Here is a 114,303-nt window from a genome sequence, read left to right as displayed (position 1 = left end):
CGACCCGATCCGCGACGTCGACGGCACCGTCAGCGGGATCTTCTGCTTCGTCAACGAGACCACCGGGCGGGTGCTCGGCGAGCGCCGGCTGCGGGCCCTGGCCGAGCTGGGCAACGAGCTGGGCGAAGTGCCGGACATGCGGGAACTGGGCCGGGCGGTCACCCGGGTGCTCGACGCCCACCGAGCCGACGTGCCGTTCAGCGCGCTGTGGTTCCCCGACGAGCGCGGCGATCTCGTGGCGGGCGGTTGTTCGGGCGTGGACCCCGCCGTTGTCGCCGGTCCGCCGCCCGGAGTGTCCGACGGCGAGCCGCTCACCGAGCCGCGCTGGATCGCCACCGCCGAGCTGCCCGGCGCGGTGCCGCCGGACGCCGCCGGCCAGGCGCTCCTGCTGCCGCTGACCGCGACGAACGAGGCGGCCGGGGTGCTGCTGCTCGGCGTGTCCCGCCGGCTGCCGTTCAGTGACGACTACCGCGACTTCGTCGGCCTGGTCGCCGCGCAGGTCAGCCGGGCGGTGGGCAAGCAGCGGGCGTACGAGCAGGAACGCGCCCGCGCCGCCGAGCTGGCCGCGCTCGACCGCGCCAAGACCAACTTCTTCGCCAACGTCAGCCACGAGTTCCGCACCCCGCTCACGCTGGTCCTCGGGCCGCTCGAGGAGATGCTCGCCGACCGGGAACTGCCGGATCGCTACATCGACCGGCTCACCGTCATGCACCGCAACGGGTTGCGCCTGCTCAAGCTGGTCAACACGGTGCTCGACTTCTCCCGGCTGGAGTCCGGCCGGCTGGCCGCCCGCTACCAGCCCACCGACCTGTCCGACTTCACCTCCCGGCTGGCCAGCACGTTCCGGTCGGCCACCGAGCGGGCCGGGCTGCGCCTGGTGGTGGACTGCCCGCCGCTGCCCGCGCCGGTCTACGTCGACCGGGACATGTGGGAGAAGATCGTCCTCAACCTGGTGTCGAACGCGGTCAAGTTCACCTTCGACGGCGAGATCCGGGTCCGGGTACGCGCGACCGACCGGGCCGCCGTCCTGGAGGTGACCGACACCGGCGTCGGCATCGCGCCGGAGGAGCTGCCGCAGGTCTTCGAGCGGTTCCACCGGGTCGCCGGCGCCCGCTCGCGTACCCACGAGGGCACCGGCATCGGCCTGGCCCTGGTCCGCGAGCTGGTCGAGATGCACGGCGGCACCGTCACCGCGCACAGCGTCGTCGACCGGGGCACCACGTTCACCGTGACCATGCCGTTCGGGTACGCGCACCTGCCCGCCGACCGGGTGTCCGCCCTCTCGCCGGTGCCGCTGACCGAGCCGGAGCAGGCCCGCCTCTACGTCGCCGAGACGGCGCTCTGGACCGACGAGGTGGCCCGGCCCGTCGGGTTGCCCGAGCCGAACGGCACCCCGGGCGGCGCGGGCCGGATCCTGTTCGCCGACGACAACGCCGACCTGCGCGAGCACGTCGTCCGGCTGCTCTCCCCGGCGTACGAGGTGGTCGCCGTGCCGGACGGCGCGGAGGCGCTGCGGCTGGCCGTCGAGACCCCGTTCGACCTGGTGCTGACGGACGTGATGATGCCCCGGCTGGACGGCTTCGGGCTGGTCGCCGCGCTGCGCGCCAAACCGGCCACCCGGTACGTGCCGATCGTGCTGCTCTCCGCCCGGGCCGGCGCCGCCGAGGAGGTCGCCGGCCTGTCCGCGGGCGCCGACGACTACCTGACCAAGCCCTTCTCCAGCCAGGAACTGGTGGCCCGGGTCCGGGCCAACGTCGAGCTGGGCCAGTTGCGTGGGCAGATCATCCGCCGGCTGCGGGCGCTCGCCGACGCCGCCGTGGAGATCAACACCGCCCGGTCGACAGCCGAGGTGGTGCGGGTGGCCGCCCGGCACGCGCTGCGCCTGGCCGAGGCCGGACGGGTCCGCGTCACCACCACCGGGGCCCGTCACGAGGAGGACGCCGGCGGCGACCTGCCCGCCGACCCGACAGTGGTGCTGCCGCTCACCGGCACGTCCGGCGAGCAGCTCGGTGAGCTGCGGGTGTGGCGGCGCGAGGGCGGCGGCACCGAGCAGGCGGCGCTGACCGAACTGGCCCGGCTGGTCGGCGTCCGGCTGGAGAACGCCCAGCTCTACGAGGCCGAGCACCACATCGCCACCACGCTCCAGCACAGCCTGCTGCCGCGTACGCTGCCGCAGCTGCCCGGCGCGGTGGTCGCCAGCCGCTACCTGCCCGGCAGCGCCGACGTGGAGGTCGGCGGCGACTGGTACGACGTGATGGCCACCGCCGACGACGACCTGGTGCTGGTCATCGGTGACGTGGTGGGCAAGGGCGTGCGGGCCGCCGCGGCGATGGGCCAGCTCCGCAACGCGCTGCGGGCGTACGTCCTGGAGGGCTACGACCCGGGCGAGGCGCTGACCCGCCTCAACCGGCTGGTCCACTCCGCCGGCAGCGGCTCCTTCGCCACCGTCGTCTGCCTCGGCTTCTCCCCGCGCACCGGCCGGATCCGGTACGCCAGCGCCGGCCATCCCTCACCCCTGCTGATCCGAGGAGACGACGTGGCGTTCCTGCACGATCGGGCCCTCGGACCGCCGATCGGGGCGATCCCCGGCACCGTCTACCCGGCCGCCGAAGGCGAACTCGCGCCGGGCAACCGGCTACTGCTCTACACCGATGGCTTGATCGAGGACCGGTCCGCGGGCATCGACGCCGGGCTGGGCCAGTTGCGGTCGGACGCGACGGCCCGCGCCGAGCACGTGGCGGACCTGGTCGACGCCGTCATGGCGCGGGTGGCCGGGCGCTCCCGGCACGACGACGTGGCCGTCCTCGCGCTGGAGGCGGCCGAGTTGAACCGCTTCGCGCTGCGTCTGCCCGCCGACCCGACCCGGCTCAGCGTGCTGCGCAAGCGGCTGGAGGACTTCCTCGTCGCCCACCAGGTCGGCGAGACCGACCTGTTCGATCTGACCGTGGCGGTCTCCGAGGCGGCGGCGAACGCGATCGAGCACCCGGTCGACCCGGTGGACCCGACGATCGAGGTCGAGGTGACGATCGCCGACCGTACGGTCACCGCGACCGTCCGGGACACCGGGCGCTGGCGGGAGTCGAGCGGGTCGAGCTTCCGGGGGCGCGGGCTGGCGCTGATCCAGGCGCTGGGGGAGATGAACGTGACCCGTACCGAGGAGGGCACCGAGCTGACGCTGCGCCGCCGGCTGGCCGACCGGGACTGAGGGCTGTTGTAGCGTAAAGCGGATCAAATGCGGCGAAGTCCCTAGGATCGCCTCATGGGGCGTGAGCCGTTCCGTCTTTCGCGGGACAGCGGGAACGACCCGGTTGGCGCGGCGTGGACGGCGATTCGCCGCACTGGCCGGGCGACCGTGGGAGAGCGACTGCGGCGGGTGCGGTTGAGCCTGCTCGTGGCGGTGCAGTGCGGGGTGGCCGCCGCAGTCGCGTGGTGGGTCGCGAAGGATCTGATCCACAACCCGCAACCGCTGTTCGCGCCCGCCGTCGCGGTCGGCACCATCGCCAGTTCGGTGAGTCAGCGCTTCCGCCGTACGCTGCTGCTCATCGCCGGCGTGGCGGTGGGCATCGCGCTGGGCGACCTGCTGGTCTCCTGGGTCGGGCAGGGATACGTACAGATCGGCGTCATCGTCGCCGCCGCGATCCTCGTCGCCGTCCTGCTCAGCGACGAGGGCGCGTTCGTCACCCAGGTCGGCGGCAGCGCGTTGGTGATCGCCGTGCTCTTCCCGGCCCGGACCGACATCGCGCTGCCCCGCTTCCTCGACGGCGTCGTCGGTGGAGTGGTCGGCATCCTGATCGCGGTCGTGGTGCTGCCCCTGCACCCGATCCACCGGATCCGGCGGGCCGGCCGGCCACTGCTCGACCAGATGGCCGCCGAGCTGGACCGCCTCGCCGACGCGGCCCTGGCCCGGGACGCCGAGCTGGCCCGTCAGGGTCTCGACAGGCTGCGCCGGCTCGACACCTCGGAGGTGGAGGCCGCAATGTCGGGCGCTGACGAGGTCGTCCGCATCTCGCCGCTGCGGTGGCACAACCAGAGCGCGTTGCAGGGATGGCGGCACGGCGCCATCCTCATGATCCGCTCCCTGCTGCACAGCCGCGACGTCGCGCTCAACCTCGAACGCGCGATCCGTGACGACGAGCCCGTTCCGCGGTCGCTCGCCGAGGCCGCGCGGTGCCTGGCCGAGGCCGCGCGCACCGTCGGTACGGGCTGGTCCCCGTCCGCCAGCCGGCCCTCCCGTTCCCAGCGGGCCGCGATGTCGGCCCTCCGCCTGGTTCAGGAGGCGTTGCGCAGCGGCCCGCGCGTCAGCGGCATCAACGTGGCGAACGAACTCACCATCATCGCGGTGAACACGATCCGGGCGAGCGGGGTGCGCAAGCGCGACGCCGAGTCGCTGCGTCGTGATCTCGCCCCGGACACCGCCGGGGAGTCGGGAAAGCGGCACCCCGCGTCGGATCAGGGGCAGCCGAGACCGGACCTGCCCCTGCCGCCGGCGATGGGAGACGCCTTCTAGACCCGAAGGGCACCCGAGTCGGTCAGGTGGGGGCGAGCCAGTCCTGGTCGCCCAGGCCGGAGATGTCCAGCACGCGCCGGACCTGCGGGGACGGCAGCACGGTGAGCGCGTTCGGGAACCGCTGGGCGAGCCGGACCACCGCGTGGATGGCGGCCGAGTCGAAGAAGGTCACCGCCCGCAGGTCGAGCGTGAGCTGCTTGGCAGGCTCGCGGAGCGCGGTCTGGAACATGATGTCGGCGGTCGCCATGTCGACCTCGCCGGTCACCTGGACGCGCACTTGGTCGCCGTCGACCTGCGCCGTCACGGAGAAGACGGGCGCCGCGCCCCCTTGATCCACGGAGCAACAATGGCACAGCGTTTGCGGTACGGCAACAACCTGCCCGGCCGGGCTGTGGCGGGGGGCACACCACCCCCGGCGATAGGCTTGGGCCATGACCGTCCGTGCGCCGCTGACCCCCGGCACGCTCTCCCCGTGGCGAGCGGTTCCCGCCCACATCCCGCGCCCGGAGTACGTGGGTAAGAAGCGCCCGCAGGAGTGGCGCGGCTCGCACGTGCAGACGCCGGAGACCATCGAGAAGATGCGCGTGGCCGGGCGCCTCGCCGCGCAGGCCACCCAGCTCGCCGGTGAGCACTGCAAGCCGGGGGTGACCACCGACGAGATCGACAGGGTGGTGCACGAGTTCCTCTGCGACCACGGCGCCTACCCGTCGACGCTCGGCTACCGGGGTTTCCCGAAGTCGTGCTGCACCAGCCTCAACGAGGTGATCTGCCACGGCATCCCCGACTCGACGGTGCTCCAGGACGGCGACATCATCAACGTCGACGTCACCGCGTACCTGAACGGCGTGCACGGCGACACCGACGCCACGTTCTGCGTGGGCGAGGTGAGCGAGGAGGCCCGCCTGCTTGTCGAGCGGACCCACACGGCGATGATGCGCGGCATCAAGGCCATCGCGCCGGGCCGGCAGATCAACGTCATCGGCCGGGTGATCGAGTCGTACGCGAAGCGTTTCGGCTACGGCGTGGTCCGCGACTTCACCGGGCACGGCATCGGCGAGGCGTTCCACAGTGGCCTCTACGTGCCGCACTACGACAGCCCGCGCCCCACCGACGTGATGGAGCCCGGCATGACGTTCACAGTCGAGCCGATGATCACGCTCGGCACCTACCAGTACGACATGTGGGACGACGGCTGGACCGTGGTCACCAAGGACCGCCGGTGGACGGCCCAGTTCGAACACACCATCGTCGTCACCGACGACGGCTACGAGATCCTGACGCTGCCGTGACCGACACCCCGGCGGCGCTGCGCGAGGCGCACCACGCGGACGTCTCCGGCGGCTGGCTGCGGCCGGCCGTCTTCGGCGCGATGGACGGACTGGTCACCAACATCGCGCTGATCGCCGGTGTGGGCGGCGGCGGGGTGTCCCCGCGCAACGTGGTGCTCACCGGCGCGGCCGGCCTGGTGGCCGGCGCCATCTCGATGGGTCTCGGCGAGTACACGAGCGTCCGGTCCGCGAACGAGCAGGTCGCCGCCGAGGTGGCCAAGGAGCGGCGCGAGCTGGAACGCCACCCCGAGGCCGAGGCCCGGGAGCTGGCCGACGCCTGGGTCGCCCGTGGACTGCCCCGCGAGCTGGCGACGCAGGTCGCCGAGGCGGTACGCGCCAACCCGGAGGAGGCGCTGCGGGTGCACGTACGGGAGGAGTTGGGCGTCGACCCCGACGACCAGCCGAGCCCGTGGGCCGCCGCGATCTCGTCGTTCGTCTGCTTCTCGATCGGCGCGCTGGTGCCGCTGCTGCCGTACCTGCTCGGTTTCACCAGCCTCTGGCTGGCGCTCGCCGTCGGCGGCGTCGGCCTCTTCGTCGCCGGTGCGATCGTGGCCCGGTTCACCAACCGTGCCTGGTGGCGTGCCGGTCTGCGGCAGCTGCTGCTCGGCGCGCTGGCGGCCGGCGCCACCTACCTGATCGGCGCGCTGATCGGCGTCGGCGGCGGCATCGGCTGAGGCTGAGCGTCCTCAGCCGGACAGCAGGTCGTCGATCGTGCCGTCGACCGGCCGGCCCCGGGCGGTCAGCTCCTCGGCCTGGCGGGTCAGCGCCGCGCCCACCTCGGTCATGTCCGCGCCGGCCAGCCCGGTACGCCGCACCGCGTCCCCGGCGTCGCGGAAGTAGGTGCGGCTGAACAGCCCCTGCACCGTCGCCGCGGCCAGCCGCGCCTCGCCGAGCATGAGCAGCGCCTGGTCCGTCTCGTACCACTCGGCCAGCCGCAACGCCCGGGCGTGCGCCGCGCTGCCCCGGTACCACGCCTGCCGCGCGGCGCCGGTGAACTCCGCCGGCCGGGCCCGCGCCAGTCGTGCCAGGTGCTCGTCGCGCAGCTTCGGCAGCCAGCCGGTCGGGTCGTGCAGGGCACGGGTGGTGACGTACCGATCAGCGGCCAGCGGCCACCGGGACGTGATCGTCGTCGCCCGGCGCAGGTAGTCGTCCGCCCCGGCCACTGTCAGGTCGACGAGCACCCCGTCCACCCGGCGGGTGGCCGGCGGCGGCCCGGCGTCGGGCCGGTAGGTGACGACCAGCAACCCGACCTCGCGGTCCCCGCCGCCGTCGTCGTCGCCGTGCGCGAGCGGACCGTGTACGGCGACCGCCAGCACGTCGGCCGGGAACCGCCGCAGGACGGCGTCACCGACGCGCTCGGCCACCTGCCACCGCGGGTCGTCCAGACGCCGCTCGGCGTTCACGTCGACAGCCACGGTCCACCTCCGTCCGAGCGCTCGCCTGCGGCAACCCTAGCCAGATCGGGCCGGGCGGCCCCGGGGGCGCGGATGTCGGATTGTGCGCGTCTGCGGCAAGGGCGCTCAGGCGTTCGGGACCAGGCGGAAGACGCGGATCTCGCGGTTACCGGCGCGCTCGACGTACGTGCGGTACGCGGGCCACTCCTGCACCAGCCGCTGGAACAGCCGTTCCCGTTCCTCGCCGGTGACCTGCTCGGCGGTGACCGGGATCCGGCGGCCCTTGACGTCCACCTCGGCGGCCGGATTAGCCATCAGGTTGAACGTCCAGGACGGCTGGTGCTGCTGCCCCCAGTTCGAGCCGATCACCACGTAGGCGTCGCCGTCGGGGACGTACACCAGGGGGTTGCTGCGGGGCTTGCCGGAGCGGCGGCCGGTGGAGGTGAGCACCAGCGTGGGCACGAGCCCGAAGGCGACCACTCGGCCCTTCGTCATCCGGCCGACCAGCCGGTCGGCCGGGACGAGCAGGCGCATGGTGGCGCCGAACCAACGCTGGTGACCGAGACGGCGGGTGAGGGTTCCCAGGGCTGACATCCGACAAGTGTGCCGCCCGCACCGCGCCCCGTCACCCCCTCGGACGGTCAGTCCGCCCCAAGGTCGACTCCACTTCCCCGAGGTGGTGGCATCCACCCCACCGCGATGCCGCCACTCCGGCGAAATGGTGTGGATCATGCATGGGCGGCCGGCTCAGTCGAGCCGGCGTTCGATCGGCAGGCGGGACCTGGTGAACAGCGCCGCGCCGCCCATCGCCACCAGCGGCACCACGACCAGCGCGGCGAGTGTCACGCCGGGCACCGTCACCGGGTACGGCGGCTGCACCGGCCAGGAATCCGCGTACCGCTGGTTGAGCGCGGCCAGGACGACCACGGCGGAGCCGAGCCCGGCGACGATGCCCAGCGCGGAGCCGAGCACCGCGATGACCCCGGCCTGGCAGAGCGACAGCAGGCGGCGTACCCGGGGATCGGCGCCCACCGCCGCGAGCGTGGACAGGTCCCGGCGGCCCTCGGCCGCGGCGAGGCCGGTGGCGACAGCGGCGGCGCCCAGCGTGATCACCCCCGAGGCCACCGCCAGCAGGAGCAGCATCGGGCGCTGGTCCGACGGCGGGTCGGCGGTCGCCACCTGCGCCGACATGGGCCCGATGTCGTACAGCTCGTCGGTCAGCATCTCCATCTGCCGATCGGTGGGCGAGCCGGCGGTGTCCAGCAGGTAGCCAAGCGGTACGGCGGACAGGCCGAGCGCGTCCGCGGCGGCGGGGGAGAGCACCAACCGGTCGACGCTGAGACCGCCGCGCAGCGCGTACGCGGGCAGGAGACGCCCGGTGGGCGGGCCGCCGGAGTTGTAGTTGACCTCCACCCGGACCTGCCCGTCCACCACCCGCCGGGCGTCGGTGACCACCACGCCGCCGGTGGCGAGCGTCCGGCGCGCGGCGGCCAGCTCGTCGGCGGGCGCGCCGGTGAGCGCGGCCAGCGCGGCGCCGTCGTCCACGAGCGCCGGCAGGTAGACGTCGACCGGCTCCTGGAAGGGGCTCACGCAGCGCGGATCGCGCCGGGCCGCGTCGGGGACCGGGTCGGAGGAGGTGTACGGGCAGCGCTGCTCCGGCGGAACGAGCGCGTACGCCGCGCAGTCGTTCTTGTCCCGGACGTCGCCGGCGCACCCGGGGGTCGCAACCGACACCACTGTGGCGTCGGGCAGGACCGTGCGGGCCCGGGCGGCGACGGCCTCGGCCGACGGCGGGCCCGTCGGGGTCGGCCCGGAGTGGGTGAGCAGCACGTTGCCCGGCGGCAGGCCGGGCTGCCAGAGTTCCCGGGAGCGGGTCTCGTCGCTGGCCACGTAGACGCCGAGCGCGACGCTTCCGGCGACGGCGGCCATCACCGCCGAGATGGCCGGCGCGGCCGACGACCGGTTGCGGCTGGCGTCGCGCAACGCGAGGCGGGGGGTGAGCGGCAGCAGCCGGCCGGCCCGGCCCAGCACGCCCACGAGCGTCGGGGTGCAGAACACCAGCCCCAGCTCGCCCAGGGCGACACCGGCCAGCACGCCGGTCTGCGAGGTGCGGCCGGCGGCGAACGCGGCGATCGCGGTCCCGGCGACGGTGAGCGCCACCCCGATCAGCAGCCAGCGGCGGCGGGGCCGGGACCCGTCGCGCCGGCCGGCCAGGCCGGTCGTCACGTCCTGCCGGGCCGCCGTCCAGGCCGGCGCCATCGCCGCCAGCACCCCGGCCAGCACCGCCGTCGCGGCGATCGCCACCAGCGCGGTCGGGAAGATCCGGTACGCCCCGAGGCGCTCCCCGAGCAGGTACTGCTCGACGAGCGGCCGGCCGGCGAACGCGGCGCCGATGCCGAGCAGCAGCCCGAGGGCGGCCCCGCCGGCGCCGAGCACCACCCCGTCGGCGAGCACGATCCGGCGCAGGTGGGAGGCGTCGCCACCGGCCACCGCGACGAGCGCGAGGTCGCGCCGCCGACGGCGGACGCTCACCGCGAAGGCCGGGCCGACCAGCAGCACCACCTCCAGCAGGCCCAGCCCGCCGACCACGCCGACGACGCCGGCCTCGTCGGCGTCCGGCACGCGCATACCGCGGGTGAGCTCCTCCCGCCCGGGCAGCGGGTCGCGGACGACGATCTGGATGCCCTGCGCGTTCAGCCGGTCGGCGAGCCCCGGGTCGAGCGGGCCGGGCAGGTCCACCAGCCAGGTGTCGCTGCCGGCCGCGGTCTCCGGGGTCACAGCGGCCAGCGTGATCACCTCCCGGAGGTTGTCCGGGTACTCCACCACCCCGACCACCCGGTACGTGGCGCCGTCGATGGTGCGTACCGGGTTGCCGATGCGGGTGTCGAGCCGGCGCAGCGCCGCCGGGCTGACCGCGATCTCGTCCGGGCGCACCGGCGGCCGGCCGTCGAGGACCCGGGCCAGCGGCCGGGTGAGCGGGTCGGTCAGGTCCAGGGCGCGCGCGTCGAGCGACTCGACGTGCCGGCCGATCCGCGTCGAGAACGTCATCCACCAGCGCGTGCGGGCGACCCGGCTGCCCTCGGGCAGCAGCGCGCGCACCTCCTCGGCGGTCGCCGGACGGGTCCGGCCGACCCATTCGCCCTCGACCGGCCAGGCCGACTCGCCCCAGGCGTCCTGCCTCACCGCCGTCAGGCTTTCCCAGCGCAGCGCGACGTCGGCGCCGCCGAGCTGGCGTTCGATCCGCTCGGCGCGGGTCAGGTCGCCCATGTCGTAGCTGACCGCGGCGAAGCTGAGGCCGAGCACCGGCAGCGCGATCATCACCAGCACCAGCAGCGTGCGCCGCCGGGACCGCCGGGCCTCCCGGCGGGCGATCCGCAGCGCGGTCCGCCACGATCCGCGTACGGCGGCGAGGCGGCCGCCGGTCACCGGATGCTGCCGCTGAGCAGGTGGTCGACGCCGATCAGCGGGGCGGTCGAGTCGACCATCACCCCGTCGCGCAGGAAGACCACCCGGTCCGCCCAGCCCGCGTGCCGGGCCTCGTGGGTGACCAGCACCCCGGCCGCCCCGGCGTCCACCCGGCGGCGAAGCAGGTGCAGCACCGCCTCACCGGTCTGCGAGTCCAGCGCGCCGGTCGGCTCGTCGGCGAGGACCAGGCGGCGTTCGCCGACGAGGGCCCGGGCGATCGCCACCCGCTGCTGCTGTCCGCCGGACATCTGGTCCGGGAAGCGGTCGGCCAGGTCCTCCAGGTCGACCTCGCGCAGCGCGTCGAGGGCCGACTGGCGGGCCGCCCGTACGCCGGCGCCGTCCAGTTCCAGGGGGAGCGCCACGTTCTCCACCGCGGTCAGGCTGCCGAGCAGGTTCAGATCCTGGAAGACGTACCCGATCCGGCGGCGGCGCAGCCGGGCCAGCTCCCGGGCGGACAGCCCGACCAGCGCCTCGCCCTCGACCACCACCTCGCCGCCGGTGGGCCGGTCCAGGCCGCCGGCGAGCGCCAGCAGCGTGGACTTGCCGGACCCGGACGGGCCCATCACCGCCACCAGCTCCCCGGCCCGCACGGTCAGGCTCACGCCGCGCAGCGCGTGCACGGCGGCCTCACCGGTGCCGTGCGTACGGCGTACGTCCCGCAGTTCCAGCACCCCGTCGATCGGGTCCATCAGCGCCTCCCGTGCCGGGTCACCGGCGGGCTTCGTCGCCGGCCCGGTCCACCGCCTCGGGGTGGTCGACCGCCCGGATCGGCGCCGGGCGGTGCCGGACCAGGCTGGTCTCGCAGTGGTCGAGCCACCGCACCTCGGCCTCGGTCTGGAAGATCATCGCGTCCAGCACCAGCCGCCAGGGTAGATCCTCCGGCTTGTCGCTCGTGTACTTCAACCGGGTGAACTCCTGAAGCGCGCGCATGGTGGCGGTGCGCTGGGTCTGCACCACCGCCCGCACGTCGACGCCCGGCGTGGTCAACGCCAGCGCCAGCTTGATCGACAACTCGTCGCGGGGACGGTCGGCGCGGCTGATCGGGGTGGCGAACCACATCGCCAGGTCCGCCCGTCCGGCGTCGGTGATCTCGTACGGCCGCTGCCCGCTCTCGTTCTCCGGCAGCGGGCGCACCAGTCCGTCGCGTTCCAGCCGGGCCAGCGTGGTGTAGACCTGCCCGATGTTCAGCGGCCAGGTCGACCCGGTGGACTCCTCGAACGCGGCACGGAGCTGATAGCCGTACATCTGGCCGCGTTCGAGAAGGGCGAGCAGGCCGTGACGGATGGACATGACCGCGAGTATGCATACCTGGTATGCGCAGCGCAACCGGGAAGCTTCGCCGGGTGACCGGCGTCGCGCTCAGGCGGGGCGGCCCGGGAACGGAACGGTGACCGGTGTCACGCCCGCCGTACGCCGCCAGCGGGTGGCCCGCAGCGCGCAGTCGGTGAGCGCGGCGAGCGCCGTGTTCCGCTCCACGCCGCTGGTGTGCGCGAGCGCGGCCCGCCAGTGCCCGGCGGTCCGCTCCTCGATCTCCACCGCCAGCCGCAGCGCTCCCGCCCGGTCGGTGACCGGATAGGGCAGCGCGTACCCGGCCCGGTCCGCGGGTACCTGCCCGGAGCCCTCGGCGAGCTGCAGGAGCAGCGCGTCGCGGCGGGACCGGTGCGCCGCCTCGGCGGCCCGGGCCGCCGTCCGCGCCGCGCCGGTGAGGTGCACGCCGATCACCCCGTACGCCCAGATCGCCGCGTACTCGGCGGCGAGCGCGTCGGCGAGGGCCTGGGCCGGGCCGGTCGTCGGGTTGTTCACTTCAGGGCCTCCACGTGGGTCGCCCGCGCGGCGGCGATCGAGCCGAGCAGCGCGGCCCGCTCGGCCGGCGCCTCGGCGCAGGCCTTCGCCGCGTTGGTCCGGCCCTCCTGCTCGGCCTGACGCAGCTCGGTGAGCACGGCGTCGGGCGCGGGCGCGCTCGCCGAGCCGGCGGCCGCCGGCGTGCCGGAGGGAGCCGGCCGGCCGATGACCCGGCGTAGCTCCTCGGCGTGCGCCTTGTGCGCGTCGGCGATCGGGGTGAGCCGTCCGGCGAGCGCCGGGGCGGCGGTGGCGGCTGCCCGGTAGCGGGCCTCCAGCGCCAGCGCCTCGGCGGCCAGCGGCTCCAGCGCATCAGGCGCCGGTGGCTCCTGGTCGCGGTCGAAAAGATCACAACCGGTCAGCGGCGCGGCCGCGCCGCCGAGCGCCACGAGCCCTCCGGCGCGCAGCAGCCAGCGCCGGGAATGCCCCGCTCTGACCTGGTCGGATGGTGTTCTGCCGGTCCCCACCTGACAGAGTCAACACCATTCGCGCCGCCTCGTGGGTCAGGGTCTCGGTGCGCCGCCGGGTCCGTCCGCGGCCGTTAGCGTTACGCTCTGCGCAACCACCGGGCGCGGACGCCCCGGTGGCGTGCCGGTATGGCGGGCCGACCGCCCGCACCGGCCCGGGACAACACGGCCCGCGGGTCGTGGCAACAGCAGGAGAGGTGCGCGGAATGACGCAGCGTGGCCGTGCCACCCGGCCGACGGGGCCCGCCGGGCGGCCCCGCCGGTCCGACGGCCCCCGCGGCGCGGAGCGCAGCGGCGCACCCCGTGGCGATCTGAACGCGCGCCGCAACCGGCTGCGCGAGGTGATCGAACCGGTCGTCGCCGCGGCCGGCTACGACCTGGAGGACCTTTCCGTCTCCCGCGCCGGACGGCGGCACGTGGTCCGGGTGATCGTGGACGCCGACGGCGGGATCAACCTGGACGCCGTGGCGGACATCTCCCGCGCGGTGTCGGCGGCCCTGGACGCGGCGGAGGAGTCCGGCGGCGACATCGTGGCCGGCGAGTACCAGCTGGAGGTCAGCTCGCCCGGCGTGGACCGCCCGCTCACCCTGCCCCGGCACTGGCGGCGCAACGTGGGCCGGCTGGTCAAGGTCACCGTCCGCGGCGACGCCGGGGACCGCCAGCTCACCGGCCGGATCACGGCCGCCGACGACGAGCGCGTGGAGCTGGAGACCGACGCCGGCCCCGTGGCACACCCGTACGCCGAACTCGGGCCCGGCCGGGTCCAGGTGGAGTTCAGCCGCCTGGACGACCTGGCCGACGAGGACCTCGGCGACGACACAGACACCGACGACGACGAAGATCTGGAGGACGAGGAGAGGTGAACATCGACCTCGCGGCGCTGCGCGCCCTGGAGCGCGAGCGGGAGATCCCGTTCGACACGATCCTCGCGGCGATCGAGACCGCGCTGCTGACCGCCTACCGGCACACCGACGGCGCCGAGTCGCACGCCCGGGTGGAGATCGACCGCAAGAGCGGGGCCGCCTCGGTCTTCGCGCAGGAGCTCGACGCCGACGGCACCGTCACCCGGGAATGGGACGACACCCCGCACGACTTCGGGCGGATCGCCGCCATGACCGCCAAGCAGGTGATCCTCCAGCGGCTGCGGGAGGCCACCGACGAGGTGCACTTCGGCGAGTACGTGGGCCGCGACGGTGACCTGGTCACCGGCGTGGTGCAGGCGCACGAGACGCGCCGGGAGAAGGGCATCGTCAGCGTCGACCTGGGCAAGCTGGAGGGTGTCCTGCCGCAGTCCGAGCAGGTCCCGGGCGAGCGGTACGAGCACGGCGAGCGGATCCGCTGCGTGGTCGTGCACGTCGCCAAGGGCATGCGCGGGCCGCAGATCACGCTGTCCCGGTCGCATCCGGCGCTCGTGAAGAAGCTGTTCGCGCTGGAGGTGCCGGAGATCGCCGACGGCACCGTGGAGATCGGCGCGATCGCCCGTGAGGCAGGTCACCGTACGAAGATCGCGGTCCGCTCGACCGCGTCCGGAGTCAACGCCAAGGGCGCCTGCATCGGCCCGATGGGGCAGCGGGTCCGCGCGGTGATGAGCGAGCTGCACGGCGAGAAGATCGACATCATCGACTGGTCGGACGACCCCGCGACGTTCGTCGGCAACGCGTTGTCGCCGGCCAAGGCGCTGCGGGTCGAGGTGGTCGACCTGGCCTCCCGTACCGCCCGGGTGACCGTCCCGGACTTCCAGCTCTCGCTCGCGATCGGCCGGGAAGGGCAGAACGCCCGCCTGGCGGCCCGCCTGACCGGTTGGCGCATCGACATCCGGTCCGACGCGGAGACCGCGGCCCCGCAGAGCCGGGGCGGAGCTGATCACGTCCCGGAGCCGGGCGGCGCGATCTCCGGCGGCTAGGGGTAGACTTACTCAGTGGCACGACGCGCGATTCCGGAGCGCACCTGTGTGGGCTGCCGGAAACGGGCGCCGGCCAGCGAGTTGTTGCGGGTTGTCGCGATCGGTGACGAGGCTGGTCACATCAGTCTCAGGCCCGATCCGGCCCGCAGACTGCCGGGTCGGGGAGCGAACATGCACCCTGATCCGGCCTGCTTCGCGCAGGCGGTGCGGCGTCGCGCCTTCGGGCGGGCACTGCGCCTCACCGGGGTTCCTGACCACGGTGCGCTTGCGGAGCACGTCGACGCGCAACCCCCGACGACCGGTCAAGCCCGACCGGTCGAGGGTCGCTAGCAAGGTAGGACGACCGACATGAGCACACGATGAAGTCCCTGAAATGACCAGGCTTCAAGTGCACGAGTGAGGTCGCTGCGGGTGCTGCCCGCACGACCTCGGAGTGAGGAGTGCAGTGGCAGGAAAGGCCCGCGTACACGAGCTTGCCAAGGAGCTCGGGGTCGAAAGCAAGACCGTTCTCGCCAAGCTCAAGGAAATGGGCGAGTTCGTGAAGTCCGCGTCCAGCACCGTCGAGGCGCCTGTCGCCCGGCGGCTGCGTAGCGCCTTCGTAGCCGGTTCGTCGGCGCCCGCCGGCCCGCCGGCTGCCGCGCCCAGCGGTCCGGCACCGACCCCGACGCCCACCCCGACCCCGGGTGCCCCCCGGGTCTCGGCCAAGCCGATGCCGCCCCGGCGTCCGGCTGCGCCGACCCCTGGACCGAAGCCCAAGGGCCCGGTCCCCGGCCCGCCGCAGCCGGCGACTCCGGTCGCCAAGCCGGCGAGCGCGCACGACATCGAAGTGGCGGCCGCCGAAGCGCGTGCCGCCGCGCTGAAGGCTGAGCAGGAGGCCGCGGTCAAGGCCGCGCAGGCCGCCCGCCAGCAGCAGCGCGAGACCGTACGCCGGGAGCCTCCGGCCGAGGGCGGTCCCCGTCCCGGCCCGCGTCCCGGCCCGAACGCCATGCCGCCGCGTCCGGGTTCCCCGGCCGCCGGTCGCCCCGGCGGTCCGGGCCAGGGTCAGGGCCCCGGTGCCCGGCCGGGCGGTCGTCCGCCGGCGCGCGGCGCCGGTAACAACCCGTTCGGCATCCAGGGCGGCCAGCAGCAGCGGCCCCCGGCCGCCGGTGCGGGCGGTCCCCGTCCCAGCCCGGCCGGCATGCCGCCGCGGCCCAGCCCGGCGTCGATGCCGCCGCGGCCGAGCCCGGCCTCGATGCCGAGCCAGCGTCCGACCACCGGCCGTCCCGGCGGCCCCGGTGGCGGTCGTGGCGGACCCGGTGGTGGCGCCGGTCGTCCCGGCGGCGGTGGCGGTGGCTACCGCGGTGGACCCGGTGGTGGCGGCGGTGGCGGTGGCTACCGCGGCGGTCCCGGTGGTGGCGGCGGTGGCGGTGGCTACCGCGGCGGTCCCGGCGGCGGTGGCGGTGCTCCCGGCGGTGGTTTCCGTCCGGGTGGTCCGGTCGGCGGCGGTGGCCGTCCCGGTGGCGGCGGTCGTGGCCGTGGCGGTGGCGCTGCGGGTGCCTTCGGGCGTCCGGGTGGTCGCCCGACCCGCGGTCGCAAGTCCAAGAAGCAGCGCAGACAGGAGTTCGACAACCTGTCGGCCCCGACCATGTCCTCGGGCGCGCCCCGCGGTCAGGGTCAGGTCGTCCGGTTGTCCCGTGGCGCCTCGCTGTCGGACTTCGCCGACAAGATCAACGCCAACCCGGGTTCGCTGGTCCAGGAGATGTTCAACCTGGGCGAGATGGTGACGGCGACCCAGTCGTGCTCCGACGAGACCCTGCAGTTGCTGGGTGAGCACCTCGGCTTCGACGTGCAGATCGTCAGCCCGGAGGACGAGGACCGCGAGCTGCTCGCGCAGTTCAACATCGACCTCGACGCCGAGGTCGCGGCGGACCGCCTGGTCAGCCGTGCGCCGGTCGTGACCGTCATGGGTCACGTCGACCACGGTAAGACCAAGCTGCTCGACGCGATCCGCAAGGCGAACGTGGTGGCCGGCGAGGCGGGTGGCATCACCCAGCACATCGGCGCCTACCAGGTCCACGTCCCGCACGAGGGCGAGGACCGCGCGGTGACGTTCATCGACACCCCGGGTCACGAGGCGTTCACCGCCATGCGTGCCCGTGGCGCCCAGGTCACGGACATCGTGATCCTGGTGGTGGCGGCGGACGACGGCGTGATGCCGCAGACCATCGAGGCGCTCAACCACGCCAAGGCGGCGGACGTGCCGATCGTGGTCGCGGTCAACAAGGTCGACAAGCCCGAGGCGAACCCGGACAAGGTCCGCCAGCAGCTGACCGAGTACGGCCTGGTCGCCGAGGAGTACGGCGGCGACACCATGTTCGTCAACGTGGCGGCCAAGCCCGGCATCGGCATCGAGGAACTGCTCGAGGCCGTGCTGCTGACCGCCGACGCGTCGCTGGAGCTGACCGCTCCGATCGACGGGCCGGCGCAGGGTGTCGCGATCGAGGCGCACCTGGACAAGGGCCGTGGCGCGGTGGCGACCGTGCTGGTGCAGAAGGGCACCCTGCGTGCCGGTGACTCGATCGTCGCCGGTGGGGCGCACGGCCGCGTGCGGGCCATGCTGGACGAGAACGGCAAGCCGGTCGACGAGGCCGGTCCGGCGCGTCCGGTCATGGTGCTGGGTCTGACCACGGTGCCGGGTGCGGGTGACACCTTCCTGGCCGCCGAGGACGACCGCACCGTGCGGCAGATCGCCGAGCAGCGGCAGGCGCGGAGGCGGGCGGCGTCGTTCGCCAACTCCCGTGGCCGGGCCACCCTCGAGACGCTCATGGAGCAGCTCAAGGAGGGCGAGAAGACCTCGCTCAACCTGGTGCTCAAGGGCGATGTCTCCGGTTCCGTGGAGGCGCTCGAGGACGCGCTGTTCAACCTCGACATCCCGGAGGAGGTCCAGCTTCGGATCATCCACCGGGGCGTGGGCGCGATCACCGAGAGCGACGTCATGCTCGCGAGCGCCTCGTCCGAGGCGGTCACGATCATCGGCTTCAACGTGCGGGCCTCGAACAAGGTCCGCGAGATGGCCGACCGCGAGGGCGTGGAGATCCGGTACTACACGGTCATCTACCAGGCCATCGAGGAGATCGACGCCGCGCTCAAGGGTCTGCTCAAGCCGGAGTACGAGGAGGTCGAGCTGGGCACCGCGGAGATCCGCGACGTCTTCCGCTCGTCCAAGATCGGCAACATCTCCGGCTGTATCGTCCGGTCCGGCCTCATCCGCCGCAACGCCAAGGCGCGGCTGCTGCGGGACGGTGCGGTCGTGGCGGACAACCTCACGATCAGCTCCTTGAAGCGGTTCAAGGACGACGCGACCGAGGTCCGCGAGGGCTTCGAGTGTGGTCTGACGCTGGGCGGCTACAACAACGTCCAGGTCGGCGACGTCATCGAGACGTTCGAGATGCGCGAGAAGCCGCGCGCCTGAGTTCCACACGTACGACCGGCCGGCGGCCGGGGCCTTCGGGCCCCGGCCGTCGCCGTTTTCCCAGGCTGCGACAATCTGCGGCGTGATCCGGTACGCGCTGCTCCTCGCCCCCTCCGCCAACCGCGTCTACGCCGACGCGGCGGCCCGGCTGGCCCGCGCCGAACTGGCCGTGTTCGCCGGCTCCGGCGTGCTCGACGTGGTGCCGGGCGACGCCGAGGTCACCCGGATCGGCGGGGTGGAGTACCTGACGTTCACCGCCCCCGAACCCGGACTCGGCGAGCGGGACCTGGCCCACCTGGCGAACCTGTCGGCGGCGTACGCGCTGTTCGAGCGGGTCGGTGACGACCTGCTGCGGCCGGTGCCGCTGAGCCCGCTGGCCCGGTACGACTCCGACCTGATCACCATCCCCAAGTACGCCGGCAAGACCAACGAGCAGTTCACCCGGCTGCTGCTCAACGTCACAGTGCTCGCCTCCGCCGCCGCGCCGCGGATGCTGGACGGGCCGGTAGTGGTGCTGGACCCGCTCTGCGGCCGGGGCACCACGCTCAACCAGGCGCTGATGTACGGCTACGACGGCATCGGGGTCGAGCGCGACAGCAAGGACGTCGACGCGTACGCGACGTTCCTGCGTACCTGGCTGCGCCGAAAGCGGCTCAAGCACACCACCGAGTCGACGTCGGTGCGCCGGGACCGCAAGCTGGTGGCCCGCCGGTTCGAGGCGGTGCTCGCGCCGTCGCGGGACGAGCACCGGGCCGGGGCCACCCAGCGGGTCACCGTGCTGAACACCGACACCACCCGGGCCCGCGAGGCGCTGCGCCCCCGCTGCGCCGACGTGATCGTGACCGACGCGCCGTACGGGGTGGCGCACGGCAGCCGTACCGATCAGGGGTTGTCCCGCAGCCCGTTGGAGCTGCTCACCGCGGCCGTGCCGGTGTGGCGGGAGCTGCTGCGCCCCGGTGGCGCGCTCGGGCTGTCCTGGAACACCCACGTGGCGCCGCGGGCGCAGGCGGAGGCGGTGCTGGCCGACGCCGGGCTGCGCGTGCTCGACGGCCCCGGCTTCGGTGACTTCGCCCACCGGGTCGACCAGGCGATCGAGCGGGACGTGCTGGTGGCGGTCGCGCCTTAATCGCGTGCCGGGGTGCGCCACCCGGCGTACCGTTGCTCGCCGTGTATACCGGAACCGCACTGTTCGACCTGTTGCTCCCGGGTGACTCCCGGTCCCTGAAGGCCAAGCGGTCCTACGTCCGGCCGATCGTCGCCGCGCTGCGGAAGTTCGAGGTCTCCGCCGCCGAGGTGGGGGCGCTGGACCTGCACGGCCGGGCCGAGATCGGGGTGGCGGTGGTGGCCGCCGAGCCGGCCCACGTCCGCGAGGTGCTCGACTCCTGTGAGCGGCTGGTCGCCGCCCGCCCGGAGACCGAACTGCTGTCGGTGCGCCGTCGCCTGCACGGCGAGGACGACTGACGGCGCGTCGCGCGGTACTCCGCCCGTGCCGCGTGAGGTCCGGTGGGACGCGGGTAGTGTTCTTCAGCGTTGGGCGGTCGGACCCGGCGGCGCCCACGCGCCCGCCGTCTCCGGCCGACGGCCCGGGTCGCACGGTGACCCGGCGCCGTCATCGGTACAGGTGATCCCGGAGGTGGGGGACATGACGGATCAGGCAAAGGTTCGCCGGCACGCGGAGCGTATCCGGGAACTCGTCGCGTCGGTGGTGCGCAGCCAGATCAAGGACCCCCGGCTCGGCATGATCACGATCACCGACGCCCGGATCACCGCCGACCTGCGCGACGCCACCGTCTTCTACACGGTGCTCGGTGACGCGGCGGCCCAGGCGAGCACCGCCGCCGCGCTGGAGAGCGCCAAGGGCATGCTGCGCAGCACCGTCGGCAAGGCCCTCGGGCTGCGGCACTCGCCGACGCTGACCTTCGTCCTCGACGACGTGCAGGACCAGGTCAAGCACATCGACGACCTGCTCGCCGCAGCGCGTACCGCCGACGCCGAGGTGCAGCGGCTGGCCGCCAAGTCCTCGTACGCGGGCGACGCCCAGCCGTACCGGGTCGAGGACGACGAGGACGCCGCGGACGACGAGCCGGCCGCCGCCGACGAGCCGCGCGAGGGCGACCGCCGGTGACCGAGGTCGCCGTCGCGGGTGGCCTGCCGGCCGGCCCGGCCGAAGCGGAGTGGGCGGCGGCCGTCGCGGCGGTACGCGACCTTCCCGCCGACGCGCGGGTGCTGCTGATCTGCCACGTGAACCCGGACGGGGACGCGCTGGGCAGCATGCTCGGCTTCGGGCTGGGTCTGCGGCGGCTCGGCGTACGCGATCTCCAGGCGACCTTCCCCGGCCCGCCGCAGGTGCCCGAGCCGTTCCGCTGGATGCCCGGCGTGGAGCTGCTGGTGCCGCAGGACGACACGTACCCCGATCCGGATCTGGTGATCTGCTTCGACGCGGCGAGCGAGTCGCGGCTGGGTGACCTGGTGGGCCGGCTGGACACGGCGGGCACGTCGCTGGTGCTCGACCACCACGCCTCGAACACCGGCTTCGGCCGGATCAACCTGGTCGACCCGCACGCCGCCGCCACCTCGGTGGTCGCGCTGGAGTTGCTGGACCGGCTCGGGGCGACGCTCGACGCGGAGGTGGCGACCGGGCTCTACGTCGCGCTGACCACCGACACCGGCTCGTTCCGCTTCGAGGCGACCACGCCTGCCGTGCACCGGATGGCGGCGCGTCTGCTGGCTACCGGCATCCGGCCCGGCGACATCTCCCGGCGGGTGTTCGACACCCGCCCGTTCGGCGCCGTCCGCCTGTTCGGCGAGGTGCTCGGCCGGGCCACGCTGGAACCGGCGGCCGCCGCCGGGCACGGGCTCGTCTGGACGTACGCGACCCGCGAGGACCTGGTCCGGCACGACCAGCCGGCGTACGTGTTGGAGGCGCTCATCGACTCGGTGCGGTGCACCGAGGAGGCGGACGTGAGCTGCGTGATCAAGCAGGCGGGCGAGGCCGAGTGGGCGGTGTCGCTGCGCAGCAAGGGCGCGGTGGACGTGAGCGCGGTGGCGGTGGCGCTGGGCGGTGGCGGGCACCGGTTCGCGGCCGGCTTCACCGGGCGGGGCGCGCTCGACGAGCTGGTCGGACGGATCCGGGCCGAACTCGCTACCGCAACGCTGGTAGCCCCCTAAAAGCGGAATTGTGCCGATATTTCTGCCGGGCCGAGGCGCGGCGATGATCGGAAGTGTGAGCTGATCGGCGGCTTTTCCAGGGATTACGAGGCGTGCCAGCCTTTCCGCCGTGCGTGACGCTGGGGACAATCGGGTGATGGATCATCCCCGTGAGCTCACCGTCGAGGCGCCCCGGGCCTGGGACCGGCCGGTCGTCTCCGTGCCGGTGCTGATCTGCTTGTCCCTGGTCGGCGGTCAACTTCCGTCCTTCTCGACCGCGGCCAACCTCTACATCCTCACCACCGGCGGAGGGTTGATCTGGGTCGGCCTGAGCAACCGGGTGCCCCGGCGCCCGGCGCCCCGCCGGCTGCCGTCGGTCGCGCTCTGGTGGCTGGTGCCGGTGACCGTCTTCGGGGTCTTCGAGGGGGCGACGTTCATGGCGGCGGCGGGTGACGACTTCCCCACCCTCTCCCGGCTGGCCGATCCGCTGCTGGAGGACAGCGTGATCCGTTCGGCGGCCTGGTTCGCGTGGCTGTCCACGTTCTGGGGACTGGTGCGCCGATGATGCGGGCACTGGCGATCGGCGGGTTTCTGGTCTCGCTCGTGCTGTTCGCGGTCGTCGAATGGGTGGCGCGCCGGGAGGGCTCGCGGGTCCCGTCGCTGGCCGACGTCTGCGCCTTCGTGATGCGGTACGAGGTGGGCCCGGTGCCGGTCGGGCGGATCGGCCTGTTCGGTTTCTGGTGGTGGCTGGGCTGGCACTTCCTGGCGCGCTGACGCGGCCGGCCGAGCCGGACGACGAGGTTGATCTTTCCGCATTTCGGGAACTGTGGGCAGCATCTGGAAAGTGAACGTTAATTTGGGTGAGGGCCGGCGCTTCGCGGCGCTGGTCACGGGCGGTGCTGCCGCACCCGGCCTCGCCTCCCTCCAGGGTCAGACCGACCCGGGCTCACGCTGCCAGGCGAGCCGCTCCGGTGATCCCGGACCGCAGCCGGGCGCCCGTAGGGCCGCCGTGTCCGGCGGACCGCACCCTGGAAGGACCTCAGATGCCCAGCAAGCGCAAGCCGCAGACCGAGACCACCACCGACGAGGCGCGCGAGCAGATGCGCCGCGCGCTGCAGACCTCGATGGACACCCGTCAGTGACGTACGCCGTCCGGCGGTGACGCCGGCCGGGCCGCACCCGTGGCCCGACGCCGACGTCACCGCCGCTCGGGACCGACCGCCGTGCCGGACGGCGCTACCGTCACCCGGTGCGACGCATCCTGGTCGTCGGCGCCTCCGGCGCCGGCAAGAGCACGCTCGCCGGTGAACTGGCCCGGCGACTCGACCTTCCGCTGATCCACCTCGACCGGCACTACTGGCGCCCCGGCTGGACCGCACCGGCCCCGGCGGATTTCCGCGCCGAGGTGGCAGCGCTCGCCGCCCGCCCGGCCTGGGTGATGGACGGCAACTACGCGAGCACGCTCGACCTCCGGCTGCCCCGCGCCGACCTGCTGGTGCTCTGCGACACCTCCCGGCTGCGCTGCCTGCGGCGTGACACGGCCCGGTTCCTGGCCGACGCAAGTAAGTAGCCCCCCGCCTTGCGGACCTTACCGGGAGCGTGCCAGGATCGGCGTCGATGAGCACGACTGCCGCCCCCGCCACCGCCGCCACACCCCGGCGGATCGCCACGCTCGCGCTGCCCGCCCTCGTGGTGCTGGCCGCCGAGCCGCTCTACGTCCTGGTCGACACCGCAGTGGTGGGTCACCTCGGGCGGGTGCCGCTGGCCGCGCTCGCCGTCGGCGGCACCGTCATGACGCTCACCGCCTGGGTCGGCACCGTCGTCGCGTACGGCACCACCGGGCGCTCGGCCCGCCGCTTCGGGGCGGGGGACCGGGCCGCCGCGGTGGCCGAGGGCGTGCAGGCGTCCTGGCTCGCGCTGGCCACCGGTGTGCTGGTGGCGGTCGCCATCGGCATCGGCGGGGGCGCGCTGGCGCGTACCCTCGTCGGCGGCCCCGGCGAGGTGGCCGACGCCGCCGCCGGATGGCTGCGGGTCGCGGCGCTCGGCGCGCCCGGTCTGCTGCTCGCCGCCGCCGGCAACGGCTGGCTGCGCGGCATCCAGGACACCCGCCGGCCGCTGCTGTTCGTGCTCGGCCCCAACCTGCTCTCCGCGGTGCTCTGCCCGCTGCTGGTCTATCCGGCCGGGCTCGGGCTGGTCGGCTCGGCGGTGGCGAACGCGATCGCGCAGACGATCTCCGGCGTCCTGTTCGCGGCCGCGCTGGTGCGCGAGCGGGTCTCGCTGCGGCCCCGGCCTCGGGTGATCGGTCAGCAGCTCGTGCTCAGCCGGGACCTGCTGGTGCGCGGTGTCGCGTTCCAGGCCAGCTTCCTGTCCGCGACCGCCGTCGCGGCCCGCTTCGGCGCCGCCGCGGTGGGCGCGCACCAGATCGCCCTGCAACTGTGGTTCTTCACCGTGCTGGTGCTCGACGCGCTGGCCATCGCCGCGCAGTCGCTGGTCGGCGCCGCGCTGGGCGGCGGCGACGCGGCCGGCGCGCGGTTCCTGGCCCGCCGCGTCGCGCTGCTCGGCGGGCTGTGCGGCGTGGCCTTCGCGGTGCTGATCGCCGCCGGCGCCGGCGTCGTGCCGTCGTGGTTCAGCTCCGATCCGCAGGTACGCGAGCAGGCCATGACGGCCTGGCCCTGGTTCGTCGCGCTCCAGCCGATCGGCGGCGTGGTGTTCGCGCTCGACGGGGTGCTGATCGGCGCGGGCGACGTGCGCTACCTGCGCAACCTCACCATCGTGTGCGCGTTCGGCGGGTTCCTGCCGGCGATCTGGCTGGCGTACGGGCTGGAACTCGGGCTGGGCGGGATCTGGGCCGGGCTGACGTTGTTCGTGGTGCTGCGGCTGGCCGGCCTGCTGCTGCGGATGCGCTCGGGCGCGTGGGCGGTGGTCGGCGCGGTCCGCTGACGCCGGTCAGCAGGGCTGGAACGAGCCGGGACCGCCCATCCACGGCTCGACCACGAAGAAGCCCTCGTCCAGCCGGGCGCAGTCGACGTTGTTCGTGCTCGCCTGCGCGGAGACGAGCCAGAGCCCGCGCTTCGCCGCCGGCAACCCTTCGGGGTGGGGGACCTCCCAGACGACCCGGTCACGGATGGCGGCGATCCCGGCCCGGCCCGGTGTCGTCCGCGGCACGTCGAACGCGTACATCCAGACGTACTCTGTGGTGATCCGCAGGATCGGCCGGCCGTCGTCGCCGGTGACGGCCCGGTAGCGCATCTCACCCCGGACCCGGATCTCGTCCGCGCTGTCCTGCGAGCCGATCCGGGTGGCGTAGTTCACGAACGACAAGTCCTCGAAGTCGGTACGCAGCTGAGCGCGCGCGGCCAGCGCCAGCAGCGCCAGGAACGGCTCCGTGTCGCCGAGGATCATGGACAGGTCGAGCCGGGCCTGGACCAGCGCGGCCCGGACCCGGGTCAGCGCCGCGGCCACCTCGCGGGCGGTGAACGGGGGCCGCGCCGTGGCCTCCGGCAGGACGATCCCGGCCTCACCCACCGCGAAGTCCGCGCCGATGGTCCCCGCGAACAGGTCGCGCGGCTCGCCCACCCGGCTGAGCGGCACCGGCGACGGGCTGGCCTCGGCCGACGCCGCGGCGGCGGTGCCGGACCGCACCCGGTCCACGGTGACCCGGCCGAGCACGGCCGTGCCGCCGATCAGCGCCAGCGCCAGCACCACCACGAAGGCGACGCGGCGCTTGCCGCGCTGCCGCGACCAGACCATGCGGAAGCGCTCGCCGCGGGTCAGCGGGACGTCCGCGTCCGCGCCGGTCATCCAGCTCGGCAGCTGGATCTCCGCGCCCCGGGAGGCGACGGCGTAGGGATCCGGCTCGGGCGGCGTGGTTCCGTCTTCGGTGCTCATGCGGCGTTCCAGAGGGGTGCAGGGCCAGGGGGCGCATGATCATTGCACTCCGCCGCCGATCCCGCTGTCCCGTTTCCGTGCCGGTCAGATCCGCCCCTGCCGGATCGCCCACCCGAGGAAGAGCGTGCCGACGACCAGCAGCGTCGCGGTCACCAGGACGAAGACGAACGCCCCGATCGCGGCCACCGTGGGATGCCGCTCGCCGAACCGGGTCCGGCCCTGCCAGGCCCACATCCGGCGGCGCGCCGCCGCCAGCGCCGGCACACCGTCGACCAGGCCGGACAGGCGGCGGCCGAGCGTACGGCGGGGCGGCTCCGGATTGCGCATCCAGTCCGGCAGGTCGACCCGGGCGCGGTGCGGTGGCGGGGCGTCGCTCATCGAAAGGCTCCTACCGCGGGGTGGCGTGGTGAGGCGGGCGGGTCAGCAGGTGTCCGGCAGGTCGACCGTCTTGTCCGGGTCGAAGACCGCGTCCGGGTCCGGGTCGGCCGGACCGCCGAGCGAGGGCCGGCCCAGCGCGAGCAGCCCCTTGTCCAGCGCGACGCAGTCGATGTTGGAGGCGTACGAGTCGGCCCGCTCGATCCACAGCCCGGCGGAGGCGGTGGTCACGTCGGCCGGGTGCGGCATGCTCCACTTCACCGTGTCGTGGACCACCACCACGCCGGCGCCCGGGGCGGGGCGGGTGGTGGAGAACGCGTACGCCCAGACGAAGTTCGTGGTCACCTCCAGGATGCGGATGCCGTCCCGGTCCTTCGTCGCCCGGTAGCTGATCCGGCCCTTGACCCGGGGCTCGTCGTCGGTGAGCCGGGCGCCGGGGGCGAGCCGGGTCGAGTAGGTGCCCGCCTCGCCGGTGGGGAAGTCGTCGCGTACGCCGGCCCGCGCGTCCGGGGCGAACTGGCGGACCAGCCGCTCCGGGTCCTTCGCGGTGAAGAACGTGCGGTCCAGCCGGGCGGTGATCAGCGCCTTGCGTACCTTGGCCAGCGTGTCTGCCACCTGCTTCTCGGTGAACGCGCCGGTCCGCTTGGCCCGGGGCAGCGCGATCCCGGCCGTGCCCTCGGGGAAGCCGGCTGCCGGGGTGCCGTCGAACGGGCCGGCGGCCGGTGGCGGCGAGGCCGACGAGGACGCCTGCTCACCGACCGGCAGGCTCACCGTGGGGTGTTCGGCGGGCGGCTCCCGCCAGCGCTGGAAGCCCTGGTAGCCGAGGCCGCCGACGAGCCCGAAGAACGCGAGCAGCGCCAGCACGACCACGCCGCCGAGCAGCTTGCCGGAGTGCCCGCCGAGCGCGATCCGCAGGCGGTCGCCGCGGCCCGGCTCGACCTCGGGCGCGGGCTGGCGCAGCCACTCGGGTACCCGTCCCAGCGTGTCCTCCGACGGGCGATCGGTGGCGTGGGGATCGGGGACGGAACGGTGATCGGTCATCGGACTTCCCGGGCAGACGGGGCGGGGGCGCACGATCTTGACACCCCGCCGAAGCAGGGCGGTATCCCCCGCAGGGAGGATCGGCGCCGTCTGGCAGGCTTGGCGGTCGTGAGCACAGACGGTCTGATCGTGGTCGACAAGCCCGGCGGCATGACGTCGCACGACGTCGTGGCCCGGATCCGCCGGCTGGCCCGTACCCGCCGGGTGGGGCACGGCGGCACGCTGGACCCGATGGCCACCGGCGTGCTGGTGATCGGGGTGGGCCGGGCGACCCGGCTGCTCACGTACGTGATCGGCGCCGGCAAGAGCTACGCCGCGACGATCCGGCTGGGGCAGGCCACCGTCACCGACGACGCCGAGGGCGAGGTGGTCGCGACCACCCCGGCCGGCGCGGTCACCGACGACGGGGTACGCGCCGCGCTGGCCGCCCTCACCGGCGAGATCGACCAGGTGCCGAGCGCGGTCAGCGCCATCAAGATCAACGGCCAGCGGGCGTACAAGCGGGTCCGTGACGGCGAGACGGTCGAGCTGCCCGCCCGCCGGGTCACCGTCTCCCGGCTGGACGTGCGGGACATCCGCCGGGACGCCCCGGACGTGGTGGACGTGGACGTGGACGTGACCTGCTCGTCCGGCACGTACATCCGGGCGCTGGCCCGCGACGCGGGGGCCGCGCTCGGCGTCGGCGGCCACCTCACCGCGCTGCGCCGCACCGCGGTCGGCGGGTTCACGCTCGCCGAGGCGGCCACGCTCGACCAGCTGGAGCAGCGCGCGCCGGACGTGGTGAACCTGCCGCTGGACGCCGCCGCCGCGCGGTTCTTCCCGCGCCGGGACGCCACCGCCGACGAGACCCGGGTGCTCTCCCACGGCGGGCCGCTGACCCCGGCCGGGATCACCGGGCCGTACGCGGTCTTCGACCCGGCGGGCGGGCTGATCGCTATCGTCAGCGAGCGGGACGGTCGGGCCCGCGCGGAGATCGTGCTGGCCCCGGCCTGAACGGCGCGGGCGGACAGGGGGAGGAACGGCATGCAGCGGTGGCGGGGGTACGAGGCGGCGCCCGGCGGCTGGGGACGCTCAGTGGTCACCATCGGCGTCTTCGACGGCGTGCACCGGGGGCACCAGGCCACCATCGGGCACACCGTGGCACGCGCCCGGGAGCTGGGCGTCAAGTCGGTGGTGGTGACGTTCGACCCGCACCCGGCCGAGGTGGTGCGCCCGGGCTCGCACCCGGCGGTGCTCACCGAGCCGGCGCGCAAGGCCGAGCTGATCGAGGCGCTCGGCGTGGACGTGCTCTGCGTGGTGCCGTTCACGGTCGAGTTCTCCCGGCTGCCACCCGAGACGTTCGTGCACGACGTCCTGGTCGAGCACCTGCACGCCGCGCTCGTGGTGGTCGGCGACAACTTCCGGTTCGGGCATCGGGCGGCCGGGGACGTGCCGCTGCTGGAACGGCTCGGCCGCACCTTCGGCTTCGCCGTCGAGGGCGCGCCGCTGGTCGCCGAGGCGGGGACGGTCTTCTCCTCCACGTACATCAGGTCCTGCGTCGACGCGGGCGACGTGGGCGCGGCGGCGGCGGCGCTCGGCCGCCCGCACCGGGTCGAGGGCGTGGTGGTCCGCGGCGACCAGCGCGGACGTGAGCTGGGTTACCCCACCGCCAACCTGCTGACCCACAGGTACGCGGCGGTGCCCGCCGACGGCGTGTACGCGGCCCGCCTGGTGCGCCGCGACGGCGAACCGCTCGCCGCGGCCGTGTCGATCGGCACCAACCCGACGTTCTCCGGCCGGGAACGGCGGGTGGAGGCGTACGCGCTGGACTTCACCGGCGACCTGTACGGCGAGCGGCTGGCCCTGGACTTCGTGGCGCACCTGCGCGAGCAGCGGACGTACGACGCGATCGAGCCGCTGGTGGCCCAGATCGCCGAGGACGTGGAGCGCACCCGCCGGGCGGTGTCCTGACCCGCTCGGGCGACCTTGACCGGCCGTCCGGCCCGAGGGCTGGTAGGCTGGCGGAGACGTCGGCTGACCGACGGGGGCCTCGCGTGCCTGCACGACGCCGCGGGTGCGAGGAACCGGTCCGTTGCACCGGTCACCACGACCGCTCCGGACCTCATCGAATGACCCACGAAACAGGGAGAACATGGCGCTCGACCAGGAAGCCAAGGCCAAGATCCGCCAGGAGTACGCGACCGCCGAGGGCGACACCGGCTCGCCCGAGGTGCAGGTCGCGGTCCTGACCAAGCGGATCGCTGAGCTCACCGAGCACCTGAAGGTGCACAAGCACGACCACCACAGCCGCCGTGGGCTGCTGCTGCTGGTCGGCCGGCGCCGCCGGCTGCTGAACTACGTCCAGAAGAAGGACATCAACCGCTACCGGTCGCTCATCGAGCGGCTCGGCCTGCGCCGATGACCTGACGGGGGAGTGGCCGCCTGGCCGCTCCCCCGTTGCAGTACCACCGAAGAACCCGGCCGCGCGACACCCGAAGAGGGAGCCGGTCAGCACCGGTCTCCGGTAGTGGCCCCCGGGCATCCCGGCACGACGCCGGCCCACCCGGGCGCTTCGATCGAAGACCGGCCGCCTGAGCAGTTCCCGTGTCGTCGGCCGACGACGCGAAGGAGCACCACAGCACATGACCGAGACCAACCTCGGCACCGAATCCCGCACCGCGGTGATCGACAACGGGTCCTTCGGCACCCGTGAGATCACCTTCTCCACCGGCCGCCTGGCCCGCCAGGCCGCCGGCTCCGTCGTCGCCCAGCTCGGCGAGACGGTCGTCCTCTCCGCCACCACGGCCGGCAAGCAGCCGCGCGAGTCGTTCGACTTCTTCCCGCTGACCGTGGACGTCGAGGAGCGGATGTACGCCGCGGGCCGGATCCCCGGCTCGTTCTTCCGCCGTGAGGGCCGGCCCAGCGAGGACGCCATCCTCACCTGCCGGCTGATCGACCGGCCGCTGCGCCCGTCGTTCGTCAAGGGCCTGCGCAACGAGGTCCAGGTCGTCGAGACGGTGCTGGCGCTCGACCCGCAGCACCCGTACGACGTGGTGGCGATCAACGCCGCCTCGATGTCGACCAAGCTGTCCGGCCTGCCGTTCTCCGGCCCGATCGGCGCGACCCGGGTCGCGCACGTCGACGGCCAGTGGGTCGCCTTCCCGACCCTGGAGGAGCTGGAGCGGGCCACGTTCGACATGGTCGTGGCCGGCCGCACCCTGGCCGACGGCGAGGTCGCGATCATGATGGTCGAGGCCGAGGCCACCCCGAACGCGGTGACCCTGATCTCGGGCGGCGCGACCGCGCCGACCGAGGAGATCGTGGCCAGCGGCCTGGAGGCCGCCAAGCCGGCCATCCGCGAGCTGTGCCGGGCGCAGAGCGAGCTGGCCGAGGTGGCCGCCAAGCCGGTCGCCGAGTTCCCGATCTTCCTGGACTACCAGGACGACGCGTACGACGCGGTGGCCGAGGTGGCCCGCGCCGAGGTCGCCGAGGCGCTGAAGATCGCCGGCAAGGCCGACCGCGAGGAGGCCCTGGACCGGATCAAGGCCAAGGTCGCCGAGGAGCTGACCGGCCGCTTCGAGGGCCGCGAGAAGGAGCTGTCCGCCGCGTTCCGTTCGCTGACCAAGTCCGAGGTCCGCAACCGGGTGCTGCGCGAGCAGGTCCGCATCGACGGCCGCGGCCCGCGTGACATCCGCCCGCTGACCGCCGAGGTCGGCGTGCTGCCGCGGGTGCACGGCTCGGCGCTGTTCGAGCGCGGCGAGACCCAGATCCTGGGCGTCACCACGCTGAACATGCTGCGCATGGAGCAGATGGTGGACACGCTGTCCCCGGAGAACCGCAAGCGCTACATGCACAACTACAACTTCCCGCCGTACTCGACCGGTGAGACCGGCCGGGTCGGCTCGCCGAAGCGGCGCGAGATCGGCCACGGCGCGCTCGCCGAGCGGGCGCTGATCCCGGTGCTGCCCTCGCGCGAGGAGTTCCCGTACGCCATCCGGCAGGTCTCCGAGGCGCTCGGCTCCAACGGCTCCACCTCGATGGGTTCGGTCTGCGCCTCGACGCTGGGCCTGCTCTCCGCCGGTGTGCCGCTGAAGGCGCCGGTCGCCGGCATCGCCATGGGCCTCATCTCCGACGAGGTCGACGGCAAGACCCAGTACGTGACGCTGACCGACATCCTCGGCGCCGAGGACGCGTTCGGCGACATGGACTTCAAGGTCGCCGGCACCCGGGACTTCGTCACCGCGCTCCAGCTCGACACCAAGCTCGACGGCATCCCGTCGGACGTGCTGGCCGCCGCGCTGCAGCAGGCGCACGAGGCCCGGCAGACCATCCTCGACGTGATGCAGCGGGCCATCGAGGCGCCGGCCGAGATGTCGGACTACGCGCCGCGGGTCACCACCGTGAAGATCCCGGTCGACAAGATCGGCATGGTGATCGGCCCGAAGGGCCAGACCATCAACGCGATCCAGGACGAGACCGGCGCCGAGATCTCCATCGAGGACGACGGCACGATCTACGTCGGCGCCACAAACGGGCCGGCGGCCCAGGCCGCGGTGGACCGGATCAACGGCATCGCCAACCCGACGCTGCCCAAGGTCGGCGAGCGGTTCCTCGGCACCGTGGTGAAGACCGCCGCGTTCGGCGCCTTCATCTCGCTGCTGCCGGGCCGCGACGGCCTGCTGCACATCTCCAAGGTGGGCGACGGCAAGCGGGTCGAGAAGGTCGAGGACTTCCTCAACGTCGGCGACAAGGTCGAGGTGGAGATCGCGGACATCGACGCCCGCGGCAAGATCTACCTGGACAAGATCCGCCCGGAGGGCGCCGAGGCGCCGGCCGCCGCCGAGGGTGGCGACCGTCCGTCGGGCCGGGACCGCGGCGGCGACCGCGGCCCGCGTGACCGGGGTGACCGGGGTGGCGACCGGGAGCGCGGCGAGCGCCGCTCCGAGGGCGGCGAGGGCGGCGGCGAGTCCCGTCCGCGTCGCCGGACCCGGCACAGCTGATCCACCGCCGGCCCGGGTGACGTCCGCGTCACCCGGGCCGAACCACGGCTCCAGGTCGCCTGCGCGAGCTGGAGCCGTCGTACGTCCCGCCGTCCCTCGTCATCCGGAGAGCAGGTGCTCGTGAGTTCGTCAGCCGCCTCGACGGGACGGGGGGTGACGTCGACCGGGCCGGGTTCGGCCGCCCGCGCGGTCACCCGGACGCTCAGCGACGACCCGCTCGGCGGCACCGTCCGCCGTACCGTGCTGCCCAGCGGGCTGCGGGTGCTGACCGAGGCGATCCCGGCCATGCGCAGCGTGTCGTTCGGCATCTGGGTGGCGGTCGGTTCGCGCGACGAGACCGGCCCGCAGGCCGGCGCCGCGCACTTCCTGGAACACCTGCTGTTCAAGGGCACCAACAAGCGCAGCGCGCTGGAGATCTCGTCCCAGATCGAGGCGGTGGGCGGCGAGACCAACGCCTTCACCACGAAGGAATACACCTGCTACTACGCGCGGGTGCTGGACGAGGACCTGCCGCTGGCCATCGACGTCATGTGCGACCTGGTCGCCGACTCGGTGCTGACCCCGTCCGACGTGGAGACCGAGCGCGGCGTCATCCTCGAAGAGATCGCCATGCACGACGACGAGCCCGGCGACGAGGTGCACGACCTGTTCACCCGCGCCGTCTACGGCGACCACCCGCTGGGCCGCCTCATCTCCGGCACCGAGGAGACCGTCACGCCGATGAGCCGGCGGCAGATCCAGGGCTTCTACCGCCGCCGCTACACCCCGCCGCGGATCGTGATCGCCGCCGCCGGCAACCTCGACCACGCCGCGGTGGTCAAGCTGGTCCGGCAGGCGCTGCGCGGCACCCCGCTGGACACCGACCCGGCGGCGCCGGCGTCGCACCGCCCGTCCACCCCGGGGGTACGCACCAAGCCGGCCACCACGCTCGTCGAGCCGAAGGAGACCGAGCAGGCGCACGTCGTCCTCGGCTGCCCGGCCATCGACCGCACCGACGAGCGGCGCTTCGCCCTCGGCGTGCTCAACAACGTGCTCGGCGGCGGCATGTCCAGCCGGCTGTTCCAGGAGATCCGGGAACAGCGCGGCCTCGCGTACTCGGTCTACTCCTACGCCAGCCAGTACGCCGACAGCGGCGTGTTCGCCGTCTACGCCGGTTGCGCTCCGGGCAAGGTGGACGAGGTGCTGCACCTGACCCGCGCCGAGCTGGCCCGGGTCGCCGCCGAGGGGATCACCGAGGCGGAACTGGCCCGGGGCAAGGGGATGAGCAAGGGCTCGTTCGTGCTCGGGCTGGAGGACACCGGCTCGCGGATGAGCCGGCTCGCCAAGGGCGAGCTGCTCTACGGCAACCTGATGCCGGTGGACGACCTGCTGGCCCGGGTGGACGCGGTGACCCTCGACGACGTGAACACGCTCGCCGCCGAGCTGCTCGGCCGGCCGATGTCGCTGGCCGTGGTGGGCCCGTTCGACTCCGGCAGCTTCACCGTCGACCGCTGAGCGGCGGCGGTCCGGTCGGCCGGGCGTCGGCCGCGCCGGTTCGCCGGATGCCGGGCGTCGGTGCGGTCCGCCGGACCGCGCCGTGCGGGCTGGGATAGGTTGTGGCCCGTGACTGAGCAGCAGAACACGGTGGCCCGGGTCGGTGTGCTGGGCGCCCGGGGCCGGATGGGCATGGAGGTCTGCAAGGCGGTCGACTCCGCCGCCGACCTGGAGCTGGTCGCGGCCGTCGACCAGGGCGACGATCTGGCCACTGTGGCGCAGGCGGGCGCCGGGGTGGTCGTCGACTTCACCACTCCCGACGCGGTCATGGACAACCTGCGCTGGTGCGTCGAGAACGGCGTGCACGCGGTGGTCGGCACCACCGGCTTCACCGAGCAGCGGCTCGACCAGGTACGCGAGTGGCTGGCCGGCCGTCCCGGCGTGGGCGTGGTGATCGCCCCCAACTTCGGCATCGGCGCGGTGCTGATGATGCAGTTCGCCGCGCGCGCGGCCCGGCACTTCGAGTCGGTCGAGATCATCGAGCAGCACCACCCGCGCAAGCTGGACGCGCCGAGCGGCACCGCCACCCACACGGCTCGGCTGATCGCCGCGGCCCGCGCCGACGCCGGGCTCGGGCCGGTGCCGGACGCCACCCGCGACGAGGTGGCCGGCGCCCGCGGCGCCGACATCGACGGGGTACGCGTGCACGCGGTGCGCGCCACCGGCCTGGTCGCCCACCAGGAGGTGCTGTTCGGCACCACCGGTGAGACGCTGACCATCCGGCACGACTCGTACGACCGGGTGTCGTTCATGCCCGGCGTGCTGCTCGCGGTCCGCGAGGTGGGCCGCCGGCCCGGTCTGACGGTCGGCCTGGACGCCCTGCTCGACTGACTGCCGCGGTGTGCCCCCGGCCTGCTGCGGGAAACCGTTTTGCCTGTTCGGGGGCGTCGACCTAGGCTGCTTTCCATGATCGATTCCGGACAATCCGACCGCACCGGCCGCCGGGTGACGCTGCGCCCGGTGGACGACGACAACTGGCGGGCCGTGGCGGACGTCGCGCCGCACGACGACCAGCGCGCCTTCGTGGCCGCGCTCGCCGCCCGCTACCTGCTTCTCACCGAACGCTCGGACGTCTGGAACTCGCTGGCCGTCTACGCCGACGAGACTGTCGTCGGCCATGTCATGTGGGGCGTGGACGACGACGAGTCGCGCTGGATCGGCGGCATGGTGATCGACGCCGCCGAGCAGGGCCGGGGGCTGGGCCGCGCGACGGTGCGGACGATCGCCGACCGGCTCGCCGAGGCGGGCCGGCCGATCCGCTTGAGCTACCACCCCGACAACAAGCCCGCCGCCGCCCTCTACACGTCCCTGGGCTTCCACCCCACAGGCGCGTTCGAGGACGACGAACTGGTAGCCGAGCTCCTCCCCCCAGCCTGACCCTCACCCCCGAGCTTGCCCCCGGTCGATCATGAGGTTGGCGGCCTTTTCGATCTCCCCGACTGCCGCCAACTTCATGATCGACGCGGTGGGGGTGGGGTGGTGCGGTGAGGGGGTGGGGTGGCGGTCCTGCCCCGTGCCGGGACCGCCGGCCCACCCACGTGAGGGTGGACCGGCGGCCGGGCGGGAACTCATCGGTCGGCTGAAGGATTTTCGTCAGCGGATTCCGGGACCGCCACGTGGAAGCGGAGCTGGGGGACGAGCATGTCGTCCACGTCCAGCGCGCGGGTCGCGCCGTCCGGCTCCCAGCCGGTCGAGCCGAGGAAGTTGCGGGTCGCCGCGTCGGCGTCGAACGCCCACGCCACCGCCCGGGTCAGCCCGTCGGCGCGCCAGTGCTCGACGGCAGCGGCGAGCAGCCGGCTGCCGTGCCCGCGCCGCCCCCACCGGGGCTCCACCAGCAGGTCGGTCACCGCCGCGACGCCCGACGCGAGCGCGTCGGCCGGCTCACCGGGAGCCAGCGCCTCGGCGTCGGCCGGACCGGAGGCGATGAACCCCACCAGATAGGATTGCGCCGCCTCTTCGACGGCGACCAGCACCCGGTGCGCGCCCGAGGGGGGCTCCTGCACCGCCGCGCTCCACCGCCGGGCGAGGTACGCCTCGTCCAGGTTGTCGAGCACGTGCCGGGGCAGGATCCGGCGGTACGCGACCCGCCAGGTCGCGAGCTGGACGCGTGCGATCTCGCCGGCGTCCTCGGGACGCGCGGGCCGGACGTAGCCTGCAGCCATGGCACGTGAGCCTACGCAGGGCGAGGAGGGTGACGGTGGCGCAGGGTGCCGGGCGCACGATCACGCAGGCCGTCGCCGTGGCGGCGCTCGCCGCGGCGGTCACCGTGTTCCTGTCCGTGGCGGCGGTGCGGCACGGCTTCTTCGACCTGCAGGTCTACTACGGCGCGCTCACCTACTGGGCGCGTGACGGCGGGGAGATCTACGACTTCCTGCGCCCCGGCACCCAGTACGGCTTCACCTACCCGCCGTTCGCCGCGCTGGTGATGCTGCCGATGGCGTACCTGCCGTGGAACGCCGCGATCGTGGTGAGCGTGACGCTCACGGTGCTGGCGAGCGCCGTGGTGATCTGGCGGCTGCTGGACCCGGTGGCCCGCCGCTCCGGCTGGACCCGCTGGTTCGCCCTCGCCGTCGCGCTGTGCCTGGCCGCCGCGTACGAGCCGATGCGCGAGACGGTCAACTTCGGCCAGGTCAACATGCTGCTGCTGTTCCTGGTGGCGGTGGACCTGCTGTGGCTGCTGCCGGCCCGCAGCCGCTGGGCGGGCGTGGGCATCGGCCTGGCCACCGCGATCAAGCTGACGCCCGGCATCTTCATCGTCTACCTGCTGGTCACCGGCCGCTGGCGGGCCGCCGCCACGTCGGTCGGCACGGCTGCCGTCGCCACGCTCGTGGCCGCCGGTCTCTTCCCGGACGCCTCCCGGGAGTTCTGGACCGAGGCGCTGTGGAACACCGACCGGGTCGGCGAGCTGGCGTTCGTCTCCAACCAGTCGCTGCGCGGGGTGGTCGCCCGGCTCGACCCGCAGCACCCCAGCACGATCGCCTGGCTGGCGCTCGTACTCGTGACGCTCGTGGTGTGGGCGTGGCGGTCGCGGGCGGCGGTGGCCGCCGGCGACGAGGCCACCGGCCTGGCCCTGACCGGCGCCGTGATGTGCCTGGTCAGCCCGGTCACCTGGGTGCACCACCTGGTGTGGCTGCTGCCCGGGTTGATCCTGCTCGTGGACAACGGCATGGCAGCGCCCGCGCGCAGCCGGCGGCGCCGTCTGCTGCTGGCCGCCGCGTTGATCGGGTACGCGCTGCTGTGCAGCCGGATCGTCTGGGCCTGGGAGAAGGACTTCACCGGCGTGGACGGCTTCCTCGGCAGCAACACGTACGTGTGGATCAGTCTGGCGTTGCTGCTGGGGCTGCCGATCCGGCGCTGGCTCACCCCGGACGGCGGTGGGCGTCCCGGCGGGGAGGTCCCGGCCGGGTCAGCCTCCGGCGGTGTACCGCAGCTCGCGGAGCAGGAGCGGGGGGAGTCCGCCGGACAGCGGCACCGGATAGGTGGACTCCTCGCCGTCCGGTGAGTGCCCGGCCCGCTCGTAGAAGCGGCGCGCCCGGGCGTTGTCGGCGAGCACCCAGAGCCGGTACCCGGTCCAGCCCCGCTCGGCCAGGCCGTCCCGGGCCGCCGCGAGCAGCGTCCGGGCGACACCCGAACCCCAGTACGCGGGCTCCACGTAGATCGCCAACAGCTCACCGTGCGCCGGGTCCAGGTCGCCGCGGTCCTGGTTGTTCCGGTACGGCCCGAACGTGGTGAACCCGACGATCGTGCCGCCGTCCTCGGCGACGAGCGTGGTGAACGGGTGCTCCGGGTCGGCGGTGCCGAGGTCGCGGCGGCGCTGGGCCCAGGCGGCCGGGTTCAGCCGGGCCAGCACCTCCGTGGGCATGATCCCGGCGTAACCGGACTGCCATCCGTGGACGTGCACCCGGGCGATCGCCTCGGCGTCGTCCGGTTCCTCCCGGCGAATGGTGAGCATCTGTCCGTTCTATGCCCAGACGGGCGATCGGTCCAGCCGCCGCTCCCGGTGTCGTACCGCTGGATTAGGGTCGCCGGCGATGGCCGTACCGGAATCGCTCTCCCTCGCCCAGGCCCGCCGGATCGCCCTGGCCGCCCAGGGCTTCGCCGACCCGGCGCCTGCCGGCGTGCCCACCCGGCGGCACCTGCGCCGGGTGCTCGACCGGGTCGGGCTGATCCAGATGGACTCGGTGAACGTGCTCCAGCGGGCGCACTACCTGCCGCTCTACAGCCGGCTCGGGCCCTACCCGACCGCGCTGCTGGACACCGCCGCCTACCGCCGCCCGCGTGAGCTGTTCGAGTACTGGGCGCACGAGGCGTCGCTGGTGCCGGTCGGGCTGCACCCGGCGCTGCGCTGGCGGATGGCGAAGGCCCGCGACGAGGCGTGGGGCGGCATGCGCCGGATCGCCCAGGAGCAGCCCGGGCTGGTCGCCTGGGTCCGCGACGAGGTGGCCGCCCGGGGCCCGCTGACCGCGGCCGAGATCGAGCACGACGCGCCCCGGGAGACCGGCAACTGGGGCTGGAACTGGTCCGCCGTGAAGCGGGCGCTGGAGTTCCTGTTCTGGGCCGGCGAGGTCACCGCCGCCGAGCGCACCAACTCGTTCGCCCGCCGCTACGACCTGCCCGAGCGGGTGCTCCCGGCCGCCGTGCTGGACGCGCCCACCCCGACCGACGCCGAGGCGTACCGGACGCTCGTCTCGATCGCGGCCCGCTGCCTCGGCGTGGCCGCCGAGCCGGAGCTGCGCGACTACTTCCGGCTGCCGGTGGCCGGGGCGCGGCAGGCGGTGGCCGACCTGGTCGAGGCGGGCGAGCTGACCCCGGTCACCGTGCAGGACTGGCGGCACCCCGCCTATCTGCACGCCGACGCCCGAATGCCCCGCTGGGTACGCGGGAACACGCTGGTCAGCCCGTTCGACCCGCTGGTCTGGGAGCGGGCGCGCACGGAGCGGCTGTTCGGCTTCACCTACCGGATCGAGATCTACGTGCCCGCGCCGCAGCGGGTGTACGGCTACTACGTGCTGCCGTTCCGCCAGGGCGAGCGCTTCACCGCCCGGGTCGATCTCAAGGCCGACCGGAAGGCCGGCGTGCTGCTGGTGCCGGCCGCCTGGGTCGAGCCGGGCGCCGACCCGGGGGAGACCGCTGTGGCGCTCGCCGCCGAGCTGTACCGGCTGGCCGGGTGGCTCGGCCTGGACGCGGTCGCCCCGCCCGCCGCAGGCGACCTCGCGGGGCCGCTGGCCGCCGCGCTGGTGGGCGTGGCCGGTGTACGGTGAGCGCGTGACGAGCGTTGACCGGCCTGCCACCGAGCCCGACCCGCACGCCCACAGTGAGCCGCACGTCCACGCTGGGCCGCACGCTCCCGGCGGGCCGTGGCAGGGGCCGTACCCGGTCGCGTACCAGCCGGTCGAGACCGACCGGTTCACCCGTATGGTCCTGCGCCTGCACGCCCGCGCCCCGCGCTGGGCGGTGCCGCTGGCCGCGCTCGGCTGCGTCGTCCTCGGCCTGGCGTACGCGATGATCAGCAACCCGACGCAGAGCGACCCGGACGCCCGTCCGACCTGCCTGCTCAAGCTCACCACCGGGCTCGACTGCCCGGGCTGCGGCGGCACCCGCGCGCTCTGGTACGTGCTGCACGGCGACCTGCCGGCCGCCGCCCGGCACCACTTCCTGTTCGTGTTCGCGCTGCCGTTCCTGACCTGGCTCTTCGTGGCCTGGGCCGGCAACCGGGCGTTCGGCTGGAAGTTGCCCGAGCCGCGGTTCAGCCCCAAGGCGATCGGGTTGTTCCTGGCCGCCTGGGGGGTCTTCTCGGTGGCCCGCAACCTGCCGTGGGCGCCCTTCACCTCGCTCTACGTCTAGCCTCCCGACGAGGGACCGCGCTGACGCGAGGGCCGGGAGATCTTGGACACCCGGGCTGAGCTGGGCGGCAGGTCGGCCGCGCGCCCGATTTCCGCGCCGGGCGAGGGCCAACTACAGTCCCAGGAATGCCGGAGATGGTGCAGCCCCAGGTCAAGTTGATCGCGTGGACCCAGTTCCAGGCGCCCGAAGAGGTGCCCTGGTCCACCGACGCCGACGGCGGGCAGGCGCTCGCCGAGTTCGCCGGCCGGGCCTGCTACCAGAGCTGGAAGAAGCCGAACCCGGCCACCGCCACCAACGCGGGCTACCTGGCGCACATCCTGGAGGTCGGCCACCTGAGCGTGCTGGAGCACGGCTCGGTGAGCTTCTACTTCAGCGGCGTGTCGCGGTCGTTCACGCACGAGCTGATCCGGCACCGGCACTTCTCCTACTCGCAGCTCTCCCAGCGCTACGTGCCGGAGCGGGACGCGGCGATGGTCGAGCCGTCGGTGATCGCCGACGACCCGGAGCTGCACAAGAAGTTCGTCGAGGCCACCGACGCGGCGGTGCGGGCGTACACCGAGTTGCTGGAGGGGCTGGAGGCCCGCTTCACCGACGAGCCCAACCCGACGCTGCGCCGCAAGCAGGCGCGCCAGGCGGCGCGGGCGGTGCTGCCGAACGCGACCGAGACGCGGATCGTGGTGACCGGCAACTACCGCGCGTGGCGGCACTTCGTCAAGATGCGCGCCACCGAGCACGCCGACGTGGAGATCCGCGAGCTGGCGGTGGAGTGCCTGCGACAGCTCAAGAGCGTCGCGCCGAACGTGTTCGCCGACTTCGAGATCTCCACCCTGCCCGACGGTACCGAGGTGGCGGCGTCCCCGTACGCCGAGTGACCTGTCGCCCTTCGCCGCCGGGTCACCGGTGGTCGTCCGCTAGGTTGTGAGCATGACGCACGACCACTCCGCCGCCCCGAGCCGGGGCGCGTCGCGCCCGTTCGGGCGAGTGATGACGGCCATGGTGACCCCGTTCACGCCGGACGGCGGGCTCGATCTCGCCGGCGCCGCCCGGCTGGCCGAGTACCTCGTGGACGAGCAGCGCAACGACGCGCTGGTCCTCAACGGCACCACCGGTGAGTCACCGACCACCACCGACGCGGAGAAGGAGTCGCTGATCCGCGCCGTGGCCGAGGCGGTGGGCGACCGGGCCCGCATCGTCGCCGGGGTGGGCACCAACGACACCCGGCACACAGTCGAGCTGGCCACCCAGGCCGAGAAGGCCGGCGCGCACGGCCTGCTGGTGGTGACGCCCTACTACAACAAGCCGCCGCAGGCCGGGCTGCTGCGTCACTTCACCACCGTCGCGGACGCCACCGGCCTGCCGGTCATGCTCTACGACATCCCGCACCGCTCCGGCGTGGAGATCGCCACCGAGACGCTGGTGAAGCTGGCCGAGCACGGCCGCATCGTGGCCGTGAAGGACGCCAAGAGCGACCTGACCGCCACCTCCTGGGTGCTGGCCCGCAGCGACCTCGCGTTCTACAGCGGGGAGGACGCGCTCACCCTGCCGATGCTGTCGATCGGCGCGGTCGGCGTGGTCGGCACCTCCACCCACTTCACCGGCGCGCCGACCAAGCAGATGATCGAGGCGTTCGAGGCGGGCGACAACGCCCGGGCGCTCGCGCTGCACCGGCAGTTGCTGCCGCTCTACACCGGCATCTTCCGCACCCAGGGCACGATCCTGGTCAAGGCGGGTCTCGCGGCCCAGGGCCGCCCGGCCGGCCCGGTGCGACCGCCGCTGGTGGACGCCACCGGCGACGAACTGGCCCAGCTGCGCGCCGACTGCGCGGCGGCGGGCCTGCCCCTGCCCGAATGAACAAACGACACGACGGACGCCGCGCGACGGCGTCGCAGAATGAGGTGACGCGTGACCGAGGCGCACATCGAGGGTGAGCTGCCCCCGCCGCTGCCCGAGGGCGGCCTGCGGATCATCCCGCTCGGCGGACTCGGCGCCATCGGCCGGAACATGACCGTCTTCGAGTACGACGGCAAGCTGCTCATCGTCGACTGCGGGGTGCTGTTCCCCGACGTCGAGCAGCCGGGCGTGGACCTGATCCTGCCCGACTTCGGCCCGATCCTGGACCGGCTGGCCGACGTGCAGGCGATCGTGCTCACGCACGGTCACGAGGACCACATCGGCGCGGTGCCGTACCTGCTCGCGCACAAGCCGGACATCCCGCTCGTCGGCTCCCAGTTCACGCTCGCGCTGGTCGAGGCGAAACTGGCCGAGCGGCGGATCCAGCCGTACACGCTGACCGTGCGGGAGGGCGGCCGGGAACGGCTGGGCCCGTTCGAGTGCGAGTTCTTCGCGGTGAACCACTCGATCCCGGACGCGCTGGCGGTGGCCATCCGTACGCCCGCCGGCCTGGTGCTGCACACCGGCGACTTCAAGATGGACCAGCTTCCGCTGGACGGGCGGATCACCGACCTGGCCGGGTTCGCCCGGCTCGGCGCCGAGGGCGTCGACCTGCTGCTGTCGGACTCGACGAACGCGGAGATCCCCGGCTTCGTCACGCCGGAGAAGGAGATCGGCCCGGTCCTCGACTCGATCTTCGCGAAGGCCAAGGGGCGGATCATCGTCGCCTCGTTCGCCTCGCACGTGCACCGGGTGCAGCAGGTCTTCGACTCGGCGGTCGAGCACGGCCGCAAGGTGGCGCTGATCGGCCGGTCCATGGTCCGCAACATGGGCATCGCCCGCGACCTGGGCCTGCTGAACATCCCGCCCGGCCTGGTGGTCGGGATCGAGGAGGCCACGAACCTGCCGCCCGAGCAGATCGTGCTGATGTCCACCGGTTCGCAGGGCGAGCCGATGAGCGCGCTGGGCCGGATGGCCAGCGGCGACCACCGGCACATCACCATCGCGCCCGGCGACACCGTGGTGCTGGCGTCCTCGCTGGTGCCCGGTAACGAGACCTCGGTCTACCGGGTGATCAACCGGCTGGCCCGCGCCGGCGCCGTGGTGGTGCACAAGGACGTGGCGAAGGTGCACGTCTCCGGCCACGCCCCGGCCGGCGAGCTGCTCTACCTGCTCAACGTCGTCCGCCCGAGCAACCTGATGCCGGTGCACGGCGAGTGGCGGCACCTGCGGGCGCACGCCCGGCTCGGCATCGAGTCCGGCGTCGCGCCGGACCGGGTCGTGCTCTGCGAGGACGGCGACGTGGTCGACCTGGTCGAGGGCCGCGCCAGCCTGGTCGGCCGGGTCAAGAGCCGGTACGTCTACGTCGACGGTCTCGCCGTCGGCGACGTCAGCGAGTCGCTGCTCACCGAGCGGCGGATCCTCGGCGACGGCGGTTTCATCGCCGCGACGGTCGTGGTCGACTCGGTCACCGGCAAGGTGGTCGCCGGGCCGACCGTCTCGGCGAAGGGCTTCTCCGAGGACCCGGCCGCCTTCAACGCGGTGGTTCCGCTGGTCACCGAGGCGCTGAACCGGGCCGCCGCGGACGGCATCACCGACCCGCACCAGCTCCAGCAGATCGTCCGCCGCACCGTCGGACGCTGGGTCAACGACGCGTACCGCCGCCGGCCGATGATCGTCCCGACAGTCGTCGAGGTCTGACCCGACCGCGCCGCGCGCCGGTCCACCGTCCACGGTGGGCCGGCGCCGTCGCTTTCCGGGTACGTCCCGACACGCCGCGTCGAAACCCTCCGCTCACCCTCATCCGATCGGCGTCCGTCTCCGTACTCCGGGACGGCCGGCGTGCCCCTGCGCCGGCCGGGAGGAGCGTGGCGGATGGACCGCAGACGGATGACAGCCATCGGCGTACTGGTGGCGGCGGCCGGGTTGACGGCGGCGGTGACCGTACCGTCGTTCGCCGGCGAGGAACCCCGGCGGGCCGCGCCGGCCACCGACGGCGTCGCCCCGGAGGTCCTGGACGCGATGGGCCGCGACCTCTCGCTCACCCGTGACCAGGCGGTGAAGCGGCTGCGCACCGAGCGGTGGGCGGCCGGCACGGTCACCCGGTTGCGTGCCGAACTCGGCGCCGGCTACGGGGGCAGCTGGCTCAGCGCGGACGGCGCGACGCTCACCGTGGCGGTGGCCGACGCGGCCGGCGAGGCGCGGGTCAAGGCCGCCGGCGCGGTCCCGAAGCGGGTCGCCCGGGGCGTCGCCGAGCTGGACGCGGTGAAGTCCCGGCTCGACGCGGCGGGCGGCGCGGCCAGCCCGGACATCGCCGGCTGGTACGTCGACGTGACCGACAACACGGTGGTGGTGGTCGCCCGTCCGGGCGCGGAGGCCGACGGCCGCCGCTTCGCCGCGGCCGCTGGGCCGAAGACCGCGATGGTCCGGGTACGCACCGCCGACGAGGCCCCGCGCCCGCTGTTCGACGTGCGGGGCGGCGACGCCTTCTTCATCAACAACGCCGGCCGCTGCTCGGTCGGCTTCTCGGTGGTGGGCGGATTCGTCACCGCCGGGCACTGCGGCCGGCCGGGGGACCGCACCACCGGATCCAACCGGGTCGCCCAGGGCACGTTCGCGGCCTCCTCGTTCCCCGGCGACGACTGGGCGTTCGTGCGGGTGAACGGCGACTGGACGCCGCAGGGCGTGGTGACCGACTTCAGCGACGGCCGCACGGTGGCGGTCAACGGCTCCACCGAGGCGCCGGTCGGGGCCTCGATCTGCCGGTCCGGCTCCACCACCGGCACCCGCTGCGGCCTGGTCCAGGCCAAGAACGCCACTGTCAACTATCCGGAGGGGACGGTCACCGGGCTGACCCGGACGAACGTCTGCGCCGAGCCGGGCGACTCCGGCGGCGCGTGGCTCTCCGGCGACCAGGCGCAGGGCGTCACCTCCGGCGGCTCCGGCGACTGCACCCGGGGCGGGGTCACGTTCTTCCAGCCGGTCAACGAGATCCTCCAGCGCAACAACCTCACGCTCGTCACCGCCGGTGGCCAGCCGGCCCCGACGCAGCCGCCCGCCGGTGGCGGGGAGACCGCCCCGCCGGCGACCGTCCCGCCGACCCCGCCGGCCGCTGACACCGAGTGCGCCGGCCAGGTGAGCCGGAGAGGCCGGATCGCCGCCGGGCGGGTCCAGGTGCAGCCGGACGGGCGCTTCTTCCGGGTGCCCGGCGGCACCCAGGAGGCGTGCCTGGCCGCGCCGGACGGCGTCCGGGTGACGCTGGAGCTGCAACGCTTCACCAACGGCGCGTTCCGTACCGTCGCCCGCGCCACCAGCGCCGACGGTGTGGCCCGGCTGACCGTCGAGGGCCCGGCCGGCGCCTACCGGTACCGGGTGACCGGACTGTCCGGCTCCGGCGAGTACACGCTGGCGTTCTCCGCCCGCTGACCGCCGCACCGACCGCGGCCCCCGACCACCACCGCCCGGTGGTCGGGGGCCGCGCCGCGTCGCGGACCGGCCGGTCGGCTCGGCGGCTCAGGCCAGGGCGGCGACCGCTTCGGCGTACGCCGCGCCGGTGCGTACCGCCGCGGCCACCAGCACCTCCAGCTGCGCCGGGGCGACCCCGCAGGACAGGTCCGTGGAGACGCCGGCGGCCAGCACCAGCGTTCCGTCGCCGGGCTCGTGCACGTAGGCGGCGGGCAGCAGCCGGTCGTGGTTCCAGGCGTTGCAGAAGGCGTACGCCTCGGCGCGCCGCTCGGCCGGCAGCCGCCGCTGCGCCACCACGCGGGCGTGCAGCACGTCACCGTGGCGGCCGAGCAGGCGGAACTGGATCGTGGCCTCGCCCCACCGCCCGACGAGTGTGCCGTCCGGCTCAGGCGAGTACGGCTCGCCCCGGGCGTCGAGCGCGGCGGCGAGCAGCGCCGCGTCCAGCGGGGCGGGCTCCTCCGGGCCGGGCGGGCCGGGCTCGGCCGGGTCCGATTCCGGCTCCTCGTCGAACTCGCTCTCGGCGGCCAGCGACACCGGCGCGGCGAGCGGCCGCTCGGCCAGCCACGAGGCGATCCGGCCGGACTGGTGCCCGGTGCCGTTGCGGGCGTCGAAGCTGCCGGCGAGCGCCGTGGCCAGCGCCTGGAGCTGCGCCCCGAGTGTCGCCACGTCCACCTCGGCGGCCGGCCGGGAACCGTGCCCGGGGCGGTGGATCCGCCGCCCGCCGAGCCCGGCCTCGGCGGCCAGCCCGCAGAGCAGCGCGCCGGCCGCGGCGAACTCCATCGCGGACAGGTCGTCGGCCGGGCGGTCCAGCCGGGGCAGCTGCTCGGTCAGCACCTCCAGCCCGCGATGCAGGTAGCCGCCCAGCGCGCAGAAGCGCAGGTGCGCGGCGAGCAGCGGAAACGCGGCCCGTTCCCGGCGGTGCCGGCGGTACGCGCGTACGTGCGCCCGGGCCGCCTCGGTCACCGCGCCGGTGCGCAGCCACGGCAGCAGTCCCACGGTGAGCGCCCGTTCGGGCTGGTCGGTGCAGGTCGTCGCCACTGTCGCGGCGGTCTGCCGTTCGGCCCGCCGGGTCGGTGGCCCCTGCGGCTCGACCCAGCCGGTCAGCGCCGGCGCGAGCGCCGCCAGCGCCGCCTCCGGGTCACCCCACCCGGCCAGCAGGTCGGCCCGCCGCGCCGGGGCGCACCCCGCACAGCCACCCACCGGGTCCGTCGCGTCGGCGGCCGACCAGCGTTCGTACGCCCGCCGGGCCGCCGGCTCGTCGCCGAGGTGGTCGGCGACGCGGCAGCGCAGCTCCGCGACCGGCGCGGCGTCCTCGCCCAGCTCCCCGGCGAGCGTGTCCAACAGGGACCGGGCCTGATCCAGGCCCACCCGGGGCGTGCCGAACAGCGCCTCCACCGCCTGCCGCTGGTGCCGGCGCAGCCGGGTCAGCTCGTCGGGCCGGGCGTCCAGCAGCCCGGGGTGCCGGGCCACCGTCTCCCGCATCCGCCGCACCGGCTCCACCGCGCGCCACCGCTCACCCAGGTGCAGGTACGCCTCGACCAGCGCGAACCGCGCCGACAGGGCGGTACGCGGGTCACCGGTGGCGTCCGCGCGGGAGGCGATCCGCTCCAGCTCGGCGCAGCGCTCCTCGCCGTCGGGCCGGTCCCGGGCGTCGGCGAGCGCGGCGGCCAGCCCCCGGTCGCGTGCCGTGGTCATCGGAGCGTCCCGCCGGTCAGCTCGGCGACGGCGGCGGCCAGCTGACAGCCGGTGGTGACACCGCAGTCGACCAGCCGGTCGAGCTGGTGCGGTGTGACGCCGCGCTCCAGGTCGGTGGTGACCTCGCCGCAGATCTGGGCCGACCCGTCGTCGGCCACGTGCACGTACGCCTTGGGCCAGAGCCGGTCGTGGTTCCACCTGTTGCAGAAGGCGTGCAGCTCGGGCACGTGCTCGATGCCGAAGTGCGGCGCGACGACGGTGCGTACCTGGAGCAGCTCACCTGCCGCGCCCCGGCGGTGGAACCAGATCAGGTTCCGTTCCCAGCGGCCCACGAGCGCGCCGTCGGGCTCCTCGACCACCGCGTACCCCCGGTGGGCCAGCACGGCGGCGATCAGCTCGCCGGTCAGCGGGCGCAGCGCCTGGGGGTGTCCGGTCAGCGGACCGTCCGGACCGTCCTCGATCTCCGGCGACGCCATCGGGCATCCCTTCTGAGGCGAATAACACAAACGACGGTCCGACCCGTGCTGCGACGCGCGGACACGACCCGGAAAAGCGGCGTTCCACCGGGTGCCGCCGTTACCGTGACTCTATGGCGGGCCGTACCTCTCAGGCGAGCCGGCGGCGCGGCGCGTCGCCGCGTGGCACCACGAACAACCGCGCCCGGCAACCGGCGAAGAAGGCGGCGGCGCGGAAACCGGCGCGGCGGCCGGCGCGCCGCGGGCCGGCCCCGGCCGCGTTCGTCGGCCGCGCCGCGGGCGCCGTCTGGATGGGACTGGCCCACACGGTGGGCTGGGCGTTCCGGGCCGCCGGCCGGCAGGCCGCGTCCACCCGGGAGCTGGATCCGGAGCACCGCCGCGACGGCGCCGGGCTGCTGCTGTTCGGCCTGGCCATCCTCAGCGCGGTGGGCATCTGGGGCGGCGGGGCCGGGCCCGTGGGCCGGCACCTGGCCGACACCGTACGGCTGTTCATCGGCGCCATCTCGATAATCCTTCCGGTGCTGTTCATGGTCGGCGCGTGGCGGCTGATGCGGAGCCCGGCCGACCCCGAGCACCGCGGTCGCGGCCTGGTCGGCTGGGGCTCGATGATGCTGGCGACCGCCTCGATGCTGCACATCGGGCAGAACCCGGTCGACGAGGTCCAGCGCGACTACGCCGGCGGCCTGATCGGCGCGGGCGTGGGCGACGTGCTGAAGTCGGCGGTGACCGCGTGGGTGGCGATGCCGCTGCTGCTTCTGCTGTTGGTGTTCGGCCTGCTCGTGGTCACCGCGACCCCGATCAACAAGATCCCGGAGCGGCTCGGCCTGCGCGCCGACCCGGCCGCGCCCGAGGACGATGAGGAGGAAGCCGAGGCCGAGGCGGCGGCGAAACCGGCCCGTAAGCGGCCGGCGAAGCGGATGCCGTCGCCGCTGGAGCCGCTGGACCCGGACGACGAACTGGCCGGCGTCGACCTCCAGGAGACGCTCGTGCTGCCGCGCAAGCCGCCGCGGGTGCCGGCGAACCGCAAGCCGGTCGAGCCGCCGGAGCACTCGCCGCTGCCCACCCGCGCCGAGCAGCTCGCGCTCACCGGGCTGGCCGGCGACTACACGCTGCCGCCGGCGAACCTGCTCGGCAGCGGCGCCAAGCCGAAGAGCCGGAGCAAGGCCAACGACGAGGTGATCGCCGCGCTGACCGGCGTCTTCGAGCAGTTCGACGTGGACGCCGCGGTCACCGGGTTCACCCGCGGCCCGACGGTCACCCGGTACGAGGTGGAGCTGGGCCCGGGCGTGAAGGTCGAGCGGATCACCCAGCTGTCCCGCAACATCGCGTACGCGGTGAAGTCGCCGGACGTGCGCATCCTCAGCCCGATCCCGGGCAAGAGCGCGGTCGGCGTGGAGATCCCGAACACCGACCCGGAGAACGTGTCGCTCGGCGACGTGTTGCGCTCCCGCGAGGCGACCAGCGACCACCACCCGATGGTGGTGGCGCTCGGCAAGGACATCGAGGGCGGCTACGTGGTGGCCAACCTCGCGAAGATGCCGCACATCCTGATCGCGGGCGCCACCGGCGCGGGCAAGTCGAGTTGCCTCAACAGTCTGCTTGTGTCCATTTTGACCCGGGCCACGCCGGACGAGGTGCGGCTGCTGCTGATCGACCCGAAGCGGGTCGAGATGACCGGCTACGAGGGCATCCCGCACCTGGTCACGCCGATCGTGACCAACCCGAAGAAGGCGGCCGACTCGCTGGAGTGGGTCGTCCGCGAGATGGACATGCGCTACGACGACCTCGCCGCCAACGGGGTCCGGCACATCGACGACTTCAACCGCAAGGTGCGCAACGGCGAGATCAAGGCGCCGCCGGGCAGCGAGCGGGAGATGCGGCCGTACCCGTACCTGCTGGTGATCGTGGACGAGCTGGCCGACCTGATGATGGTCGCGCCGCGCGACGTGGAGGACTCCATCGTCCGGATCACCCAGCTCGCCCGCGCCGCCGGGATCCACCTGGTGCTGGCCACCCAGCGGCCCTCGGTGGACGTGGTCACCGGCCTGATCAAGGCGAACGTGCCGTCCCGGCTCGCGTTCGCCACCTCCTCGCTCGCCGACTCGCGGGTCATCCTGGACCAGCCCGGCGCGGAGAAGCTGCTGGGCCGCGGCGACGGCCTGTTCCTGCCGATGGGCGCGTCGAAGCCGCAGCGCATCCAGGGCGCCTGGGTCACCGAGCGCGAGATCGCCGACGTGGTCAAGTTCTGCAAGGACCAGCGGGAGCCGGAGTTCCGCCCGGACGTGCTCGCCCCGGCGCAGGACAGCAAGAAGAAGATCGACGAGGACATCGGCGACGACCTGGACCTGCTCGTGCAGGCGGTCGAGCTGGTGGTCACCTCGCAGTTCGGGTCGACCTCGATGCTCCAGCGCAAGCTGCGCGTCGGTTTCGCCAAGGCGGGCCGGTTGATGGACCTGATGGAGACCCGCGGCGTGGTCGGGCCGTCCGAGGGCTCCAAGGCCCGCGACGTGCTGGTCAAGCCGGACGAGCTGGAGGAGGTCCTGGCCGGCCTGCGCGGCGGCGAGGACTGACGACCCACGACGGACGACGGCGGCTCCCACCGTCAGGTGGGAGCCGCCGTCGGCGGTTTCCGGCTCAGTTGAGCAGCGCGGCGACGAGCACGGCGCCGATGATCGCGCCGACCACGCTCGCGGCGGCGGCGTACCAGCCCAGCGGCTTGTCGCCGAGGACGGCGCCGACGATGCCGAGGATCAGGCCGAGGACGCCGAAGATCAGCGGGGACAGGAAGATCGCGAGAGCCGCGAAGACGAACGCGATGATCGTGCAGATCCGGGCGGCGTTGGTACGCGGACGGGCGCTGGCGTGGATGTCGGCCATGGGGTTCCTCCGTGAGTGATCTCGCTACCGGTCAACGAAAGATCCGGTACCCCGGCCGCCGCGTCGTCCAAACCGGATGCGGCATCGATCAGGCGAACAACTTCAATCCGATCACGCCGGCGACCACCAGCAGCAGGCAGGCCACGCGCGGCAGGTTGACCGGCTCGCCGAGCGCGAGCATGCCCACCAGCGCGGTGCCCACCGCGCCGATGCCGACCCACACCGCGTAGCCGGTGCCGACCGGGATGTCGCGCAGCGCGTACGCGAGGCCGGCCATGCTGCCGACGAGCGTGACGCCGAAGACGGCGGAGGGGAGGGGACGGGTGAAGCCGGCGCTGCGATCGAGCGCGATCGCCCACGCGGTCTCCAGGAGTCCGGAGAGCACCAGTACGAGCCAGGCCATGAGATCACCTCTGACGGGCGGGCCCGGCGTGGAGCGGGCCGGGCGACGGTCGGGTCACGCGGGGCGTCTTGGCCTGACCGGGTACGCCCACCACTCGTCCGGGACGGCCCGCGGGCCGTCGTGGCCGACGGTAGCACCGGCCGGGCGGAACGGGCGGCGGGGTGAGAAAGCCCACCATGGGTGGAGTTGACGTCAACTTCAGGTTGCACGATGGAAGGCATGACCGTGCTCTTCTCCGACGACGACGTCGCGGCCGCCGTGGACGCCCCGCTCACCGTCGCGGCCATGCGGGACGCGCTGCTGGCCGCATACGCCGGGCGGCTCATCGCCCCGCCCCGGGCGTCCGCGCCGCTGGGCGGGGGCCGGATGGTGCTCACCGCCGGTCACCTCATCGGGCAGTGGTACGGCTTCCGCTCCTACGACACGTTCGGCCACCCGGAGAGCGGTCAACTGGTCGTGCTGCACGACGCCACCACCGGCGCGGTACGCGCCATCGCCGTCGGCGAGGAGCTGGGCTCCCGGCGTACCGGAGGACTCGGTGGCGTGGCGGTGGACGCCCTGGCCCGCGCGGACGCCGCCACCCTCGGCGTGGTGGGCTCCGGCCGGCAGGCGTGGACCCAGGTCTGGGCCGCCGCGGCGGTCCGGCCGCTGCGCGAGGTGACCGTGTACAGCCGCTCGGCGGCCCGGCGGGAGGCGTTCGCCGCCCGGGTCCGCGCCGAGCTGGGCGTGCCGTCCCGCGCCGTCGGCTCGGCCGCCGCCGCGGTGCGCGACCGGGACGTGGTGGTGCTCGCCACCACCAGCACCGTCCCGGTGATCGACGCCGCCGACCTGTCCCCCGGCACGCACGTCAACACCGTCGGCTTCAAGCAGACCGACCGGCACGAGTTCGGCCCCGACCTGCTCGACGCCGCCGACCTGCTGGTCACCGACTCGCCGGGGCAGGCCGCCGCGTACGTGCCGCCGATGCTCGCCGCCGTCGAGCCGTACGCCGGTCGGTTGCGCGACCTGGGCGCGGTGCTGGCCGGGGCGGTCCCCGGCCGGACCGGCGCGGACCAGATCTCGGTCTTCTGCTCCACCGGTCTGGCCGGCACCGAGGTGTTCCTGCTCGACCGGCTGGCCCGCGTGGCCGCTCCCGCCCGCTGAGCGTGCCGGACGGGCGGCGTGGCGGTACGGAACCGGCCCGGTACCCTCGGATGGTGTCTGCCACCTCCTCCACCCCGCAATCCGACGGGCGCCGGGTCGCCCTGCTGACCCTCGGCTGCGCCCGCAACGAGGTCGACTCGGAGGAGCTGGCCGCCCGGCTGCACGCCGACGGATGGCAGGTCACCACCGACGGCGAGGGTGCCGACGTGGTGGTGGTGAACACCTGCGGCTTCGTCGAGAAGGCCAAGCAGGACTCGATCCAGACGCTGCTGGCCGCCGCCGACACCGGCGCGAAGGTCGTCGCCGCCGGGTGCATGGCCGAGCGGTACGGCCGTGAGCTTGCCGACAGCCTCCCCGAGGCGCAGGCCGTGCTCAGCTTCGACGACTACCCGGACATCGCCGCCCGCCTCGACTCGGTGCTCGCCGGTGAGGCGATCGGCGCGCACACCCCCCGCGACCGGCGGGAGCTGCTGCCGCTGACCCCGGTGAAGCGCCGCGACGCGGCGGTGTCGCTGCCCGGGCACGGCACCCCGGCCCGGGTCGCGCCGGAGACCGACGCGCACACCCCGGCGCACCTGCGGCAGGTGTTGCGGCACCGGCTCGACACCGGCCCGGTGGCCTCGCTGAAGCTCGCCAGCGGCTGCGACCGGCGCTGCGCGTTCTGCGCCATCCCGGCGTTCCGCGGGGCGTTCGTCTCGCGTACCCCGGACGAGCTGCTCGCCGAGGCCGAGTGGCTGGCCAAGACCGGCGTCCGCGAGCTGGTGCTGGTCAGCGAGAACTCCACCTCGTACGGCAAGGACCTGGGCGACCCGCGCGCGCTGGAGAAGCTGCTGCCGCAACTCGCCGCGATCGACGGCATCGTGCGGGTCCGCGCCAGCTACCTCCAGCCCGCCGAGACCCGGCCCGGCCTGGTCGAGGTGATCGCCACCACGCCCGGCGTGGCCGCGTACTTCGACCTGTCGTTCCAGCACTCCAGCGAGCCGGTGCTGCGCCGGATGCGGCGCTTCGGCTCCACCGACCGGTTCCTGGAGCTGCTCGCCTCCGCCCGCGCGCTGGCGCCGGACGCGGGCGCGCGCAGCAACTTCATCGTCGGCTTCCCCGGCGAGACGAAGCAGGACGTGGCCGAGCTGGTCCGGTTCCTGACCGAGGCGCGGCTGGACGCGATCGGCATGTTCGACTACAGCGACGAGGACGGCACCGAGGCCGCCGGCCTGGCCGGCAAGGTCTCCGCCGCCACGATCAAGCGGCGGTACGACAAGCTCAGCGCGCTGGCCGACGAACTCTGCTCGCAGCGCGCCGAGGAGCGCCTCGGCGCGACGGTGGAGGTGCTTGTGGACTCGGTCGCGGACGGCGTGGTGGAGGGGCGGGCCGCCCACCAGGCGCCCGAGGTCGACGGCTCGACCACGCTCGTCGCGCCGGTCGGCGGCGGCGTCGACCTGGCCGCGTTGCGCCCCGGTGACCTGGTCCGGGCCACCGTCACCGCCACCGAGGGCGTGGACCTGGTCGCCGTACCGGATGAGATGATCTCGGCGGCGCCCGGCGCGGTACGGTGACGGCGGGCCCGGACGAAGCGGGGAAGCCACGTGGGGCGATGCGGGACATGACGGGCGCGGAGTCGACGGCGGCCGCCCCCGTACCGCTGCTCAACGCGGCGAATGTGCTGACCGGCGCGCGCCTGGTGCTGGTGCCCGTCTTCGCGGCCACCGTGGTCGCGTCCGCGATGACCCACGCGGGCTGGCGGATGGCCGCCTGCCTGATCTTCGTGGTGGCGTCGGCGACCGACCTGGTCGACGGCTGGATCGCCCGCCGGTTCGAGCTGGTCACCTCGCTGGGCAAGGTCGCCGACCCGATCGCCGACAAGGCGCTCACCGGCGCCGCGCTGGTGCTGCTCTCCGTCTACGACCGGCTGCCCTGGTGGGTGACTGTGGTGATCCTCGCCCGTGAGCTGGGCATCACCGGGCTGCGCTTCTGGGTGATCCGGCACGGCGTGATCGCGGCCAGCCGGGGCGGCAAGGTCAAGACGGCGCTGCAGATCCTGGCGATCACCTGGTACCTCTGGCCGATGCCGGAGGCGCTCGCCGCGATCGGTCCGTGGATCATGGGCGCGGCGGTGGTGGTCACCGTGGTCACCGGTTTCGACTACATCGCCCAGGCGTTGCGGCTGCGGCGTCCGGCCCGTTGACCCGGGCAGCCGGCTCGTCGCTCCGGGCGGCCGAAGAGTAAGCCGCCCTGGCGCGGGAAGAGAGGGCGGGCATGGACACCGACGAGAGACACCAGCGGCCCGCCGGCAACCCGGCGGCCTCCGTCGTGCACCGCCTGCACGAGTGCGGCCAGACGCTGGCCACCGTCGAGTCGCTGACCGGCGGGCTGCTCGCCGCGGCGGTCGTGGAGATCGCCGGGGTCAGCTCGATCTACCGGGGCGGCATGGTGGTCTACGCCACCGAACTCAAGGCGACGCTCGCCGGCGTACCGGAGGACCTGCTGGCCGAGCGTGGCCCGGTCGATCCCGACGTGGCCGCCGCCCTGGCCGAGGGCGGACGGCAGCGGTGCGGCGCGGACTGGGGCCTGGCCACCACCGGCGTCGCCGGGCCGGAGCCGCAGGACGGCAAGCCGGTCGGCCTGGTCTACGTGGCGGTCGCCGGGCCGGACGGCACGCAGGTACGCCGGCTCGACCTCGACGGCGGCCGCGACCACATCCGCTCGGCCGTGGTGATCGAGGCGCTGCGGCTGCTCGCCGACCGCATCCAGCTCCCCGAGGACGCCGACGCCGCCGAGGCGGCGGGGGTCGGCCCCCGATGAGCCGGCCCGGCGCCGACACGCCCGGCCGCGGGCCCGCCGGCCGGCCGATCCGCACGGATTTTCAGAGGCGGGGTGGGATGTCGTCGTGGCAACCAACGGGTACGGTTGCGGGAAGGCTCCGACGGTCGCCGTCGGCGCCGGAGCGGTCTCCGCGTCCGGTGCCCGGCGCGGCTCGGCCGGGCATGGTGGTCCCGTCCAGGGGGAGGTGCGATGGTCCTGCTACGCCGGGTGATCGGTGACGCGCTGCGGACACGCAGGCAGGGGCAGCACCGCACCCTCCGCGAGGTGTCGTCCGCCGCCAACGTCAGCCTGGGCTACCTGTCCGAGATCGAACGCGGCCAGAAGGAACCGTCGAGCGAGCTGCTGGCCGCCATCTGCGACGCGCTCGGCGCCCGCCTGTCGGAACTGCTGCGCGAGGTGAGCGACACCGTCGCCCTCGCCGAGCAGATGCCCGGCGTGCTGGTCCCGGTGGCCGACGAGCCGGCCCCGGTGGCCACGGCCGCCGTGCGTAAGGCGACCAACCGCGGTGTCCGGCAGGTCACCACCGACGGCGCGGTCGCCGTCCAGGTCCGGCAGGACTCGCCGCTCAAGGCCACGCTGCGCAGCACCCGGGTACGCCCCGCGGAGCGGGACGTGGTCTGCGCCGCCTGACCCCGGCTGTCGCGTCGTGGGCGGTGCTGGCGTCCGCGTCGTACTGTTGATCAGGAGCGTACGGGTGCCGGAGTGGCGTCCGGCTGGAACGATGTAGGCGCGACGCTACTGAGGGGACGAGGCGGAGATGGCTAACCCGTTCGTCAAGGGTTGGAAATACCTGATGGCGCTCTTCGGCGCGAAGATCGACGAGCACGCCGATCCGAAGGTGCAGATCCAGCAGGCCGTCGAGGAGGCGCAGCGCCAGCACCAGGCGCTGGTGCAGCAGGCGGCCGCGGTGATCGGCAACCAGCGCCAGCTGGAGATGAAGCTGTCCCGGCAGATGACCGAGGTGGAACAGCTCCAGGGCAACGCGCGGCAGGCGCTCGCAGTGGCCGACCAGGCCCGGGGCCGGGGCGACGAGGCCGAGGCCGGGCGCTACGAGCAGACCGCCCAGATGCTGGCCACCCAGCTGGTCTCCGCCGAGCAGGCCCTGGAGGACCTCAAGACGCTGCACGACCAGGCGCTCGGCGCGGCCGCCCAGGCCCGCAGGGCGGTCGAGAACAACTCGATGATCCTCCAGCAGAAGCTGGCCGAGCGCACCAAGCTGCTCAGCCAGCTGGAGCAGGCCAAGATGCAGGAGAGCGTGGCCCGCTCGCTGGAGTCGATGTCGTCGCTCACCGCACCCGCCAACACCCCGTCGCTCGACGAGGTCCGCGACCGGATCGAACGCCGCTACGCCACCGCCATGGGCCGCGCCGAGCTGGCCGGCAACTCGGTCGAGGGCCGGATGCTGGAGATCCAGAAGGCCACGCTCGACTCGGCCGGATCGGCGAGACTGGAACAGATCCGGTCGAGCATGGCCGGCGAGCAGCTCGGTGGCCGGCAGGAGACCCCCGCCGTCGGGCAGCCGGCCGACCCGGCCGCCGCGGCCCGGCTCGACGAGATCCGGGCCAGCATGAGCCGGGAACGCGGCACCGGGGAGAGCACGACCGGCTGACGGAGGGGCGGACACCATGGCCGACGAGCGGGCCCGATATTTCCGCAGGTTGCGCAGGCTGCGCAACTCGGCGCGACGGTGGAGCGTGCTGGCCGGCGGGCTCGGCGGCGCCGCGGCGGTGCTCACCCCGTACGCCGGACTGGGCCTGCCGGACGCGGCCTGGGCCGGCGCCGCGGGCAGCGCCATCGCGATCGCCGCCTGGCGCTGGGCCGACCACCGGGCGCTCGCAGCAGTGCCGGCGCCGCCCGCGCTCGACCCGGCGGAGGCCGCCGCCCGCTCCCGCGCCCGGCTGGTCGCCGCCGTCGAGCGGCTGCCCGTCGGGCCGGGTGTCCTGGCCGAGGTACGCCGGGTCCGCTCCCGCATGGCGCTGCGCGGCACCGCCGCGGCCGAGCCGTGGGCACGGCTGGACCGGGCCGCGCTCACCCTGGCCGGGCTCGCCGGACGGCTGACCGGTCTGGCCGAGCCGGCGGTCCGGGAGGCGGCCGAGGCCGATCGTTCGCTGCGTGAGCTGGCGAACCGGGTGGCGGGCGTGGAACGCGCGGCGAAGCTGACCCCGCAGAGCACGCTGGACGAGGTGCACGCCACGCTGGTGGCCCAGTTGGAGGACGGGGTGGCCGCGTACGAACGGCTGGTGGTGGCCGCCGCCGGCTACGTCGCCGAGGACGCCCGTCCCGACACCGCGCACCCGGCCGCCGCGCGGCTGACCGAGGCCACCGACCTGCTGCACGGGGTGGCCTCCGCCCTGGCCGAACTCCGCACCCCCCTCCGAGCCCCCCAGCCCGGCCGCTGACCGCCCCCGCCGCACGCCGATCCCCCGCGCGCCGATCGTCCCGCGCGCTGGTCGTCCCGCGTGTTGATCAAGGAGTTTGTGTCCTGAGGCGGGCCGAATCCGTACACCAACTCCTTGATCAACGGCGCGGACAGGGGGCGGGCGGAGGGCGTCGGGCCGCCCGGGCGGGCAACTCGCGGTCAGGCACCCCCACACCCGCTCACCGCCCGCCAGCGCCGGTGATCATGAGGTTGACGGTGTTGTTGATCTCGGAATCTGCCGTCAACTTCATGATCGACCCTGAGAGGGAGGGCTAGGTGGGGGTGGTTATGGGGGTTGGTGGGGTCCAGGGGGACCTGCCAACCACGTTCGTCGTGCGTACTCGGTAGTAGTAGGTGGTGGAGCGCGCCAGGCCGGTGTTGGTGAAGCCGCGGCCGGTGACGCGGAACGTGGCCGGCTCCCTGGTGAACGCGGCGTCGGTGGCGCGCTGCACGATGAAGCCGGCGCCCGGTCCGGCCGGCGTCTCGGCCGACCAGCTCAGCGTCACGGTGGCGGTGTCCGGTCCCGGCGCGCTCGCGATGACGCTCACCGCCGTGGGCGTCGTCGGCCGGGCCGGGGTGGTCACCCGGGCCACTGTCGACCAGGGGGACGCCGCGCCGAGGTACGTCGTGCGTACCCGGTAGTAGTACGTGGTGTCCGGCGCGACGGCCGGGTCCACGTGGTTCTCGCCCACGGCGATGGCGGTGGTCCCCGGGCCGCTGCTGAACGTCGGGTTGGTGGCGCGCTGCACGTCCACACCGGTGGCGAAGGAGTGGTTCGCCCAGCGCAGCGCCACCCGCAGCGGCGCGGTCGGCGGCACCGCCGCGGTGAGCCGGGCCGGCGCGGCCAGACGCACCGCCGCCGGTACGGCATTCGACCAGGACGAGCAGCTCACCGCGTTCTCGGCGCGGATCCGGTAGTGGTAGGTGACGCCGGGGGTGACTGTCGCGTCGGTGTAGCGGGTCGCGGTGGCGGCCACGGTGATCTCGGTCAGCCCGGCGGTGAAGGCGCTGTCGGTGGCGCGTTGCAGCAGGTGGCTGGTGGGCACCGGGCGGCTGCCGTTGCCGGTCCAGGTCAGCGCGATGGCGGGCAGCGCGGTGGCGCTGCCGGGCGCCGGGGTGGCGGTCAGCCCGGTGGGCGCCTTGGGTGCCACCCGCAGCACCAGCGGACGGCTCATGCCCTGGTCGCGCAGTCCCGCCGAGCGGGTCTGCCAGCGGTACTCCCAGCCCAGGTTGACGAGTTGGTTGACCACCGTGGCGGGGCGGCCGTCGGCCGGACTGACCGGGCTCGCGTCCAGCCGCGCGCCGGCGGGCCGGGACGGGTCGAGCAGCCGTACGCTGTCGCTGATCTTGAACGGCAGGGGCGGCGGTACGGGACGCAGCGCCACCACGACGTCCTCCCGGGGGTTGACCCGGACGGTGTCCTTCCAGCCCAGCTCGCCCGGCTCGGGCGGGCGCAGCGTGCCGTCCCAGCCGACCCGGTTGACCAGTTGCACGTCGCAGCCCTCGATGTGCACCGGATGGGTGCGCGGCGCGTCGCCGACGATCCGCCACAGTTGCGTGCCGTCGCCCGGCGCGCCGACCGGCACGGCCGGGTCGGTGGCGTGCAGCACCTCGGTGGCGGGTTCCACCGGGCCCAGCGGCAGCGTGGCCGGCAGCAGCGGCCCGCTGACCGGGTGGCCGACTCCGAGCCGGCCCACCGCGCGGCCGTGCCGGGGCTCGAACACCTGCCCGACCGACTTCACCGCCAGCGGCAGCGTGACCGGGGCCGCCGCGCCGGGCGGGGTGAACGTGACCGAGCCGTCCCGCGCGCCGACGAGCGTCGGACGCGGGGTGTGGGTGCCGAACGCGGCGTCGTACGCCGGTTGCGGCACGATCGGCGGCGGCTGGCTGTGCGCGTACGCCCCGGGTAGCCGGTCGGCGAGCCGGCGCGTGTCGTACGGCTGCGCAGGGCTGCCGGTGACCCGGATCTGGAGCAGCGTTCGGGTGTTCGGGCCGTAGCCGGGCCGGGTCGGCGGCAGCCCGCCCGAGCCGGTCCGGTCGGGCGCGCCGGTGTGGTGGTCGTAGCGCGTGTCGAACCGGGGCAGCGGCGCGGGGCAGTCGTTGTAGAGGATCAGCGTGCTGCCCGGCGGCACGGTGGCGAAGTCCACGATCACGTCGGCCCGCTCGCCGGGGGCCAGCAGCAGCGCGTGGCCGTCCACGTTGAGCACCGTCGGGTCCTGCCTGTCGTAGCGGTAGTCCACCGGCCGGTTGGCCAGCACCACCGGGGCGGGGAGCAGCCCGCTCTCGTTGCCGATCTGGATCAGGTCGGGTCCGGCGGCGGCCGGGTCGGGCACGCCGCCGTCGCGCCCGTCCACCGGCCAGTACGCGGGCCGCCCGGGCGCGCGTACCGCCTCGACCATCGGCACCTCACCGGCGTCAGGGTCGGCCGGGCTGCCGTCGTCTGCCCACATCGGGCCGTCCGACGCGGCCCGGTAGAGCTGCAGGTTGAGCGCCCGGTCCGCGCAGGCGTTGAGGATCCGGAACCGGTACGCGCGCGGTGCGACCTCCAGGTACGGGTAGGCCACGCCGTTGACGAGCGGGGTGTCCCCGTACGCCTCGGGCACCGCCGACGGGTGCGGCACGGCGGGCGCCAGCGGCGGCTCGTCCGGGTCGGCGTCGGGGTCGTGGTGCGGGTTCGGCACCGGGGCGACCCACGGGCTGGCGCCGCCGTCCGGGTCGTGGGTCCACGGGCCGTAGTCCCAGCGGCCGGTGGGGTTGCCGCCGGTGAGCCGGTACGGGTTCTGCCGGGGCTGGTAGACGTGGGGGTGCCAGAGGCTGCCCTTGGCGCCCCAGCGGTCCCGGTCCCAGGTCGGGTCCTGGGCGGCGAGTTGCGCGTCGTCGGGTACGAACGTCTTGTCCTCGATCACCAGCGGGAACTGTTCCGCGGGCAGCACGCCGTCGTCCACGAGGCGGTCCTCGGCGGGGTCGGTGAGCAGGTACAGCGCGATCTGCCCGGAGTAGACGGTGAGCCGGGACAGGCCGAGCGTGTTGTCGTGCAGCCACATCAGCCGGCCGCTCTGCTCGTTCGGGAAGTACAGCGTGGTGGCGCCCGCGCCGGGCGGCGGCATGTCCGGCACCGGGGTGACACCCACCCCGGCCGGGTACGGGGTGATCTCGCCGGCCGGGGTCACCCACTGCCACGGGTTGCCGGCGCTGATCCACCCGGTCTGCGCGCCGGACAGGTGCGGCACGGCCCGGTTCTGCGGGTACGGCGCGGGACCGTCCAGCGGGCCGGCGCCGGCCCCGTCGACGGTCTCGTCCACCGGCAGGAACAGCTCGCCCGCCCGTCCGGTGGGGAGCTGGTTGATGAACTTGATCCGGACCGGGCGGCCCCGCCGCGCGACGATCATCGGGCCGAGGTGCCAGGGGCGGTCCGGTGGGCTGACCGTGTTGTGGCCGGCGGCGTCGGTGCCCAGGTTGAGCTGCCGGTAGCCGCGCAGCCGGGTGGCCGGCAGGTCGCGGTGCAGGCGCTGCGCGTACTCCTGGAGGCCGATCTCGTAGTAGTCGCAGCCCGGCCAGGTGATGGTGTCCGGGACGGCGACGGGCAGGCGGGCGCCGAGCCCGTCGGTGGCGGGCTGCCCTGGTAGCGGCAGCGGGTCGACGAACTTGCGGATGCCGGTGCCGGGCGCCGGGCGGCCGTCGGCGTCGAGCGTGGGCAGCGGGCTGGCGGCGGTGTTCGGCACCGGGCCGAACAGGCGCGGGACGGCTGCCGGGTCCAGGCTCGCCGGGGTGGTCCCCGGCTCCTCGTCGCCGGCGCGCGCGGCGGGAACGCCCCGCGCCGCGGAACCGGCGAACGCGGTTTCTTCGGCGACTCCGGCCCGGTCCGGCCGTCCCGGCCGGAGTCTGCGGAACAGCACCATGGCTCTCCCCGGGGTCGGGGCGCGCCGGCCGACACCCCGGCGTGGCGGGCGTACGCGCTGCTGACGATCGGTGAGCGGTCAATCGCAGCATGCGACGCCACGGGGGTGGGACGGAAGTACCCAATCGTCCCTATCTCGGCGATCTTTGGCGTTTCGTGGAAGTTCCACGTCAGGAACGGTCGGGCTGGCAGACCGGGCACCAGTAGGTGACCCGCTCACCCAGCTCCTCCTTGCGGATGGCCGTCCCGCAGCGCCGGCACGGCTGGGCCCGGCGGCCGTAGACGTAGCTGGTGCCACCCCGGCGCAGCACCCCGGTCGTGCTCTGCGTCCAGCGGCCCCGGTTCGCCGCGAGCAGCCGCTGCGCCAGCGCGACGGTGCCCGGCAGGTCCGGCACCGCGCCCACCGGCGTCCACGGGGACACCCCGCGCAGGAACAGCACCTCGCACTTGTAGAGGTTGCCCACCCCGGCGAGGTTGCGCTGGTCGAGCAGCGCCTCACCGATGGTGCGCTCCGGCTCGGCCGCGAGGCGGCGTACCGCCTCGTCGGCGTCCCAGTCCGGGCCGAGCAGGTCCGGGCCGAGGTGACCGACGAGCGACAGCTCCTCGGCCGTCGGCACCAGCGCCAGCTCGTGCAGGTGGTAGCCGACGGCGACCGCGCCGGGGGAGCGGAGCACCACGCGGATCAGGTGCGCCGGCCGCGCCGTCCAGCGCTCACCCGGGGTGTACGCGCGCCATGCGCCGTCCATCCGCAGGTGCGAGTGCAGCGTCCACTGCGCTGCGGTGGGCGCGGTGAGGCGCAGCAGCAGGTGTTTGCCCCGGCTGGCCGACTCGCGCACGGTCCAGCCGGTCAGGTCGGTGGCGGCGAGCTGCGGCACGCGGAAGTCGGACCCGGTGAGCCGGGCCCCGGCCAGCGCGCGATCCAGGACGCGCGCCGTGTTCCAGACGGTGTCGCCTTCGGGCACCCCGCCATTGTTCCCTACCGAACAGAATTCGCATGTGTCGCCATTTGTACTGAGGTTCCACTTGATCAGCGGAAACGCAACGATCAGGGGGTTCTGAGGAGAATGCTGATGGCTCATTCCGGACGTCGTATCGTCGTCGCCCTGACTGCCCTGCTCACCGTGGCCGCCGGACTGCCCGGCACGCCCGCGTCGGCCGCGCACCCGTCCACCGCCGTGCCGGCTCGCGCCGGCGCGCCCGACCCCGAACGCTGGTCCGTCGACCTCGCCGTCGCCGGTGGCGACGACGTCAACGTCGCCTGGCGTTCCGGCCGCCTCCGGCTGGCCGATCCCCGCCCCTCCGCCCGCACCCGCCCGGCCGCCGTGGGCGGTCCGGTCGCCGAGGGCATCCTGCTCTCCGCGCCGCGCGTCCTGGACCGGCCCGCCACCCGGGTACGCGCCCGGCTCACCGCCCGCACCGGCGACGGGGGTACGGCGGTGGCCCAGGTGCGCGGCTGGCGCGCCCGGGGCTGGACCGAGTGGCGCGACGCCGCCGAGGCCGTGTTCGACGAACCGGTCCGCCGGGTGCAGGCGCGCGTCGTGCTGACCACCCGGGACGCCGCCTCGGAGGCCACCGTCACCGGGCTGACGCTCGCCGCCGACTCGGCCGCCACCACGGCGGTCCAGCCGGCCGCCCCGCTCACCTACCGGGTGTACGCGACCCGGATCGGCCTGGTCGGCGGCACCACCGCGAACGGGCACACCGTACGCGCCCGGGACCACTTCGCGGCGCTGCCCAGCCGGCGCGGACTGTCCCCGCGTGGCACCGGCGACTACACGGTCAAGGTCTGCACCACCAGCGGAAGCCGCTGCGAGTACGCCCCGGTCTGGGACGTCGGCCCGTGGAACACCCGCGACGACTGGTGGAACCCGTCGTCGATCCGGGAGAACTGGAAGGACCTGCCGCGCGGGCGGCCCGAGGCCCAGGCGGCGTACCAGAGCAACTACAACGGCGGGCTGGACCAGTTCGGACGCACCGTGCGCAACCCGGCCGGGCTGGACCTGGCCGACGGGACGTTCTGGGACGGGCTGCGGCTCACCGACAACGCGTGGGTGGACGTGACGCTGCTGTGGACAGGTGGCGGGGCGCGAGCGGTCGTCGGCTCCGGGCCGCTGAACCTGCGCGCCGGGGCGGGCACCTCGTACGCGAGCCGTGGCCTGGCCGCCACGTACGCCCAGGTGCCGGTGCAGTGCTACGTGACCGGGCAGAAGATCACCGGTACCTATCGCACCACGACGAGGTGGTACCGCCTGGTCGGCGGCACCTACGTCAGCCACGCGTACCTGTCCTCGATCTACGGCGGCACCGTCCCCCGCTGCTGACCCTGCCCTCTCGCCCCCTGACCCCCGTTGATCTTGCAGTTTCGGCCCTTTCGGTGGGGCATTTGTCCTCTGTGCCGGGGCGCCAACTGCAAGATCGCGGGGGTCAGGGGTGGGGGGTGGTGAGGGTGAGGAGGGCGCCGGGGGTGGTGTGGAGGGTTTCTGCGGCTCGGCCGCTGTTCACCGCTATGGCGACCAGGCCGGCGGAGTCGACGTAGACCACCAGGGCGCCGGGCGGGGCGTCGCCGAACGTGCGGCCGTGGACCGCCTCCCGGCCGTTCACCAGCAGCCGCCGCGGCAGGCCGTCGAGCAGCGTGCCCGGCGCGGCGAGCTGGACGTTGCCGAAGTGGTCGACGGTCAGCACCTCGGCGGTGAGGCTGCCCGGCTCGGCGCGGACCACCGGTTCCGGCAGCCGGACCAGCGTGCCCGGATCCACGGCCGGACCGGCCCCGGCCAGTGGCGCGCCCAGCGCCAGCCGCGCGGCCACCGGCGCGAACACGTCCCGCCCGTGGAACGTGCGGGAGACGGCCGGGCCGAGCCAGTCCGGGTTGGTCAGCTCCACCGCCGCGCTCACCCCGCCGAGCGCCTCGGCGGCCGGAAGCAGCAGCCCGTTGTCCGGCCCGACCAGCAGCCCGCCGGGCGCGGCCAGCGCGATGCCGCGCCGCGCGGTGCCGACACCCGGATCGACCACCGCCACGTGCACGCCCCACGGCAGGTACGGCACTGTCTGCGCGAGCACGGCCGCGCCCCGGCGTACGTCGGCCGGCGGCACCAGGTGCGTCACGTCGATCACCCGGACAGCCGGGGCGAGCCGGGCCAGCACCCCGTGGCACGCCGCCACGAACCCGTCGGCCAGCCCGTAGTCGGTGGTCAGCGAGACACAGCTCGGAACGTCGCCCGGCGTGGCGCGGCCCTGGCCCGCGGAGACCGGGCCGCTCATCGCCGGTCCGCCGCGGTCAGGCGCCGGGCCAGGCGCAACTCGTCGTGCAGCGGGATGCCGTCCGCCCCGACCTCCGGGATCGTCGGCTTGACCGCGCGGGCCCGGTCGACAGCGCCCGCGTCCACAGCGACGATCCGCAGCCCCCGGCGCTGGTAGAAGCGCAGCGCGCCCAGGTTGTCGTTCGTCGTGACCAGCCAGATCCGGTCCGCCCCGGCGGCGGTGGCCGTCTCCTGCGCGGCGGCCAGCAGGGCGGTGCCCGCGCCGTTGCCCGGTGCCGCCGCGGCCAGGCTGACCACCTCCAGCCCGTCGGCGTCGACCCGGTACGCCAGCGCCCCGGCGAACCCGCCGGTCTCGTCCACCGCCACCAGCGTGGGCAGGTCACTCAGGTCGTAGCGGGTGTCGTGGACCACCACGATCGGCCCGCCCCACTCCCGTTCGTGCAACGCCGCCAGCGCCGCGCGGTCCTCGTCGCGCGCCTGGCGTACCCGGATCGAGGCCATCGGCACACCCTAACCGCGGCGGCCGGGCGGTCAGCCGCGCAGCCGCAGGCCGCGCGGGGTGGCGCGGAAACCGGCGGCGGTGAGCGCGTCGCGCAGCGGGGACGCGTGCACGGCCTCGCCGTCGGCGCGTTCCACCGAGATCGCGCCGAGCGCGCCGGAGTGCACCGCGTCGGCGAGCGCCTTGCCGGCCGCGCCGAGCGTGTCGGTGTCGTCGGTGAACGACAGGATCGTCCGGCCGCCCCGCTCGACGTAGAGCACCACGTCACCACCGACCAGGACGACCAGCGCGCCCGCCTTGCGCCCGGCCCGGTGCCCGGTGGCCGGTGCCGCGCCGTCCCCGGAGTCGACCACGCGCTCGGGCCAGGGCAGCGCCGCGCCGTACGGGTTCGCCGGATCGGTGGCGGCGAGCACCACCGCCGGGCCGCCCCGGCCCTGGGAGTCGTCGGCGAGCGCCCGGATCCGGTCGACCGCGCCGGGCACCGCGAACTGTGCCGCGCCCAGCCCTTCCACGAAGTAGCCGCGCCGGGCCGCCCCGCGTTCCTCCAGCGCGGACAGCACCGGGTAGACGGCGGCGAAACCACCGGTGACCTGTTCGGCCACGACCGCGCCCCGGGTCACCACGCCGTGCCGTTCCAGCAGCAGGTCGGCGAGCGCGGCAGCGCGTCGGGTGGGATCGCTGTCGCGTTCGGGTAGCCGGGACCAGCGACCGGCCATTGTGGGCGGGCCGCCCCGGCTGGGCAGCGCCACCCGGCCGGGCCGGCGGTAGCGGGTGCGCGGCGCCGACGGCCGGGACCGGTGCGCCCCGCCCGCGCCGAGCGCGGCCCGCAACGGGGCGAGCGTGTCGTTGGTGAGGTGACCGGCCCACACCAGGTCCCACACCGCGCCGGACAGGGCGGCGTCGTCGGTGGCGCCGACCCGGTCGGAGAGCGACCGGAAGAACAGCGCCTGCCCGTCGGCGAGCGCGTCGAGCACTGATTCGTGCAGCGGGGTCAGCGTCAGCGCCTCGTCCGGCGGGGGAAGCAGCAGCGGGGCGACGTCGGCGTACGCGAGCGTCACCCACCCGTCGCCGCCGGAGATCGCGCCCGCGCCGGCCCACACCACCTCACCACTGGCGCACAGCTCGTCGAGCTGGGCGGGGGAGTAGTCGGCGACCCGGGCGGGCAGCACCAGGCGTTCCAGCGCGGACGCCGGCACGTTCACGCCCTGCAACTGTTCGAGGGCGGCGGCGACCGCCTCGACGCCCCGGGCCGACGAGCCGACCTGCTGCCAGCGGGGCAGGAACGTGGCGAGCGCGCGCGGCGGCACCGGTTCGATCTCCCGGCGCAACGCGGCCAGGGAGCGGCGGCGCAGCAGGCGCAGCACCTCCGCGTCGCACCACTGCGTGCCCACCGTGTCCGGGGCGAACTCGCCGGAGACCACCCGGCCGTTCGCCGCGAGCCGCCGCAGCGCCTGCTCCACCACGAACACACCGAGCCCGAACCGGGCCGCGCAGGTGGCCGCCGCGAACGGGCCGTGCGTGCGGGCGTACCGGGCGACCAGGTCGGTGAGCGGATCGGCGACCGGCGCGAGGTACGCCTCGGCGACCCCGACGGGCAGCGCCACGCCGAGCGCGTCGCGCAGCCGGGCGGCGTCCTCCACGACCACCCAGCGGTCCTCGCCGGCGATCCGGACCCGCAGCACCCGGCGGGCCGCCGCCAGCTCGTCGGCCCAGGACTCCGGCACACCGCGCTCGGCCAGCTCGGCGCTGCTCAGGTCACCGACCACGCGCAGCAGCTCGACCACGTCCTCCGGGTCGCGGGGCCGACGCTGCTCGGTGCGCCAGCGCAGTTGGCGGGCGGTCTCGGCGAGCACCTCCGGGTCGAGCAGCTCCCGCAGATCGACCCGGCCCAGCAGTTCGCCGAGCAGCCCGGAGTCGAGCGCCAGCGCGGCGGCCCGCCGCTCGGCCAGCGGGGCGTCGCCCTCGTAGAGGAACGCGCCGACGTACCCGAACAGCAGCGACCGCGCGAACGGCGACGGGCGCTCGGACTCCACCTCGACCAGGCGTACCTTGCGGGCGGCCAGGTCACGCATCAACTCGGCCAGAGCGGGCTGGTCGAAGACGTCCTGGAGGCACTCGCGGGCGGCCTCCAGCGTGACCGGGAAGTCGGCGTACTCGCGGGCCACGTCGAGCAGTTGCGCGGCCCGCTGGCGTTGCTGCCACAGCGGCTGCCGCCGCCGGGGGTCACGGCGGGGCAGCAGCAGCGACCGGGCCGCGCACTCGCGGAACCGGGACGCGAACAGCGCGGACGTGCCCACCGACTCCTCGACCAGCTGGGCGATCTCGTCCGGCTCGAACACGACCACGTCGGCGCCGGGCGGCGTCTCGGCGGTGTCCGGCAGGCGCACCACGATGCCGTCGTCGGAGGGCATGACCTGGGCGTCCACGCCGTACCGCTCGGCCAGCCGGCGGCCGATCGCGAGCGCCCACGGCCCGTTGACGCGCGCGCCGAGCACCGAGTGCACGGCGAGCCGCCAGTCGCCCAGCTCGTCGCGGAACCGTTCGACCACCACCGTCCGGTCGTCCGGCAGCGACCGGGTGGCCGCCTTCTGCTCGCGCAGGTAGTTCATCAGGTTGCCGGCGGCCCAGTCGTCCAGCCCACCGGCGCGCAGCGCCGCCACCGCGTCGGCGTCTGACTGCCGCAGCAGCGCCCGGACCCGGGCCCCGATCGCCCGGCCCAGCTCGACCGGACGGCCGAGCTGGTCGCCCTTCCAGAACGGCATCCGGGCCGCCTGCCCCGGCGCGGGGGAGACGAGCACCCGGTCGGGCGTGATCTCCTCGATCCGCCAGGACGACGAGCCGAGCAGGAACACGTCACCCACCCGGGACTCGTAGACCATCTCCTCGTCCAGCTCACCCACCCGGGCGGCCCGCTCGGCGCCGGCCAGGAACACACCGAACAGGCCCCGGTCGGGGATGGTGCCGCCGCTGGTCACGGCGAGCCGCTGGGCGCCGGGCCGGCCGGTCAGCACGTCGGTGGCGCGGTCCCAGACCAGCCGCGGCCGCAGCTCGGCGAACGCGGTGGACGGGTAGCGCCCGGAGAGCATGTCGAGCACCGCGTGCAGCGCCGAGTCGGGCAGCTCCGCGAACGGCGCCGCCCGGCGGATCAGCACGGCCAGGTCGCCGAGCCGCCACGGCTCCAGCGCCACCATCGCGACGATCTGCTGGGCCAGCACGTCGAGCGGGTTGCGCGGGTAGTGCAGCTCCTCGATCGCCCCGGCGCCCATCCGCTCGGCCACCACCGTGCAGGAGAGCAGGTCGCCCCGGTGCTTGGGGAAGACGACGCCGCGCGAGACCGCGCCCACCTGGTGCCCGGCCCGCCCGACCCGTTGCAGCCCGGCGGCCACGCTCGGCGGCGCCTCGATCTGCACCACCAGGTCGACGGCGCCCATGTCGATGCCCAGCTCCAGGCTGGACGTGGCCACCACGGCGGGCAGGCGCCCGGACTTGAGCGCCTCCTCGATCTGCTTGCGCTCCTCCCGGGACACGCTGCCGTGGTGCGCCCGCGCGATCACCGCCGGCGCCCCGGTCGCCGCGCCGGACTGCGCCATCACCTCGGCCGGCTGCCGCGGCGCGCGCACCGGCCCCACCGGCCCGCCGAACGCCTCCGCCCCGCGCCGGGCCCGGCTCCCGTCGGCCGGCCCGCCGCCGGACATCGGGCCGAGCCCGTCGGCGTCGTCGAGCCCGGCCTCGTCGCCGGCCGGCGGGCCGTCGACGCCGGGCAGCAGATCGGATACGCGCACCGGCTCCCCGCCCCGGGCCACGCGGCTGCCATCCGGGGCGGACGCCGCCTCCAACTCCTCGGCGGCCAGCTCGTTGAGGCGGGCGCAGAGCCGTTCGGCGCTGCGCCGGGAGTTGGTGAACACGATCGTGGACCGGTGCGCGCGGATCAGCGAGAACACGCGCTCCTCGACGGCCGGCCAGATCGAGGCGCGGCGGGGAGCGAGGCCGCCGAGGTCGTCCTCCGGTGGCTCCTGCTCGTCGAGGCGGGTCATGTCCTCCACCGGGACCTGGACGCTCACCTCGATGGTCTTGTCGGCCGGCGGCTGCACCACGTCGACCGGGCGGGCGCCGCCGAGGAAGCGGGCGCACACGTCGATCGGCCGGACCGTGGCGGAGAGCCCGATCCGCTGGGCGGGCCGCTCCAGCAGCGCGTCGAGGCGTTCCAGGGACAGCGCGAGGTGGGCGCCGCGCTTGGTGCCCGCGACCGCGTGCACCTCGTCCAGGATGACCGTGTCCACGCCGCGCAGCGATTCGCGGGCGGCGGAGGTGAGCAGCAGGAACAGGGACTCGGGCGTGGTGATGAGGATGTCCGGCGGGGTGCGGGCGAAGGCGCGGCGCTCGTCGGCCGGGGTGTCCCCGGTTCGCATGCCGACGGTGACGTCGGGCGGGGCCAGGCCGAGCCGGGCGGCGGCCTGGCGGATCCCGGTGAGCGGGGCACGCAGATTGCGTTCGACGTCGACGGCGAGCGCCTTGAGCGGGCTGACGTAGAGCACGCGGCAGCGTCGGCGGGGGTCGGCCGGCGGCGGTTCCTTGGCGAGCCGGTCCAGTGACCAGAGGAAGGCCGCGAGCGTCTTGCCGGAGCCGGTCGGCGCGACGACCAGGGCGTTGCGCCCGGCGGCCACCGAGTGCCAGGCGCCCTGCTGGGCCGGGGTGGGCGCGGCGAACGCCGCGGTGAACCACTCCCGGGTCGCCGCGCCGAACTCCTGGAGCACCCCGCCCGACCGGGTCACCTCGTCCGCCACGACCCCATCCTGCCGCGCCGGTGTGACATCCGGCCGCCTCGCCGGAGCGATCTGTCCCGGCGACGACGCTCAGGGAGGGAAATGGGTGGTTATTCCGTTAAGTCTTACTTAACTGGTTGCTTGTGCACTGCAACATAAAGTAACTTCACTCGCGATGCGGCGTGGGCTGGAGGCGTGGATGACCGTCGAGGAACGAGGCTTCGGGCCCGGCACCGACCTGCTCCTCCGTCAGGTCGACGGCCGGCTGGCCGCGCTCCGCGCCGGGCTGCGCGGTCCCGACCTCGAACTGGCCGAGGAACTGGCCCGGCGGCTGCGCGAGATGATCCTCGCCACCGCCCGTTCCAGTGCCGCCGACCGGGCGCGCGTGCGGGCCGCCGTGCACTACTTCGTCCAGCGCCGGGAGAGCCGCGACGCCCGGCTGCCGCTGCGGTCCCTCGCCGTCGCCCAGCGCGCCGTCGACCGGGCCGCCCGCCAGCTGGACTCCACCGCCCTGTCCTGACCGGCCCACCCGACCTGACCGGCGCCCGAACTCCGCGTTGATCAAGGAGTTTGTGTCAGCGCACGGGCCTGCTCCGGACACAAACTCCTTGATCACCGCGAGAAGGCGGGTGGGGTGGGTGGGTGGGTGGGAGATGGGTGGCTTTTGGGGAAAAGGGCGCGGTTGGGGTTGGTTGTGAAGTCTGATCTGTTGTGTCCCAGCGTGTTCCGGCGCGCTGTCACCTCGACCGGGAGTACGCGTGCTCGTCCTGCTGATCGTGCACCTGGTGGCGGCGCTGCTCGCCCCGCTGCTGGTCCGCCGGTGGGGTCCGCGCGCCTGCCTGCTGCTCGCGCTCGCCCCGGCCGCAACCGCGGTCTGGGCGGTGGCCCACACCGGGGCGGTACGCGACGGCGGCGCGGTCGTCGAGACGTACCAGTGGATCCCGGAGCTGCAGTTCGACGTGGCGCTGCGGGTCACCACGCTGTCCTGGTTGATGCTGCTGCTGGTCGGTGGCGTCGGCGCACTGGTGCTCGTCTACTCCGCCCGCTACTTCGAGCCCGGGTCGGTCGGGCTGGCCCGGTTCGCCGCCGTCATGGTCGCCTTCGCCGGGGCGATGCTCGGCCTCGTCGTCTCCGACGACCTGCTGCTGCTCTACGTCTTCTGGGAACTGACCACCGTCTTCTCGTACCTGCTGATCGGGCACAGCACCGAGCGCCGGTCCAGCCGGTGGGCGGCCGCGCAGGCGCTCACCGTGACCACGCTGGGCGGCCTGGCGATGCTCGTCGGGTTCCTGATGCTCGGTCACCACGCGGGCGGCTACCGCTGGTCGTCGGTGGCGTCCGCGCCGCTGCCCGGCGGCGGATACCTGGCGCTGGCGGTGCTGCTCGTCCTCGCCGGCGCGCTGGCGAAGTCGGCGGTGTTCCCGTTCAACGCCTGGCTGCCGGTGGCGATGGCCGCGCCGACACCGGTCAGCGCGTACCTGCACGCGGCGGCCATGGTGAAGGCCGGCATCTTCCTCATCGGACTGCTCGGCCCGGCGCTCGCCGCGGCCGGACCGTGGCGGCCGGTCACCGTCGTCGCCGGGCTGCTCTCGCTGGTCCTGGGCGGCTGGGCGGCGCTGCGGCAGACCGACCTGAAGCTGTTGCTGGCGTACGGCACGGTCAGCCAACTCGGGCTGCTCGCCGTGCTGTTCGGGGCGGGCACCCCGAAGGCGGCGCTGGCCGGCGTGGCGATGCTGGCGGCGCACGCGCTGTTCAAGGCGGCGCTGTTCCTGGTCGTCGGCATCCTCGATCACGAGGCGGGCACCCGTGACCTGCGGGACCTGTCCGGGGTGGGCCGGGCCGCGCCGTGGCTGGCGATCGTCGCCACGCTCGCCGCCGCCTCGATGGCCGGCGTGCCGCCGCTGCTGGGGTTCGTGGCCAAGGAGTCGGTGCTCGCCGCGTTCACCGGCGACCCGCTCGTGCTCGCCGTGCTGGTGGCCGGCAGCGCGCTCACCGTCGCGTACAGCATCAGGTTCGTCTGGGGCGCGTTCGGCACCCGGCCCGGCGTCGCGGACACGGAGGTGGCCCGGCCACCGGCCGCGATGCTCGTACCCCCGGCGCTGCTCGCCGTGGCCGGGCTCGCCGCCGGTCCGGCCGCCGGGTGGCTGAGCGGCCTGTTCGAGCCGTACGCGGAGTTGTTCGGACCGGTCGAGGAGCATCTGGCGCTCTGGCACGGGCCGACCGCGGCGCTCGGCCTCTCCGCCCTCGTGCTGGCCGGCGGCGCGGCGCTGCACCTGGTCCGCGGCCCGCTCGCGCCCGCGCTGGCGCGGCTGCGCTCGCCGGTGAGCGGCAACCAGGGGTACGAGTGGGTGACGCACGGCTTCGACCGGCTCGCCATCGAGGTCACCGGCGCCACCCAGCGCGGCTCGCTGCCGCAGTACCTCGGTACGGTGCTGCTCGCGCTGGTGTTCGTGCCCGGCGGGGCGATGCTCGCCACCGCGCCGTGGCGGGTCGAGCTGGCGGTGTGGGACAACCCGGCCCAGCTCGTGGTCGCCGTGGTGATCGCGGTGGCCGCGCTGCTCGCGGTCGGCGCGCGTCGCCGGCTCACCGCGATGCTGCTGGTCGGGGTCACCGGCTACGGCACCGCGATGATGTTCGTCCTCTACGGCGCGCCGGACGTGGCGCTGACCCAGTTCCTGGTGGAGACCGCCACGATCGCCGTGTTCGTGCTGGTGCTGCGCCGGCTGCCGGAACGCTTCTCGGCCCGTCCGCTGCGCCGCAGCCGCTGGGTGCGGCGCGGCATCGGGATCGCCGCCGGCGTGGTGATGGCCGGCCTGGCGCTGACCGCGGCCGGAGCGCGCCGGGCGCCGTCGATCTCCGCCGACTTCCCCCAGCTCGCCCTCGTCGAGGGGTACGGCCGCAACGTCGTGAACGTGACCCTGGTGGACATCCGGGCCTGGGACACCATGGGGGAGATCTCGGTGCTCGTGGTGACCGCGACCGGTGTGGCCAGCCTGATCTACGAGCGTTCCCGCACCGGGCCGCGTCCGCGCCGCCCGCGGCCGGTCGCGATGCGCGCCGGTGACCGGCGCACGGTGTGGCTGCGCGGCGGGCAGACGCTGCCGGAGCGGCGTCGCTCGATCGTGTTCGAGGTGGTCACCCGGCTGATCTTCCACACCGTACTGATCTTCTCGCTGTTCCTGCTCTTCTCCGGGCACAACGCCCCCGGTGGCGGTTTCGCCGGCGGCCTGGTGGCGGGCCTCGCGCTGGCCCTGCGCTATCTGGCCGGCGGCCGGTACGAGCTGGCCGAGGCGGCGCCGGTCGGGGCCGGCACCGTGCTCGGCGCGGGTCTGGGCATCTCGGTCGGCAGCGGGGTGCTCGGGCTGGCGCTGACCGGCGACGTGCTGCAGAGCGTCAAGGTCGGCCTGTGGCTGCCGGTGATCGGCGACTTCTACCTGGTCACGTCGCTCTTCTTCGACATCGGCGTCTACCTGGTGGTGGTCGGGCTGGTGCTGGACATCCTGCGCAGCCTGGGCGCCGAGGTGGACCGGCACGTGGAGGCCGCCGGCGAGGCGGGACGCGGGTTGATCGTCCAGCGGGACGGGCCACCGTGAGCGCGAGGAGTGAGCCGGGTTTGCGAGCCCCGCAGTCGCGAACAGAGGCGGCACCCGTGAGCGCGAGGAGTGAGCCGGGTTTGCGAGCCCCGCAGTCGCGAACAGAGGTGGCTCAGTGACCAGGGGGGCGGCCGGTCCGACGCTGGTGCTGGTGCTGGCGGTCGGGGTGCTCGTCGCCGCCGGTGTCACGTTGCTGCTGGAACGCAGCCTGACCCGGATCCTGCTCGGCATCATCCTGCTCGGCAACGGCGTGAACCTGCTCATCCTGCTCGGCGGGCGAGCCGGCGCCGCACCGTTCGTGGGCTCCTCCCCGCAGGGTGAGATGAGCGACGCGCTGCCCCAGGCCATGGTGCTCACCGCAGTGGTGATCACGTTCGGGCTGACCGCGTTCCTGCTCGCCGTCGCGTACCGCAGCTGGTACACCAGCGGCGACGACGAGGTGCAGGACGACCTGGAGGACCGGCAGATCGTCCGGCTCGCCGAGAGCAACGAGGTGTCGACCGCGGACCACGGCGGCGAGGGCCCGGACGACGACCCGGAGCAGGTGGACCCGGAGCCGGCCCGCCGGCGGCTGCGCCGGGACGGTGAGACATGAGCGGGCTCGTGCCGCTGCCGGTGGTGGTGCCGCTGCTCGGCGCGGCGCTCACCCTCCTGCTGTCCGGGCGGCCCCGCCTGCAGCGGTCGATAAGCGTGCTCTGCCTGTCCAGCGTCCTGGTGGTGGCGGCGGTGCTGCTGGTCGAGGCGTACCGGTTCGGGCCGGTGGTGGTGCAGGTGGGCGGCTGGCCGGCGCCGGTGGGCATCGTGCTGGTGGCCGACCAGCTGGCGGCGCTGATGGTGCTGGTCTCCTCAGCGGTGACCTTGTGCGTGCTGCTCTACTCGATCGGCCAGGGCCGGGGGGAGACCAGCGAGACCGCGCCGGTGAGCATCTACCACCCCACGTACCTGGTGCTCACCGCGGGCGTGACGAACGCCTTCCTGGCCGGGGACCTGTTCAACCTCTTCGTCGGCTTCGAGATCCTGCTCGCCGCGAGCTTCGTGCTGATCACGCTGGGCGGCACCGAGGTGCGGCTGCGCACCGGCTCGACGTACGTGGTGGTCAGCATCCTGTCGTCGCTGCTGTTCCTGTCCGCGGTGGGGCTGGTGTACGCGGCCACCGGCACGCTGAACATGGCGCAGCTCGCCGGCCGGCTGGACGCGCTGCCGTCGGGCGTACGCCTGACGCTGCAACTGATGCTGCTGCTCGCGTTCGGGATCAAGGCGGCGGTGTTCCCGCTGTCGGCGTGGTTGCCGGACAGCTACCCGACCGCGCCCGCGCCGGTGACCGCCGTCTTCGCCGGCCTGCTCACCAAGGTCGGCGTGTACGCGATCATCCGCACCGAGACGCTGCTGTTCCCCGGCGGCCAGGTCGCCGGCCTGCTGATGGTGGTGGCCGGCCTGACCATGGTGGTCGGCATCCTCGGCGCGGTGGCCCAGTCGGACCTGAAGCGGCTGCTGTCGTTCACGCTGGTCAGCCACATCGGTTACATGATCTTCGGGGTGGCGCTGAGCAGCGTCGCCGGCCTGTCCGGGGCGATCTTCTACGTGGTGCACCACATCACCATCCAGACCACGCTGTTCCTGGTCGCCGGCCTGGTCGAGGAGCGGGCGGGCAGCACCGACCTGCGCCGTATCGGCGGGCTGGCGCGGGTCGCCCCGATGCTCGGCGTGCTCTTCTTCGTCCCGGCGATGAACCTGGCGGGCATCCCGCCGTTCTCCGGCTTCCTCGGCAAGCTGGGTCTGCTCCAGGCCGGCGTGGCGGCGGGCGGGACGCTGCCCGCCGTGCTGGTCGGGGCCGGCACGCTGACCAGCCTGCTCACGCTCTACGCGGCCTCCCGGGTGTGGAACATCGCGTTCTGGCGGGCGCCCCGGCTGGCCTCCACCACCGTGCCGGCCCGGCTGCCCGGCCTGATGGTCGGCGCCACCACCGCCCTGGTCGCGCTCGGTGTGCTGTTCACGCTGGCGGCCGGGCCGCTGTTCCAGGTCACCTCGAACGCGGCCACCGACCTGCGCGAACGCACCCCGTACGTGCGGGCGGTCCTGCCCCGGGACGTGCCATGACCGACGACCTGCCCCCGGGCGGGGGCGCGACCGGGGAGCCGACGGGCGTACCCCGGGCCGCGCCCGAGCCCGACGCGCCGATTCAGGTGGTGGGCCGGGGTGGGCGGCGCCGCGACCAGGCGCTCGCGCTCGGCTGGCTGGTCGCCGCGTGGCTGCTGCTGTGGGGCGACGTGTCAGTGGGCAACCTCATCGCCGGGCTGGTGGTCGGCGCGGCCGTGCTGCTGTTCTTCCCGCTGCCGCCGGTCACGTTCGGCGGCCGGTTCCGCCCCCGCGCGCTGCTGGTCTTCCTGATCACCTTCATCGCGGAGCTGGTGAGCGCCAGCCTGCACGTCGCCGCCGTGGCGCTGCGCTTCGGTTACCGCCCGCGCGGCGCCATCATCGCGGTGCCGCTGCGCGTGCGTACCGACCTCAACCTGGCGCTCACCGCCGAGGTGATCTCGCTGGTGCCGGGCACGCTGATCATCGACGTCGACCGGGCCGCCGGCGTGCTCTACGTGCACGTGCTCGACGTGCGCGGCCCCGAGGACATCACCGGCAGCCGCGAGCGCGTGCTCGCCGTCGAACGGCGCATCGTCCGCGCCATCGGATCTCCCGCCGAGGTACGCCGGCTCGACCTCGAACCCGCCGAACGGAGGAACCACCCGTGACAGTCCTGCTCGCCGTCGCGCTCACCGTGCTGCTCTCGGCCACCGCGCTGCTCGCCCTGGCCCGCATCTACCGCGGCCCGTCCCTGCTCGACCGGGTCGTCGGCGCCGACCTGCTGCTGACGGCGATGCTCGCCGCGGTGGGGGCGGAGGCCGCCGTGAACCGGCACGCCACCACGCTGCCCGTGCTCGTGGTGCTCTCCCTGCTCGGCTTCATCGGTTCGGTGTCGCTGGTGCGCTTCGCGGTCCGGGGCGAATCGTGAGCGTCGCTGCCGTCGCGGACTGGGCGGGTGGAGCGCTGCTGCTGGCCGGGGCGGTGCTGGGGCTGGTCGCCGGCATCGGACTGGTGCGCTTCCCGGACGTGCTGGACCGGATGCACACGGCCACGAAACCGCAGGTCCTCGGCGTCCTGCTGCTGCTGGCCGGGCTGGCGTTGCGCCTGCGTACCCCCTCGGACCTGGGCATGCTGGTCCTGGTGGCGATCTTCCAGCTCTCCACCGCGCCGGTCGCCGCGCAGATGATCGGCCGGGCGGCCTACCGGTCCGGCCGGGTCGACCGGAGCCTGCTGGACGTGGACGAGCTCGCCGGGCGGTGAACCGGACGTGGGGGAGGGTTCCCGGCACCCTCAGCGGACGTCCAGCCGGTACCGATAAAATGGGCCGCATGATCGACTCTCCTGCCCCGGAGGGCAGCAGTAGCCGGCCGGGTCATACCCGGCGAATTCCCTCCCCGACGACCCCGGGAGCACTGAACCTCCCGTGCTGATCCTCGTCGGTCTCCTTCTCATCATCGTGCTCACCGCCGCCACCGGTTACTTCGTGGCCCAGGAGTTCGGTTACGTCGCCGTGGACCGGGGCAAGCTCAAGCAGCTCGCCGACGGTGGCGATCGTGCCGCGGCCCGGGCCCTGGAAGTCACCGCGCGGCTCTCGTTCATGCTGTCCGGCGCCCAACTGGGCATCACCGTGACCGCCCTGCTCGTCGGTTACGTCGCCGAGCCGTTCCTCGGCGCCGGGCTGGCCGACCTGCTCGGCCTCACCGGCATCTCCAGCGCGGTGGCGTTGCCGCTGTCGGTGGCGCTGGCCCTGGTCATCGCCACAGTGGTGCAGATGGTCCTGGGTGAGCTGGCCCCGAAGAACCTGGCCATCGCCCGCGCCGAGCCGCTGGCCCGGGCGCTGTCCCGGTCCACCCTGATGTACCTGAAGATCGCCGGCCCGCTGATCACGCTCTTCGACCGGGCCGCGGTACGGCTGCTCCGCCGCATCGGCATCGAGCCGATCGAGGAGCTGCCCAGCGGCGCCACCCCGCAGGACCTGGAGCAGATCATCGCCGAGTCCCGGGAGGAGGGGCACCTCGACGCCGAGATGTCCGACCTGCTGGACCGGGGCCTGGACTTCCGGGAGCTGACCGCCGGCGAGGCGATGGTGCCCCGCGTCGACGTGCACACCGTGCGGGCCGACGAGCCGGTCAGCCGCATCGTCGAGCTGCTGGACACCGGCCACTCCCGGTTCCCGGTGCGCGGCGCCGAGGGCGTCGACGACCTGATCGGCGTGGTCGGCATCGCCGACGTGCTCGGGGTGCCCCCGGCGCAGCGCGCGACCACCCGGGTCGACGCGGTGGCCGTACCCCCGTTGCTGGTGCCCGAGACGCTGCCGCTGCCGACGGTGCTCGACCGGCTGCGGTCCGGGCACCGGCAGCTCGCCTGCGTGGTCGACGAGTACGGCGGCTTCGCCGGCGTGATCACGCTGGAGGACCTGGCCGAGGAGCTGGTCGGGCCGATCCGCGACGAGGACGACCCGCCGGACCGGGCCGCGGCGCGGCAGGAGGACGGCTCCTGGGTCGTCCCGGCGCGCTGGCGCATCGACGAGGTCGCCGACAGCACCGGCATCGAGCTGCCCGAGGCGCCCGAGTACGACACGCTCTCCGGTCTGGTGATGCGGGAGCTGGGCCGGGTGCCCGAGGTCGGTGACCGGCTGGAGATCCCGGTCGCCGCCGACGGCGACGAGCCGGCCTCCGGCCCGCGGGTGCTGGTCGAGGTGCTCGCCGTGGACCGGCACGTGGCCGACTCGGTACGGCTGCGGTCCACCGCCGACGTGTCCGGGGAGGGTGCGGCATGACCCCCGGGTTCGCGTTGTTCTTCTCCGTGGTGCTGCTCGCGCTCAACGGATTCTTCGTGGCCGCCGAGTTCGCGCTCGTCGCGGCCAAGCGGTACCGGCTGGAGCAGTCGGCCGCCGGTGGCGGCCGGGCCGCCCGCGCGGCGCTCGACGGCGTCCGCGAGCTGAGCCTCATGCTGGCCGGCGCGCAGCTCGGCATCACGCTGTGCACGCTGGGCCTGGGCGCGCTGGCCGAACCGGCCATCGAACGGCTGATCAGCCCGCTGCTGCACGCGGTCGGCCTGCCCACCGCGGCCAGTCACGTGGTGGCGCTGGTGTTCGCGCTGTCCCTGGTGACGTTCCTGCACCTGGTGGTCGGCGAGATGGCCCCGAAGTCGTGGGCGATCACCGACGCGGAGCGTTCGGCGACGCTGCTGGCGCTGCCGTTCCGGGCCTTCGCCCGGATCGTCCGGCCGGTGCTCTCCGTGCTCAACGGGCTCGCCAACGCGATGCTGCGGCTGTTCGGCGTGCAGCAGCAGGACCAGCTCGCCCAGGTGCACGGCCCGGACGAGCTGCGCATCCTGCTGGAGCAGTCCCGGGAGCACGGGCTGCTCGGCGCCGAGCAGCACCAGCTGCTCAGCAGCATGCTGGAGCTTCAGGGCACCACTGTGGCGCAGGTGATGGAGCCGTTCGACCGGATCGTCACGGTGGGCCGCGACGAGACCGCCGAGCGGATCGAGCACGTCTCCCGCGACAGCGGCCGGTCCCGGCTCGCCGTGGTCGACGCCGGTGGCGAGGTGTGCGGCCTGGTGCACGTACGCGAGGCGGTGCGTGCCGTCACCACCGGCCGCCCGGCGACCGCGGACGAGCTGATGACCAACGCCTTCACGCTGCCGGCCGAGGCGTCGGTGACCGAGGCGGTGGCCGCCATGCGGGCGCAGCAGGCGCAGCTCGCGCTGGTGAGCAACGGTGGCGGGCCGACCCGGCCGATCGGGTTCGTCGCGCTGGAGGACCTCCTGGAGGAGGTCATCGGCGAGTTCGACGACGAGACCGACCCGGTGCCGCGAGGCCGCCGGATGCGCTGACCGTCATGATCCGTACCGGCCCGGCGAGGTGGGAGACCACCTCGCCGGGCCGGCGTCCGTTCCGCCGGGCATGGCCGGGCGGGCAGCGGGAATGCCCCGGCATGCGGTTGACCGGGGTGTCGCGGGACTCCGCTTGGACGGGGCTCTCGGTGAGCACCACGCTGCCCAATCCGAGCACCCGGCCGGGCCTGCGCCTGCCGGGCCGGGTGACGCTCAGCGCCGGCGGATCGGACGTACCGGTCCGGCACATCCGGCTCGGCCTGGTCACCCAGGTCGAACCGGAGGACCCGGAGGCGCCGCGCCGCCTGGTGCAGTTCCAGACGTGGACGATCGCGGGCCGGTTCGTGGTGCCGGCCGGACGACGGCGCGCCGTCGAGTTCGCCGTGCCGCTGCCGTGGGAGTCACCGGTGACCACGTACGGCGGGGTGCCGCTGCTGAGCCTGCGTACCGGGCTGCGTACCGAGGTGTCGGTGGACCCGGAGGTCGACCAGGGCGCGATGGTGCCGGTGCTGATCCACCCGCTGCCCTCCCAGGAGCACGTGCTCGCCGCGCTGGACACGCTTGGCTTCGCGATCCGGCAGGCCGGGCTGCGCGAGGGACGCCTGCCGGGGGTGGAGCAGACGCTGCCGTTCCAGCAGTGGTACGGCTTCTGGGCCGCCCCGCTCTACGCCGGCCCGATGACCGAACTCGAAATGATCATGCTGACCGACTCGGCCGGCATGGAGGTGCTGCTCTGGCTGGATCGGCGGCTCTCCCTGGCCGGGATCACCCACCAGAGCATCAGCCGGTTCCGGATCTGGCACGCCGGTGCCGACAAGCGGGACTGGGTGGCGACTGTGGACGGCTGGCTGCGGCACGCCATCGACAGGCACGCGGCAGCGGCGGCGCACGCCGACTGGTCGGCCACGATCCGCGAGTCGGCGCACGTCAGCCGCCCGCCCGACCGGCCGGTCGCGCCCGGCTACGGGCTCGGCGGCACGGCCGGCGGCGCGGGCATCGGCGGCGGTGGCGGTGGGGGCGACGGCACGTGATCTTGTTAAGAAGGGGCCCTTCCTATGCCGGAGGCGTTAAGAAGGGGCCCTTCCTTACACCTCAGCCGGCGGCGAGCTTGAGGCTGAAGCCGAGGAACAGCATCGCCACCGCCGTGGTCCCGGTCGCGGCCAGCCGACGGCGCTGCCGGAACTGGGCCGCCAGGAACGTGCCGGTGAAGATCAGCGCGGTCAGGTAGAGCGCGCTGGCGACCTGCGCGATCAGCCCGAGCAGCAGGAACGACAGCGCCGGCCAGGCGTACCCGGGGTCGACGAACTGGATGAAGAACGAGACGAAGAACAGGATCGCCTTCGGGTTGAGCAGGCTGATCACCAGCGCCCGCCGGAACGGTTCCTGCGGCCCGGCCGGCTCGACCTCGTCGATCAGGCGCGGCGTGGCCGGGTCGTGGCGGTCGCGCCAGCGCCGCCACGCGCCGCGCAGCATGGCCAGCCCCAGCCACCCGAGGTACGCCGCGCCGGCGTACTTGATCACCAGGTAGAGCGGCGGGTACGCCTGGAGCAGCGAGGCCACCCCGGCGGCGGAGAGGAACATCAGCACCGCGTCGCCGACGAACACCCCGGCGGCGGCCCGGTAACCGGTGGCCACGCCCCGGCGGGCGGCGGTGGCCAGCACGAAGAGCGAGTTCGGTCCGGGCAGCAGCACGATCGCCACGGTGCCCAGCACGTACGTCCAGATGTCGGTGATCCCCAGCACGCCGGACATCATGACGCCACGGGGGCCGCCGCGCGAAGACGTTCCCGCAGGCTGGCCTGTGCGCTCGGCCACTCCTGCGCGAGCATGGAGTACTGCACGGTGTCCCGCCAGGAGCCGTCGGCGCGCTGCTTGTGCTGCCGCAGCACGCCCTCCCGGCTCGCGCCGAGCCGTTCGATGGCTCGCTGGGAGCGCTCGTTGCGGATGTCGGTGTGCCAGACCACGCGCACCGCGTCCAGCTCGTCGAAGGCGCGGCCCAGCAGCAGCAGCTTCGCCTCGGTGTTGACGCCGGTACGCCACCAGGGGCGGCCCAGCCAGGTGTAGCCGATCGCCAGCGACCGGCGTACCGGGTCGATCTCGTAGTACGAGGTGGTGCCGATGACCGCGCCGGTGGTGGCGCAGCGCTGCGCCCAGCACACTTGCTCGCCGCGCTCCTGCGCATCCAGGTAGCCGCCGATCACCCGGCGCATCTCGTCGGCGTCGGCCGGCCGCGTACCGCCCAGGTGCTGCCACACCTGCGGGTCGTCGGTGGCGGCGTGCAGCTCGTCGGCGTGGGCGAGGTCGAGCGGCTCCAGCACCACGTGCTCGCCGCGCAGCACCGCGGGCTCGTGCCACGGCGAGCGGGCCGCCCGCAGGTACGCCGGCACCGGCGCGCTCACCCCGGGGGCGGGCTCGGGGCGGCCCGGCGTGAGCCGCAGCGGCACCACACCGGCCCAGTACGGCAGCGCCTCGTCGGCCGGGTCGTCGTTGACTCCGCCGGTGCGCACCCGTACCGACACTTCCCGCAGCGGCAGCGCCAGCACCGCGGTCTCGGCCAGCTCGCGCCGGTTCGGCGGGCGGCTCTCGGCGGAGCGCCCGGTGGCCACCTTCTCGATCAGCGCGGTCATCACCGCCGCCTTCTCGTCCGTGTCCTCGACCAGCCGGGCGGTGCCGTGCGCCACCACGGACCGGTAGTTGGCGCTGTGGTGGAACTGCGACCGCGCGTAGACCAGCCCGTCGAGGTGGGTGACGGCGACGCAGACCGGCAGCCCGGCCTCGCCCCGGGCGGCCAGCAGTGGCCGGCTGCCGGTGGAGCCGTGCAGGTAGAGCGTGTCGCCGACGCGCACGTGCAGGGTCGGCAGGACGCGCGGCTCGCCGTCGACGGTGAACGACAGCGCGCAGTGGTACGCCTCGTCGAGCAGCGCGTGCGCGGTGGCCGCGTCGTAGCGCATCCGGTCGCGGACGCGGCTGGCCGTGGTGCGGGGGGTCGGAGGGTACATGTGACATCCCACCTTTGTTCTAGTACAATCGCCAAACTGTGGCAGCACATTATCAGGTCAGCGGGTCCACGTCGGCCGCGATTTCGGCCAGCGTCGAATCGGGCATCCGCAGCGGTGACCTCGCGCCGGGCGACGCGCTGCCCGCCGTCCGGGCGCTCGCCGCCGACCTCGGCGTCAGCCCGGCCACCGTCGCGAAGGCGTACCAGGAACTGCGGCAACGTGGCCTGGTCGCGACCGCCGGCCGGCACGGCACCCGGGTCCGCCCCCGCCCACCGGTGGCCACCCGCCGCGCCGCGCTGCTGCCCCCACCGCTGCCCGGCGGTCGCGACGTCTCTGCCGGCCAGCCCGACCCCCGGCTGCTGCCCCCGCTCGGGCCGCACCTCGCCGCGCTCGCCGCCGACATCGGACCCCCCGGCGGGTACGCCACCGACGCCGTGCTGCCCGACCTGGCCGCCCTGGCGACGGACCGGCTCGCCGCGGACGGGGTCCCGGCCGGCGAGCTCACAGTCACCGGCGGCGCGCTCGACGGCATCGAACGGCTGCTTGCCGCGCACCTGCGCCCCGGCGACGCGGTCGCGGTGGAGGACCCGGGCTGGGCCAACCTGCTCGACCTGATCGCCGCGCTCGGGCTGCGTACCGTCGGGGTGCCGGTGGACGACGACGGCCCCACAGTCGGCGGCGTCCGCGCGGCGCTGGCCGCCGGGGTCCGGGCGCTCGTCGTGACCAGCCGGGCGCAGAACCCGACCGGCGCGGCCGTCTCCACCGACCGGGCCGACGCGCTGCGGACACTGCTGGACGGCCGCGCCGACCTGCTGCTGATCGAGGACGACCACGCCGCCGAGCTGGCCCGCGTACCCCTGCATCCGCTCGCCGGGGCGACACCGGCGTGGGCCTTCGTCCGGTCGGTGAGCAAGCCCTACGGGCCCGACCTGCGGCTCGCGGTGCTGGCCGGCGACGAGGCCACAGTGGCCCGGGTGGCCGGCCGGGCGCGGGTCGGCGCCGGCTGGGTGTCCACGGTGCTGCAACGGCTGGTCGTGTCGCTCTGGCGCGACCCGGCCACCGCCGGGCTGGTACGGCGCGCGGCGGACAGCTACGACCGGCGGCGCGACGGGCTGGTGGCCGCGCTTGCCGCGCGCGGGGTGGCCGCGCACGGGCGTACCGGGATCAACGTCTGGGTGCCGGTGCCCGACGAAACGGTGACGGTCACGACGCTGCGCGACGCCGGATGGGCCGTGGCGCCCGGCCGGCTCTACCGGATCGCGGCCGACCCCGCCGTGCGCGTCTCGGTGAGCGCGCTGGACGAGGCCGACATCCCCGCGCTCGCCGACGCGCTCACCGCCGGAAGGAAGGGCCCCTTCTTAACGCATTCGGTATAGGAAGGGCCCCTTGTTAACGCCTCCGGGCGAGCGCGGCGGGCCACTCGCGTGCGCGCCGCCGGACGGGGTAGAACGATCGGCATGGCCGAGACCGAGAGCGCGCCCGGAGCGCAGGAGTTCATCCCGCCGTCGGCGGACACCATCGACGAACTGCGCGCCGCCGCGACCGGCTGCAGGGGCTGCGATCTGTACCGGGACGCCACCCAGACCGTCTTCGGCCGCGGCGACGAGCACGCGCGCGTGGTCTTCGTCGGCGAACAGCCGGGCGACATCGAGGACCAGAAGGGCCTGCCGTTCGTCGGCCCGGCCGGGCGTCTGCTGCGCAAGGCCGTCGACGACGCGGCGCTCGACCCCGCCCAGATCTACCTCACAAACGCGGTCAAGCACTTCCGGTTCGAGCTGCGCGGCAAGCGGCGCATCCACCAGACCCCGGACCGGGTGCACGTCACCGCCTGCCGGCCCTGGCTGGTCGCCGAGTTCGCCCGGCTGCGCCCGGAGATCGTGGTGGTGCTCGGCGCCACCGCCGCCAAGGCGCTGCTCGGCCCGAGCTTCCGGGTGACGAAGCAACGCGGCGAGCTGCTGCCCTGGCCCGCCGCCGCCCAGCGCCCGGAGGACTTCGAACGGGTGCCGGTGGACCGGACGGGCGCGGTCGCCGACGCCCCGGCGGCCCGGCTGCTCGCCACCATCCACCCGTCGGCGGTGCTGCGCGCCGACAACCAGGACGTCGCATACGAGGGCCTGGTCGCCGACCTGAAGGTGGCCGCCGAGGCGCTGCGCTGAGTCAGGCGCGCTGCTGCCAGGTGCACAGGCACACCCGGTTGCCGTCCGGGTCGGCCAGCACCCAGAAACTCGGCGCCTCCGCGTCGCTGACCAGCGTCCCGCCGGCCGCCAGCGCGGCGGCGATGCGCGCGTCCACTTCGGCCGGGTCGACCCACACGTCCGGATGCCACCGCTGCCGGGGCTCGTCCCGGCCGGAGCGCTGGAACCAGACCGTGGGCAGCACGCCGTCCGGGTCGCGTACCTCGTCGGCGCCCGGGCCGGGCGGCGCGCCAGGCGCCAGCACCGCCCGCCAGAACGGCAGCACCGCCGCGTGCTCCGGGGTGTCGAGCGCGAGCTCCAGCCGGGCCAGCCCGGCGGCCGAGAGGGTAAGCCCGGAGTCCGCGGCCAGCCCCGAGATGAACCGGGCCAGCCGCAGGTCACGCTGCGTCACCCCGCCCGCGTCGTGCGACCACAGCCGCACGTCCACGTGGGTGTAGCGCAGGTCCAGATCGGGATGATGATCGACCCGCTCGGCCTCCGCGCCCACCGCGGCCACCAGCGCCAGCCCGGCCGCGAAATCGGGGGTACGGATGCGCGTCTGCAACGCCCCCAGCAGGTACGTCCACCCGTCCAGCCCGGCCTCGGCCACCTGTTTCCCCGTGAGTGTGCCCATCCGGCCATCCTGGCCTGCGCTTCGCCCGGTCGCCACCCTCCATAGAGGATTGCCCAACGGTGCGTGTGGGTACGGCTCCGGCATGGCGGAACCCCGGCCTCGCGTGGAGCTTCTCCGGTTCGGCGCTCCCGGCCCCTACGTGACCTCCATGGCGTTCTCCGGAGCCGTGTGGCTGGCCATCCGGCTCTGGGAGCGGGACGGGTCCGTGCAGGTCGCGGTGGTCCGCGCCGGGCTGGGCGCGGTGATTTACGGGTTCATGTTCTTCGGGGTGAACTGGTTTCAGAAACCACGCGGCGCCGAGGCGGAGCGGGCCGCCGCCTGGGCGATCGCCGAGACCGCGCTGCGGCGGGGCGAACCGCCCGCCGACGAGGAGGGGCGTGCGGCGGTGGCGGACAACCTCGCCGCGATACGCCGGGGCGCGCTGTTCGGGGCGGCCGGTGGCGTCGTGTTGCTCGGCCCGCTGATCGTGCTCGCGGTCCGCATCGGGTGGGAAGCGACCGCTGCCGGGTTCGGGCTCGCCCTGGTCGTGGTGCTGGCGGTGGCCGTACGCACCGGCTGGCGGGAGCGCCGGCTGCGAGCGGCGCTCGCCCCTGTCCGGGGCGGGTGAGCGGTGCCAGACTTGCCGGCATGGAGCAGCATCTCTACGAACCCGTCCACGACGAGTTCCGTGACCTGTGCCGCCGGTTCCTGACCCGGGAGGCGGTGCCGCACCACGAGCGCTGGGAGGCCGACGGGATCGTCGACCGGGAGGTGTGGCGGGCCGCCGGCGCGGCCGGGCTGCTCGGCCCCGACGTCGACCCCGAGTACGGCGGCGGCGGGCAGCGCGACTTCCGGTTCAACGCGGTGCTGGACGAGGAGATCGTCGCGTCCGGGTGCTCGGGCCTCGGGTTCGGGCTGCACAACGACGTGGTCGCGCCGTACCTGACCGAGCTGACCACCGACGACCAGCGCAAGCGCTGGCTGCCGGGCTTCTGCTCCGGCGACCTGGTCACCGCGATCGCGATGAGCGAGCCGGGCGCGGGCAGCGACCTGGCCGGCATCCGCACCAGCGCGGTCCGTGACGGCGACAGCCTGGTCCTCAACGGGCAGAAGACGTTCATCACAAACGGTGAGATGGCCGATCTGGTGGTCGTGGTGGTCAAGACCGCGCCGGACCAGGGCGCCCACGGGGTGAGCCTGGTCGTGGTGGAGAGCGGCACGCCGGGCTTCAGCCGGGGCCGCCGGCTGGCCAAGGTCGGCCTGAAGGCCAACGACACCGCCGAGCTGTTCTTCGACGACTGCCGGGTGCCGGCGGAGAACCTGATCGGCACCGAGAACCACGGCTTCTACCACCTGATGGCCAACCTGCCCCGGGAGCGGCTGAGCATCGCCGTCGCCGCGGTGGCGGCCTGCGAGAAGCTGCTCGCGCTCACCATCGAGTACGCCCGCTCCCGGGAGGCGTTCGGGCGGCCGATCGGCCGGTTCCAGCACAACCGGTTCCTGCTGGCCGAGCTGGACACCGAGGTCACCATCGCGCGCACGTTCGTCAACCACTGCGTCGCCGAGTTCAACGCGGGCCGCCTGTCGGTGACCGACGCGGCGAAGGCCAAGTGGTGGACCACCGAGCTGCAGACCAAGGTGGCCGACCGGTGCGTGCAGCTGCACGGCGGCTACGGCTTCATGGCGGAGTACCCGGTGGCGAAGGCGTGGCTGGACAGCCGCGTGCAGACCATCTACGGCGGCACCACCGAGATCATGAAGGAGATCATCGGCCGGGGCCTCGGCCTGTAGCGAACCGGGTGCCGGCCGGGCGGGCCGGTGCGGGAGGATGGGGCACCCGTCCCACCAGGAGCGCGCATGTCCACCGACCTGACCGCGCCGGCCCCGCCCCGGCCCGACGTCGCCGGCATCCAGCGGCGTACCGTCCGGCTGCTGTTCCTCACCCAGATCATCGGCGGCATCGGCGTCACCATCGGCATCTCGGTGGGCGCGCTGCTCGCCGCCCGGGTCGCCGGCACCGCCCTGGCCGGGCTCGCGCAGAGCGCCGGGGTGGTCGGCGCCGCGCTGCTCGCCATCCCGGTCACCCGGCTCATGGCCGCGCGTGGCCGGCGACCGGGCCTGGTTCTCGCGTACGCGGTCGGCGCGGTCGGCGGCGTGCTGGTGGTGGTCGCCACCGTGACGCGCCTGGTGCCGTTGCTCTTCGTCGGCATGCTGCTGTTCGGTGGCGGCACGGCGGCCAACCTCCAGGCCCGCTACACGGCGGTGGACCTGGCCGAGCCGCAGCGCCGGGGGCGGCAGCTCTCGCTGGTCGTGTGGGCCACCACCATCGGCGCGGTGGCCGCGCCGAACTTCGCCGCGCTCGCCGACGACACCACCCGGGGCTGGGGCCTGCCGGCGCTGTCCGGCCCGTTCGCGTTCAGCGCCGTCGCGTTCACGCTGACCGCCGTCGTACTCCTGGTCCTGCTGCGGCCGGACCCGCTGCTCACCGCGCGCCGGCTGGCGGCGGCCGAGCCGGCGCCGGGCGCCGCACCGGCGGTCACCCGCCGCGGTGGCATGGTCGCCGCGTGGCGCACGGTACGCGGGCGGCCGGCCGCCCGCCTCGGCATCGCCGCTGTCGCGGTGGGGCACCTGGTGATGGTCGCTGTCATGTCGATGACCCCGGTGCACCTCGGCGAGTGGCATTCCGACGAGGACGTGCTGCCGGTGGTCGGCCTGGTGCTGAGCCTGCACATCGCCGGCATGTACGCGCTGTCGCCGGTGGTGGGGTGGCTCACCGACCGGGTGGGCCGCCGGCCGGTGATCCTCGGTGGGGTGGCGCTGCTGCTGGCGGCGTGCGCGGTCTCCGGCACTGCCGGGCACCACACGGCGCCGCTGTCGGTGGGGCTGACGCTGCTCGGGCTGGGCTGGTCGGGCACGATGGTGGCGGGCTCGACGCTGCTGTCGGAGTCGGTGCCGACCGCCGACCGGCCTGGTGTGCAGGGGCTGTCCGACCTGCTCATGGGGCTGGCCGGGGCGGGCGCGGCGGCGGCGAGCGGGTTCGTGATGCGGGCCGTGGGGTACCCGACGCTCACCCTGCTGGCGGCGATCGCCGTGGTGCCGCTGGTGGCGCTGGCGCTGCGCCGTCCCGGCCCGGCGCCACTCGACGAGGAGGACTGAACACGTGCGGCTGACCGACTTCTGGACGCGGCTGGAGGAGGCGTTCGGGCCCGGCTACGCGGCCAGCATCGCCCGGGACCAGGTGCTGTCCCAGCTCGGTGGGCGGACCATCGAGCAGGCGCTCGCGGCCGGTGAGCAAACGCACGTGGTGTGGCGCGCCGTGGTCGCCGCGTACCCCGACCGGGTGCCCGCCCGACTACGCTGAGCAGCCTTTTCATCGATCCCGCGTGTCGCTTGCCCAGTCGTACACCTGTTCGGCTATTGTCCACAGCGGGGTGCTCGTCCACAGCTCACGGCCCGTCGGCTGGTTTTCTGTCGGACCCAGCGCCTAGCGTGTCCCGCGTGACGCGAAGCTCAGGAAAGACGCCGGCGAAGGCAGGGGTGGCAACGATGGCAGCAGGGCCTGACCGGGAGAAGGCGCTCGACCTTGCTCTCGCTCAGATCGACAAGCAGTTCGGCAAGGGTTCGGTGATGAGGCTGGGGGAGCGGCCCGTCGTGCAGACGGCTGTCATCCCGACCGGCTCCATCGCGCTCGACGTGGCGCTCGGCGTGGGCGGTCTGCCGCGCGGCCGGGTGGTCGAGATCTACGGTCCGGAGTCCAGCGGTAAGACCACCGTCGCGCTGCACGCGGTCGCGAACGCCCAGCGGGCCGGCGGCATCGCCGCGTTCATCGACGCGGAGCACGCGCTCGACCCGGAGTACGCGCGGGCCCTCGGCGTCGACACCGACGCCCTGCTGGTCTCCCAGCCGGACACCGGCGAGCAGGCGCTGGAGATCGCCGACATGCTGGTCCGCTCCGGCGCGATCGACATCATCGTGATCGACTCGGTGGCGGCCCTGGTGCCGCGCGCCGAGATCGAGGGCGAGATGGGCGACAGCCACGTCGGCCTCCAGGCCCGGCTGATGAGCCAGGCGCTGCGGAAGATCACCGGTGTGCTCAACAACACCGGCACCACCGCGATCTTCATCAACCAGCTCCGCGAGAAGATCGGCGTGATGTTCGGCAGCCCGGAGACCACCACCGGTGGTCGGGCGCTGAAGTTCTACGCCTCGGTCCGGCTCGACGTGCGCCGCATCGAGAGCCTCAAGGACGGCACCGACGTGGTCGGTAACCGCACCCGGGTCAAGGTCGTGAAGAACAAGGTCGCCGCGCCGTTCAAGCAGGCCGAGTTCGACATCATGTACGGCAAGGGCATCTCCCGCGAGGGCTCGCTGATCGACGTCGGCGTGGAGCAGGCGATCATCCGCAAGTCCGGCGCCTGGTACACCTACGACGGTGACCAGCTCGGCCAGGGCAAGGAGAAGGCCCGCGAGTTCCTCCGCGAGAACCCGGACGTGGCGGCCGAGATCGAGAAGAAGATCCTGGAGAAGCTCGGCGTCGGCACCGGTGGTGCCGGTGACGCCGCCGGTGGCCCGGAACTGCCGCCGGTCGACTTCTGATCCGCTGACCCGTGGCAGGACGACGCGCCCGTACGGGCCGGGGCTGGGATGCCAGTCCTCCCCGTACGGGCGACGCCACAGGTACGCCCCGGCCCCGCCGGGGACGCCGTGATCGCGCGGCGGAGTCCGACGCAGGGGAGGCTCCGGCTCCGCCGCGCGACGAGGCCGAGCTGGCCCGGGAGATCTGTCTGCGGCAGCTCGCGGTGCGCCCGCGTACCCGGGCCGAGCTGGCCGGCGCGCTGGCCCGGCGCGGCATCTCCGAGGAGATCGCCGAGCAGGTCCTCGACCGCTACGACGAGGTGGGCATCGTCGACGACGCCGCCTTCGCGCGTGCCTGGGTGAGCAGCCGGCACAACGGTCGTGGGCTGGCCCGCCGGGCGCTCGCCAACGAGCTGCGCCAGCGTGGCGTCGACGGCGAGGTGGCCGGCGCTGCCCTGGACGACCTGGACGAGGAGACCGAGGCGGAGACCGCCCGTGCCCTGGTGGACCGCAAGCTGCGCAGCACCCGGGGTGAGCCGGACGCGGTGTTCCGGCGTCTGGTCGGCATGCTGGCGCGCAAGGGCTACCCGGCCGGGGTGGCGATCCGGGCGGTGAAGGACGCGCTGGCCGCGCAGAGCGCCGAGGCGGCCGAGTTCGCCGAGCACATCGACGCCGACGCGATGGCCGACGCCGAGCACGATCTCGACTCCCGCCGGCTCGACTGACCGACCGCCGGCCGGCCGTCGACTGACCGACCGACCGACCCACCGGCGGCCGGTGTCGCGGCCGCCGTCCCGAGGGGAGGCGCACACCGTGCTGAAGGCATGTCTCAACGGCACCCGGCGGCGGGACGAGCACCCCGCCGTACCGCTCACGCCGGCCGAACTGGCCGCCGACGCGGTGCGCTGCGCGGCCGCCGGGGTGGCGGCGGTGCACGTGCACCCGCGCGACGACACCGGCGCCGAGTCGCTCGACCCGGCGGTGATCGCCACTGCGGTCACCGCCATCCGGGCTTCCCGTCCCGGCCTGCCGGTGGGCGTGAGCACCGGCGCCTGGATCGTCCCGGACCCGGCCGAGCGGGTCGCCGCCGTCCGCGCCTGGACGGTGCTGCCCGACTTCGCCTCGGTCAACGCCCACGAACCCGGAGCGGCCCAGGTCGCCGCCGCCCTGCACGAGCGTGGCGTGATGGTCGAGGCGGGCCTGTGGACACCGTCTGCGGTCGACGCCTGGCGCCGCTGGTCCGCGCCCACCGGGCGGGTCCTGGTCGAGTGCATGGACGAACAGGTCGAGACGGCGCTCGCCGACGCGGCGGCGATCCTCGCCGCGCTGCCCGACCAGCGCCCGCCGGTGCTGCTGCACGGCGAGGGGCCCGCCACCTGGCCGGTCTACGCCGAGGCGGTCCGCCGGGGTCTGCACACCCGGATCGGCCTGGAGGACACGCTGCTGCTGCCCGACGGCACCCAGGCCCGCGACAACGCCACCCTGGTAACCACAGCCCGCACCCTCGCCCCCCACTGACCCACCCACTGACCCACCCACTGACCCACCCACCCCGACCGCCCCTGCCCCGTTGATCATGAAGTTGACGGCACTTCCCGTCCGTTTTGTCCAGGCCAACTTCATGATCGCGCCCGTCAACCTCATGATCGTGCGGGGGAGTGGTGCGCGGCGTCGATGGGGGAGGTGGCCTGAGCAGGTCGGGAGCGGCGAGTGGTGGGGCCGGACGGCGAGGTTTGTCCGGGCCTGTCCGGCATCTGATCACCACTGAGTGACGCTGCAACTTCTCTCCGTCCGGGTGGTTTGATCATGACTTCTTGACCGAACGGCCCCTCGCGACCTAGCCTCGCCATACAGGCTCACTTTGCCCGACCAGCGCAGGCTAAGCGCACAACATAGATCTCGTAACAGAACAGCATCACTTTGGCCAGCTACACCGGCCCTTGACGGAAGCTCCGGAACCTTTCGGAGCCTCCGACAACTGCAACCGGCCGCCAGCGGTGCCCCTCGCGGGTCACCGCCGACGGAAAGCTGCCCAGAACCAGCCGCTCCGGTCGGGCGTACAGAGCCGCAGGCGCGTGTCCTTCGCGCGTGTCCTGCGGCGCCGACGTTCAGGGGGAGGCGGCCATGGCGGGGCGGCACAGGTTCACCGGCGGTCTGCCACACGGCCCCGACCCCGCATCGGCGGGCGACAGCCCGGCCACCGGGTATCGACGAGCCGGCAACGCCGGCCGGGCCGGCGGAGCGGTTCGATGAGCGCCTTCGACATCGTTCTCCTCGTGGTGGTGCTGCTGCTCGTCGTGGTGGTGGTCGGCGCCGTGCTGTTCGGCGTGCGTACCCTCAAGCGGCTCAGCCTGGCGCCCGCGCCGGAGGATCCGGCCTTCATCGCGGAGAAGGACCGGCAGGAGCAGTCGCTCGCGGCGCTGCGGACCGCCGCCAGCGAGGCCAACAGCACCATCGACGTGGCGAAGTCCGCGGCCGCGGCGGCGCGGGCCGAGGCGGCCGCCGCGAAGGCGGAGGCGAAGGCGGCCCGGGCCGAGGCGCGGCGGGTGCTCGACGACGCCCGCGCCGAGGCGGACACCGTGCTGGAGCGCGCGCACAAGCAGGCCGAGGCGGACGCCGAGCAGCTGCGCGCCACCGCGCGGCGCAGCGGCGAGCGTGAGGTGGCGGTGCTGGCCGCCACCACCCGGGAGCAGGCGGCCGAGGTGGAACGCCGGGCCGCCCGGATGGACGAGCGGGAACGGCTGCACACCGAGGAGGTGGAGCGGCTGGCCGAGCGGGAACGGCAGCTCACCGCCGCCACCGCGGCGCTCGCCGCCCGGGAGGCAGCCCTGGCCGAGCGGGAGCGGACGCTGACCGAGGTGGAGGAGCAGCGCCGCCGGGAGCTGGAGCGGGTGGCCGGCCTGACCGCCGACGCGGCCCGCGCCGAGCTTGTCGAGTCGATCGAGGGGCAGGCGAAGCGGGAGGCCGCGCTGCTGGTCCGGGAGATCGAGGCGGACGCGCGGGGCAGCGCCGAGCAGCGCGCCCGCAACATCGTGGTGGACGCCATCCAGCGGGTCGCCAGCGAGCAGACCGCGGAGAGCGTGGTCAGCGTGCTGCACCTGCCCGGTGACGAGATGAAGGGGCGCATCATCGGCCGGGAGGGGCGCAACATCCGCGCCTTCGAGTCGGTCACCGGCGTCAACCTGATCATCGACGACACGCCCGAGGCAGTGCTGCTGTCCTGCTTCGACCCGGTACGCCGGGAGGTCGGCCGGGTCACGCTGGAGAAGCTGGTCCTGGACGGCCGGATCCACCCGCACCGGATCGAGGAGGTCTACGACCTGGCCCGGCAGGAGGTGGAGGAGCTGTGCCACCGGGCCGCCGAGGACGCGCTGGTCGAGGTCGGCATCACCGAGATCCACCCGGAACTGGTGACGCTGCTGGGCCGGTTGCGCTACCGCACCTCGTACGGGCAGAACGTGCTCAAGCACCTGGTGGAGACCGCGCACATCGCCGGCGTGATGGCGGCCGAGCTGCGGCTGGACGTGCCGACGATCAAGCGGTGCGCGTTCCTGCACGACATCGGCAAGGCGCTCACCCACGAGGTGGAGGGCAGCCACGCGATCATCGGCGCGGACGTGGCCCGCAAGTACGGCGAGAGCGAGGACGTGGTGCACGCCATCGAGGCGCACCACAACGAGGTGCCGCCGCAGACCATCGAGGCGGTGCTGACGCAGGCGTCGGACGCCTGCTCGGGCGGGCGGCCGGGCGCGCGGCGGGAGAGCCTCGAGGCGTACGTGAAGCGGCTGGAGCGGATCGAGGAGATCGCGGCCGGCAAGCTGGGCGTGGAAAAGGTCTTCGCCATGCAGGCGGGCCGGGAGATCCGGGTGATGGTCAAGCCCGACGACGTGGACGACATCGGCGCGGCGGTGCTGGCGCGGGACGTGGCCAAGCAGATCGAGGAGGAGCTGACCTATCCGGGTCAGATCCGGGTGACTGTGGTGCGCGAGTCCCGGGTCACCGAGATCGCCCGCTAGACCGGGGAACACGAAAGGGCTGGCCGTTCACGGCCAGCCCTTTCACGTGTGGCGGGTCAGACGCCGCCGGCACCCTCGGCCTGCGAGGTGAGCGCGGCCGGTGGCGGGGCCGGCGCCGGGGTGCCGGCGCTCTTGCGGCCCTGGGAGAGCCGGTGCTGGACGTACTGGGCCAGCTTCGACAGCGAGTAGTTGATGGCGATGAACAGCACGGCGATCACCACGTACACCTGGATCGGGTTGCCCAGGACGCCGATGATCTGCTTGCCGATGTTGAGCGTCTCCTCGTAGCTGATGATGAAGCCCAGCGAGGTGTCCTTGAGCACCACCACGAGCTGGCTGATCAGCGCCGGGAGCATGATCCGGAAGGCCTGCGGCAGCAGGATCAGCCCGGTGGTCTGGAACGGGGAGAGCCCGATCGCCGAGGCCGCCTCGGCCTGCCCGGAGGGCAGGCCCTCCATGCCCGAGCGCAGGATCTCGGCGATGACCACGGAGTTGTAGATGGTCAGGCCGATGACGAGGTACCAGAGGTTGTCGAACGAGGCGCCGAACTCGGGGAAGCCGCGCGCCACGAAGAAGATGGTGATGACGACCGGCAGGCCGCGGAACACCTCGACGCAGACCCGGGTCACGGCGGCCAGCACCCAGCTCAGCCCGCGCAGCAGGTACGCCACCGGTGCGGCGGCTCCGGTGAAGCGCCGCCGGGTCAGGCTCTTGAGCTGGATCCGCAGGACGGCGAGCAGGGTGCCGACGACGAGCGACGAGACGATGGCCAGCGCGGCGGCGATCAGGGTGTTCTTGAGGCCGTACCCGATCCGGTCCCAGACGAGCGGGAAGTTCTCGTTCGAGGGGTCGACCAGCGGCCCCCACAGCTCCATCGAGAATTGGCCTTTGTCAGCAAGCGGCCGGTAGATGAACAGGTAGGCGCCGGCCAGCACCACCACGACGGCGACCAGGCTGCTGATGAGCGTGACGCGTCGCTGGCGCGGCCCGGGAACGTCGTAGAGGACGCTGGTCTGCTGGCTCATCGGGCCACCGCCTGTCGCTTCTCGATCCGGTCCAGCAGGGCGCCGAGCGGGACCGTCATGATCAGGTATCCGACGGAGATGCCGATCGCCACCGGAATGAAGGGGTAGCCGCCGGCGGAGGTGAGCTGATCGGCGGTCTGCGAGAGGTCACCGACCACGCCGAAGAAACCGACGAGCGCGGAGTTCTTGATCATCGCGATGATGACCGAGCCGAGCGGCACCACCGAGGCCTTCCAGGACTGCGGGAGCACGACGTGCCGCAGGTTCTGGCCGAAGGTGAGGCCCAGCGAACGCGCCGCCTCGGCCTGCCCGGGCGGCACCGCGTTCACGCCGGAGCGCAGGGCCTCGCAGACGAACGCGGCGGTGTAGAGGACCAGCGCGATCAGGCCGAACCGGAAGTAGGGCAGGTCGGTGCCGAGCCGGCTGAAGATCGAATCCAGGCCCGGGATACGCAGGAAGTCGGCGTTGGAGCCCAGCGCCGGCAGGCCGAACGCGGCGAAGAACAGCACCACTGTCAGCGGCAGGTTACGGAAGATGTTCACGTACGTGGTGCCGACCGCGCGCAGCGGCGGCACCGGCGAGATCCGCAGCACCGCCACGACGGCGCCCAGGATCAGGGCGCCGATCGCGGCGAGAAAGCAGATCTGGAGGGTGAGCCAGAACCCGCCCGCGAAGACGTCGAACTTGTCGATGAGCACATTCACGGGTCGGTTTCCTCCCCACCCTCCGGATCTAGCGGATCAGTAGCGGTTGACGGCGGGCGGGTCGCCCAGGGTGGCGCCGAACTTGCCGGCGGTGTCGTCCCACGCCTTCTTCCAGCTGCCGTCCTGGAACGCCTTGTCGAGCGTGTCGTTGATGAAGTTACGGAAGTCGGTGTCCTCCTTCTTGACACCGATGCCGTAGGGCTCCTTGGTGAAGTTGTCGCCGGCCATCTTGAAGGACGCCTCGTCCTTGGCGATGTAGCCGAGCAGGATGACGTTGTCGGTGGTGACGGCGTCGACCTGCTTGCCCTTCAGGGCGTCGCGGCACTTGTCGTAGGTGTCGAAGAGCACCAGCTGGGTGCCGACGTCCTTGACGTACTTCTTGATCTCCTCGGCCGGGGTGGAGCCGGTGACCGAGCAGACCTTCTTGGTGCCGTCCTTGAACGAGTCGGGGCCGGTGATGGCCGCCTCGTCCTTGCGGACCATGATGTTCTGGCCGGCCTCGTAGTACGGCCCGGCGAAGGCGATGCGCTCCTTGCGCTTGTCGTTGATCGTGTAGGTGGCCGCGACCAGGTCGACGGTGCCGTTCACGATGACGTCCTCGCGGACCTTCGACGGCGTCTCGACGTACTCGATCTTGTCCTCGGGGATGCCGAGTGCCTTCACGATCAGCTTGGCGACCTCGACGTCGAAGCCCTCCGGCTTGCCCGACAGGCCCTTCTGGCCGAAGCCCGGCTGGTCGAACTTGGTGCCGACCTTGATCTTCTGGGCCTTGCTCAGCCGCTCCATGGTGCTGCCGGCCGCGAAGTCCTTGCTGCCGGCGCCGGTGCCCTCGTCGTCGCTGTCGCCACCGCAGGCGGACAGGCCGAGCGCCAGAGTCGCCGCCGCGGCAACCGCCGCCACGCGCTTGTAACGCATACTCAATCTCCTTCTTCGACGGAGCCGCCGGGACGACTCCAACTACGGACGCTCAGTGAGTGAGGATCTTGGAGAGGAAGTCCTTGGCCCGCTCGCTGCGCGGGTTCGCGAAGAACTCGGCCGGCGGCGCGTCCTCGACCAGTTGCCCGTCGGCCATGAAGACCACCCGGTTGGCGGCGTGCCGGGCGAAACCCATCTCGTGGGTCACCACGACCATGGTCATGCCCTCGCTCGCCAGGGACGTCATCACGTCCAGCACCTCGCCGACCATCTCCGGGTCCAGCGCGCTGGTCGGCTCGTCGAAGAGCATCGCCTTGGGCTGCATGGCCAGCGCGCGGGCGATCGCCGCCCGCTGCTGCTGACCGCCGGAGAGCTGCGCCGGGTACTTGTCCGCCTGGTTGGCGATGCCGACGCGGTCGAGCAGCGCCAGGCCGCGCTCGCGGGCGGCGGCCGGCTTCTCCTTGCGCACCTTGACCGGCCCCAGCGTGACGTTCTCCAGGATGGTCTTGTGGGCGAAGAGGTTGAACGACTGGAAGACCATGCCGACCTCGCTGCGCAGCTTGGCCAGGGGCTTGCCCTCGGCCGGCAGCGGCTGCCCGTCGAACGTGATGGTGCCCTTGTCGATGGGCTCCAGCCGGTTGATCGTGCGGCACAGCGTCGACTTGCCGGAGCCGGACGGGCCGATCACCACGACCACCTCGCCCCGGCCGACGGAGAGGGACACGTCGTCGAGCACGTGCAGCGGCCCGAACCACTTGTTGACCCCGTCGAGCACGATCAGCGGGTCGCCCGTCGTCACGTCGTCCACCGTCCCTGTCGTCCATGCCGGAATTGGGGGTCGATCGACCCCCGGTTGGGCAACTGTAGGCGGGGTGATGTGGCAGTACGCAACTCAGATGGTCACGGAGCGGTAACACCGGTCACCTGCATACCGGCACGTCCGAATTTTGTCGCCGTCCGGGTGGGCCGAGTGGCGCCGAAGGCGCTGGCCAGAGATCATGAGGTGATGACCGACGCGATCCGGCTGACCGACTACGCCCGCGGTGGCGGCTGCGCCTGCAAGATCCCTCCGGGCGAGCTGGAGGCGATGGTCGCCGGCCTCGGCGCGACCGGCGGCTCGGCCGACCTGCTGGTCGGCCTGGAGAACGGCGACGACGCCGCGGTGGTCCGGCTGGACGAGCGTACGGGCCTGGTGAGCACCGCCGACTTCTTCACCCCGGTGGTCGACGACGCCTACGACTGGGGGCGCATCGCCGCCGCCAACGCGCTCTCCGACGTGTACGCGATGGGCGGCACCCCGCTTGTCGCGTTGAACCTGCTCTGCTGGCCGCGCGGCGTGCTGCCGCCGGAGATGGCCCGGGAGGTGCTGCGCGGCGGTCTGGACGTGGCCCGGGAGGCGAACTGCCACCTGGCCGGCGGGCACAGCGTGGACGACGACGGCCCGAAGTACGGCCTGGCGGTCACCGGCGTGGTCCGGCCGGAGGAGCTGATCACGCTGGACGCCGGGCGGGCCGGGCTGCCGCTGTCGCTGACCAAGCCGCTCGGCGTGGGCGTGCTCAACACCCGGCACAAGCAGACCGGCCAGCGTTTTCCCGAGGCGGTCGAGTCGATGGCCCGGCTCAACCGGGACGCGGCCCGCGCGGCGGTGGCCGCCGGCATCCGCTGCGGCACCGACGTGACCGGTTTCGGCCTGCTCGGGCACGCCTCGAAGCTGGCCCGCGCGAGCCGCCTCACGGTGGCGATCGACGCGGCGGCGGTGCCGTACCTGCCGGGCGCGCGGGAGGCGATGCGCGACGGGTACGTCAGCGGCGGCACCCGGCGCAACCTGGACTGGGTCAACCCGTGGACGGACTTCGGCGACGCGGACGAGGGAGAGCGGCTGCTGCTGGCCGACGCGCAGACCTCGGGCGGCCTGCTGGTCGCCGGTGAGGTGCCCGGTGGGACCGTCATCGGTGAATTGCTGCCGGCCTCGGAGCACCTGATCCGGGTTCGCTGAACGCGCCGGTGGGCGCGGCGGGAACGCGAACACGGCACCGTACCCGATAAACTGTCATCTTCCAGCTACTCTGGGCAACGTCGCCCGAGGGAATTTTGCCCGGAATGGTCACAGACCGGTAACTTGCGCCCGGCTGAGGGCAAATGCCCCCCACCATCGTCAGTAGGGCCCGATCCGGAGGCCGGTGGAAACGAGCGCGGCGAGGAGGCGGCATGACCGAGCTGTGGAACTGGAGAATCGACGGCGGCGAGCCGGTGGAGGTCTACCCGGCACTGGCCGAGGCGCTCGGCCGGGTGGTGATGCCCATGGCCGTCGCCGACCCGATGCGGCTCCCCGCGTACGCGGTGGTCTGCGACGTGTGGGAGGCGCCCGGGCTGTACGGCACCGTGGTCGACTGTTACGGCGTGCCCGAGAGCCTGGCCGAGCTGCCCGCGCTCGCGGCGCTGGCCCGGCTGCTGGGCCGCAACTGCCTGATGCGCGACGACACCCTCGACGCCGGCCGGCACCTGCTGTTCGCGCCGGACGGCACGATCCGCCCGGTGCACTTCGACGTGGCCGACACCGACGACGGCGAGGTGCTCAGCCACCACCGGCTCTGCACGCAGGCCGACCCGCGCTGCCGGGGCTGGTCGCAGTGCCACCGCTCCCGCTGGGCCCCCGACACGGTCGCCCCGGCGCTCGCCGCCGCCTGACCGCGAGCGCCGGCCGGAGGCGGTGACCGGCGCTCGCCGCCGTGCCCCCGCCCGGCGGCGAGCCGTGGCGGCCCCGGGCTCAGTCCCGGGTCGCCGGCTGCTGGCCCCGCACCACGAGCTGGTCGAGCAGCGTCGCGGTGGCGGCGGCCACGGCGTCCACCGCGGCGTCGAACGCGGCCGCGTTGTGCGCCGCCGGGGTACGGAATCCGGAGATCTTCCGGACGTACTGCAACGCGGCGGCGCGGATGTCCTCCTCGGTCACCACCGGGACGTACGGCTCACGCAGGGTCTTGATGCTCCGGCACACGGCTCCTCCTCGTTCGATCCGATCAGCTCCACCCGGATACGCTGTCCGGGTCATGACTACCGCAGCCGCGGGCAGCCCGCGCACCTACCAGGTGCGTACGTACGGCTGCCAGATGAACGTGCACGACTCCGAGCGCATCTCCGGCCTCCTCGAGGACGCCGGGTACGTGCGCGCCGCCGAGGCCGACGAGCAGCCCGACGTGGTGGTGTTCAACACCTGCGCGGTCCGGGAGAACGCCGACAACCGGCTCTACGGCAACCTGGGTCATCTGCGCCCCGTGAAGGCCAAGCACCCCGGGATGCAGATCGCCGTCGGCGGCTGCCTGGCCCAGAAGGACCGGGGCGACATCGTCCGCAAGGCGCCCTGGGTGGACGTCGTCTTCGGCACGCACAACATCGGCTCGCTGCCGGCGCTGCTGGACCGGGCGCGGCACAACACCGCGGCCGAGGTGGAGATCCTGGAGTCGCTGGAGGTCTTCCCCTCCACGCTGCCGACCCGGCGCGAGTCGACGTACGCCGGGTGGGTCTCGATCTCCGTCGGCTGCAACAACACCTGCACGTTCTGCATCGTGCCCTCCCTGCGCGGCAAGGAGAAGGACCGCCGCCCCGGCGACGTCCTCGCCGAGGTGCGCGCGCTCGCCGACGCCGGCGTGCTGGAGGTGACGCTGCTCGGGCAGAACGTCAACTCGTACGGCGTCGAGTTCGGCGACCGGTACGCCTTCGGCAAGCTGCTGCGCGCCTGCGGCGACATCGACGGGCTGGAGCGGGTGCGGTTCACCAGCCCGCACCCGAAGGACTTCACCGACGACGTGATCGCCGCGATGGCCGAGACGCCGAACGTCTGCCACTCGCTGCACATGCCGCTGCAGTCCGGCTCGGACGACGTGCTGCGGGCGATGCGCCGCTCGTACCGGTCGGAGAAGTACCTGGGGATCATCGAGAAGGTCCGGGCGGCGATGCCGGACGCGGCGATCACCACCGACATCATCGTCGGCTTCCCCGGCGAGACCGAGGCCGACTTCGCCCGCACGCTCGACGTGGTCCGGGAGGCGCGGTTCTCCTCGGCGTTCACGTTCCAGTACTCCAAGCGCCCCGGCACCCCGGCCGCCACGATGGACGGGCAGCTGCCCAAGCAGGTCGTGCAGGAGCGCTACGAGCGGCTGATCGCCTGCGTCGAGGAGATCACCTGGGCGGAGAACAAGAAGCTGGTCGGGGAGACCGTCGAGGTGCTGGTGGCGGTCGGCGAGGGCCGCAAGGACGAGCGCACCGGCCGGATGTCCGGCCGTGCCCGCGACGGCCGGCTCGTGCACTTCGCCACCGGTGAGCTGGCCGGGCAGATCCGCCCCGGCGACATCGTGCACACAGTCGTCACGTACGCCGCACCGCACCACCTGAACGCCGACGGTGCGCCGCTGGCACACCGGCGTACCCGGGCCGGTGACGCGGCCGAGGCGGGACAGGTTCCGCGTACGCCCGGGGTGCTGCTCGGACTGCCGACGATCGGCGCGCCGGCCGCGGCGCCCGCCCCCACCGGCGGCTGCGCCGCCCACTGACCGGATGCAAGGAAGGGCCCCCTTTTAACACTCGGTGTTAAAAGGGGGCCCTTCCTCTACCGCAGGCGTTAATAAGGGGCCCTTCCTTGCACGGTCAGCAGGCGGTGCCGTTGAGCTTGACCGTGGCGGGGGCGGCGGCGGTGCCGTTGGCGGTGAAGCCGACGGTGACCGACGCGCCCGGCGCCAGCGACGACGCCCAGCCCGGCGCGGCGGCAGTCACAGTGGTGCCGGACTGCGTGACAGTGGCGTTCCAGCCGCTCGCCAGCGTCACCCCGGACGGCCAGGTCCAGGTGGCCGACCACGGGTTCACCGCGGCGGTGCCGGTGTTCTTGACCGTCAGCTCACCCTGGAAGCCGCCCGCCCAGGAGTTGATCTGCTTGTAGGTGGCGGTGCAGCCACCGGTCACCGGAGGCGGCGGGGTGGTCGGCGCCGGTGACGTGTTCGGCGTGCCGGTCGGGGACGGGCTGGTGGTGCCGCCACCACCGGTCGGCGGGATCAGGTACGGCGTGAGGATGTCCTGCTTCGGCTGGTTGATAGTGGTCCAGTCGTCGTTGGCGATGCCGCCGGTGTCACCGGAGTTCGGGTTCCACGACCAGTACGTGAACGACATGCCGTTCACGCCGGTGCCGGTGTACGCCATCAGGTTCTGCAGCCAGATCTTGTCCTTGGGGTCCTGCAGCGTGGTGCCGAACTCACCCATCATGATCGGCGCGATGTTCTGCTTGTACAGGTAACCCCAGTACTTGTCCCAGATGGCCGGCATGTTCGCCGGGTACGTCGGGTCGTCGAACCAGGCCTGCCGGTAGACCGACGTGGCGTACTCGTGCGGCGAGTAGACCAGCCGGTTCGCCACGTTCAGCCGGACCGGGAACTGCCCGGCCTTGGACAGGTTGCCGCCCCACCAGCCGCAGTCCTCGTCGTTGCTGGGGTCGTTGTCCCAGACGTTCGACAGGCCGCCGCTCGGGCAGCTCACCCCCTCCACGAAGATCAGCCAGTTCGGCTGCACGCCGAGGATCGCGTTGCCGGCCCGCTCGGCGGCCAGCCGCCAGTCCCGGGCGGTGTCGCCGCAGCCCCAGCAGGCGCCGGTGGCGGCCGGGTTGGTGCCCTCGGCGTGCGGCTCGTTGTGCAGGTCCGCGCCGATCACTGTGGTGTTGCCGGCGTACCGCTGGGCCAGCATCTTCCAGTCGTTGATCCAGGTCGCCTCGGAGACGGTCGAGGTGTACCAGAGCGGCGACTGCCCGGCCGACGTGGGCCGGTGCCGGTCCAGGATGACCCGCATCCCCTTGCTGCCCGCGTAGTCGATGACCTTGTCGAGGATCTGCAGCGGGGAGAGCCCGATCAGGTCCGGGTTGACGAAGTCGTTGATGCCGGTGGCTGTCGCGCCGGACTTGAGCGCGTCGTTCGAGTACGGAATCCGCAGCGTGTTGTAGCCCAGCCGGGCCATGGTGTCGAGCTGGCCGCGCCACGGGTTGCTCGACCACAGCCCGTGGAACGTCTTGTTGTCGGTCTCCATCCCGAACCAGTTGATGCCGGTCAGCCGGACTGTCGCGCCGGTACTGTCGACGATCTTGTTGCCGCTGGTGTGCAGGTAACCGGTGCCGGTGCCACCGGCCGCCGCGGCGGCCGGTGTGGTGGAGACGGCGGCGGCGACGAGAACGCCGGCCGCAGCGGTGGCGAGCGCCGTCAGGGCGCCGCCGAGGGCGGTGCGTCGGTGCATGGGAGCTCCACTTCGGATGCCCGCGCCGCGCAGGCGCCGCGGGCGGCAGGACCAGGAGGCACGTCCCGCTCGTCATCGAGTACGCGCGCAGCGCGCGCCGGGCCGTGTCGTGTGGACGGCCAACCGCGAGATGTCGCACCGGCGACCGTCGACGGCGAGATCAGCCGTCGGTGCCCTCGTGCCGGTGCCTGAACCTGGCTCCGCCGCTCATTCTGATCAGCCCGCCTCGATGCGTCAACCCGGCCCGGACGCAGGTGAGCCCCCGGGCCGGAACGGCCGGGGGCTCACCCGATGTGTTTGTCCGCCGGCCTGCCCGGCGGGGGTGCGTGCGTCAGCCGGCCTGCTCGGCGAGCTGGAGGAACTGCCGCTTCGACGCGAGCGCCTGCTCGGCCTCCTTGATCCGGCGGGCGTCACCGGCGGCCTGGGCCCGGGCCAGCCGGTCCTCGGCCTCGGCGACCTGGGCGCGCATCTGCGCCAGCAGCGGGTTGTCCTCCTTGGAGGTACGCCGCCACGCCGAGTCCATCACCTCGCGGACCTTGTCGTCCACGGCCCGCAGCCGGCGCTCCAGCCCGGACGCGGCCTCGCGGGGCACGCGACCGGCCTCGTGCCACTGCGCCTGGATCTCCCGCAGCTTCGCCTGGGCGCCCTTCGGGTCGGCGTCGACGTCGAGCGCCTCGGCCTCGGCCAGCAGCGCCTGCTTGCGCTCCAGGTTGGCGCGCTGCTCGTTGTCGCGTGCCGAGAAGACCTCGCTGCGCCGGCTGAAGAACTCGTCCTGCGCGGCCCGGAACCGTTCCCAGAGCTTCTGCTCGGCCTCCTTGGCGGCGCGCGGCGCGGCCTTCCACTGGGCCATCAGGTCCTTGAGCTGCCCGGCGGTGACGCCCCAGTCGGTGGAGTCCTTGAGCTTCTCCGCCTCGGCGACCAGCTCCTCCTTGACCGTCTGCGCCTGCTTGCGCTGCTGGTCCAGGGAGGCGAAGTGGGCGCCCCGGCGGCGGGTGAAGCCGTCCCGCGCGGCGGCGAACCGCTTCCACAGCTCACCGTCGGTCTTCTTGTCGACGCCGCGGATGGTCTTCCACTCGTCGAGGATCTCCTTGAGCCGGTCCCCGGCGGTCTTCCAGCCGGTCGACTCGGCCGCCAGCTTCTCGGCCTCCTCGACCAGGGCGGTCTTGCGCGCCAGCGCCTCACCGCGGGCGGCCTCGCGGGCCGCCTTGGCCTCGCCGGCCTTCTCCTCGGCGACGACGGCGAGCTTGTCCAGCCGGGCGGCCAGCGCGTCGAGGTCACCGACCACGTGCGCCTCGGCCAGCGAACCGCGGATCCGCCGGATCGTGGTCAGGGAGTGGCCGGCATCAGCCGCGCCCGAGTTGAGCCGGGCCTCGGTCAGGTCGACCTCGGTCACCAGATCGGCGTAGCGCCGGGCGAAGTGGGCGAGCCCTTCCTCCGGTGCGCCCGCCTGCCAGGATCCGACCACCCGCTCGCCCTCGGTCGTCTTGACGTAGACGGTGCCGTCCTCGTCCACCCGTCCGAAGGCAGTCCAGTCGCTCATGTGCCCATCCTCGTTCTCCCGGCGTCGAGGGGACAGTCCCCTCGAATCGCCGCCACGGCGCAGCAAACTTTCTCCCGGCATTGTCACAGGTCCGACCCGGTCCGTGTCGAGCGCCTGCCGTCGACCGTGACCATACGGTGTCGTACGCCCTCGATGACCGGATCGGCGCGGGGACGCACCGGCGGATCCCGATAGGTTTGGGGGCGTGCCACTGGTCGCCGCCGCAGTCTGCCCCCATCCGCCGTTGATCGTGCCCGAGCTGGCCGGTGCCGCCGCGCCCGAGCTGGACGACCTGCGCGCCGCCGCCGACGCCGCTGTCGCGCGGCTGCTCGCCGCCGGGCCCGAGGCGGTCCTGCTCGTCGGAGCAGGGCCGGAGACCGTCCGGTTCAACGCCGCCGACTGGGGTTCCCTGCGCGGCTTCGGGTTGGACCGGCCGGTGCGGCTGTGGAAGATCTCCTGCTCCGGCGCGGAGCGCCTGCCGCTGAGCCTGACCGTCGGCGCCTGGCTGCTCAACCGTTCCGGCACAGAGCTGCCCCGCCTGGCCCGGTCGGTGGCCCACGACGCCACACCGGCGGAGTGCGCGGCGTTCGGCGCGAGCCTGATCGCCGACGACGATCCGCGGGTCGCGCTGCTCGTGCTCGGTGACGGGTCCGCCTGCCGCGGCGTCAAGGCGCCGGGGTACGACGATCCGCGCGCCGAGGCGTACGACGAAGGGGTTGCGGTTGCCCTGGCCGGCGCGGACACCGACGCCCTGCTCGGCCTGGACCCGGGGCTGTCGGCGGAGCTGAGGGTCGCCGGGCGCGCGCCGTGGCAGGCGCTGGCCGGCGCGGTCGACGCGGCCGGCGGCGACTGGCGGGGTGAGCTGGGTTACCACAGCGCCCCCTACGGCGTGGCCTACTTCGTGGCGAACTGGGAGCGGGCATGACCGTCGTGGCGGTGGTCGGGCCGACCGCGGCCGGGAAGTCGGCGCTGAGCATCGCGCTGGCGCACGCGCTCGGCGGCGAGGTGGTCAACGCCGACTCGATGCAGCTCTACCGGGGCATGGACATCGGCACCGCGAAGCTGACGCCGGCCGAACGCGAGGGTGTGCCGCATCACCTGCTGGACATCTGGCCGGTGACCGAGCCGGCAAGCGTCGCGGAGTACCAGGCGCTGGCCCGCGCGGCCGTCGACGACATCCTGGCCCGGGGGCGGGTGCCGCTGCTGGTCGGCGGCTCCGGGCTGTACGTGCGGGCGGTGCTGGAACAGTTCGAGTTCCCCGGCACCGACCCGGCGCTGCGGCAGCGGCTGGAGGCGGAGCTGGCCGCTGTCGGCCCGCTGCCGCTGCACGCGCGGCTGGCCGAGGCGGACCCGGGGGCGGCGGCGAGCATCCTGCCCACGAACGGACGGCGGATCGTGCGGGCGCTGGAGGTGATCGAGCTGACCGGCGCGCCGTTCACCGCGTCGCTGCCGTCGCCCACGCCGTACTACCCGTCGGTGCAGCTCGGCGTCGACCTGGACACCGCGTCGCTGGACGAGCGGATCGCGCTGCGGGTGGACCGGATGTGGGCCGCCGGCCTGGTCGACGAGGTGCGGGCGCTGGTCGGCGAAGGGCTGCCCGAGGGCCGTACCGCCAGCCGGGCGCTCGGCTACCAGCAGGTGCTGCGGTTCCTGGCCGGGGAGCTGACCGAGGCCGAAGCGCACGAGGAGACCGTCCGCGCCACCCGCCGGTTCGTCCGCCGGCAGCGCTCCTGGTTCCGGCGCGACCCGCGCGTGCACTGGCTGGACTCGGCGTCGCCCACGTTTCTCGACACTGCCCTGCGGGTGGTCGCCGAGCATCGGCCATGATGGGGGCGTGGAGTTCACAAAGGGTCACGGCACCGGCAACGACTTCGTCATCCTGCCCGACCCGGACGGCACCCTCGACCTGACACCCGGCCTGGTGGCCGCGCTCTGCGACAGGCGGCGCGGCCTCGGCGGCGATGGCGTGCTGCGCGTCGTACGCGCCGCCAAGCACCCCGAGGGCGTCGCGCTCGCCGGTGAGGCCGAGTGGTTCATGGACTACTGGAACTCCGACGGCTCGTTCGCCGAGATGTGCGGCAACGGGGCCCGCGTGTTCGTCCGCTACCTGCTGGACCGTTCGCTGGCCGCCGCCTCGTCCTCGTCGTCCTCGTCGTCCTCGTCCTCGTCGGGCGGGACGCTGCCCATCGCCACCCGCGCCGGTCTGGTGCGGGCCCGGGTCGAGGGCGCGGACGTGGCGGTCGAGATGCGCCGCCCCCGGCTGTACGACACTGCGACCGCGACGCTCGGCGGGCTGACGCTGCCCGGCGCCGCAGTGGATGTCGGCAACCCGCACCTGGTGTGCGCGCTGCCCGCCGCGCTGGAGCTGACCGGCCTCGACCTGACCCGCGCGCCCGAGGTGGACGCCGGGACCTTCCCGGCCGGGGTGAACGTGGAGTTCACCACGCCCGGCGAGCCGGTGACCGGCGCCGACGCGCACGTGCTGATGCGGGTCTACGAGCGCGGCTCGGCCGAGACACTGTCCTGCGGCACCGGCGCGTGCGCGGTCGGCGCGGTGGCGTTGCGCGACGCCGGGCTCGACACCGGCACGGTGGCGGTGGACGTACCGGGCGGACGCCTGACGGTCACCGTGACAGCCGACTCGTGCTGGCTGTCGGGCCCGGCGGTCCTGGTGGCCACCGGCACCCTGACCCCGTCCGCCCTGACCCCCTGACCGCGCCCTCTCCGTCTGCGGCGCCCCCCTTCGCGGTTGATCAAGGAGTTTGCGGGGGATTTCCGGCGTCCCAGTGACACGAACTCCTTGGTCAACTTGGGATGTTCGCGGCCCTGGCACGCGGGGCCTTGTCCGTCCGTCCCCCTGGCGCGCTGCCGCCCGGCATGATCAACACCAGCTCGCCGAAGTGGTGGTGTCGCGGAGCCTCTGATGGCACCACTTCGGGGAACTGGTGTTGATCAAGGGCGATGATGCCGCCACTTCGGGGAAGTGGAGTCGATCAAGTCGGGGTGAGGGTCATGTGTCCGACTTGTTCCCCTCGGGGTGGGGCGCTGTTGTGGATCTTGGAAGATTAGGGCCCCTCTGGCTGCCATTTCCTTCCAAGATCTCGCGTGGACGCGCGTCGGGCGACGCGCGTCCACGCGGGTGCGGGTGGCGTGCGTAGCCGAAGAAGTGCGCGCGTGTGCTGAGAAGAGCGTCTGAGCCGGGCAACTCGCGTGCGGTGGAAGCCACGCCCCTGTCCCGGAAGCTGCTGGTGTGCCCGAATCGGCACGTGCACCCAGAAGCCGTGCGCGTGCCCGGAACACGCGCGCTCGTGTCTCCGACCCGGCAGGGGCGTGCCCCGCGACGAGGCGCTGCCCTGAGGAGGTGCTGTCCCGCGAGGAGGCGCTGTCCCGCGAGGAGGCGCTGTCCCGCGAGGAGGCGCTGCCTTGCGAGAGGGCGCCGCGAGCGGCAGGAGCGCGTCAGGGGGTGGCGCTGGCGTTGGCGGCGATCTCGGGCAGGTCGGCCGGGCCCGGGTCGGCCGCCGGCGCCGGCGTGGCGGCCGGGTTCTGGGCGGCGGCCCGCACGGCGGCGGCCACCGCCGGGGCGACCCGGGAGTCGAACACGCTCGGCACGATCACCGTCGGGTTGATCTTGTCTTCGCCGACCACGTCCGCGATGGCCCGGGCGGCGGCGAGCGCCATCTCCTCGGTGAACTCCTCGGCGTGCGCGTCGAGCATGCCGCGGAACACGCCGGGGAAGGCGAGCACGTTGTTGATCTGGTTGGGCTGGTCGGAGCGGCCGGTGGCGACCACGGCGGCGTACTTGCGCGCCTCGCGCGGGTCCACCTCCGGGTCGGGGTTCGCCAGCGCGAAGACGATCGAGTCCTTCGCCATGGCGGCGACGTCCTCGCCGGTGAGCAGGTTCGGCGCGCTCACGCCGATGAACACGTCCGCGCCGCGTACCGCACCGGCCAGGTCACCGGAGTAGTTCTCCTTGTTGGTGTTCTCGGCCAGCCACTGCCAGGCCGGGTTGAGGTCCGGCAGGCCGCGGTGCAGGGCGCCCTGGCGGTCGTACGCGATGATGTCGCCCACGCCCTGGCGCAGCAGCAGCTTCATGATCGCGGTGCCGGCCGCGCCGGCGCCGGAGACCACGACCCGGACGTCCGCGAGCTGCTTGCCCACGACGCGCAGCGCGTTCGTCAGCGCGGCCAGCACGCAGATCGCGGTGCCGTGCTGGTCGTCGTGGAAGACCGGGATGTCCAGCGCCTCGCGCAGCCGGGCCTCGATCTCGAAGCAGCGCGGCGCGGCGATGTCCTCCAGGTTGATGCCGCCGTACGCGGGCGCGATCGCCTTGACGATCGCCACGATCTCGTCGGTGTCCTGGGTGTCCAGCACCACCGGCCAGGCGTCCACCCCGCCGAAGCGCTTGAACAGGGCGGCCTTGCCCTCCATCACCGGCAGCGAGGCGGCCGGGCCGAGGTTGCCCAGGCCGAGCACGGCGGTGCCGTCGCTGACCACGGCGACGGTGTTGCGCTTGATGGTGAGCCGGCGCGCGTCGGCCGGGTTCTCCGCGATGGCCATGCAGACCCGGGCCACACCCGGGGTGTACGCGCGGGACAGCTCGTCGCGGGTGCGCAGCGCGACCTTCGGGGTCACCTCGATCTTGCCGCCGAGGTGCAGCAGGAACGTGCGGTCGGAGACCTTGCGGACGTCCACCCCGTCGAGCGCGGTGAGCGCGTCGACGACCTGGTCGGCGTGCCCGGCGTCGGCGGTGTCGCAGGTGAGGTCGACGATCACGTGCGCGGGGTCGGAGTCGACCACGTCCAGCGCGGTGACGATGGCCCCGGCCTCGCCGGCGGCGGTGGTGAGCCGGCCGATGGAGGAGGCGTCGGCGGGTACCGCGATCCGGATGGTGATGGAGAATCCGGCACTCGGCAGTCGTGTGTTGGCCACGAGAAACTCCTCCGTCGGCGCTGAGCGGCTCGACTGGCATTTCTACTCGCCCGCGCAGGTCGCCCGGCATCCGCCCCCGCTACCGGTCAGTAGCGTCACGGGCATAAGGCAGGTGCGCCGGGCGTTGTCACATGTCAGGATTGCTGTCACGCGCCGAAAATTCTCGGCGATGCACATAACGGACAGGAGACGCAGTTTGCGCGAGCAGGAGACCTTCCATCCCTACACCGACGACGAGCTCGAGGCCACCACGGGCGAGTACGAGCTGTCGGAGCGGCAGGCGCTGCGGCGGGTCCCCGGCCTCTCCACCGAACTCACAGATATCACCGAGGTCGAATACCGCCAGCTGCGGCTGGAGCGGGTCGTCCTGGTCGGCGTCTGGACCGAGGGCACCCAGACCGACGCCGACAACAGCCTCACCGAACTGGCGGCGCTGGCCGAGACGGCCGGCTCGCAGGTGCTCGAAGGGCTGATCCAGCGCCGGCACCGGCCCGACCCGGCCACGTACATCGGTCGCGGCAAGGTCGACGACCTGGGCGCGGTGGTGCTGTCCACCGGCGCCGACACCATCATCTGCGACGGTGAGCTGTCGCCGTCGCAGCTGCGCAACCTGGAGCAGCGCACCAAGGTCAAGGTGGTCGACCGGACCGCCCTGATCCTCGACATCTTCGCCCAGCACGCCAAGAGCAAGGAGGGCAAGGCGCAGGTCGAGCTGGCCCAGCTCGAATACCTGCTGCCGCGCCTGCGCGGTTGGGGCGAGACGCTGTCCCGGCAGACCGGCGGTAGCGGTCGCGGCGGTGGCGCCGGCGGCGGCGTGGGCCTGCGCGGTCCCGGTGAGACCAAGCTGGAGACCGACCGTCGGCGTATCCGCCACCGCATCGCGCGGCTGCGCCGCGAGATCAAGAGCATGGCGACGGTACGCCAGACCAAGCGCTCCCGGCGCACCCGTAACGCGGTGCCGGCGGTGGCCATCGCCGGCTACACCAACGCCGGCAAGTCCAGCCTGCTCAACCGCCTCACCGGGGCGGGCGTGCTGGTGGAGAACGCGCTGTTCGCCACGCTGGACCCGACCACCCGCCGCGCCACCACGGCCGACGGGCGGCTCTACACGCTGTCCGACACGGTCGGCTTCGTCCGGCACCTGCCGCACCAGATCGTTGAGGCGTTCCGCTCGACGCTGGAGGAGGTCGCCGACGCGGACCTGGTCGTGCACGTGGTCGACGGCACCCACCCGGACCCGGAGGAGCAGGTCCGGGCGGTACGCGAGGTGCTCGCCGAGGTGGGCGCCGACCGGCTGCCGGAGCTCCTGGTGGTGAACAAGACCGACGCCACCGACGAGGAGACGATGCTGCGGCTCAAGCGGCTGTGGCCGGACGCCGTGTTCGTCTCCGCGCACAGTGGCCGCGGGATCGACGAGCTGCGCGAGGCGGTCGAGCGCCGGCTGCCCCGGCCGGCCGTCGAGGTGCGCGTCGTACTCCCGTACGACCGGGGTGACCTGGTCGCCCGGGCGCACCGGCAGGGTGAGGTGCTCAGCACCGCTCACCTGCCCGAGGGCACGCTGCTGCACGTACGGGTGGGCCAGGGGCTCGCCGCCGAGCTCGCGCCCTACCGGGCGGGGGATCGGCTGACCAGCGACGAGCGGGTGGGCGCCGGACGGTGAGCCGTCCGGCGTCACCCGCCGGAAACCCGCGTCGTGCGACACTGAGCGTCATGCGGCACGTTGTCTCCTCGGTCACGCTCGCGCTCGGCCTGGTCGGCGCGGTCGTGGCGCCGGCCGGGCCGGCCCCGGCGGCTCCCGCCGCGGCCCCCGTGCTGGCCGCGGCTCCCAAGAAGAAGTGCACGGTCGAGGACAACCGCCTCCGCGAGCTGTCCGGCCTGATCGCCACCAGCAGCGGGTACGTCGTGATCAACGACGGCACCGACGACCCCAGCCGCAAGCGGGTCTTCTACCTGGACGCCAAGTGCAAGGTCGAGAAGGAGGTCCGGTACTCCGGTGACGGGCCCTTCGACACCGAGGACCTGGCGCTCAGCCCGGACCGCAAGACGCTCTGGATCGCCGACACCGGCGACAACGTGGAGAAGAAGACCCGCCGGGAGCGGGTCGCGGTCTGGACGATGCCGCTGAGCGGCGCGAGGCAGCCGGTGCTGCACCGGCTCAGCTACCCGGGCAAGGAACCGCACGACGCGGAGGCCCTGCTCGTCGGCGACGACAACATGCCGCTGGTGATCACCAAGGACCTGTCCGGCAAGTCGGAGATCTTCACCCCGACGGTGAAGCTGAAGGCCGCCGGCGACCCCGAGCCGATCCCGATGAAGAAGGTCGGCGAGGTCACGCTGCCGAAGACCGACACCGAGAACAAGCTCGGGTCGCCCGGGCGAGCGCTGGTGACCGGCGCGGCCCGTTCACCCGACGGCAGCAAGGTCGTGCTGCGTACGTACGCCGACGCGTTCGAGTTCGACGTGTCCGGCGGCGACATCGTCAAGGCGCTGACCACAGGTAAGCCCCGGATCACCCCGCTGGCCGACCCGTTCGGCGAGGCGATCTCGTACACGCCCGACGGCAAGTTGTTCGTCACCGTCTCCGACGGCGGGACGCTGGACGACTCGGATCCGATCGACATTCTCAGCTACACGCCGTCCACCAGTGGCGCGGAGGCGCTCCCGAACGGCGGCAAGGCCGAGACGAAGGCGGCCGCCGAGAAGTCCTGGCTCGAAGGGCTCTCACTCGACGAGATCACGTACCTGATCGCGGCGGTCGGGGTGATCGGCGCGCTCCTGGTCGGCGCGGGCGTCTTCGGGATCCTGCGGTCGCGGCGCAAGCCCGCGCCGCGGGCCGAGGAGCCGGAGCGCAGCGGCGAGTTCCCGGTGAACGGCGGGTTCCCGTCGGCGGAACGGCCGGAGGCACCGCGCGGCGGGGTCTACGGCGGGGGCCAGGGCGGCGTCTACGGTGGCGCGGCGAACGGCGACCGTCCGCCCTCGGGCGGCGTCTACGGCGGTGGCCGGCCGGGTGGCGGCGTGTACGGCGGCGGCCCTCAGGAGGGCGGCCGTGGCCAGGGCGGTGGCCGTCCCCCGGGCGGCACCCGTCCGCAGGGTGGTGGGGTGTACGGCGGTGGCGCCCCGGCCGGCGGCGGAGGTCGCGGTGGCGGTGTCTACGGCGGTGGCCAGGGCGGCGGCGGCCAGGGCGGTTCGGGTCGTGGCGGTCAGGGTGGCGGCCCGGGCGGGCCCGGTTACCGCGGGCAGCCCGGTGGCGGGCCGCGCGGAGGCGGCGGCCGGGCCGAGCCGCCGCGTCGCGGCCAGGACCCGCGTGGCGCGCGCCGCGACGACGGCTACGACGATCGGGGTCAGTACGGCCCGGTGTCCGGTGGTGGCCGGGAGTACCGGGGCGACCGCTACTGAGACGACATGGAAAAGGGGGTGACCGCGACGGTCACCCCCTTTCCGCTGCTGTGGGGTCAGATGCGGCGCAGCACCGCCACCACGCGACCCATGATGGTGGCGTCGTCGCCGGGGATCGGGTCGAAGGCCGGGTTCTGCGGCATCAGCCAGACGTGCCCGTCCCGCCGCCGGTAGGTCTTGACCGTCGCCTCGCCGTCGAGCATCGCGGCGACGATGTCGCCGACCTCGGCGTTGGGCTGCTGCCGGACGACCACCCAGTCGCCGTCGCAGATCGCCGCGTCGAGCATCGAGTCGCCCTTGACCTGGAGCATGAAGACCTCGCCCTCGCCGACCAGCTCGCGGGGGAGGGGGAAGATGTCCTCCACCGCCTGCTCGGCCAGGATCGGCCCACCGGCGGCGATGCGGCCCAGCATCGGCACGTACGCCGGGGTGGGGCGCTGCGCGCGGGCGGCCTCGTCGTCGGCCTCGCCCGGGGCCCGGACGTCGACGGCGCGTGGCCGGTTCGGGTCGCGGCGCAGGAAGCCCTTCTTCTCCAGCTCCTTGAGCTGGTAGGCGACGCTGGACGGGGAGACCAGGCCGACCGCCTCACCGATCTCGCGCACGCTCGGCGGGTAGCCGTGCCGCTCGACCCAGGTGCGGATGAACTCCAGGATCCGCCGCTGCCGGGCGGTCAGGTCGACGCTCGTCGGGTCGGGGAAACTGCTCACCACCGGCGTGACCGGGCGTACCGCCGCCGGGGCGGTGCGGCTGCGGGCGGCGCGGGGGCGGCGGGTCGCCGGAGGACCCGCCCCGTCGTTCGGCTGCGGGTTCTTCTGCCGGCTGGCCCGGTCCTCGGTCACGTCCGTCCCTCCCTGGTCGGCGCTGGGGTGCCTCGTCGGCTCGTGGTGCGTGTGGTCTGACCGTATAGGTGAGATCGGTCATTTTCAAACATCTGTACGACCTGCTGTCGGCGTGTCGTGCCGAATTCCTGGATTTCCGAACTGTTGTTCTGATAGAAGAGTACGCCGCTCGTACAGATGTTCCATTGCGGCGGGCCGTGTCCAGCGCGGGAGGCCGTCCGTTGGGCTCCTCGGCGGGGTCGCGCCGACCGTGATTCTGATGACGCGCCGGACACGCCCGCCAACTTGACCTCGCTTGGGGTTCGGCATACGGTCGACCCCTAGATGTAGTAGTCACACGGGCGTAAGTCGCCCACAGGTTGGGTTCAACTACCGAACGCACTCCCGCACCGCGCATCCGGCGACGGTCATCGGACGATGACTCCGCCGTGCCGACGTGTGCCCGGGAGCCGGTAGGTGTGCCCGCGATCGACGCCAGGAGGTCGGGCCCATGCGCTGTCCGTACTGCCGGCACGCCGACTCCCGGGTGGTCGACTCGCGGGAGGCCGACGACGGCCAGCTCATCCGGCGGCGGCGGTCCTGCCCGGAGTGCGGCAAACGGTTCACCACCGTCGAGGAGGCGGTGCTCGCGGTGGTCAAGCGCAGCGGGGTGACCGAGCCGTTCAGCCGTACGAAGATCATCGGCGGGGTGCGCAAGGCGTGCCAGGGGCGGCCGGTCGACGACGACTCGATCGCGCTGCTGGCACAGAAGGTCGAGGAGACCGTACGGGCCAAGGGGGCGGCCGAGATCCCCAGCCACGAGGTGGGCCTGGCCATCCTCGGCCCGTTGCGCGACCTCGACGAGGTGGCCTACATGCGGTTCGCCAGCGTCTACCGGTCCTTCGACTCGCTCGCCGACTTCGAGCGGGAGATCGAGACGCTGCGGGCCGCCGCGCGCGCCCGGGAGGGCGCCGGTGCCGGTGCGGCGGACGCCGCCGGCGCGATCAGCTGACATTTTCGGGTTTCTGACAGGTACACGAGGCGCGGTGGGTGACCGTGCCGACGAGGGGGGCGAGGGCGTGACGACCAGCAGGTCACGGAACAAGGCCGGGGCGGGGCTGAAGATCGAGCGCGTCTGGACGACCGAGGGGGTGCATCCCTACGACGAGGTCACCTGGGAGCGCCGCGACGTCGTCATGACGAACTGGCGGGACGGCTCGATCAACTTCGAGCAGCGCGGGGTGGAGTTCCCCGAGTCCTGGTCGGTGAACGCGGCGAACATCGTGACCACCAAGTACTTCCGGGGCGCGGTGGGGACCCCGGAGCGGGAGTGGTCGCTGCGGCAGCTGATCGACCGGGTGGTCGACACCTACCGCACCGCCGGTGAGGAGTACGGCTACTTCGCTACCCCGGCCGACGCCGAGGTGTTCGCGCACGAGCTGACCTGGATGCTGCTGCACCAGGTGTTCAGCTTCAACTCGCCGGTGTGGTTCAACGTCGGCACGCCGTCGCCGCAGCAGGTCAGCGCCTGCTTCATCCTGTCGGTCGACGACTCGATGGACTCCATCCTCGACTGGTACAAGGAGGAGGGGCGGATCTTCCAGGGCGGCTCGGGCGCCGGGGTCAACCTGTCCCGCATCCGTTCCTCGAAGGAACTGCTCTCCTCCGGCGGCACCGCCTCCGGCCCGGTCAGCTTCATGCGCGGCGCGGACGCCTCCGCCGGCACCATCAAGTCCGGCGGCGCCACCCGGCGCGCGGCCAAGATGGTCATCCTCGACGTCGACCACCCGGACATCGAGGAGTTCGTGGCGACCAAGGCGCGCGAGGAGGACAAGATCCGCGCGCTGCGCGACGCCGGGTTCGACATGGACCTGGGTGGCGCCGACATCGTCAGCGTGCAGTACCAGAACGCCAACAACTCGGTCCGCGTCTCCGACGAGTTCATGACCGCCGTGGAGAACGGTGGCGGCTTCGACCTGCGCGGCCGGCTCGACGGGCAGACCATCGAGACGATCGACGCGAAGAAGCTGTTCCGCACCATCTCCCAGGCCGCGTGGGAG

General features: G+C 73.6%; 101 protein-coding genes, 2 pseudogenes and 1 riboswitch (2 of these 104 running past the window's edge). Of the genes and pseudogenes, 69 read left to right on the top strand and 34 right to left on the bottom strand.

What is annotated here, in order from left to right:
- Together DQE82_RS01050 and DQE82_RS01045 are read left to right on the top strand one after the other, a co-directional pair.
- On the top strand, nt 1–3,205 hold the 3' portion of the coding sequence (locus tag DQE82_RS01050) for a SpoIIE family protein phosphatase (RefSeq protein ID WP_113971784.1). The gene continues 464 nt to the left of window position 1, outside the view; 3,205 of the gene's 3,669 nt are visible here — the last part of the coding sequence; its start codon lies beyond the left edge, outside the window; it ends in the stop codon at nt 3,203–3,205.
- A 147-nt stretch (nt 3,206–3,352) separates the two neighbouring features.
- Complete coding sequence (locus tag DQE82_RS01045) at nt 3,353–4,507, top strand: aromatic acid exporter family protein (protein ID WP_158559958.1); 1,155 nt, start codon at nt 3,353–3,355, stop codon at nt 4,505–4,507.
- Nucleotides 4,508–4,529: 22 nt separating this feature from the next.
- Here the strand turns inward: DQE82_RS01045 and DQE82_RS01040 are convergent, their stop codons facing one another.
- Nucleotides 4,530–4,844: an STAS domain-containing protein gene (locus DQE82_RS01040; protein WP_199495904.1), complete on the bottom strand. Its 315-nt coding sequence runs from the start codon at nt 4,842–4,844 to the stop codon at nt 4,530–4,532.
- Nucleotides 4,845–4,938: 94 nt separating this feature from the next.
- Here DQE82_RS01040 and map point away from each other — a divergent pair, with 94 nt between their 5' ends.
- A complete protein-coding gene (map, locus tag DQE82_RS01035; protein WP_043325831.1) occupies nt 4,939–5,796 on the top strand; it encodes a type I methionyl aminopeptidase in 858 nt (285 codons plus the stop codon).
- The gene (locus DQE82_RS01030; RefSeq protein WP_030503432.1) at nt 5,793–6,509 is read left to right on the top strand and encodes a VIT1/CCC1 transporter family protein; all 717 of its coding nucleotides are present in this window, start codon (nt 5,793–5,795) and stop codon (nt 6,507–6,509) included. The genes map and DQE82_RS01030 overlap by 4 nt, the downstream gene beginning before the upstream one ends.
- Nucleotides 6,510–6,521: 12 nt before the next feature.
- Here DQE82_RS01030 and DQE82_RS01025 read toward each other — a convergent pair whose 3' ends face one another.
- The 7 genes from DQE82_RS01025 to DQE82_RS00995 form a co-directional block, all read right to left on the bottom strand.
- Nucleotides 6,522–7,250, bottom strand: coding sequence for a nucleotidyltransferase domain-containing protein (locus DQE82_RS01025; protein ID WP_113971783.1), 729 nt, complete (start codon nt 7,248–7,250; stop codon nt 6,522–6,524).
- A gap of 105 nt (nt 7,251–7,355) precedes the next feature.
- Entirely contained in the window at nt 7,356–7,823 is a 468-nt protein-coding gene (locus tag DQE82_RS01020; RefSeq protein WP_043325828.1) for a nitroreductase family deazaflavin-dependent oxidoreductase, read from the bottom strand.
- Nucleotides 7,824–7,976: 153 nt separating this feature from the next.
- Nucleotides 7,977–10,655, bottom strand: coding sequence for an FtsX-like permease family protein (locus tag DQE82_RS01015; protein ID WP_113971782.1), 2,679 nt, complete (start codon nt 10,653–10,655; stop codon nt 7,977–7,979).
- Nucleotides 10,652–11,383 (bottom strand): ABC transporter ATP-binding protein, encoded by a 732-nt coding sequence (locus DQE82_RS01010; RefSeq protein ID WP_069089326.1) that lies wholly within the window; start codon nt 11,381–11,383, stop codon nt 10,652–10,654. The genes DQE82_RS01015 and DQE82_RS01010 overlap by 4 nt, the downstream gene beginning before the upstream one ends.
- Nucleotides 11,384–11,402: 19 nt before the next feature.
- A complete protein-coding gene (locus DQE82_RS01005; protein WP_030503427.1) occupies nt 11,403–11,984 on the bottom strand; it encodes a PadR family transcriptional regulator in 582 nt (193 codons plus the stop codon).
- A gap of 69 nt (nt 11,985–12,053) precedes the next feature.
- Nucleotides 12,054–12,497 carry a ferritin-like domain-containing protein gene (locus DQE82_RS01000; RefSeq protein WP_043325825.1) on the bottom strand — a complete coding sequence of 148 codons (444 nt, stop codon included), beginning with the start codon at nt 12,495–12,497 and terminating at the stop codon, nt 12,054–12,056.
- On the bottom strand, nt 12,494–12,943 hold the full coding sequence (locus DQE82_RS00995; protein WP_176722874.1) for a hypothetical protein: 450 nt from the start codon (nt 12,941–12,943) through the stop codon (nt 12,494–12,496). The genes DQE82_RS01000 and DQE82_RS00995 overlap by 4 nt, the downstream gene beginning before the upstream one ends.
- A 263-nt stretch (nt 12,944–13,206) precedes the next feature.
- On the opposite strand from DQE82_RS00995, the gene rimP reads away from it, so the two are divergent.
- The 12 genes and pseudogenes from rimP to DQE82_RS00935 all read left to right on the top strand — a co-directional run bounded on the left by rimP (nt 13,207) and on the right by DQE82_RS00935 (nt 24,441).
- Nucleotides 13,207–13,863: a ribosome maturation factor RimP gene (rimP, locus tag DQE82_RS00990; RefSeq protein WP_043325821.1), complete on the top strand. Its 657-nt coding sequence runs from the start codon at nt 13,207–13,209 to the stop codon at nt 13,861–13,863.
- Nucleotides 13,860–14,903 (top strand): transcription termination factor NusA, encoded by a 1,044-nt coding sequence (nusA, locus tag DQE82_RS00985; protein WP_030503423.1) that lies wholly within the window; start codon nt 13,860–13,862, stop codon nt 14,901–14,903. The genes rimP and nusA overlap by 4 nt, the downstream gene beginning before the upstream one ends.
- Before the next feature lie 15 nt (nt 14,904–14,918).
- A pseudogene (locus tag DQE82_RS00980) lies at nt 14,919–15,255 on the top strand (YlxR family protein).
- 93 nt (nt 15,256–15,348) lie between these two features.
- Nucleotides 15,349–18,354 (top strand): translation initiation factor IF-2, encoded by a 3,006-nt coding sequence (gene infB / locus DQE82_RS00975; protein ID WP_069089329.1) that lies wholly within the window; start codon nt 15,349–15,351, stop codon nt 18,352–18,354.
- A gap of 82 nt (nt 18,355–18,436) precedes the next feature.
- Nucleotides 18,437–19,480, top strand: a complete 1,044-nt coding sequence (locus DQE82_RS00970; RefSeq protein ID WP_064447082.1) for a TRM11 family methyltransferase — start codon at nt 18,437–18,439, stop codon at nt 19,478–19,480.
- Nucleotides 19,481–19,521: 41 nt separating this feature from the next.
- A complete protein-coding gene (locus DQE82_RS00965; protein ID WP_043325814.1) occupies nt 19,522–19,815 on the top strand; it encodes a DUF503 domain-containing protein in 294 nt (97 codons plus the stop codon).
- A gap of 181 nt (nt 19,816–19,996) precedes the next feature.
- Nucleotides 19,997–20,479 (top strand): 30S ribosome-binding factor RbfA, encoded by a 483-nt coding sequence (rbfA, locus tag DQE82_RS00960; protein WP_113971781.1) that lies wholly within the window; start codon nt 19,997–19,999, stop codon nt 20,477–20,479.
- Nucleotides 20,476–21,522 (top strand): bifunctional oligoribonuclease/PAP phosphatase NrnA, encoded by a 1,047-nt coding sequence (locus DQE82_RS00955; RefSeq protein WP_113971780.1) that lies wholly within the window; start codon nt 20,476–20,478, stop codon nt 21,520–21,522. The genes rbfA and DQE82_RS00955 overlap by 4 nt, the downstream gene beginning before the upstream one ends.
- A gap of 136 nt (nt 21,523–21,658) precedes the next feature.
- Nucleotides 21,659–22,066 carry a hypothetical protein gene (locus DQE82_RS00950; protein WP_043325811.1) on the top strand — a complete coding sequence of 136 codons (408 nt, stop codon included), beginning with the start codon at nt 21,659–21,661 and terminating at the stop codon, nt 22,064–22,066.
- On the top strand, nt 22,066–22,275 hold the full coding sequence (locus DQE82_RS00945; RefSeq protein ID WP_176722875.1) for a DUF6186 family protein: 210 nt from the start codon (nt 22,066–22,068) through the stop codon (nt 22,273–22,275). Before DQE82_RS00950 ends, DQE82_RS00945 begins: the two co-directional genes overlap by 1 nt.
- A gap of 475 nt (nt 22,276–22,750) precedes the next feature.
- Entirely contained in the window at nt 22,751–23,071 is a 321-nt protein-coding gene (locus DQE82_RS00940; protein ID WP_199495902.1) for a hypothetical protein, read from the top strand.
- A 47-nt stretch (nt 23,072–23,118) separates the two neighbouring features.
- Nucleotides 23,119–24,441 (top strand): MATE family efflux transporter, encoded by a 1,323-nt coding sequence (locus DQE82_RS00935; protein WP_113971779.1) that lies wholly within the window; start codon nt 23,119–23,121, stop codon nt 24,439–24,441.
- 6 nt (nt 24,442–24,447) lie between these two features.
- Here DQE82_RS00935 and DQE82_RS00930 read toward each other — a convergent pair whose 3' ends face one another.
- The 3 genes from DQE82_RS00930 to DQE82_RS00920 all read right to left on the bottom strand — a co-directional run bounded on the left by DQE82_RS00930 (nt 24,448) and on the right by DQE82_RS00920 (nt 26,805).
- Complete coding sequence (locus DQE82_RS00930; RefSeq protein ID WP_113971778.1) at nt 24,448–25,389, bottom strand: hypothetical protein; 942 nt, start codon at nt 25,387–25,389, stop codon at nt 24,448–24,450.
- A gap of 84 nt (nt 25,390–25,473) precedes the next feature.
- The gene (locus DQE82_RS00925; RefSeq protein WP_113971777.1) at nt 25,474–25,767 is read right to left on the bottom strand and encodes a hypothetical protein; all 294 of its coding nucleotides are present in this window, start codon (nt 25,765–25,767) and stop codon (nt 25,474–25,476) included.
- A 42-nt stretch (nt 25,768–25,809) separates the two neighbouring features.
- The gene (locus DQE82_RS00920; protein ID WP_113971776.1) at nt 25,810–26,805 is read right to left on the bottom strand and encodes a hypothetical protein; all 996 of its coding nucleotides are present in this window, start codon (nt 26,803–26,805) and stop codon (nt 25,810–25,812) included.
- Between the two features lie 108 nt (nt 26,806–26,913).
- Between DQE82_RS00920 and truB the strand changes: the two genes are divergently transcribed.
- The 7 genes from truB (at nt 26,914) to DQE82_RS00885 (ending at nt 34,694) form a co-directional block, all read left to right on the top strand.
- Nucleotides 26,914–27,798 carry a tRNA pseudouridine(55) synthase TruB gene (truB, locus tag DQE82_RS00915; RefSeq protein ID WP_043330544.1) on the top strand — a complete coding sequence of 295 codons (885 nt, stop codon included), beginning with the start codon at nt 26,914–26,916 and terminating at the stop codon, nt 27,796–27,798.
- Between the two features lie 30 nt (nt 27,799–27,828).
- Nucleotides 27,829–28,755 (top strand): bifunctional riboflavin kinase/FAD synthetase, encoded by a 927-nt coding sequence (locus DQE82_RS00910; protein ID WP_113971775.1) that lies wholly within the window; start codon nt 27,829–27,831, stop codon nt 28,753–28,755.
- A gap of 181 nt (nt 28,756–28,936) precedes the next feature.
- Nucleotides 28,937–29,206, top strand: coding sequence for a 30S ribosomal protein S15 (gene rpsO / locus DQE82_RS00905; protein WP_013284678.1), 270 nt, complete (start codon nt 28,937–28,939; stop codon nt 29,204–29,206).
- Nucleotides 29,207–29,426: 220 nt separating this feature from the next.
- A complete protein-coding gene (locus tag DQE82_RS00900) occupies nt 29,427–31,784 on the top strand; it encodes a polyribonucleotide nucleotidyltransferase (RefSeq protein WP_043325800.1) in 2,358 nt (785 codons plus the stop codon).
- 153 nt (nt 31,785–31,937) lie between these two features.
- Nucleotides 31,938–33,278, top strand: coding sequence for a pitrilysin family protein (locus DQE82_RS00895; RefSeq protein WP_199495900.1), 1,341 nt, complete (start codon nt 31,938–31,940; stop codon nt 33,276–33,278).
- 108 nt (nt 33,279–33,386) lie between these two features.
- Entirely contained in the window at nt 33,387–34,148 is a 762-nt protein-coding gene (dapB, locus tag DQE82_RS00890) for a 4-hydroxy-tetrahydrodipicolinate reductase (protein ID WP_064447088.1), read from the top strand.
- A 75-nt stretch (nt 34,149–34,223) separates the two neighbouring features.
- Nucleotides 34,224–34,694 carry a GNAT family N-acetyltransferase gene (locus DQE82_RS00885; protein ID WP_043325797.1) on the top strand — a complete coding sequence of 157 codons (471 nt, stop codon included), beginning with the start codon at nt 34,224–34,226 and terminating at the stop codon, nt 34,692–34,694.
- A gap of 191 nt (nt 34,695–34,885) precedes the next feature.
- On the opposite strand, the gene DQE82_RS00880 is transcribed toward DQE82_RS00885, so the two are convergent.
- Nucleotides 34,886–35,479 (bottom strand): GNAT family N-acetyltransferase, encoded by a 594-nt coding sequence (locus DQE82_RS00880; protein WP_064447090.1) that lies wholly within the window; start codon nt 35,477–35,479, stop codon nt 34,886–34,888.
- A 35-nt stretch (nt 35,480–35,514) separates the two neighbouring features.
- Here DQE82_RS00880 and DQE82_RS00875 point away from each other — a divergent pair, with 35 nt between their 5' ends.
- Nucleotides 35,515–36,819: a glycosyltransferase family 87 protein gene (locus tag DQE82_RS00875; protein WP_113972337.1), complete on the top strand. Its 1,305-nt coding sequence runs from the start codon at nt 35,515–35,517 to the stop codon at nt 36,817–36,819.
- On the opposite strand, the gene DQE82_RS00870 is transcribed toward DQE82_RS00875, so the two are convergent.
- Nucleotides 36,724–37,269: a GNAT family N-acetyltransferase gene (locus tag DQE82_RS00870; protein WP_069089334.1), complete on the bottom strand. Its 546-nt coding sequence runs from the start codon at nt 37,267–37,269 to the stop codon at nt 36,724–36,726. The genes DQE82_RS00875 and DQE82_RS00870 overlap by 96 nt on opposite strands.
- A 79-nt stretch (nt 37,270–37,348) precedes the next feature.
- Between DQE82_RS00870 and DQE82_RS00865 the strand changes: the two genes are divergently transcribed.
- From DQE82_RS00865 to DQE82_RS00840, 6 genes are all read left to right on the top strand, one after another.
- Entirely contained in the window at nt 37,349–38,578 is a 1,230-nt protein-coding gene (locus tag DQE82_RS00865) for a winged helix-turn-helix domain-containing protein (RefSeq protein ID WP_113971774.1), read from the top strand.
- Nucleotides 38,568–39,161 carry a DUF2752 domain-containing protein gene (locus tag DQE82_RS00860; protein WP_233514558.1) on the top strand — a complete coding sequence of 198 codons (594 nt, stop codon included), beginning with the start codon at nt 38,568–38,570 and terminating at the stop codon, nt 39,159–39,161. Before DQE82_RS00865 ends, DQE82_RS00860 begins: the two co-directional genes overlap by 11 nt.
- A 134-nt stretch (nt 39,162–39,295) precedes the next feature.
- Entirely contained in the window at nt 39,296–40,033 is a 738-nt protein-coding gene (gene thyX, locus DQE82_RS00855; RefSeq protein ID WP_043330542.1) for an FAD-dependent thymidylate synthase, read from the top strand.
- A gap of 52 nt (nt 40,034–40,085) precedes the next feature.
- Nucleotides 40,086–41,012 carry a 4-hydroxy-tetrahydrodipicolinate synthase gene (gene dapA / locus DQE82_RS00850; RefSeq protein WP_043325790.1) on the top strand — a complete coding sequence of 309 codons (927 nt, stop codon included), beginning with the start codon at nt 40,086–40,088 and terminating at the stop codon, nt 41,010–41,012.
- A gap of 51 nt (nt 41,013–41,063) precedes the next feature.
- Nucleotides 41,064–42,752 carry a ribonuclease J gene (locus DQE82_RS00845; RefSeq protein WP_043325788.1) on the top strand — a complete coding sequence of 563 codons (1,689 nt, stop codon included), beginning with the start codon at nt 41,064–41,066 and terminating at the stop codon, nt 42,750–42,752.
- A gap of 174 nt (nt 42,753–42,926) precedes the next feature.
- Entirely contained in the window at nt 42,927–44,477 is a 1,551-nt protein-coding gene (locus tag DQE82_RS00840) for a S1 family peptidase (RefSeq protein ID WP_113971773.1), read from the top strand.
- 87 nt (nt 44,478–44,564) lie between these two features.
- Here the strand turns inward: DQE82_RS00840 and DQE82_RS00835 are convergent, their stop codons facing one another.
- Nucleotides 44,565–46,211: a YbjN domain-containing protein gene (locus tag DQE82_RS00835; RefSeq protein WP_064447094.1), complete on the bottom strand. Its 1,647-nt coding sequence runs from the start codon at nt 46,209–46,211 to the stop codon at nt 44,565–44,567.
- Nucleotides 46,208–46,687, bottom strand: a complete 480-nt coding sequence (locus DQE82_RS00830; RefSeq protein WP_043325784.1) for a YbjN domain-containing protein — start codon at nt 46,685–46,687, stop codon at nt 46,208–46,210. Before DQE82_RS00830 ends, DQE82_RS00835 begins: the two co-directional genes overlap by 4 nt.
- A gap of 113 nt (nt 46,688–46,800) precedes the next feature.
- Between DQE82_RS00830 and DQE82_RS00825 the strand changes: the two genes are divergently transcribed.
- On the top strand, nt 46,801–49,257 hold the full coding sequence (locus DQE82_RS00825) for a DNA translocase FtsK (protein WP_043325782.1): 2,457 nt from the start codon (nt 46,801–46,803) through the stop codon (nt 49,255–49,257).
- A gap of 64 nt (nt 49,258–49,321) precedes the next feature.
- On the opposite strand, the gene DQE82_RS00820 is transcribed toward DQE82_RS00825, so the two are convergent.
- Together DQE82_RS00820 and DQE82_RS00815 are read right to left on the bottom strand one after the other, a co-directional pair.
- Nucleotides 49,322–49,564 carry a hypothetical protein gene (locus DQE82_RS00820; RefSeq protein WP_043325780.1) on the bottom strand — a complete coding sequence of 81 codons (243 nt, stop codon included), beginning with the start codon at nt 49,562–49,564 and terminating at the stop codon, nt 49,322–49,324.
- 88 nt (nt 49,565–49,652) lie between these two features.
- Nucleotides 49,653–49,967: a multidrug efflux SMR transporter gene (locus DQE82_RS00815; protein ID WP_043325778.1), complete on the bottom strand. Its 315-nt coding sequence runs from the start codon at nt 49,965–49,967 to the stop codon at nt 49,653–49,655.
- 57 nt (nt 49,968–50,024) lie between these two features.
- Nucleotides 50,025–50,090: riboswitch (guanidine-III (ykkC-III) riboswitch) on the bottom strand.
- A 96-nt stretch (nt 50,091–50,186) separates the two neighbouring features.
- Here DQE82_RS00815 and DQE82_RS00810 point away from each other — a divergent pair.
- From DQE82_RS00810 to DQE82_RS00780, 7 genes are all read left to right on the top strand, one after another.
- Entirely contained in the window at nt 50,187–51,110 is a 924-nt protein-coding gene (locus DQE82_RS00810; protein ID WP_199495898.1) for an ornithine cyclodeaminase family protein, read from the top strand.
- Between the two features lie 50 nt (nt 51,111–51,160).
- Nucleotides 51,161–52,663: a 30S ribosomal protein S12 methylthiotransferase RimO gene (gene rimO / locus DQE82_RS00805; protein ID WP_043325775.1), complete on the top strand. Its 1,503-nt coding sequence runs from the start codon at nt 51,161–51,163 to the stop codon at nt 52,661–52,663.
- Nucleotides 52,664–52,710: 47 nt separating this feature from the next.
- The gene (pgsA, locus tag DQE82_RS00800; protein ID WP_187693674.1) at nt 52,711–53,292 is read left to right on the top strand and encodes a CDP-diacylglycerol--glycerol-3-phosphate 3-phosphatidyltransferase; all 582 of its coding nucleotides are present in this window, start codon (nt 52,711–52,713) and stop codon (nt 53,290–53,292) included.
- 71 nt (nt 53,293–53,363) lie between these two features.
- Nucleotides 53,364–53,909, top strand: coding sequence for a CinA family protein (locus DQE82_RS00795; protein ID WP_043325772.1), 546 nt, complete (start codon nt 53,364–53,366; stop codon nt 53,907–53,909).
- A 210-nt stretch (nt 53,910–54,119) separates the two neighbouring features.
- Nucleotides 54,120–54,560: a helix-turn-helix domain-containing protein gene (locus DQE82_RS00790; RefSeq protein WP_043325770.1), complete on the top strand. Its 441-nt coding sequence runs from the start codon at nt 54,120–54,122 to the stop codon at nt 54,558–54,560.
- Nucleotides 54,561–54,687: 127 nt separating this feature from the next.
- A complete protein-coding gene (locus tag DQE82_RS00785; RefSeq protein ID WP_030503385.1) occupies nt 54,688–55,539 on the top strand; it encodes a PspA/IM30 family protein in 852 nt (283 codons plus the stop codon).
- Between the two features lie 16 nt (nt 55,540–55,555).
- The gene (locus DQE82_RS00780; RefSeq protein WP_113971771.1) at nt 55,556–56,329 is read left to right on the top strand and encodes a hypothetical protein; all 774 of its coding nucleotides are present in this window, start codon (nt 55,556–55,558) and stop codon (nt 56,327–56,329) included.
- A 292-nt stretch (nt 56,330–56,621) separates the two neighbouring features.
- Here DQE82_RS00780 and DQE82_RS00775 read toward each other — a convergent pair whose 3' ends face one another.
- Nucleotides 56,622–60,248 (bottom strand): multicopper oxidase domain-containing protein, encoded by a 3,627-nt coding sequence (locus DQE82_RS00775; protein WP_113971770.1) that lies wholly within the window; start codon nt 60,246–60,248, stop codon nt 56,622–56,624.
- Nucleotides 60,249–60,417: 169 nt separating this feature from the next.
- Nucleotides 60,418–61,209 (bottom strand): DNA-formamidopyrimidine glycosylase family protein, encoded by a 792-nt coding sequence (locus tag DQE82_RS00770; RefSeq protein WP_064447098.1) that lies wholly within the window; start codon nt 61,207–61,209, stop codon nt 60,418–60,420.
- Between the two features lie 108 nt (nt 61,210–61,317).
- Here DQE82_RS00770 and DQE82_RS00765 point away from each other — a divergent pair, with 108 nt between their 5' ends.
- Nucleotides 61,318–62,568 carry a hypothetical protein gene (locus DQE82_RS00765; RefSeq protein ID WP_069089519.1) on the top strand — a complete coding sequence of 417 codons (1,251 nt, stop codon included), beginning with the start codon at nt 61,318–61,320 and terminating at the stop codon, nt 62,566–62,568.
- 103 nt (nt 62,569–62,671) lie between these two features.
- Here DQE82_RS00765 and DQE82_RS00760 read toward each other — a convergent pair whose 3' ends face one another.
- The 3 genes from DQE82_RS00760 to DQE82_RS00750 are packed head-to-tail and all read right to left on the bottom strand — an operon-like array spanning nt 62,672 to nt 68,787.
- Nucleotides 62,672–63,505, bottom strand: coding sequence for an S-adenosyl-l-methionine hydroxide adenosyltransferase family protein (locus DQE82_RS00760; protein WP_069089339.1), 834 nt, complete (start codon nt 63,503–63,505; stop codon nt 62,672–62,674).
- Nucleotides 63,502–64,005: a GNAT family N-acetyltransferase gene (locus DQE82_RS00755; RefSeq protein ID WP_113972336.1), complete on the bottom strand. Its 504-nt coding sequence runs from the start codon at nt 64,003–64,005 to the stop codon at nt 63,502–63,504. The genes DQE82_RS00760 and DQE82_RS00755 overlap by 4 nt, the downstream gene beginning before the upstream one ends.
- A gap of 30 nt (nt 64,006–64,035) precedes the next feature.
- Nucleotides 64,036–68,787, bottom strand: a complete 4,752-nt coding sequence (locus DQE82_RS00750) for a DEAD/DEAH box helicase (RefSeq protein ID WP_113971769.1) — start codon at nt 68,785–68,787, stop codon at nt 64,036–64,038.
- 178 nt (nt 68,788–68,965) lie between these two features.
- On the opposite strand from DQE82_RS00750, the gene DQE82_RS00745 reads away from it, so the two are divergent.
- From DQE82_RS00745 to DQE82_RS00700, 10 genes are all read left to right on the top strand, one after another.
- Nucleotides 68,966–69,286, top strand: coding sequence for a hypothetical protein (locus DQE82_RS00745; protein WP_030504176.1), 321 nt, complete (start codon nt 68,966–68,968; stop codon nt 69,284–69,286).
- Between the two features lie 238 nt (nt 69,287–69,524).
- A complete protein-coding gene (locus DQE82_RS00740) occupies nt 69,525–72,359 on the top strand; it encodes a Na+/H+ antiporter subunit A (RefSeq protein ID WP_113971768.1) in 2,835 nt (944 codons plus the stop codon).
- Nucleotides 72,360–72,474: 115 nt separating this feature from the next.
- The gene (locus DQE82_RS00735) at nt 72,475–72,954 is read left to right on the top strand and encodes a Na(+)/H(+) antiporter subunit C (RefSeq protein ID WP_043325764.1); all 480 of its coding nucleotides are present in this window, start codon (nt 72,475–72,477) and stop codon (nt 72,952–72,954) included.
- Nucleotides 72,951–74,456 carry a Na+/H+ antiporter subunit D gene (locus DQE82_RS00730; RefSeq protein ID WP_064447103.1) on the top strand — a complete coding sequence of 502 codons (1,506 nt, stop codon included), beginning with the start codon at nt 72,951–72,953 and terminating at the stop codon, nt 74,454–74,456. Before DQE82_RS00735 ends, DQE82_RS00730 begins: the two co-directional genes overlap by 4 nt.
- On the top strand, nt 74,453–75,103 hold the full coding sequence (locus tag DQE82_RS00725) for a Na+/H+ antiporter subunit E (RefSeq protein ID WP_064447104.1): 651 nt from the start codon (nt 74,453–74,455) through the stop codon (nt 75,101–75,103). The genes DQE82_RS00730 and DQE82_RS00725 overlap by 4 nt, the downstream gene beginning before the upstream one ends.
- Entirely contained in the window at nt 75,100–75,363 is a 264-nt protein-coding gene (locus tag DQE82_RS00720; protein ID WP_043325758.1) for a monovalent cation/H+ antiporter complex subunit F, read from the top strand. The genes DQE82_RS00725 and DQE82_RS00720 overlap by 4 nt, the downstream gene beginning before the upstream one ends.
- The gene (gene mnhG / locus DQE82_RS00715) at nt 75,360–75,695 is read left to right on the top strand and encodes a monovalent cation/H(+) antiporter subunit G (RefSeq protein WP_043325757.1); all 336 of its coding nucleotides are present in this window, start codon (nt 75,360–75,362) and stop codon (nt 75,693–75,695) included. The genes DQE82_RS00720 and mnhG overlap by 4 nt, the downstream gene beginning before the upstream one ends.
- A gap of 163 nt (nt 75,696–75,858) precedes the next feature.
- A complete protein-coding gene (locus tag DQE82_RS00710) occupies nt 75,859–77,214 on the top strand; it encodes a hemolysin family protein (protein ID WP_043325755.1) in 1,356 nt (451 codons plus the stop codon).
- On the top strand, nt 77,211–78,275 hold the full coding sequence (locus DQE82_RS00705; RefSeq protein ID WP_043325753.1) for a hemolysin family protein: 1,065 nt from the start codon (nt 77,211–77,213) through the stop codon (nt 78,273–78,275). The genes DQE82_RS00710 and DQE82_RS00705 overlap by 4 nt, the downstream gene beginning before the upstream one ends.
- A 101-nt stretch (nt 78,276–78,376) precedes the next feature.
- Nucleotides 78,377–79,306, top strand: coding sequence for a sporulation protein (locus DQE82_RS00700; RefSeq protein WP_113971767.1), 930 nt, complete (start codon nt 78,377–78,379; stop codon nt 79,304–79,306).
- A 61-nt stretch (nt 79,307–79,367) separates the two neighbouring features.
- Here the strand turns inward: DQE82_RS00700 and leuE are convergent, their stop codons facing one another.
- The gene (gene leuE / locus DQE82_RS00695) at nt 79,368–80,030 is read right to left on the bottom strand and encodes a leucine efflux protein LeuE (protein WP_113971766.1); all 663 of its coding nucleotides are present in this window, start codon (nt 80,028–80,030) and stop codon (nt 79,368–79,370) included.
- Nucleotides 80,027–81,274 (bottom strand): bifunctional pyridoxamine 5'-phosphate oxidase family protein/GNAT family N-acetyltransferase, encoded by a 1,248-nt coding sequence (locus tag DQE82_RS00690; RefSeq protein ID WP_113971765.1) that lies wholly within the window; start codon nt 81,272–81,274, stop codon nt 80,027–80,029. Before DQE82_RS00690 ends, leuE begins: the two co-directional genes overlap by 4 nt.
- 38 nt (nt 81,275–81,312) lie before the next feature.
- Between DQE82_RS00690 and DQE82_RS00685 the strand changes: the two genes are divergently transcribed.
- Complete coding sequence (locus DQE82_RS00685; RefSeq protein ID WP_113971764.1) at nt 81,313–82,650, top strand: aminotransferase class I/II-fold pyridoxal phosphate-dependent enzyme; 1,338 nt, start codon at nt 81,313–81,315, stop codon at nt 82,648–82,650.
- A gap of 81 nt (nt 82,651–82,731) precedes the next feature.
- Nucleotides 82,732–83,430 carry a UdgX family uracil-DNA binding protein gene (locus DQE82_RS00680; protein ID WP_113971763.1) on the top strand — a complete coding sequence of 233 codons (699 nt, stop codon included), beginning with the start codon at nt 82,732–82,734 and terminating at the stop codon, nt 83,428–83,430.
- Between the two features lies 1 nt (nt 83,431).
- On the opposite strand, the gene DQE82_RS00675 is transcribed toward DQE82_RS00680, so the two are convergent.
- On the bottom strand, nt 83,432–84,082 hold the full coding sequence (locus DQE82_RS00675; protein WP_113971762.1) for a 4a-hydroxytetrahydrobiopterin dehydratase: 651 nt from the start codon (nt 84,080–84,082) through the stop codon (nt 83,432–83,434).
- A 148-nt stretch (nt 84,083–84,230) separates the two neighbouring features.
- On the opposite strand from DQE82_RS00675, the gene DQE82_RS00670 reads away from it, so the two are divergent.
- The 8 genes and pseudogenes from DQE82_RS00670 (at nt 84,231) to rny (ending at nt 92,652) form a co-directional block, all read left to right on the top strand.
- Nucleotides 84,231–84,689, top strand: coding sequence for a hypothetical protein (locus DQE82_RS00670; RefSeq protein ID WP_147265109.1), 459 nt, complete (start codon nt 84,231–84,233; stop codon nt 84,687–84,689).
- 20 nt (nt 84,690–84,709) lie between these two features.
- Nucleotides 84,710–85,852: an acyl-CoA dehydrogenase family protein gene (locus DQE82_RS00665; RefSeq protein WP_113971760.1), complete on the top strand. Its 1,143-nt coding sequence runs from the start codon at nt 84,710–84,712 to the stop codon at nt 85,850–85,852.
- 66 nt (nt 85,853–85,918) lie between these two features.
- Nucleotides 85,919–87,231, top strand: a pseudogene (locus DQE82_RS00660) (MFS transporter).
- Nucleotides 87,222–87,422 carry a DUF3046 domain-containing protein gene (locus DQE82_RS00655; RefSeq protein WP_030504158.1) on the top strand — a complete coding sequence of 67 codons (201 nt, stop codon included), beginning with the start codon at nt 87,222–87,224 and terminating at the stop codon, nt 87,420–87,422. Before DQE82_RS00660 ends, DQE82_RS00655 begins: the two are co-directional and overlap by 10 nt.
- Before the next feature lie 185 nt (nt 87,423–87,607).
- Nucleotides 87,608–88,657 (top strand): recombinase RecA, encoded by a 1,050-nt coding sequence (gene recA / locus DQE82_RS00650; protein WP_013284729.1) that lies wholly within the window; start codon nt 87,608–87,610, stop codon nt 88,655–88,657.
- 11 nt (nt 88,658–88,668) lie between these two features.
- On the top strand, nt 88,669–89,361 hold the full coding sequence (locus DQE82_RS00645; protein WP_113971759.1) for a regulatory protein RecX: 693 nt from the start codon (nt 88,669–88,671) through the stop codon (nt 89,359–89,361).
- 88 nt (nt 89,362–89,449) lie between these two features.
- The gene (locus tag DQE82_RS00640; RefSeq protein WP_113972335.1) at nt 89,450–90,154 is read left to right on the top strand and encodes a 3-keto-5-aminohexanoate cleavage protein; all 705 of its coding nucleotides are present in this window, start codon (nt 89,450–89,452) and stop codon (nt 90,152–90,154) included.
- A gap of 731 nt (nt 90,155–90,885) precedes the next feature.
- Entirely contained in the window at nt 90,886–92,652 is a 1,767-nt protein-coding gene (gene rny, locus DQE82_RS00635) for a ribonuclease Y (protein ID WP_030504155.1), read from the top strand.
- 56 nt (nt 92,653–92,708) lie between these two features.
- On the opposite strand, the gene DQE82_RS00630 is transcribed toward rny, so the two are convergent.
- From DQE82_RS00630 to DQE82_RS00615, 4 genes are read right to left on the bottom strand one after another with little or no spacing between them, the layout of a single operon-like run.
- Nucleotides 92,709–93,677: an amino acid ABC transporter permease gene (locus DQE82_RS00630; protein ID WP_043325734.1), complete on the bottom strand. Its 969-nt coding sequence runs from the start codon at nt 93,675–93,677 to the stop codon at nt 92,709–92,711.
- A complete protein-coding gene (locus DQE82_RS00625; protein WP_043325733.1) occupies nt 93,674–94,381 on the bottom strand; it encodes an amino acid ABC transporter permease in 708 nt (235 codons plus the stop codon). The genes DQE82_RS00630 and DQE82_RS00625 overlap by 4 nt, the downstream gene beginning before the upstream one ends.
- 36 nt (nt 94,382–94,417) lie before the next feature.
- The gene (locus DQE82_RS00620) at nt 94,418–95,296 is read right to left on the bottom strand and encodes a glutamate ABC transporter substrate-binding protein (protein ID WP_043325728.1); all 879 of its coding nucleotides are present in this window, start codon (nt 95,294–95,296) and stop codon (nt 94,418–94,420) included.
- 52 nt (nt 95,297–95,348) lie between these two features.
- Nucleotides 95,349–96,104, bottom strand: coding sequence for an amino acid ABC transporter ATP-binding protein (locus DQE82_RS00615; protein WP_030504151.1), 756 nt, complete (start codon nt 96,102–96,104; stop codon nt 95,349–95,351).
- Between the two features lie 198 nt (nt 96,105–96,302).
- Here DQE82_RS00615 and selD point away from each other — a divergent pair, with 198 nt between their 5' ends.
- Both selD and DQE82_RS00605 read left to right on the top strand, forming a co-directional pair.
- Nucleotides 96,303–97,292, top strand: coding sequence for a selenide, water dikinase SelD (selD, locus tag DQE82_RS00610; protein ID WP_113971758.1), 990 nt, complete (start codon nt 96,303–96,305; stop codon nt 97,290–97,292).
- A 212-nt stretch (nt 97,293–97,504) separates the two neighbouring features.
- Nucleotides 97,505–97,984, top strand: a complete 480-nt coding sequence (locus tag DQE82_RS00605) for a hypothetical protein (RefSeq protein ID WP_043325725.1) — start codon at nt 97,505–97,507, stop codon at nt 97,982–97,984.
- A 79-nt stretch (nt 97,985–98,063) separates the two neighbouring features.
- On the opposite strand, the gene DQE82_RS00600 is transcribed toward DQE82_RS00605, so the two are convergent.
- On the bottom strand, nt 98,064–98,291 hold the full coding sequence (locus DQE82_RS00600) for a DUF2277 family protein (RefSeq protein WP_043325723.1): 228 nt from the start codon (nt 98,289–98,291) through the stop codon (nt 98,064–98,066).
- A 52-nt stretch (nt 98,292–98,343) separates the two neighbouring features.
- On the opposite strand from DQE82_RS00600, the gene miaB reads away from it, so the two are divergent.
- Nucleotides 98,344–99,843 (top strand): tRNA (N6-isopentenyl adenosine(37)-C2)-methylthiotransferase MiaB, encoded by a 1,500-nt coding sequence (miaB, locus tag DQE82_RS00595; RefSeq protein WP_064447112.1) that lies wholly within the window; start codon nt 98,344–98,346, stop codon nt 99,841–99,843.
- A gap of 94 nt (nt 99,844–99,937) precedes the next feature.
- Here the strand turns inward: miaB and DQE82_RS00590 are convergent, their stop codons facing one another.
- A complete protein-coding gene (locus DQE82_RS00590) occupies nt 99,938–101,560 on the bottom strand; it encodes a cellulase family glycosylhydrolase (RefSeq protein WP_113971757.1) in 1,623 nt (540 codons plus the stop codon).
- Nucleotides 101,561–101,891: 331 nt separating this feature from the next.
- Nucleotides 101,892–103,100 carry a DUF349 domain-containing protein gene (locus DQE82_RS00585; RefSeq protein WP_064447113.1) on the bottom strand — a complete coding sequence of 403 codons (1,209 nt, stop codon included), beginning with the start codon at nt 103,098–103,100 and terminating at the stop codon, nt 101,892–101,894.
- A gap of 205 nt (nt 103,101–103,305) precedes the next feature.
- Here DQE82_RS00585 and DQE82_RS00580 point away from each other — a divergent pair, with 205 nt between their 5' ends.
- The 3 genes from DQE82_RS00580 to dapF are packed head-to-tail and all read left to right on the top strand — an operon-like array spanning nt 103,306 to nt 105,813.
- Entirely contained in the window at nt 103,306–104,025 is a 720-nt protein-coding gene (locus DQE82_RS00580) for a class III extradiol dioxygenase subunit B-like domain-containing protein (protein ID WP_113971756.1), read from the top strand.
- Nucleotides 104,022–104,927, top strand: a complete 906-nt coding sequence (miaA, locus tag DQE82_RS00575) for a tRNA (adenosine(37)-N6)-dimethylallyltransferase MiaA (RefSeq protein WP_113971755.1) — start codon at nt 104,022–104,024, stop codon at nt 104,925–104,927. Before DQE82_RS00580 ends, miaA begins: the two co-directional genes overlap by 4 nt.
- A 7-nt stretch (nt 104,928–104,934) precedes the next feature.
- Nucleotides 104,935–105,813, top strand: coding sequence for a diaminopimelate epimerase (gene dapF / locus DQE82_RS00570; protein ID WP_113971754.1), 879 nt, complete (start codon nt 104,935–104,937; stop codon nt 105,811–105,813).
- 743 nt (nt 105,814–106,556) lie between these two features.
- Here the strand turns inward: dapF and DQE82_RS00565 are convergent.
- On the bottom strand, nt 106,557–108,029 hold the full coding sequence (locus tag DQE82_RS00565; protein ID WP_013284747.1) for an NAD-dependent malic enzyme: 1,473 nt from the start codon (nt 108,027–108,029) through the stop codon (nt 106,557–106,559).
- 169 nt (nt 108,030–108,198) lie between these two features.
- On the opposite strand from DQE82_RS00565, the gene hflX reads away from it, so the two are divergent.
- Nucleotides 108,199–109,689, top strand: a complete 1,491-nt coding sequence (gene hflX, locus DQE82_RS00560) for a GTPase HflX (protein WP_233514557.1) — start codon at nt 108,199–108,201, stop codon at nt 109,687–109,689.
- Between the two features lie 50 nt (nt 109,690–109,739).
- On the top strand, nt 109,740–111,425 hold the full coding sequence (locus DQE82_RS30610; RefSeq protein ID WP_158559957.1) for a hypothetical protein: 1,686 nt from the start codon (nt 109,740–109,742) through the stop codon (nt 111,423–111,425).
- 56 nt (nt 111,426–111,481) lie between these two features.
- Here the strand turns inward: DQE82_RS30610 and lexA are convergent, their stop codons facing one another.
- Complete coding sequence (lexA, locus tag DQE82_RS00550) at nt 111,482–112,264, bottom strand: transcriptional repressor LexA (protein ID WP_043325711.1); 783 nt, start codon at nt 112,262–112,264, stop codon at nt 111,482–111,484.
- A gap of 490 nt (nt 112,265–112,754) precedes the next feature.
- Here lexA and nrdR point away from each other — a divergent pair, with 490 nt between their 5' ends.
- Entirely contained in the window at nt 112,755–113,255 is a 501-nt protein-coding gene (gene nrdR / locus DQE82_RS00545) for a transcriptional regulator NrdR (RefSeq protein WP_013284751.1), read from the top strand.
- A gap of 34 nt (nt 113,256–113,289) precedes the next feature.
- Nucleotides 113,290–114,303 carry the 5' portion of a vitamin B12-dependent ribonucleotide reductase gene (locus DQE82_RS00540; RefSeq protein ID WP_113971752.1) on the top strand. It continues 1,884 nt past the right edge of the window, so 1,014 of the gene's 2,898 nt are visible here — the first part of the coding sequence; its start codon is at nt 113,290–113,292; its stop codon lies beyond the right edge, outside the window.

The organism is Micromonospora sp. LHW51205 (genome assembly GCF_003315815.1).
In the GTDB taxonomy this organism is placed as follows: Bacteria; Actinomycetota; Actinomycetes; order Mycobacteriales; family Micromonosporaceae; genus Micromonospora; species Micromonospora chalcea.
This window is presented reverse-complemented; position numbering and strand designations above follow the sequence as displayed.

Bases quoted from the DNA above. Each gene is read 5' to 3' on its own strand.
- nrdR (WP_013284751.1), top strand. From the start codon at position 112,755: ATGCGCTGTCCGTACTGCCGGCACGCCGACTCCCGGGTGGTCGACTCG.
- DQE82_RS00680 (WP_113971763.1), top strand. From the start codon at position 82,732: ATGGCCGAGACCGAGAGCGCGCCCGGAGCGCAGGAGTTCATCCCGCCG.
- DQE82_RS01005 (WP_030503427.1), bottom strand. From the start codon at position 11,984: ATGTCCATCCGTCACGGCCTGCTCGCCCTTCTCGAACGCGGCCAGATG.
- hflX (WP_233514557.1), top strand. From the start codon at position 108,199: ATGCACATAACGGACAGGAGACGCAGTTTGCGCGAGCAGGAGACCTTC.
- DQE82_RS00910 (WP_113971775.1), top strand. From the start codon at position 27,829: ATGCAGCGGTGGCGGGGGTACGAGGCGGCGCCCGGCGGCTGGGGACGC.
- DQE82_RS00900 (WP_043325800.1), top strand. From the start codon at position 29,427: ATGACCGAGACCAACCTCGGCACCGAATCCCGCACCGCGGTGATCGAC.
- DQE82_RS00690 (WP_113971765.1), bottom strand. From the start codon at position 81,274: ATGTACCCTCCGACCCCCCGCACCACGGCCAGCCGCGTCCGCGACCGG.
- DQE82_RS00830 (WP_043325784.1), bottom strand. From the start codon at position 46,687: ATGGCGTCGCCGGAGATCGAGGACGGTCCGGACGGTCCGCTGACCGGA.
- DQE82_RS00755 (WP_113972336.1), bottom strand. From the start codon at position 64,005: ATGGCCTCGATCCGGGTACGCCAGGCGCGCGACGAGGACCGCGCGGCG.
- DQE82_RS00795 (WP_043325772.1), top strand. From the start codon at position 53,364: ATGGACACCGACGAGAGACACCAGCGGCCCGCCGGCAACCCGGCGGCC.
- DQE82_RS00725 (WP_064447104.1), top strand. From the start codon at position 74,453: ATGACCGACGACCTGCCCCCGGGCGGGGGCGCGACCGGGGAGCCGACG.
- DQE82_RS00705 (WP_043325753.1), top strand. From the start codon at position 77,211: ATGACCCCCGGGTTCGCGTTGTTCTTCTCCGTGGTGCTGCTCGCGCTC.
- DQE82_RS00605 (WP_043325725.1), top strand. From the start codon at position 97,505: ATGACCGAGCTGTGGAACTGGAGAATCGACGGCGGCGAGCCGGTGGAG.
- DQE82_RS00775 (WP_113971770.1), bottom strand. From the start codon at position 60,248: ATGGTGCTGTTCCGCAGACTCCGGCCGGGACGGCCGGACCGGGCCGGA.
- DQE82_RS00585 (WP_064447113.1), bottom strand. From the start codon at position 103,100: ATGAGCGACTGGACTGCCTTCGGACGGGTGGACGAGGACGGCACCGTC.
- DQE82_RS00865 (WP_113971774.1), top strand. From the start codon at position 37,349: ATGGCCGTACCGGAATCGCTCTCCCTCGCCCAGGCCCGCCGGATCGCC.
- rny (WP_030504155.1), top strand. From the start codon at position 90,886: ATGAGCGCCTTCGACATCGTTCTCCTCGTGGTGGTGCTGCTGCTCGTC.
- map (WP_043325831.1), top strand. From the start codon at position 4,939: ATGACCGTCCGTGCGCCGCTGACCCCCGGCACGCTCTCCCCGTGGCGA.
- miaA (WP_113971755.1), top strand. From the start codon at position 104,022: ATGACCGTCGTGGCGGTGGTCGGGCCGACCGCGGCCGGGAAGTCGGCG.
- recA (WP_013284729.1), top strand. From the start codon at position 87,608: ATGGCAGCAGGGCCTGACCGGGAGAAGGCGCTCGACCTTGCTCTCGCT.
- DQE82_RS00785 (WP_030503385.1), top strand. From the start codon at position 54,688: ATGGCTAACCCGTTCGTCAAGGGTTGGAAATACCTGATGGCGCTCTTC.
- DQE82_RS00780 (WP_113971771.1), top strand. From the start codon at position 55,556: ATGGCCGACGAGCGGGCCCGATATTTCCGCAGGTTGCGCAGGCTGCGC.
- DQE82_RS00790 (WP_043325770.1), top strand. From the start codon at position 54,120: ATGGTCCTGCTACGCCGGGTGATCGGTGACGCGCTGCGGACACGCAGG.
- DQE82_RS00935 (WP_113971779.1), top strand. From the start codon at position 23,119: ATGAGCACGACTGCCGCCCCCGCCACCGCCGCCACACCCCGGCGGATC.
- DQE82_RS00815 (WP_043325778.1), bottom strand. From the start codon at position 49,967: ATGGCCTGGCTCGTACTGGTGCTCTCCGGACTCCTGGAGACCGCGTGG.
- DQE82_RS00810 (WP_199495898.1), top strand. From the start codon at position 50,187: ATGACCGTGCTCTTCTCCGACGACGACGTCGCGGCCGCCGTGGACGCC.
- rbfA (WP_113971781.1), top strand. From the start codon at position 19,997: ATGACGGATCAGGCAAAGGTTCGCCGGCACGCGGAGCGTATCCGGGAA.
- DQE82_RS00730 (WP_064447103.1), top strand. From the start codon at position 72,951: ATGAGCGGGCTCGTGCCGCTGCCGGTGGTGGTGCCGCTGCTCGGCGCG.
- DQE82_RS00700 (WP_113971767.1), top strand. From the start codon at position 78,377: ATGCGGTTGACCGGGGTGTCGCGGGACTCCGCTTGGACGGGGCTCTCG.
- DQE82_RS00675 (WP_113971762.1), bottom strand. From the start codon at position 84,082: ATGGGCACACTCACGGGGAAACAGGTGGCCGAGGCCGGGCTGGACGGG.
- DQE82_RS00745 (WP_030504176.1), top strand. From the start codon at position 68,966: ATGACCGTCGAGGAACGAGGCTTCGGGCCCGGCACCGACCTGCTCCTC.
- DQE82_RS00930 (WP_113971778.1), bottom strand. From the start codon at position 25,389: ATGAGCACCGAAGACGGAACCACGCCGCCCGAGCCGGATCCCTACGCC.
- pgsA (WP_187693674.1), top strand. From the start codon at position 52,711: ATGACGGGCGCGGAGTCGACGGCGGCCGCCCCCGTACCGCTGCTCAAC.
- rpsO (WP_013284678.1), top strand. From the start codon at position 28,937: ATGGCGCTCGACCAGGAAGCCAAGGCCAAGATCCGCCAGGAGTACGCG.
- DQE82_RS01010 (WP_069089326.1), bottom strand. From the start codon at position 11,383: ATGGACCCGATCGACGGGGTGCTGGAACTGCGGGACGTACGCCGTACG.
- miaB (WP_064447112.1), top strand. From the start codon at position 98,344: ATGACTACCGCAGCCGCGGGCAGCCCGCGCACCTACCAGGTGCGTACG.
- DQE82_RS00590 (WP_113971757.1), bottom strand. From the start codon at position 101,560: ATGCACCGACGCACCGCCCTCGGCGGCGCCCTGACGGCGCTCGCCACC.
- DQE82_RS00950 (WP_043325811.1), top strand. From the start codon at position 21,659: ATGGATCATCCCCGTGAGCTCACCGTCGAGGCGCCCCGGGCCTGGGAC.
- rimO (WP_043325775.1), top strand. From the start codon at position 51,161: ATGGTGTCTGCCACCTCCTCCACCCCGCAATCCGACGGGCGCCGGGTC.
- rimP (WP_043325821.1), top strand. From the start codon at position 13,207: ATGACGCAGCGTGGCCGTGCCACCCGGCCGACGGGGCCCGCCGGGCGG.
- DQE82_RS00670 (WP_147265109.1), top strand. From the start codon at position 84,231: ATGGCGTTCTCCGGAGCCGTGTGGCTGGCCATCCGGCTCTGGGAGCGG.
- DQE82_RS01020 (WP_043325828.1), bottom strand. From the start codon at position 7,823: ATGTCAGCCCTGGGAACCCTCACCCGCCGTCTCGGTCACCAGCGTTGG.
- selD (WP_113971758.1), top strand. From the start codon at position 96,303: ATGACCGACGCGATCCGGCTGACCGACTACGCCCGCGGTGGCGGCTGC.
- DQE82_RS00620 (WP_043325728.1), bottom strand. From the start codon at position 95,296: ATGCGTTACAAGCGCGTGGCGGCGGTTGCCGCGGCGGCGACTCTGGCG.
- DQE82_RS00885 (WP_043325797.1), top strand. From the start codon at position 34,224: ATGATCGATTCCGGACAATCCGACCGCACCGGCCGCCGGGTGACGCTG.
- DQE82_RS00835 (WP_064447094.1), bottom strand. From the start codon at position 46,211: ATGACCACGGCACGCGACCGGGGGCTGGCCGCCGCGCTCGCCGACGCC.
- DQE82_RS00630 (WP_043325734.1), bottom strand. From the start codon at position 93,677: ATGAGCCAGCAGACCAGCGTCCTCTACGACGTTCCCGGGCCGCGCCAG.
- DQE82_RS00870 (WP_069089334.1), bottom strand. From the start codon at position 37,269: ATGCTCACCATTCGCCGGGAGGAACCGGACGACGCCGAGGCGATCGCC.
- DQE82_RS00880 (WP_064447090.1), bottom strand. From the start codon at position 35,479: ATGGCTGCAGGCTACGTCCGGCCCGCGCGTCCCGAGGACGCCGGCGAG.
- DQE82_RS00765 (WP_069089519.1), top strand. From the start codon at position 61,318: ATGGCTCATTCCGGACGTCGTATCGTCGTCGCCCTGACTGCCCTGCTC.
- DQE82_RS00760 (WP_069089339.1), bottom strand. From the start codon at position 63,505: ATGAGCGGCCCGGTCTCCGCGGGCCAGGGCCGCGCCACGCCGGGCGAC.
- DQE82_RS00820 (WP_043325780.1), bottom strand. From the start codon at position 49,564: ATGGCCGACATCCACGCCAGCGCCCGTCCGCGTACCAACGCCGCCCGG.
- DQE82_RS00925 (WP_113971777.1), bottom strand. From the start codon at position 25,767: ATGAGCGACGCCCCGCCACCGCACCGCGCCCGGGTCGACCTGCCGGAC.
- DQE82_RS00665 (WP_113971760.1), top strand. From the start codon at position 84,710: ATGGAGCAGCATCTCTACGAACCCGTCCACGACGAGTTCCGTGACCTG.
- DQE82_RS00825 (WP_043325782.1), top strand. From the start codon at position 46,801: ATGGCGGGCCGTACCTCTCAGGCGAGCCGGCGGCGCGGCGCGTCGCCG.
- leuE (WP_113971766.1), bottom strand. From the start codon at position 80,030: ATGATGTCCGGCGTGCTGGGGATCACCGACATCTGGACGTACGTGCTG.
- dapA (WP_043325790.1), top strand. From the start codon at position 40,086: ATGACGCACGACCACTCCGCCGCCCCGAGCCGGGGCGCGTCGCGCCCG.
- DQE82_RS00945 (WP_176722875.1), top strand. From the start codon at position 22,066: ATGCGGGCACTGGCGATCGGCGGGTTTCTGGTCTCGCTCGTGCTGTTC.
- DQE82_RS00920 (WP_113971776.1), bottom strand. From the start codon at position 26,805: ATGACCGATCACCGTTCCGTCCCCGATCCCCACGCCACCGATCGCCCG.
- DQE82_RS00840 (WP_113971773.1), top strand. From the start codon at position 42,927: ATGGACCGCAGACGGATGACAGCCATCGGCGTACTGGTGGCGGCGGCC.
- thyX (WP_043330542.1), top strand. From the start codon at position 39,296: ATGGTGCAGCCCCAGGTCAAGTTGATCGCGTGGACCCAGTTCCAGGCG.
- DQE82_RS30610 (WP_158559957.1), top strand. From the start codon at position 109,740: ATGCGGCACGTTGTCTCCTCGGTCACGCTCGCGCTCGGCCTGGTCGGC.